The organism is Enterobacter dykesii (genome assembly GCF_008364625.2).
GTDB lineage: Bacteria > Pseudomonadota > Gammaproteobacteria > Enterobacterales > Enterobacteriaceae > Enterobacter > Enterobacter dykesii.
The window spans coordinates 1888842-2001418 of record NZ_CP126604.1; the positions used below are offsets into that span (position 1 = coordinate 1888842).

Genomic DNA, 112577 nt, shown 5'->3' on the forward strand with positions numbered 1-112577 from the left:
TTACCGGGCCAGCTTCGCGCGTAACGTTACCGCCGTTGCTGCGAATGCGCTCGCACGCTTCGGCCGCGTTGTCCACTTCCAGCGCGATATGGCCGTAGGCGGTGCCCAGCTCATAGCTGTCTACGCCCCAGTTGTAGGTCAGCTCGATCACCGCTTCATCCGTTTCCGGGCCGTAACCCACAAACGCCAGCGAGTATTTGTATTCCGGATTTTCGCTGGTGCGCAGCAGCTTCATGCCCAGGACGTTAGTGTAGAAATCAATGGAACGTTGCAGGTCGCCAACGCGCAGCATGGTGTGAAGTAGGCGCATAATTTCCTCATTAACCAATGGAATAGACTGTCTTTTTGAACAGAAACGATGTTTTAGTATAGCGGCGAAGTATCGCCGCTATCAATGAACAATGGCGAGATTACAGAGAAGGGTAGTCGGTGTAGCCTTCCGCGCCGCCGCCGTAGAAGCTTTCCGGGCGCTGCGGATTCAGGGCCGCTTTTTTCTGCAGACGGGCAACCAGATCCGGGTTGGCGATGTAGTCGCGGCCAAACGCGACGGCATCGATCAGCCCTTTGCCGATCAGATCTTCTGCTTTCTCCGGGGTATAAGCCCCCGCACCGATGATCACCCCGTGGAAACGCTCGCGCACTTTCTGACGGAAAGCGTCCGTGTAAGGCTTACCGCCTGCCCAGTCCGGCTCGGACATGTGCAGATAGGCGATGCCACGCTTAGCAAGTTCTTCGATCAGGTACAGGGCATCGGCTTCTTCGTTCGGACCGTTGTCGACGTTCTGGAAAGAACCGATTGGGGAGACGCGGATCCCGATACGATCCGGGCTCCACTCCTGGCATACGGCGTCAACCACTTCCAGCACCAGGCGAGCGCGGTTTTCGACGCTGCCGCCGTACTGGTCGGTGCGATGGTTGGACGACGGTGACAGGAACTGGTGCAGCAGGTAGCCATGCGCGGAGTGCAGCTCAATCAGGTCAAAACCGGCTTCGCGGGCGTTGGCCACGGCCTGGCGGAAGTCGTTCACGATACCCGGAATTTCTTCCAGCTCAAGCGCGCGCGGCATAGAGGTATCCACGCGGATCGCATTGCCGTTTTCATCGCGCAGGGACGTACGGGTATTTGCGCTCAGGGCCGAAGCGGAGACCGGTGCCTGGCCGCCAGGCTGAATGCTGCTGTGAGAGATACGACCGGTGTGCCACAGCTGGACCGCAATACGACCCTCTTCAGCGTGAACGCCCGCGGTGATTTTCTGCCATGCGGCGATCTGCTCCGGGCTGTGAAGGCCCGGTGCACCGGCATAACCTTTAGCCTGAGCTGAAATCTGCGTGGCTTCCGTGATGATCAGGCCAGAGCTTGCGCGCTGACGATAGTATTCACCCATCAGTGGGGTTGGGATGTCGCCCGGCTCAATGCTGCGCAGACGGGTAAGCGGAGCCATAAACACGCGGTTTGGCGCCGTGACGGCGCCCACTTTCAATGGGGTAAACAGTTTTTCAGCTGACATAAAGACTCCTGAGTAGACCAGTCGACTAGTAATAGGGTAAATAAAAAAGCGCCCGTTATACGCCTGGCGCAGTAATACTGTTTTTCACATGTGCCAGCGCGCTTTCCAGCGGCAGGGCACTGCGCGAAATTTTTGCCTGCAGGTTGGCTCCTAACCAGAGGGAGTAGAGCACCTGAGACTGCATTAAGGGGTCGCCGGAAAAGGCCAGCGTTTTTTCTTCGCGGCCTTTTTCCAGCGCCTGCGCCAGCAGGGCGATTACGCCGCGGGCACCCTTATCCATCGCCGAGCGCATGTCTTCGGAAAGATCGCACACTTCGGCAGACAGTTTGACCGTCAGGCATCCGCTGATAATGCCCTGCTGACAGAACTGGTTCAGCGTTTCCTGATAGTAGTTCAGAACACGATCCCGGTAGTTACCTTCACCCGAAGCAAAGTGGGTCGCCAGACGCTGGTGGTAGCCAGCATAATGACGCTCCAGCATCGCTACGCCAAAAGCCTCTTTGGACCGGAAGTAGTGATAAAACGACCCCTTCGGTACCTCAGCGGTTTTTAAAAGCTCGCTCAACCCCATACCGGTAAACCCGCGATGCATGCAAAGTCGCTCGCCGGTTGCCAGTAAATGTTCGCGGGTATCGTGTTCAGTATTTCTGCTCATGGCCGCACTCTAATAGACCGTTCGGTCTAATGCAAGCGAGTTTACGGACGACATGCGCTCAGTATATCCAGCTGCGGTTGATAAACCGTTGATTTCACGTCCATCATACCCAATACGGTTGAGAATAAATTGTCCTGGGAAACCGCATTTTTTGCTGCATGGTCACGCAAACACCGTTCGTTGATGCCAAAGTTTTTCGCGTAATCCGGTGACAGCCAGAACATAAACGGAATATGCGTTTGCTGCTCCGGCGCCAGCATGTACGGCGTACCGTGCAGATAAATACCGCTTTCACCTAAGGATTCACCGTGATCTGAGAGATAGATCAGCGCGGTGTTCATGCTCGACTGGCGCGCTTTCAGCACATCAATGGTTTTGCTGACCATGCTGTCGGTATAGAGGACAGTGTTGTCATAGGTATTGATCAGCGCCTGATGGTCGCAATCCTGAATTTCATTGGTGTCGCAGGTGGGGGTGAATTTACGGAAATTGTCCGGGTAACGATGATAGTACGCAGGTCCATGACTCCCCATCAGGTGGATAACCAGCACCGTGTCCTGCTTCACGCCGTCCAGAACGTTGTCCAGGCGGTAGAAGTTCACATCATCAATACAGGATTTGTCTTTGCAGAACTGATCCAGATTCCACTGCGTCATGTCGGTATGGGGCACGCGATCGCAGGCGCCTTTACAGCCGCCGTCGTTGTCGCGCCACAGCAGGTTGATACCCGCATGCTTCAGCACATCGAGCAGACCTTCCTGATGGTGAGCCAGGTCGGCATCGTACTTGCTGCGCGTCATGCCGGAGAACATGCAGGGAACGGAAACGGCGGTTTCGGTGCCACACGAGGAGGCCTGCGGGAAGTTAATCACGTCGTGCTTTTTCAGCTCCGGGTTGGTTTCGCGTTCGTAACCGTTCAGGGAGTAGTTTGCCGCGCGAGAGGCTTCGCCAACGACAAGCACCAGAACGGTTTTCTTTTGTTGACCGGTAATCAGTGACCCTTTATGGGCATCTTCACCGATGCGCACCAGCGTTTGATCGCCGGCAAACCAGCGCATTTTGCTGTACTTCACCACGGCGCTGACATAGTTCGCCGGGGTGACCATTTTGACGATGCTTTTGTTATTGCGGAACAGCGACGCGTAATCTTTATAAAACAGCGCGGCAATCAGGATAATCACCAGCAGGGCGCCGAGCATCGCGGCAACGCGCGTCAGCAGCGCGTACCACCATTTTCCGGTACGAATGCGGGTCAACGCCAGCGCCACGGAGGGAACGAGGCCGGCTATGACAATCCACAGGATCATCTGCGGGGTCACCAGGGCGGTTGCTTCCTGAGAGTTGGTTTCGAACACGTTCACAATCATGTTCTGATCGATCACCGCGCCGTAGGTATACATGAAATAGGTCGCCGCGGCGCATCCGATCGTCAATACAATCAGCAGAGGCTTGCGGAGATACGGGATATTAAGCAGGCTAAAAACAATCACCCAGCCGCAAAACAGCACCAGCGGGACGGAGGCGGCAAAGAGGAAGTCGTGCAGATGGACTGGGCCGATAATGGCCCAGCTGCGCTGGATAAACAGCCCGTTCAGCAGAGTAAAAAAGAGTGCACAGCCCAGAGTAAATTTAATGTCGTTACATTGTAACTTTCTGTTTAACCACATCGATCGGTAGACCCGTTATTGTCATGATGGGCCGAGTATAGAGAGGGAAGATTAGTGAAACCTTAATGCCACAAATCTGTGATACAGGCCTTGCACGCGGCGCGATTAACGTCTTCACTGTAGGTGAGAGGAGCTATCGGGAGGTGAGTGTGGCAGAGCAGCTGGAGTTTTTCCCCATCCAGAGCCCGTGCCGGGGTATTTGTCAGGTCGATGAACGCGGATATTGCCGCGGGTGCATGCGTACCCGCGATGAGCGTTTTAACTGGCAAAACTTTAGCGACACGCAAAAGCAGGACGTGTTACGCCTCTGCCGACAGCGTCTTCTGCGCAAAATACGCGCGAATAAAGCCGGTGAGACCGAAGAACCCCAGCAACCCTCACTTTTTTAACACGGTAATTGCGTATACTCATGACATTACATCCTTGAGGAAAATGTTATGGTTCAGCGAATTACCCTTGCCCCCCAGGGGCCAGAATTCTCCCGTTTTGTCATGGGCTACTGGCGCCTGATGGACTGGAATATGTCCCCCCTCCAGCTGGCGAGCTTTATTGAAGAGCACCTCGATTTAGGCATCACCACGGTCGATCATGCGGATATTTACGGTGACTACCAGTGCGAGGCCGCGTTCGGCGAGGCGCTCAAGCTGGTTCCGGCACTCCGCGATCGCATGGAGATCGTCACGAAGTGCGGGATTGCCACCACGGCAAAACCTGAACATGCCCTAGGTCATTACATCACCGACAGCGCGCATATCATCAAGAGCGCCGAGCAGTCGCTGGTCAATCTGGCGACCGATCGTATCGACCTGCTGTTAATCCACCGCCCAGACCCGCTGATGGATGCCGATGAGGTGGCGGAAGCCTTCCTGAACCTGCACCAGAGTGGGAAAGTGCGTCACTTCGGCGTGTCAAACTTTACCCCGGCACAGTTTGCGCTGCTTCAGTCTCGTCTGCCGTTTACCCTGGCCACCAACCAGGTTGAGATTTCCCCGGTACACCAGCCGCTGCTGCTGGATGGTACGCTCGATCAGCTGCAGCAGCTGCGCATTCGCCCGATGGCGTGGTCATGCCTGGGAGGCGGACGCCTGTTTAATGATGAGGAATTCCAGCCGCTGCGCAATGAGCTTGAAACCATCGCCCGCGAACTGAACGCGGAAAGCATCGAACAGGTGGTTTACGCGTGGATCCTGCGCCTGCCGTCAAAACCGCTGCCCATTATCGGTTCCGGTAAAATTGAACGCGTGCGTTCCGCGTTGGCCGCTGAGGAGCTACAGATGACCCGTCAGCAGTGGTTCCGCATCCGTAAGGCCGCGCTGGGTTACGACGTACCATAAACCGCCTGAAGGTGACTTTCCGGTGAAATCTTTGCCCCTGGTATACACTTAAGGGGCAAAAAATAACCCGCGGAGGCCATATGAAGCGTTTTGCTCTGGCACTGGTCACGCTGGTTGTTTGCGCAGGGGCGCAGGCAGCCAGCGACGAAGTGGAAATGAATCTCGTCACCCCACAGGGTGTGGGTCAGTCCATCGGAACGGTGAAAATCACTGAAACCGATAAAGGGCTGGAGTTTGCCCCCAACCTCAAAGCCCTCCCTCCCGGTGAACATGGTTTCCATGTTCATGCCAAAGGCAGCTGTCAGCCCGCTTTAAAAGAAGGTAAACCGTCGGCGGCGGAAGCGGCAGGAGGGCACCTCGATCCGCAGCATTCCGGCAAGCATGAAGGCCCGGAGGGAATGGGGCATTTAGGCGATCTGCCCGTGCTGGTGGTGAATAACGACGGTAAAGCCACCGATCCTGTTGTCGCGCCGCGACTGAAAAAGCTGGATGAGGTGAAAGGCAAGGCGCTGATGATCCATGTCGGCGGCGACAATATGTCCGATCGGCCTAAACCGCTCGGCGGCGGCGGGGCACGCTATGCGTGCGGCGTGATCTGATCCCCAATCGTTCCCGGCGGCGGTGCCTGTTCCAGCTGCGAGAGCGAGCAGTGCAGGCGCCAGATTATCGAGGCCAAATCTCGGGCTGCGGGCAGATGATGCTGTGCAAGCGTATCGCAGATCCGCTGCAGTTCATTCAGCGTGGCTTCCAGCGGCCGCTGCTGGACACCTCGCTCGCTCATTACGTCGCGCAGCAGGGAGATGCAAACATCACGAACCTGCGACAGCGGATCGGAACGCGTTTCCCACGCGCGAAGCTGCCAGACCACGTGCGAGCAGTTCAACAGCACCACGCCCCAGCGCAGCAGCCAGCGCCGGGACAGCGCGTCCTGGCTGTTATTCAGCTGGCTGACGTGATGATAGACCAGCGACTCATATTCGTTTTCACTCAGATGCGGTTTACGGCTGAGCTGATCGACAAACCCTCTGCGTAACTCCCGAATATGCCTGCGGCTCTTGCGTGCATCGGATCCGGGACGCAACACCGCAAAAGCCAGCCACGCCAGCCCCACGCCAAGGATCTTCGCCAGGTTATCATTGAGAAAATCGGCGTAATCATAAACCGGTGGATTCGTCACGGAGATAAACGAGCCCATAAAGACAATCAGCTGGCCCCAGAGACCCGCCAGCTTAGGCATTTGCAGCTTCAGAAGCTGCATGGTGGTCAACAGGGGAAACAGGAACAGCAGGAACTGCCACAGATCGCTTATCTGCACCATCAGGCCAAACTTCACCACGAAGCTGAACAGCGACAGCAGCACCAGCGTGCGCAGCAGCAGCGTAAGCGAGTTAAACGGCGAGGCCGCAACGGAGTAAAGCACGCAGCTGATGGCGGCAAGCGTCAGGGCCGCCGTACCGGACTCCCACTGGGTGGTAATGCTCCACGCCCCCACCAGCATCAGCGCACAGAAGGTGCGAAAACCGCTCCACAGCGCTTCCAGATAGTCGGTATGGCGCGCAAGAGCCGGGCTGCCGGGGACGTTGAACTCCGTTAATGGGGTTGCGTTTTCGACGGCCGTAATCCAGCGGCTGCTGCGCAGGTACAGGCGGCAAAAGTAGTTCAGACGCTGCCAGAAGGCGCGATGGCGGTAGTCGTACTCGTCAGCCGGCGCGAGCGGAGCGATAATCCGCGCTACGGTGTAAATGTCCGCATCCGGGCGCGCAAGGGCCGCGAGCAGCGTTTCAATCACGGCTCGGGTGTTTTCAGGCGGCGTCGGCCAGTTGAGCAGCATCCGGCGCAGGCTGGAGATGGCGCTGGTCATGCGCAGCTGCTGGTGCAGCAGATAGTTAAGCAGGGTGTTCTGGCGGCGAAAGCGGTAGTGGCTCCAGAACGCCTGAATGCGCAACAGATTCATGGTCAGGATCTGCCCGATAACCTTTTCATGCGCGAGGCGGATATCGTCGCTGGTATCCGGTTGCCACAGCAGGCTCGCGTGCTCCAGTAACCGGGTATGCATGGTTTTTAGCGCGGTGATGAGCGCGGTGCCGTCGGATGTGCTGGGGAGGATCATCATCATGAAGCCGCCGCTGAGGATCCCGACAATCACTTCACAGACGCGCGCCTGGGCAATATCCCACAGCTCGGTGGTGTCGAGCACGTTAACCACCGGAAAGGCGATAATGGCGGCGGTATAGCCCGCCAGCTGGAAAGCGTAGGCGACGTTATTGGTAAAATGGGCGCAGGCCCAGGTACAGCACCCCAGCCATGCGGCCATGCTCAGCAGGAACAGCCACGGATCGTTCAGCGTATGGCCGGCGATAATTAACGCCGCGGTGGCGCCCAGCAGGCTGCCTGCGATACGGCCAAGGCTTTTACTGATCACCCCGCCGACCGTTGGAAAACTGACCACCGCCGCAGACGTCATCGCCCAGTAGGGTTCATCCAGGTTCAGGTAATAAGCCACAGTCAGCGCAAGACACATGGCAATGCCGTTACGCAGCGCGTACCGCCACTGGGGACGCGTCGCTTTCATCCACGGCGTGTTTTGCCAGGAGAGACCCTGCAGCTTCATCACTGGTTTCCGATGGAGACAGTGCAGGTAGTGCCGGACACCAGGGTAATGTCCTGCGGTAAACGGTCAAACTCCACGCGAACCGGAACGCGCTGGGCCAGACGCACCCAGGGAACGTTCGGCTTTATGTCCGGCACCAGTCCTGAATCCGTTTCGACGCTTTGATCGTAAATGGCGCGGCCAATGCTGGATACGTGACCCTGTAACTTCTGCGAGCCGCTGTAAAGCGTAATAACTGCAGGCGATCCCTCGCGAATATGGCGAAGTTTGGTCTCTTCAAAATAGCCCACCACGTAGAAGGAGTGGCTGTCGACGAGGGCAAAAACGGGCTGTCCCGTGGTTGCATAATTCCCAACGCGAGCGGAAAGGTTGGTTACCCACCCGTCAACCGGCGCGGTAATCACCGTTTGGGTCAACTCCCACTGGGCCTGCTTCAGCGTGGCCTCGGCCACGTTGACGCTCGCCTGCATGGCCTTCACGTTGATGTTGGCGGTGTCTAAATCTTCCGCTGAGATGTAGTTTTGCGACAGGTGGCGGCGGCGGTTGGCCTCGTTGTTGGCCTTTGCCAGATCCGACTGGGCTTTAGCCAGCTGCGCCTGAGCGTTCAGGATCGCAATGTGGTACGGGGTGTCGTCGATGCGGAATAAAATGTCTCCCTTTTTGACGAACTGGTTATCCTTAACCAATAGCGTCGTAATACTTCCTGATACCTGAGGGGTAATGCTGACCTGCTCGGCGCGCACTTTGCCGTCACGCGTCCAGGGCGACTGCATATAAAAATTCCACATCCACCATCCCGCAACCAGAGCGAGGGCAAGGACAAACAGGGTGGAAAAGTACTTTAGCGTTTTCAGAGACATATTCACCACGCAGTCAAAACGGCAAGGCCCAGGCATACGGAAAGGGCAAACAGGGAAAGATCCATCAGCATGGGATGCCAGATTTCGCCGGAGTACATCCAGTCGCGAAGCAGACGATGCGCGATGAGCCAGAGGATAAAGCCCACCAGAACGGCCTTAAACAGGGGAGGAAAGTAGACTGACGCACCGAAGATCAGGTCCTGAAGGGGTAAACCCTCCGAGCGATGAAAAAACGTCACGGGCAGAAATCCTTTGCAGTGAACAGAATGCCGCGTTGGCTTGTCTTAGTATGATGAAGCATCACGATTCAGTGTAAGTCATACTTTTAAGTTCGATGAATGCAGTATTGCATTTGTTTTGGCAATACAAATGCTGCACACTATTCTAAAATCAGTATAATAACTTAGCAAGCTAATTATAAGGAGATGAAATTGGAATCGCCATTAGGTTCTGATCTGGCAAGGTTGGTACGCGTCTGGCGTGCTCTGATTGACCATCGCCTGAAACCTCTGGAACTCACACAGACGCATTGGGTCACTCTGCACAACATTCATCAGCTGCCGCCCGAACAGTCGCAAATTCAACTGGCAAAAGCGATAGGGATTGAGCAACCGTCGCTGGTGCGCACGCTTGACCAGCTGGAAGAGAAGGGGTTGATCTCGCGGCAAACCTGCGCCAGCGATCGTCGCGCCAAGCGGATTAAACTCACCGAGAAAGCGGCACCTATAATCACGGAAATGGAAGCCGTGATTACGAAGACGCGCGGTGAAATCCTGTCTGGCGTTTCACCGGCGGAGCTGGAAATGCTCATCAGCCTCATTGGGCGCCTCGAGCAAAACATCCATGAGCTACAGTCGCGCGACTGACAAACAACAAGGCCTTGCAGCAGCAAGGCCTTTTTTTTACTTAAAGACGACCACGCGGTTACGGCCTGTCTCCTTCGCTTCATACATCGCTTTGTCGGCATTTTCCACGCACGTTTCTGCGGCTATCGCGGGAGACGTCGCCGTATACACCCCCATGCTGATGGTGATTGGCTCCGGTAGTTGACCGCCGCTGCTGGCGTTATCGAAGCTGCTCAGATTTAACCGTATGCGTTCCGCGACCTGGTACGCCGCGTCTGATGAGGTGTTGGCCAGCATCAGAACAAACTCCTCACCACCGATACGCGCCGCGATGTCCTGCGGACGTACTGAATCCATCAGCAGATTAGCGACAAACTGCAGGACCTTGTCGCCCTGAAGATGCCCGTAGGTGTCGTTGATACGCTTGAAGCGATCGAGATCGCTGACGATGACGGAAACCGGGCGGCTGGGTTTGGCGATATCCAGCGCCTGCTTTAATGATTCATAAAAATAGCTGCGGTTATACAGGCGGGTGAGCGGGTCGCGAATGGAGTTCTGGTAGGACTGCTGATACTTAACGTGTGAGTCGCGATACAGCCTGAAAACATCGTAGAGCAGAACAAAAATGATCATCAGCGTGGCGACAGTTTCAAATAAGCGGGCGCGATACCAGGAGATATCTTCTACATGTCCACCCACTAACAGCATTGAGAGCGTGACGATATAGCAGACGCACAGAAAATTACCGCCCACCCAGAATAAGTTACGTATGCGCGTAATAAACATCAGCGTGGCTAATGTGACCACCCAGAGTGCAATTAATGCAATATTAATGAAGTGGCTCCAGAGAACCATAAACTCACGGGTTTCATTATCAACAAGATCAATGGATAAAAAAGAAGAATGACTGGAATACATCCAGGCCAATCCTACTGCAAAGACGGTAAAGAGAAACTCGCCGCTCACAATAGCGATATGCGCCGGCCGTGAAAGGGGACAATTGCGCGTGGTATAAAGTATTGCCGAAACGATTATTAACACCGCCATTATAAGATGGCGGAACATATAGAAGATCATCGCATCGTTGTAGTTCACCGCGTTGAACTGATAGAGGTCCAGCCAGGCGGGAAAGCTGCACAGCGTTCCGACCATCAGCGATGCCGACCCGGCAAAGGCAAAAGCAAGCGATACCAGATACAACCTTTTTCGGTCACACCAGTATTTCATTGCCATAAAGCAGGCAATAAACAGATCAAACACCAGTAGAAATATGGTGAGCGTAGGGAACAAGTGAGACGAAAAGGTTGGAACCCATTCGGCAATTTTTGAAAACAAGGCGTGTAATATGCTGATAACAGCAATGCAACCCAGGCAGAACGAGATATAACGACCTTTTACAGAACGATGATTCGCAAACATATATGGCTTTAATGACTTTATAATGAATTAAGGTGAGGGTATTGCGAAGAGTTTAATCAATTAGCGCGCTAAATACTTTGCGCAGAAACAATATATGGCGAGGTTAATAATGGATAGGGTGAGTGTATTTTGTAAATATATTTGTGGGAGTGATAAATAATGTAAATGGATGTGGCCTGATGACCACATCCATTTTTAATTAACGTGGAGAAACGGTCACCTGACTTCCGTTGCTTGCCAGAACAACGCGCTGGCCTGCAGAGAAGCGGGTGCTGCCTTGTTTCTGGACAACCATGATCGTGCTGCCGTCGTCTTTACGAATTTCCAGCTCTACGCCCTGGGTTTTGTTCATCGCACCCTGAACGCCCTGGCCAGCTACACCACCCGCAACGGCGCCTGCGGCCGTCGCCAGAGAGCGGCCAGTGCCGCCGCCAACGGTATTACCCAGGAAACCACCCAGCACGGCACCGCCGATCGCGCCCATCACGTTGTTTTCATCACCACCCTGGATCTGTACAGGGCGTGCATTAACAACGGTACCGTAAGTCACGTTCTGAACCTGTTTCGCTTCAGAAGCGCTGTAAACGTCGCCAGAAAGTGAACTGTCATTCACACAGCCAGCCAGAGTTAAACCAATCAGCGAAACGCCCAGTACACGTAAAATCATTTGAATCTCCTGTTCACCAAAAACGCCCGATTGGGGGCATCCGTTATGGCTAAATTATATGGCATAAGCGGCCATAGTTCATATCTTTGCACTAACAATAAGAAAATTGTACTTGAATTTGACTTAACGAGACATAAACAGGATCCGCCCGCGTAACCCGTCTGACATTGTTAAAAAATATTATCGCCGGATGGCAAAGCTGCGCCGTTTATGGTTGAGTGGATATCCTTAGCCCACGCAACGTAAGGAAAGCGCATGAAATCGGGTCGCTACATTGGTGTGATGTCAGGCACCAGTCTGGATGGTGTAGATGTCGTTCTGGCCGCCATTGACGAAAACATGGTGGCGCAGCAGGCGAGCCTGACCTGGCCAATCCCCATTTCACTGAAAGAGGATATTCTGAGCATCTGTCAGGGGCAGCAGCTGACTCTCTCCCAGCTTGGACAACTTGATGTCCGCCTGGGGGCGCTGTTTGCGGATGCGGTGCAGGCTTTGATGCAAAAAGAACATCTTCGCCCGCAGGATGTGGTGGCCATCGGGTGTCACGGACAAACGGTCTGGCATGAACCCGGCGGAGATGCCCCACATACCCTGCAAATCGGTGATAACAACCAGATTGTAGCGAAGACGGGCGTGACGGTGGTTGGCGATTTCCGTCGGCGCGATATCGCCCTTGGCGGGCAGGGCGCGCCGCTGGTGCCCGCGTTCCATCAGGCGTTACTGGCGCACCCTTCAGAACGGCGCATGGTGCTCAACATTGGTGGGATTGCCAATCTGTCGATGCTCATCCCTGGGCAGCCCGTACGCGGCTACGATACCGGCCCGGGCAATATGTTAATGGACGCCTGGATCTGGCGTCAGTGCGGTCAACCGTATGATAAAAACGCGGAGTGGGCGAGCGGGGGGAAAGTGATTATCCCGCTGCTGCAGTCCATGCTGAGCGATCCGTATTTTGCTTTACCGGCACCGAAAAGTACCGGGCGTGAATACTTCAACTTTAGCTGGCTTGAGCGCCAGCTGGCGTCATTCCCGGCGCTTGCGCCGCAGGATGTCCAGGCGACGCTTGCCGAACTCACGGCCGTGTCGATCTCCGAACAGGTTCTGCTCAGCGGCGGCTGTGAGCGCCTGCTGGTGTGCGGTGGGGGAAGCCGTAACCCGCTGGTGATGGCGCGTCTTGCGGGGCTACTGCCGGGTACAGAAGTGACCACGACCGATGAGGCCGGCATCAGCGGGGATGATATGGAGGCGCTGGCTTTCGCCTGGCTCGCCTGGCGCACCATTGCCGGATTGCCTGGCAACTTGCCATCGGTAACCGGTGCACGTGAGGCGAGCGTCCTTGGGGCGATTTTCCCGGCAAATCCTCGTCATAATCAGAGTTAACTGAAATTCAGCGCGGCGCGTCGTCGTTAGAATGGAACGAAACAGGAGGGCAGCCATGCCCTCCAGGACCAGGAAAGTCTTCGGAATACGCCCATGAAAAAACTTCTTCTTATTGCCGCCCCTTTATTGCTGTCAGGATGCAGCGTCTATAACCAGCTCCTTGAGCGCATGCAGACCGATACGCTGGAGTATCGCTGCGACGAAAAACCGCTGACTGTGAAGCTCAACAATCCACGCCAGGAAGCCAGTTTTGTTTACGACAATAAATTGCTGACGCTGAAGCAGGGCATTTCAGCCTCAGGCGCCCGCTACACCGATGGTATCTACGTCTTCTGGTCGAAAGGCGACGGCGCCACGGTCTACAAACGCGACCGCATTGTGCTGAACAATTGTCAGCTCGAAAATCCGAAGCGTTGAGATTTTTACAGGGGCGGCGCACAATAGCGCCACCCACTCTCAATGTCAGCTAACGCCATGTCAGATAACGACGAACTGCAGCAAATTGCGCATCTGCGCCGTGAATACACTAAAGGCGGCCTGCGTCGCCAGGATCTTCCCGCTGAACCCCTCGTGCTTTTTGAACGCTGGCTGAAACAGGCCTGCGAAGCGAAACTCGCCGACCCAACCGCCATGGTTGTCGCGACGGTGGATGAAAACGGCCAACCGTATCAGCGCATCGTATTGCTCAAGCATTATGACGAGAAAGGGCTGGTGTTCTATACCAACCTCGGCAGCCGCAAGGCGCACCATTTAGAAAACAATCCGCGTATCAGCCTGCTGTTCCCCTGGCACATGCTGGAACGTCAGGTAATGGTCACCGGCAAGGCGGAACGCCTCTCAACTCTGGAAGTGGTAAAGTATTTCCACAGCCGCCCGCGTGACAGCCAGATTGGCGCCTGGGTATCAAAACAGTCGAGCCGCATTTCCGCCCGCGGCGTGCTGGAAAGTAAATTCCTGGAACTGAAGCAGAAGTTCCAGCAGGGTGAAATTCCTCTGCCAAGCTTCTGGGGCGGGTTCCGCATCCCGATTGAGCAGATGGAGTTCTGGCAGGGGGGCGAACATCGCCTGCATGACCGCTTTTTATACCAGCGCGAGAATGGCGGCTGGAAAATCGACAGACTGGCACCGTAATCCCCGAAATTTGTTGATTTAAGCGCTAGCGCACACCGCGCTTGCGCTTTATTCTATGGTCCTTTCGCATCAGGCGAAAAGTCGTGTACCGGCAAAGGTGCAGTCGTTTATACATGGAGAATTTGATGGCAAGCAGTAACTTGATTAAACAATTGCAAGAGCGGGGCCTCGTGGCCCAGGTGACGGACGAGGAAGCGTTAGCAGAGCGACTGGCGCAAGGCCCGATCGCGCTCTATTGCGGCTTCGATCCCACCGCTGACAGCTTGCATTTGGGGCATCTTGTTCCATTGTTATGCCTGAAACGCTTCCAGATGGCGGGCCATAAGCCTGTTGCGCTGGTGGGCGGCGCGACCGGCCTGATTGGTGACCCAAGCTTTAAAGCCGCTGAGCGTAAACTGAACACCGAAGATACCGTGCAGGAGTGGGTAGATAAGATCCGCAAACAGGTTGCACCGTTCCTCGACTTCAACTGTGGTGATAACTCTGCCATTGCCGCGAACAACTACGACTGGTTTGGCAGCATGAACGTGCTGACCTTCCTGCGCGACATCGGCAAGCACTTCTCTGTTAACCAGATGATTAACAAAGAGGCCGTGAAGCAGCGTCTGAACCGTGACGACCAGGGCATCTCCTTTACCGAATTCTCCTACAACCTGCTGCAGGGCTATGACTTTGCCTGCCTGAACAAGCTGCACGGTGTTTCCCTGCAGATTGGCGGTTCCGATCAGTGGGGTAACATCACCTCCGGTATCGACCTGACCCGTCGTCTGCACCAGAACCAGGTCTTCGGTCTGACCGTTCCGCTAATCACCAAAGCCGACGGCACCAAATTTGGTAAAACCGAAGGTGGCGCGGTATGGCTCGATCCGAAGAAAACCAGCCCGTACAAGTTCTACCAGTTCTGGATCAACACGGCAGATGCCGATGTTTACCGCTTCCTGAAGTTCTTCACCTTTATGGACATTGAAGAGATCAACGCGCTGGAAGAAGAAGACAAGAACAGCGGTAAAGCCCCGCGCGCCCAGTACGTGCTGGCGGACGAAGTCACCAAACTTGTTCACGGTGAAGAAGGTCTGGCCGCGGCAAAACGTATTACCGCAAGCCTGTTCAACGGTACCCTGAGCGATCTGAGCGAAGCGGACTTCGAACAGCTGGCGCAGGACGGCGTGCCGATGGTTGAGATGGAAAAAGGGGCTGATCTGATGCAGGCGCTGGTGGACTCTGAGCTCCAGCCTTCGCGCGGTCAGGCGCGTAAAACCATCGCGTCTAACGCTATCACCATCAACGGTGAGAAACAGGCCGACCCGGAATACACCTTCGTTGACGGCGACCGTCTGTATGGACGCTACACGCTGCTGCGTCGCGGTAAGAAAAACTACTGCCTTGTCTGCTGGAAATAAGTAACAGTCTCCAGGGGCGTGGGAAACCACGCCCCTTTTGTTTTTTCAGGGTTTGGTAAGCAAAAAATGAAGAACATCCTCGCCATTCAGTCCCACGTTGTTTTTGGACACGCTGGCAATAGCGCCGCGGAATTCCCGATGCGTCGCCTCGGCGTCAACGTCTGGCCCCTTAATACCGTGCAGTTCTCTAACCACACGCAGTACGGCAAATGGACCGGCTGCGTAATGCCGCCTTCGCACCTCACCGAGGTTGTGCAGGGGATTGCCGATATCGACCAGCTCAAACGCTGTGACGCCGTGCTGAGCGGCTACCTCGGGTCAGCGGAGCAGGGGGAGCATATCCTCGGCATCGTGCGACAGGTGAAAGCCGCAAACCCGTCGGCAAAATACTTCTGCGACCCCGTCATGGGCCATCCGGAGAAAGGCTGCATCGTGGCGCCGGGCGTTGCAGAGTTTCACGTCCGCCACGCGCTGCCCGCCAGCGATATCATTGCGCCAAACCTGGTCGAGCTCGAAATTCTCTGCGAGCGTCCGGTTAACAGCGTAGAAGAGGCGGTAAGCGCTTCTCGCGAACTGATAGCCCAGGGGCCTGAGGTGGTGCTGGTAAAACATCTCGCCCGCGCAGGGCTGAGTCAGGACCGTTTTGAGATGCTTCTGGTGACGAAAGATGACGCCTGGCATATTAGCCGTCCGCTGGTGGATTTCGGCCTGCGCCAGCCGGTTGGGGTTGGGGATGTCACCAGCGGTCTGCTGCTGGTGAAATTACTGCAGGGGGCGACAATACGCGACGCGCTGGAGCACGTTACTGCAGCGGTGTACGAGATCATGATTGCGACGAAAGAGATGCAGGAATATGAACTGCAGGTGGTTGCGGCACAGGATCGTATCGCGAAGCCGGAGCACTATTTCAGCGCAACCCGGTTATAACTGGCCAAAACGTGTAGGCCGGGTAAGCGTTAGCGCCACCCGGCAACACAGGCCGCTCGGTTAGTTCAACCCTTCCGCTTTCAGCGCCGCAGCCACCGCAGGACGCTCTGCCACGCGTTTCATATACGATGCAATGTGGTCTAACCCTTCCAGATTCAGCTTAACCGCTCGCGCCCAGCGCAGCACGGTAAACAGATACGCATCGGCAATCGTGAAGCGCGACCCGCCAATCCACTGTTCGTCTTTCAGCGATTCGTTAACGTACTGCAGCTTTTTCTCAAGGAGCGCACGCACGGTCGGCTTAAACTCTTCCGGTGTATCCGGACGGAAGAGGGGGGTAAAGCCTTTGTGCAGCTCGGTGGCAATGTAGTTCAGCCATTCCAGCGTTTTATAACGAGAGATAGTACTGACCGGCGCCAGCAGCTGGCGATCGGGCACGCTATCGGCCAGGAACTGCATAATCGCGACGCCTTCGGTCAGCAGAGTACCGTCATCCAGCAGGAGTGCCGGAACTTGTCCCTTGGGGTTAATGGCAAGAAAATCATCGCCATTTTCCAGACGCTTTTTCATCAGATCAACGCCGTCCAGCGTGAAATCTTTGCCGCTCTCGCGCAGGGTGATATGGGAAGCAAGAGAGCACGCGCCCGGTTTGTAGAACAGTTTCATCGGTAACTCCTTTTTGCTGAGGTTTCAGCTATGTTAGTGCGCGAAAGGATAAAAAAAAAGCCGCTAATATGCATTAGCGGCTCGTCGTTTCTCAATAATCTTACGCGGTAGCGGTTTTGGTCGCTTCAGCCGTCTTGTCGTCGTCCTGAGTCATACGATTCAGTTTCGGCGCGGTCAGCAGCATCAGAACTGCAATAACCGCAGTCGCGATACCAATCTGCATGAACACGGTACCGTAGACGTTCAGGGAGACCAGTGGGTCAGTGACGTTTTCCGGCACAGCCATCAGGTTCGCAATTTTACCCGCAATGATTGCCGCACCGGCAGTGGTCAGGAACCAGCTACCCATGATGAAGCCCATCAGACGCTGTGGCACCAGCTGTGCAACCATCGCCAGACCCAGACCGGAGATCATCAGTTCACCGATAGACTGCAGCGCGTAGCTCAGGATCAGCCAGTTAACGGAGACGATACCCGCGTCGGTGGCAAATTTGGTACCCAGCGGCAGCACCAGGAACGCGCCGGAGCACAGCACCATACCGATAGCAAACTTGTGCGGCATTGGCAGGCGGTCGCCCATCTTGTTATAGATCGCGGCCAGAATCGGGCTACCAATCATGATCCAGAACGGGTTCAGCGCCTGATACTGTTCCGGCTCGAACGCGATGCCAAGAATTGAGTGCTCAACGTTACGAATGGCGAAGAAGTTCAGTGAGGTTGGCATCTGGCTGTACAGCACGAAGAAGATAATCGCTTCCAGCATCAGAATGAACGCCACAATCATCTTGCGACGGGCAGCACCCTGCATGGCGAACGCTTCTTTCGCAAAGATAACCACGATACCAAGAGCAACCACGCCCAGAACGGCACGGGCGATACCCTGGTTGTGCAGCAGCCAGGTGGCAATTGCCGCGAGGACAACAACGCCCACGATGGTGGCCAGCAGTTTGCCCATATGCACAGGCTCGAAGTCAGGTTTTGAACCGTAGTCTTTAACCCAGCTGCGGCAGAACAGGAAGTTCACCACGGTGATCAGCATGCCCACGAAGCTCAGCGCAAACGCCACGCTCCAGCCGAACTTCGCCGCGAGCCATGGGGTTGCCAGCATCGAGAAGAACGAACCGATGTTGATGGACATGTAGTACATGGTAAATGCACCGTCCAGGCGCGGATCGTCTTTGTTATAGCAGGTAGAAAGCAGGGATGACGGGTTCGCTTTGAACAGACCGTTACCGACGGCAATCGTCGCCATACCCATATACACGACAGCGGCATCATGCCCTGACCATGCCACCAGACCATAGCCAATCGCCAGGACAATGGCGCCCAGCATGATGACACGTTTAGTCCCGAGGACTTTATCACCCAGCCAGCCGCCAATAGCGACCAGACCGTAGACCAGAGCACTGAAGGAAGAGAACAGCGTGATGGAATCGGCTTCGGACATACCCAGCTGTTTTACCAGGTAAACGGCCATGATCCCTTGCAGGCCGTAATAACCAAAACGCTCCCATAACTCGATAGAGAAGATGAGATAGAACGCTTTAGGCTGTTTAAAAGCGTTAAGACTCACGCTTTCATCTGTTGGTTTATTGTTTGCAGTAGACACATATACCTCTTTTTTTACATCCCATATTAACGGGGGTGTTCATAGCGTGATGGCCGTTGTCCATACGCCTTATAGTTATATTGGGAGGAGAAACGGCGGGTAATGTTCACTATCCTGCCCCATCTGGCAATACGTTTGTAATAATCTGTTACATATATCTGTAGTGGTATAATCGTCGGTTCATATAAATGTTATTCAGCGTTAAATTTCATACGATGAGTAAAGGTAGTTTTTTCGACTGGCACTAACCCACTCTGACCGGCTTTTGGCGATATGTTCTGCTATTAGCCGCTTAATGCAGTGATATGGGCCATATTCTGAAAAATAGCTGGTCTTATCTTCGGTGATGGAAGGAGAGTATCTTGTCAGACAAAGGGTTTAGGCGGATTTTGACAACAAAAATTCAACATGAAGTTATCAGGGTGATCGCGATCACAGATGTATAGAAATTTTTGGCTATGAAAAAACTATTAACCTGTTTGAGCGTTAAACAACCGAACAAGTGACAGGTCAGGTGGAATGAAAGACGGACAAATAACGGCCAAAAGAAGGGTGCCTGGTAACCCTTCTTTTAGTAAGGGATTGTGACGATCATGGATACACTTTTTCTTTGTATTCGCAGAGATCTTCAATAATGCAGGAGCCGCAGCGAGGCTTACGGGCAATACAGGTATAGCGGCCGTGCAGAATCAGCCAGTGATGGCAGTCAACCTTAAATTCGGCCGGAACCACCTTTAACAGCTTCTCTTCGACCTGCTCAACATTTTTCCCCGGCGCGAAGTTAGTCCGGTTAGAGACGCGGAAAATATGCGTATCCACGGCGATGGTCGGCCAGCCAAACGCGGTGTTGAGCACCACGTTTGCGGTCTTACGCCCAACGCCCGGTAAGGCTTCCAGTGCGGCGCGATCTTCCGGTACTTCGCCTCCGTGCTGTTCCAGCAGGATCCGGCAGGTCTTAATGACGTTCTCGGCTTTGCTGTTAAACAGGCCGATGGTTTTGATATAGGACTTCACGCCTTCCACGCCCAGTTCCAGCATGGCTTTTGGCGTATTGGCGACCGGATAGAGCAGGGCAGTGGCTTTATTGACGCTCACATCGGTCGCCTGCGCAGAGAGCAACACCGCGATCAGCAGTTCAAACGGGGAGGTAAAATTCAGCTCCGTCGTCGGGTGCGGGTTCTCGTCCCGCAGACGGGTCAGGATCGCAATGCGCTTTTCTTTATTCATGAAGCCTTCTCGGGTGTCCCTTCCAGAACGCTACGCTCAGCCGCGCGGCGCTTACGTTTCTCATCAATCAGGTATTTTATCGCCAGCATCATGCCAAGGCCAATAAACGCGCCAGGGGGCAGCATTGCCAGCAGGAATGGCGTATCGGTGTGGAACACTTCAACGCGCAGCGCCTTGGCCCAGCCGCCCAGCAGCGCATCTGCGCCGTCAAACAGCGTACCGTTACCGAGGATCTCGCGCAGCGAGCCCAGCACGAACATGGCGCAGGTGGCACCCATTCCAATGGAAAAACCATCCAGCGCCGACATGGCGGGGCTGTTTTTCACCGCGAACGCTTCCGCACGGCCAACGACGATACAGTTGGTGACGATAAGGGGAATAAAGATCCCGAGCGACTGGTACAGCCCGAACGCGTAGGCGTTAATCAGCATCTGGACGATACTGACCACCGACGCAATGATCATGACGTAAATCGGAATACGAATTTCCGACGGCGTCCAGCGGCGCAGGGCGGAGATGGAGAGGTTGGTCAGGGTCAGCACCAGCGTGGTTGCCAGACCCAGACCGAGCGCGTTGGTGGCGGTGGACGTTACCGCCAGCAGGGGACACATCCCCAGAAGCTGCACCAGAGCGGAGTTGTTCTTCCACAATCCCTGGACAATAACCTCTTTAACCTGGCTCATGATTACTCCTCACAGGCCGGAAGATTGTTGAGTTGCGCGGGCAGCGTTTCGGCATACAGCCCGGCTCGTTTTACGGCGTTCACCACGGCGCGCGGCGTGATGGTCGCGCCGGTGAACTGGTCGAACTCGCCGCCATCTTTCTTCACCGCAAACGCGGTATCCCCTTCGCCATGGATAACTTTACCGGCAAAGTGCAAAATCCAGTCGCTCAGCCGGGTTTCAATTTTATCGCCAAGACCCGGCGTTTCATGATGTTCCGTCACGCGAGTACCCAGAATAGTGCCAGAGAAATCGCTGCCGACAAGCAGCTGAATGGCGCCGGAATAGCCGTCGGGCGCCGTCGCTTCCATCACCGCGCCTACCGGTCTATCCCCTTTGCGGGCGATAAAGAGGCGGTGCGGGCCTTTCCCAAGCTGCGGCGCGTCTACCACAAAGCAGCTCTTTTGCAGGTCATTATCGTAGAAATCGGACGGGATCACCTGATCGAACAGCGCCTTTTGCTGCTTTGAAGCCTGCTCTTCGATGGTCGTTTTGGTTAACGAGTTAACCAGGGCCGTCAGCCCGGTCAGGACCGCGGCGAAGACAGCCAGCGTGACGCCGTGTTTTTGCATCGTTTTTAACATGGCGAAACCCTTAGCGATGGCCGTACACGCGCGGGCGCGTGTAATAGTCGATGAGCGGAACGGTAATGTTGGCAAGCAGGACGGCAAACGCGACGCCGTCCGGGTACCCGCCAAAGCTGCGGATGAGCCATACCAGCAGGCCCGCCAGCGCGCCGAAGATCAGGCGGCCGCGGTTAGTCGTTGACGCCGTCACCGGATCCGTCAGGATAAAGAAAGCACCTAGCATGGTCGCACCGGAGAGCAAATGCATCTGCGGGCTGGCGAGTGATTCAGGAGAGAAGACCCATCCCAGGGTCGCGCAAACCGTCAGCGTCACGAGGAAGCTGACCGGAATATGCCAGCGAATGGCTTTCTGCTGCAGCAGAAACAGGCCGCCCAGCAGATACGCCAGGTTGACCCACTGCCAGCCTGCGCCTGCAAGCATGCCGCTGTAAATCGCGGATTTCATAATCTGCTCAACGCTGTGCCCGGCATGCAGGGACGTTTTAAAGGTATCGAGAGGCGTCGCCTGGCTGATGCCGTCCACGCCCATGCGCAGCGCGTTCATATCAGCGCCGAGCGCCGTATGGCCGGTAAAGATAACGTGCAGGGCATCCATAAAGCCGGGAACCGTGGCCGCAATCTCGTGCGGTGGCAGCCAGCTGGTCATCTGTACCGGGAAGGAGATCAGCAGCACCACGTAGCCAATCATCGCCGGGTTAAACGGGTTATGGCCGAGCCCGCCATAGAGCTGTTTGGCAATGATCACGGCAAACACGGTGCCGAGCACCACCATCCACCACGGGGCAAACGGTGGAATACTAATGGCGAGCAGCAGGCCGGTCAGCAGCGCGGAGTTGTCAGCCAGAATGCGTGACACCGTCATCTTACGCAGCTTCAGGACGAGTGCTTCCGCCGCGACGGCGCTGGCGCAGCCCAGGATTATCTGGAACAGGGTTCCCCAGCCGAAAAACCAGCACTGAACGGCAATGCCCGGCAGCGCGGCCAGGCAGACCAGCATCATAATGCGCGATGTCTGGCGCTGATTGTGGGTGTAAGGGGAGCTTGCGATTCTGAAAACCATTTAATCCTCGTTTACGGCTTGCTGTGCGGCTTTCTTCGCCTGAACGCGCGCAATGGCGGCGGCGACGGCGGCCTTACGCGGGTCATCGTTGGCGGCCTGCGGCTGCTCTTCCTGCTGCGCAGCCTTACGGGCTTTGGCGCGGGCAATCGCTGCTTCGACGGCGGCTTTACGCGGGTCGACCGGTGGTGCTTCTGCTTCTGATACTGCCTCTGGCGCCTGCTGCGCAGCCTTACGGGCTTTGGCGCGAGCAATCGCCGCTTCGACGGCGGCTTTGCGTGGGTCGACCGCTTCTTGCTCGACGACTACCTGCTGTTCTCCAGCTTTGCGGGCTTTGGCGCGAGCAATCGCCGCTTCAACGGCCGCTTTACGCGGGTCGATCTCAGTATCTGCCTGAACCGTTTGCGCTTTTTCCGCCTGACGCGCGCGAGCCGCAGCCTTTCGCGCTTCGCGGGCGGCAATCGCTTCGCTGTTATCCGGTTTTTCCCCGGCCTGGATCACCACCGTCTGGGCGGCATCGGCTTTTTTCTCGCGAACGCGCGCCAGTGCGGCGTTGATCGCATCCTGATCTTTCCCGGCAGGCTGAACGGCGGCCTGCTTATGGCGTTCCTGACGCGCGACTTTTTCGCGCTCCAGTCGCGCCTGACGCGCTTCGAAGCGCGCCTTGGCTTCCGCAGCGCGTTTTTCTTCCATGGAGATGGCATAAATCTCGGCCTTCTCCTGGCGGAAATATTGCACCAGCGGAATGTTGCTCGGGCAGACCCAGGCGCAGGCGCCGCATTCAATGCAGTCGGCCAGGTTATGGGCTTTCGCCTTATCGTGCAGCTGGCCTTTGCTGTACCAGTACAGCTGCTGCGGGAGGAGATCCGCCGGGCAGGCATCGGCACAGGCGCTGCAGCGGATGCAACCTTTCTCTTCCTGCTCTTCCCCCATTTCGGTCGGGGAAGGCGCAAGCAGACAGTTCGTGATTTTGACCACTGGCACATCGAGCCACGGCAGGGTAAAGCCCATCAGCGGGCCGCCCATGATCACCATCTGGTCGCTGGCCGGGCAAAACTCAGCCTGTTCCAGCAGATGGCGCACCGGCGTACCCAGACGCGCCCAGACGTTGCCCGGACGAGAAATCGACTCGCCGGTCAGCGTCACCACGCGCTCGGTCAACGGCTCGCCGTCAATCACCGCGCGTTTCACCGCATAGGCGGTGCCGACGTTTTGCATCAGCACGCCGATATCCGAAGAGCGTCCGCCGTGCGGGACCTGCTTGCCGGTGAGAATTTGCGTCAGCTGTTTTGCGCCGCCAGAAGGGTACTTGGTCGGAATAACGCGCAGGCTAATATCGTGACTGCCCGCCAGCACGGCGCGCAGCATCGAGATGGCCTGCGGTTTATTGTCTTCGATACCAATCAGGACTTCCCGCGGCTTCAGAATGTGCGCCAGAATGCGGATGCCTTCCACCACCTGGGCAGCACAGTCCTGCATCAGGCGATCGTCGGCGGTGATATACGGCTCGCACTCGGCGGCGTTGATAATCAACGTCTGGATGTTATCGCCACCGCCGCGCAGCTTGACGCCGGTCGGGAAGCCCGCGCCGCCCAGCCCGGCGACGCCGAACTGATGAACTCGCTCGATAAGCGCTTCGCGGCTCTGGCTGCGGTAGTCGCTCCAGCCGTCACGATCGATCCAGCGGTCTTCGCCGTCGGCTTCAATGATCACGCTCAGCTCAGACAGCGCGGACGGATGCGCCACCGTATGAGGGGCAATCGCCACCACTTTACCGGAGGTAGGGGCGTGCACCGGCAGCATACGCCCACGGCCAAAGGTCAGCGGCTGACCGCGAAGAACCGTATCGCCTTCTTTCACGCACAGCTCGCCCTCAGCGCCAATATGCTGCTTGAGCGGCATAACGTAACGCGTCGCCAGCGGAATTTGACGCAGCGGCGTGCCGTTGGACTGGGTTTTCATTTCTGGCGGATGGATACCGCCGTCAAAGTCCCAAATCTTCTCTTTTCTGAAAGCAGAAAATAACTTAAGCATGTTGTTCCACAGGAATATTGCGAACCGGAATGGTTTGAAGATCCCACTTCCAGCTTTCGGTAGTCGTTTCAACCGGGCGCAGCTCAATACATTGCGTCGGGCAGGGGGCCACGCAGAGGTTACAGCCGGTGCACAGATCCGCCACGACGGTGTGCATGGCGCGGGTGGCGCCAACAATGGCGTCAACCGGGCAGGCCTGAATACATTTGGTACAGCCGATGCAGTTTGCCTCGTCGATCACGGCGAGGGCGCGAACCGGTTCCTGCACCTCCGCATCGCCATCAACGGGCTGTGGATCGACGTTAAGCAGGGCCGCAATTTTCAGCATCACCGCTTCGCCGCCAGGGGCGCAGCGGTTAATTTTTTCACCCTGAATGCCTACCGCTTCCGCGTAGGGACGGCAGCCCGGGTAGCCGCACTGCCCGCACTGGCTTTGCGGCAGGAGCTCATCAATTTTCTCAACAACAGGATCGTCCTCTACCGCGAAACGGCGGGAGGCATAACCCAGGATAAGGCCAAACACCAACCCCAGGACGCTGATAGAGGCGATGGCAATCCAGATAGCATTCATTACAACTTCACCAGACCACTAAAGCCCATAAAGGCCAGAGACATTAAACCTGCGGTCACCAGCGCAATCGCGTTACCGCGGAAGGGCGCGGGGATATCCGCTGCCGCCAGACGCTCGCGAATCGACGCGAACAGGACCATAACAAATGAGAAACCGACGGCGGCGGAAAAACCGTACAGCGCCGACTGCATAAAGTTATGGCCAAGGTTGATGTTCAGCAGCGCAACGCCGAGAACGGCGCAGTTGGTGGTGATCAGCGGCAGGAAGATACCCAGCAGGCGATAGAGGGCCGGGCTGGTTTTACGCACCACCATCTCGGTAAATTGCACCACAACCGCAATGACCAGAATAAAAGCCAGCGTACGAAGATAGATTAACCCGAGCGGGATGAGGATCCAGGTATCAATCAACCACGCGCAGATGGACGCCATCGTCATGACGAAGGTTGTCGCCAGCCCCATGCCCATCGCCGTTTCCAGCTTTTTGGACACGCCCATAAACGGGCACAGGCCAAGGAACTTCACCAGAACGAAGTTGTTAACCAGCACGGTGCCGACAAAGAGCAGTAAGTAATCGGTCATTATTTAGCCTGAAATAAAAAAGCCGCCTATTATCGGACAAACTCACGCAGGCGACAACAGGTTATCTGTAAGGTTATTACGGGTTCACGAAGGTGTTTTTTACCCGCGTCGAACGCTTAAAATAGGGGACCAGCAGCGCGGCGGCCAGTAACGGGAAAAGCAGCTGACGAACGGCCAGAGCATCTGATACGGGCGAAAAAGCAAACGCTTTAACCGCCAGCAGAACCGAAATCAGCAGCCAGATAATGTAGTGTTTAGGTACACTTTTGCGGCGCTTAAAGAAGGCAATGGTCAACCACAGGGTGTAGTACCACATACCAATCGCGAAAACGAACGACACAAACCACATCGCAATATTCAGCACGCTTTGCGACATCAGGGTCTGGATAGCGTGAGGAGTAATCAGCGCGGTGGTATACAGCAGCAGCGCAAGTGATGCGCTTAATAAGGCAACCAGCAGCCATGCCAGTGGGGCGATTAACCAGCCTCCAATGCGATCTCCAGGCGTTGCGGTCATGAACTCTCCCATAATCTGCGCGAAATGTTGTACAGCCAGTTTGCAGGGCGGAGAGTATATAACATTTCGCGCGGATGGCTACTTTCTTATAAAACGTAACGCCATACGGACTTAGGCACTTCACCCACGTTGAACAAACGACCTCCGGAAACCAGCTCCGCACGGCGATGGTCAGCGGCGCGATACATATTAATGATGTCCTGATTATCCGACAGGGTGTAGTTCAGATGGTCAAACAGTTTTTCCAGGCTCTCAAGCGAATTGATCTTGCGAAATTTTAATAAATAGTCCTGAACTGTCATATTAATAAGTTTCCATATAAAAGTGAGTAATACCAGTTAAGGTAATTCGTTCGAATAATAAACGGATTAATAAAGACGTAAACAGCCCACTCAGGTAACGCGACGAAATTAGGAGTTTTCTTTGCTGAAATTCAGGCATCAGACGATGCCTGGAAGAGAAGGTTAACCGTGTTCACCAGGGCTGGCAATAAGTAACTGACATATTATGTCACTCTTTATTGCAGTAACCGGTTACTTAGGTTGGGCGACTGTGACAGGCTCCGGCGGCTGGTAGTTATCGATATGGCTGGCAACGCCCAGCAAAATGACCGAAACCCCAAGGACAATCCATCCCGCTAATTCAATGATTCGATTAATAATTGACGTCATGATTCGTAGTTGTACTTTATCCATAAATACAGGTCGCAAATGTTACAGCGACGTTTCCCCGACGGCAAGCGCTTTGGGAACGGTTCCCTTAAATAAAATCAGTGGGTTAATACTATGTAACAAAAACAACCCCTACAACCTGCTATTTTAAGTCATATGGCACATTATTAATCTGTGGTAATGCCAGGCTAGCCAGTGTGAAATAAGAACGTCATAAAAGAGGACGGCACTATGAGTGATAATATCCGCGTTGGGCTTATCGGCTACGGGTATGCAAGCAAAACGTTTCATGCGCCTCTGATAGCCGGGACGCCGGGGATGACCCTGGCTGCGGTATCCAGCAGCGATGCCGCTAAAGTCCATGCCGACTGGCCTTCCGTGCCGGTTGTCTCTGAGCCAAAACACCTTTTCAACGATCCGAATATTGATTTAATCGTTATCCCCACCCCGAACGACACCCACTTTCCGCTGGCAAAGGCCGCGCTGGAGGCCGGTAAGCACGTGGTGGTCGATAAGCCCTTTACCGTCACCCTGTCTCAGGCTCGCGAACTGGATGCGCTGGCAAAGAGTCTGGGCAGGCTGCTGTCGGTGTTCCATAACCGCCGCTGGGACAGCGACTTTCTGACGGTAAAAAGGCTTCTCAGTGAAGGCACGCTAGGGGAGATCCTCTTTTTTGAATCGCACTTTGACCGCTTCCGTCCGCAGGTACGAAACCGCTGGCGAGAGCAGGCCGGTCCGGGCAGCGGCATCTGGTACGATTTAGCCCCGCATCTGCTGGATCAGGCCGTCAATCTTTTTGGTCTGCCGGTGAGCATGACGGTCGATCTGGCCCAGCTCAGGCCCGGCGCGCAGACAACCGATTACTTCCACGCGGTGCTCAGCTATCCGCAGCGCCGGATTGTGCTGCACGGCACTATGGTCGCGGCCGCGGAATCGGCCCGCTACATCATTCACGGCACGCGCGGGAGCTACGTGAAGTTTGGCCTCGATCCCCAGGAGGACCGGCTGAAAAGCGGTGAACGTTTACCGCAGGAAGACTGGGGCTATGATATGCGCGACGGCGTGGTAACGCGGGTGGAAGGTGAGGAACTCGTTGAGGAGACCTTGCTGACGATCCCGGGCAACTATCCGGCCTATTACGCGGGCATCCGCGATGCGCTGAACGGTACGGGGGAGAATCCGGTTCCGGCCAGCCAGGCGATTCAGATTATGGAGCTGATTGAGCTGGGCATCGAATCTGCCAAACATCGCGCCACGCTCTGTCTGGCATAAGACTTAAATGCTGTTGTAGGCCGGGTAAGGCGTAGCCGTCACCCGGCAAATGCTCAACCGTGAGCCACTTTATCTTTAAGCGCCTGCTTCTCTTCAGGCGTCAGGAAGGCGATCTCCAGCCCGTTGATCTGCGCCTGACGGATCTGCTCGCGGCTCAGACCCGCCTGCGGTGCGGCGATGTTGTATTCGTGGATGATATCCACGCCCTGTACTGCCGGGTCGTCGGTGTTCAGTGAGGCCAGCACGCCGTGCTCGAGGAACGTTTTCAGCGGATGATGCGCCAGCGTTGCGACGGTGCTGGTCTGAATGTTAGACGTCAGGCACGACTCAATCCCGATACGCTGCTCCGCCAGGAAATCCATCAGGGCGCGATCTTCTACGGCCTTCACGCCGTGACCGATACGCTCGGCGCCCAGCTCGCGGATGGCCTGCCAGATGCTTTCCGGGCCAGCCGCTTCACCCGCATGCACGGTAATGTGCCAGCCGGCATCGCGCGCGCGGTTGAAGTGGGAGAGGAACAGACTGCCCGGGAAGCCCAGCTCGTCACCGGCCAGATCGACGGCGGTAATGGCATCGCGATGGGCCAGCAGCGCTTCCAGCTCCTGCAGGCAGGCGGCTTCGCCGAACGTACGGCTCATAATGCCAATCAGACGGGCCTGAACGTCGAAGGTTTTACATCCTTCGCGCACGCCTTCAATCACGGCTTCCACCACGCCTGCAACGGGCAGGGCGTGGGTCATCGCCATATAGCCCGGCGAGAAGCGCAGCTCGACGTAATGCAGGCCGTTACGGGCCGCATCTTCAATGTTTTCAAACGCCACGCGGCGACAGGCATCAAGCGAGGCCAGCATCTTCACGCCCCAGTCGAGTTTGCTCAGGAAGCTGACCAGGTCCGGTTCATTTGAGGTTACCTGTACGTGAGGGATCATCGACTCAAGCGTCTGAGCAGGAAGCGTTAAATTGAACTGGCGGCCAAGATCGAGGATGGTTTGGGCACGAATGTTACCGTCAAGGTGACGATGAATATCAGTTAAAGGCAGGCGTGTATCAATCATGGTCGCACTCTTTTCTGGTTAAAGTGCGCCATATTATAAAAACAAAACGGGGTAAAAAGCTATTTGCGCAAGGGAATATTCCGTTGCGCAAACTGATTAGAGGAGGGTGTTAATCCCGGCAATCAGGCGTTGCACCCCTTGTTCAAGCTTGCTGCGCGGACACCCGGCGTTCAGGCGAACAAAGCCGTTTCCCTCTTTGCCGTAGGTATATCCCGGCATGATGGCGACTTTTTGCTGCTCGATCAGCACTTTTTGCAGCGCCCGATCGTCAATGTTCAGCGGGCGCAGGTCAATCCAGGCCAGGTAGGTCGCTTCGGGCGGCTGCCAGTTCAGCTTCGGAAACGCGCGGTTTACTTCCTGCGCGATAAAGGACAGATTTTCTTCGAGATAGTGTCGCAGGGCATCCAGCCAGGGCGCTCCCTGCTGATAGGCGGCGATATGCGCCGTCAGCGCCAGCACGGAAGGAGAAGAGAGGCCGTCCCGGCCTTTTAGCGCGCTGAGATAACCGTTACGGCTCGCTTCATCGCCGATCAGGCCGTAAGCGCCCGTCAGCGCCGGAATATTAAAGCTTTTCGAGCCGGAACTGAGAAGCGCCCATTTGCCGCGCGCCACCGCGCTCCACGGCGTGTGACGATGCTCTCCCCACACCATATCCATATGAATTTCATCGCTGATAACCGCCACGTTATAGCGTGCGCACAGTTCAGCCATCTGCGTCAGCTCGTCCCGCTTCCAGACCTTGCCGGTTGGGTTTTGCGGGCTGCAAAGAAGTAAAATTTTATTTTCCGGTTTCGCCAGGGCCGCTTCCAGCGCCGCCATATTTCCCTGCCAGCCTGCGGCGTGCTTTTCCATCTCCACGGGCACCACATGACGCGCATTCCCTTCAATAGCTTTGTAAAACGCGTCGTATGCCGGGGTGTGAACCACCACGCCGTCGCCGGGGTTTGACCAGAGACGAATCAGCTCTGACACCATGTAGATAACGGAAGGACCATAAACGACGGTTTCCGTATCAATCTGGCTGTTAAAGCGCTGCTGGAACCAGTGCGCGACGGCGGCGAGAAACTCATCGTTCTTCCAGCGGCTGTAGCCCAGCACGCCGTGATTGATGCGCTGATGCAGCGCGTCGGTAATGCAGGGCGCGGTGGCGAAATCCATATCCGAGATGGTGAAGGGCAGCAGGTCGGCCGCGCCAAAGCGGTCGGCGACGTAGTCCCACTGCGTACACCAGGTGCCGTGTCGATCCACGACGGTAGAAAAATCAAACATGACGTGAGTCCTTAAAGTAAAACCCCCTCATGAGAGGGGGCTGAGGCATCAGGCTTCAACTGTTCGCATCAGGGTTGCCAGCTCATCCTTCACCGACTGGACCTGCGGGCCGATAACCACCTGCAAATTGTGCTGATTTAACTGTACCACGCCGATGGCCCGGTTGGCTTTCAGGGCGTTGGTATCCACTTTTGACATATCCGCCACCGACAGACGCAGGCGGGTGATGCAGTTATCCAGCGAGGTAATGTTATCCGCGCCGCCCAGCGCCGCCAGAATGGCCGGTGTGTTGTAGCCGGATTTGCCCACGGTCCCGGCAACCGCCTGTTCAACGCTGCTCGCCGTATCGGTATCGCGGCCCGGCATTTTCAGGTTAAAGCGGGTGATGGCGAAGCGGAAGATGCCGTAGTACACCGCAAACCAGATAGCCGCCACGACCGGCACCAGGTACCACTTGGTGGACAGGCCGTGCAGGATCCCGAACACCACGAAGTCGATCACGTTGCCGTCGGTGTTGCCGATGGTCACGCCCAGCACCGCCATCACGGTAAAGCCCAGACCGGTCAGCACGGCGTGGATGAGGTACAGCACCGGTGCGACGAACAGGAACAGGAATTCGATTGGCTCGGTGGTACCGCCCACGACGCAGGCGATCACGCCGGAAATCAGCAGGCCTTTAATTTTATGACGGTTTTCCGGGCGCGCGCAGTGGTACATCGCCAGCGCGGCACCCGGCAGGCCGCCGAGGAAGGCCGGCATTTTACCCTGAGACAGGAAGCGGGTGGCGCTTTCGGAGAAGCCGTGGGTGGTCGGACAGCTCAGCTGCGCTTGGAAGATGGTCAGCGCGCCGCTCACGTCGTGACCGCACACCTCCATGGTACCGCCCGCTTCGGTGAAGCGAATCAGGGCCACCAGGATATGCTGCAGGCCAAACGGCAGCAGCAGACGCTCGCCGGTGCCGAAGATCATCGGACCAAAATCTCCCGCGCCGTTGATGATGCGGCCAATACCGTTGATGCCCATCGCAAAGACCGGCCAGATCAGCGGAATGATTAAACCGAACAGACCCATCACGACCAGGGTAACAATCGGCACAAAGCGAGTACCGCCGAAGAACGCCAGGGCATCCGGCAGGCGGATATTGTGGAAGCGCTCGTGCAGCATCCAGATAATCACACCCGCGATCACCGCCCCGAGGATCCCGGTATCAATAGACTGGATGCCGATCACGCTCTGAATGTTGTTGGCCTTCAGCACGGCAGCGTCGGTGGTCGGCAAAATGCCTTTCGCGGTCAGCCAGAAGTTAACCGCCAGGTTCATCACCGCGTAGCCCACAAATCCGGCAAACGCCGCGACGCCTTTGTTCTCGCGCGCCAGGCCCAGCGGGATAGCGATACAGAACATCACGGGCAGGAAGCTAAACGCAAAGGAGCCGACTTTACTCATCCAGATGAAGATCGCCTGCAGCACCGGGGTACCGAGGAACGGGATCAGCGTGATGACGTCTTTACTGCTCAGCGAGCTGCCGATCCCGAGCATGATCCCGCAGAACGAGAGGAGTGCCACGGGCAGCATAAAGGTTTTACCCAGTTGCTGGAAAAATTCCCACAGCGATATTTTTTGTGCTGCTTTCGCCGTCATAAAACGACTCCTTTATTGTTAAAATCAGTTTGCCTGCTTCAATGCTGCGAGAAGATAAAACGTTTTATCAAAATTTAGTGCGCGCTAAATCACATTCTCAGGCTTTGACTGGTAGTATAAAGATAACGTATTGATAAAACGTTTTACCGATCTCATTTCAGGGAGTCACGCCAACACATGGCTGTAGCGAAAAAAATCACCATCAACGATGTCGCGCTGGCGGCGGGCGTTTCCGTCAGCACCGTTTCTCTGGTGCTGAGCGGAAAAGGGCGCATCTCTCCTGCGACCGGTCAGCGGGTTAACGAGGCGGTTGAGCAGCTGGGTTTTGTGCGTAACCGTCAGGCGTCGGCGCTGCGCGGTGGGCAAAGCGGGGTGATTGGCCTGATTGTTCGCGACCTGACGTCACCTTTCTATGCGGAGCTGACCGCAGGGTTAACCGAAGCGCTTGAAGCGCAGGGGCGGATGGTCTTTCTTCTGCACGGCGGTCGCGAGGCCGATCAGCTTCTCTCCCGGCTCGATATGCTGCTGAACCAGGGTGTTGACGGGGTGATCGTCGCCGGCGCATCGGGCGTGGGCAGCGAACTGTGCGAGTGCGCTGCTGAAAAGGGCGTGCCGCTGGTGTTTGCTTCGCGCGCCAGCTATCTGGACGAGGCCGATACGCTGCGCCCGGATAACATGCAGGCTGCGCAAATGCTGACCGAGCATCTGATTCGTCGCGGGCATCAGCGCATTGCCTGGCTGGGCGGGAAAAGCTCGTCCCTGACGCGCGCCGAGCGGGTCGGCGGCTACTGCGCGACGCTGATTAAATACGGCCTGCCGTTCCACAGCGAATGGGTCGTAGAGTGTGAATCCAGCCAGAAGAAAGCGGCGGAAGCGATAGGCGCGCTGCTGCGCAGCAGCCCGACGATCAGCGCCGTGATTTGTTACAACGACGTGATTGCCATGGGCGCTTGGTTTGGCCTGATCCGCGCCGGGCGTCAGAGCGGCGAGGGCGGGGTGGAAACCTTCTTCGGCCACCAGGTGGCGCTCGGGGCGTTCGCCGACGTCGGTGAAAACGCGCTCGACGATCTGCCGATCGTCTGGGCTACCACCCCCGCGCGGGAGATGGGCTACACGCTGGCTGACAGGATCATGCAGCGCATCGACAATACGGACGTTCAGGCCGGACACCAGATTGTGGCGGCGCGGCTGGTGACGGTGAAATAATCTCCGCTGCGCAAGCCCGGCGGCGCTTCGCTTGCACGGGCCTACAGCGGCCCGGGATCACAGGCCGGGTAAGCGTCAGCGCCACCCGGCAATAAAAAACCCCTCATGCGAGGGGTTTTGCCGTTTACTGCTGCGGCGCTGCCGGTTCAGCCGGTTCCGGCATCCCCAGCGTAGGCATACCAAACATGCCGACGAAGTCTTCCAGCGGCATCTTGTCGCCGTTGAGCGTGACCTGGCCGTTGGCGTACTGCAGGCTGGTGGAGATCGTGTTGTTTTCCACTTTGGTAATGCGGAACATCTGGCCCATGGCCGACAGACCTTTCACCTGCTGGTTCGCCAGCTTGCCGGCGTCTTCATCGCCGTAGCCTTCCAGCTTCGCAATCTGGGTCATAAACTCGGTCGCCATATCCATCGGGATGGTCAGCTTGCTGTCGAGCGACTTCACGCTGCGATCCACTTCCTGCGCCAGCGTCTGCGGTTCACCCGTTGCGGTTGCCGGATCTTTCAGGAACAGCGACAGGTTGAAGCTGGTTTCGCCTTTGCTGTTTTTCCAGCTCAGCGGCGCAACGGTGACCACCGGCTCGCCTTTCAGCAGGATCGGCAGGTTGTTGAACAGTACCGCCATCGCCTGCTGCTGGTACACCTCAGGGTTCTGCTGAAGTGCGGCATCGGTCAGCAGCGCCTGGCTCTCTTTGCTGTATTTCTGGCTAAACTCGTGCCACGCCTGGCCGTCGATATTGCCGATCTTCAGCGACAGTTTGCCGGTGCCCAGATCCTGATTCTGCACCTTCAGGCTCTTCAGCGTGTAATCCAGCTGCGTGTTGATGCTCTTACCGTCTTTGGAAACGTCGGATTTGCCGTTGATGTCCATGCCTTCCAGCACGGCCATCTCTTTGCCTTCAACCGCAATGGCAACCTTGTCCAGAGACAGTTTTTGATCGCCGATACGCTCCTGGAAATCGGTCATTCGGCTGTTGCCGTCGGCCTTCAGGTTGTTGAAGGTGAGCTGAACCTTTTGGTTATATTCGTTCACGGCATTGACCAGGCCGCTTTCCGCTTCACCCGTCAGGGAGAACACGTTTCCGTCGCGGTCAGCGTCAAGTTTGAAGTGACCGCCGCTGAAGGCGACTTTCTCATTCTCTTTCTCGTAGTTCAGCGCTTTCAGAGCGATATCTGAACTTGTGTCACCGGCATAGCTGATGCGGGTATTAATGTCGAAAGGCGATTCATTCTTTGCCAGGTCAAACAGCGGTTTGGTGACGTCGTTATTCACCAGCACGGTATGAACGGACGCCATCGACGGGATCAGGTTAAAGGACTTCAGCTGCGCCAGCGGCAGCGGACCGTGGCTCACTACCTCGTCCAGCACCACGCTCTGGCCCGGTTTCAGCCAGCCATTTTCAGCACCGGCAACCGGCTTCACTACCAGCTGCATACGGCTGGTAAAGACGCCGCGATGATAGTTCTGGTAGCTCAGCTCAAGGCCCGCCTCCGGCGCGCTGCGCTTAATCTCTCCGTTAGCCTGCGCCACCATCTCAGCCAGACGGCCTTCCAGCTGTTTCCCGGTAAACCAGGAAGCACCCGTCCAGACCACGCCTAACGCTACAATCACTCCAACCGCTACGACCGATTTTTTCATTGCGACTATCCCTAAAATGAAACCAGGCGGTAAGAACCGCCCGGAGATATTAAGCCTGCAACTAGCTTAGCAAGAGTTGTTAAAAAATTCAGTAAGTGGTTAAAGCTTATTGAAAACGCGCGCCAGGCGACCGGTGCCGCTTACGCTGACCGGAGACTCACTGGCTGCAACGAATGCTGACTCACCGGGCTTAAGCACCAGACGCTGTTCACCTTTGTGCAGCGTCGCTTCGCCCTCCACGCAGAACAGGATCGCCGCGCTCTCCTGCGCGATGGCGGTTTCGGCCTGGCTCAGGTCGTGCAGGGAGAAGGCAAAATCCTCAACCGGAATCGGGAAGTCCAGCTCTGCGCCGTTTTTCACCGGCTGAGTCAGCAGCTCCGCGGCAGGTTTCGCCACGAACTTCACGTTGGCAACCAGCTCAGGAATATCGATGTATTTCGGCGTTAGGCCCGCGCGAAGCACGTTATCGGAGTTGGCCATCACCTCCAGCGCCACGCCCTGAAGGTAGGCGTGCGGGGTTTCCGCGAACAGGAACATCGCTTCGCCCGGATTCAGCTTCACCACGTTCAGCAGCAGAGGGGAGAACAGGCCGCTGTCGTCCGGGTAGAACCTGGAAATCAGACGAATAGTCTCCCAGGGTTCGCCCTGCTGGCTGCCCAGAGCCGCTTTCAGTACCGCCAGCGCGTGAGATTTCTCTTCATCCTGCATATTCAGCAGGCTGGCAAACAGCTGGCTGAGAGCGTCTGCGTTCGGGTTTTCAAGGAAATGCGCGATAGCTTTATGGGCCCCCGCGACCGGTTGCAGCAGAGAAACGATCTCTGAAAACTCGCGGAACGCATTCATCGCCAGAAACGGGGTCAGCGCAAAGACCAGCTCCGGCTTGTGGTTAGGATCTTTGTAGTTACGCTCGGCGGCGTCTAACGGAATACCCGCCGCGTTCTCTTTCGCAAAGCCGATTTCAGAGGCTTTCTTGTTCGGATGAACCTGGATGGAGAGCGGCTGGTCGGCGCACAGCACCTTGAACAGGAACGGCAATTCGCCGAAGCGCTGAGCCACCTTGTCGCCCAGCAGCGCGGCTGTATCGGCATCGATCACGTCACGCAGGCTGCGGACCTGGCCGCTGGCGTCTTCAATTTTTGAGCTGCTCTTCGGGTGCGCCCCCATCCACAGTTCTGCCATCGGCAGGTTGTTCGGGTTCGCGATACCGTAGAGATCCGTTAACGCAGTTTTACTTCCCCAGGCGTAGTTTTGCACTGAGTTAATGAGTTTTTGCATTATCAAGCCCTGATTCAATTATGGAATTAACTCCGGGTATTAAAGCAATAAACCTCATGGAAGTAACCTGTGGATGTAAAAAGTCGTACTAGTCTCAGTTTTTGTTAAAAAATTGTGTAGGATAAGCTGACTCGCTTTTAAGCCGGGCAGCGGAACATCTGCCCTGAATAAACAGACCGAAGCAGTAAGTGAGAGACCAATGTCGAATAAACCCTTCCATTATCAGGATCCTTTCCCCCTCAGTAAGGATCGGACCGAGTATTACCTGTTAACCCGCGATCACGTCTCCGTCTCTGAGTTTGAAGGACAAGAGATCCTCAAGGTGGATCCGCAGGCGCTGACGCTGCTGGCGCAGCACGCTTTCCACGACGCCTCGTTTATGCTGCGCCCAGCGCACCAGCAGCAGGTTGCCGATATCCTGAGCGACCCGCAGGCCAGTGAGAACGATAAATACGTAGCCCTGCAGTTCCTGCGTAACTCAGACATCGCGGCGAAAGGTGTTCTGCCAACCTGTCAGGATACCGGCACGGCTATCATCGTGGGTAAAAAAGGCCAGCGCGTCTGGACCGGCGGCGGTGACGAAGCGGCCCTGGCGCACGGCGTCTACAACACCTACACCGAAGATAACCTGCGCTACTCGCAAAACGCGGCGCTGGATATGTACAAAGAGGTCAATACCGGCACCAACCTGCCAGCACAGATCGATCTCTACAGCGTCGACGGTGACGAGTACAAATTCCTCTGTATCGCCAAAGGCGGCGGTTCAGCCAACAAAACCTATCTTTACCAGGAAACCAAGGCGCTGCTCACCCCGGGCAAGCTGAAAAATTACCTGGTTGAAAAGATGCGCACCCTGGGTACCGCGGCGTGCCCGCCGTACCATATCGCGTTTGTGATTGGCGGTACGTCGGCGGAAAGCACGCTGAAAACCGTCAAGCTGGCCTCAACCAAATACTACGACGGCCTGCCTACCGAGGGTAACGAGCACGGCCAGGCGTTCCGCGACGTGCAGCTTGAGCAGGAGCTTCTGGAAGAGGCGCGTAACCTGGGGCTCGGCGCGCAGTTTGGCGGCAAATACTTTGCCCACGACGTGCGCGTGATCCGTCTGCCGCGTCACGGTGCCTCCTGTCCGGTCGGGATGGGCGTGTCCTGCTCTGCGGATCGCAACATCAAGGCGAAGATCAACCGCGAAGGCGTGTGGATCGAAAAACTGGAAAACAACCCGGGCAAATACATTCCGGAAGAGCTGCGCAAAGCGGGTGAGGGTGAAGCGGTTCGCGTCGACCTGAACCGTCCGATGAAAGAGATTCTGGCGCAGCTTTCTCAGTATCCGGTCTCGACCCGTCTCTCCCTGAACGGCACGATCATCGTGGGCCGCGACATCGCGCACGCGAAGCTGAAAGAGCGTCTGGACAACGGCGAAGGGCTGCCGCAGTACATTAAAGATCACCCGATCTACTACGCAGGCCCGGCGAAAACGCCTGAAGGGTATGCATCCGGCTCGTTAGGCCCAACCACCGCAGGGCGTATGGACTCGTACGTAGACCAGCTGCAGGCCAACGGCGGCAGCATGATCATGCTGGCGAAAGGCAACCGCAGCCAGCAGGTGACGGATGCCTGCCACAAGCACGGCGGCTTCTACCTCGGCAGCATCGGCGGCCCGGCTGCGGTTCTGGCGCAGGGCAGCATTAAGAGCCTGGAGTGCGTGGAATACCCTGAACTGGGTATGGAGGCGATCTGGAAAATTGAAGTGGAAGACTTCCCGGCGTTTATCCTCGTGGATGACAAAGGCAACGACTTCTTCAAGCAGATCCAGTCGTCCCAGTGTTCGGCGTGCGTGAAGTAGTGCAGTAAATAGTCGGGTGGCGCAGTCGCCACCCGACACATTAAAGAGCGCACAAAGCGCCATAACGTTTCTCAGAAGTCATCAATACTTATCCCTTAAGCATGTGAGCAATCCCTCTTTTGTTATCAAGGAGAAAGTAATGACCACGGTACGCCATGAGAAAGACTCGATGGGCGCCATCGACGTCCCGGCCGACAAGCTTTGGGGCGCGCAAACCCAGCGTTCGCTGGAGCATTTCCGTATCTCGACTGAAAAAATGCCCGTCTCGCTGATTCAGGCGCTGGCGCTCACCAAACGCGCCGCCGCGAAAGTAAACCAGGATTTAGGCCTGCTGGCGGCAGACAAAGCCGCCGCCATCATCAACGCCGCCGACGAAGTGCTGGCGGGCAAGCATCCCGACGAATTCCCCCTCGCCATCTGGCAGACCGGTTCCGGCACCCAAAGCAACATGAACATGAACGAAGTGCTGGCGAACCGGGCCAGCGAACTGCTGGGCGGCGTGCGCGGCATGGAGCGTAAGGTTCATCCGAACGATGACGTCAATAAAAGCCAGAGTTCCAACGACGTCTTCCCGACGGCGATGCACGTGGCGGCGGTGATTGCTATCCGCGACCAGCTTATCCCGCAGCTTAACGTCCTGAAATCCACGCTCAACGAGAAAGCGCAGGCCTTCCGCGACATCGTCAAAATTGGCCGTACGCACCTGCAGGACGCCACGCCGCTGACGCTCGGCCAGGAGATTTCCGGCTGGGTGGCGATGCTGGAACATAACCTGAAGCACATTGAATACAGCCTGCCGCACCTCGCGGAGCTGGCGCTCGGCGGGACGGCGGTCGGGACCGGGTTAAATACCCATCCTGAATACGCGGTGCGCGTGGCGGAGGAATTGGCAAATATCACCGGGCAGCCGTTCGTCACGGCGCCCAACAAGTTCGAAGCGCTGGCAACCTGCGATGCGCTGGTCCACACCCACGGCGCGCTGAAAGGGCTGGCGGCTTCGCTGATGAAAATCGCTAACGACGTGCGCTGGCTGGCTTCGGGTCCGCGCTGCGGCATCGGTGAAATCAGCATCCCGGAAAACGAGCCGGGCAGCTCCATCATGCCGGGTAAAGTCAACCCGACCCAGTGCGAAGCCATGACCATGCTCTGCTGTCAGGTGATGGGCAACGACGTGGCCGTCAACCTGGGCGGTGCGTCCGGCAACTTCGAGCTGAACGTCTATCGCCCGATTGTGATCCACAACGTTCTGCAATCGATTCGTCTGCTGGCGGACGGCATGGAGAGCTTTAAGGAGCACTGCGCGGTAGGGATTGAGCCGAATCGCGAACGTATCAGCCAGTTGCTCAATGAATCCCTGATGCTGGTGACGGCGCTGAATACCCATATCGGCTACGACAAAGCCGCCGAGATCGCTAAAAAAGCGCATAAAGAGGGGCTGACGCTGAAAGCCTCCGCCCTGGCGCTGGGCTATCTGACGGAGGCGGAGTTCGACGCCTGGGTGCGCCCGGAAGCGATGGTCGGCAGCCTGAAATAGTCATCCCGCCACGTACAGGTGCAGCCGCGGAATAATTAGCTGTAGCGGCTGCGCCTGAGGTCTGTAACGGTGCTGGACATTGTCCGCATCGTAATTCAAAAGCTCACCAATATCCGGCACGATGGCCCCCTGGTCGGCATCATAGAGCGCAATCAGCGGCGTAGGGCAGGCATACTGAACCTGTTTTTGCTGGCCGGAATACCAGACGCGGGCGATAGGCTGTACCTTCACCGGACGCTTTATCTTGAGGCGCGCGTCCGCCGAAAGCGAGGCGATGCTGTGGTACTCCTGCTCCAGGCGCTCAATCCACTGCTCGCGCGACCACGGCGCGACGGTGCGCGGCGTCTTCAGGCTTTTTTCCAGTTGCGCCAGAATCTCATCCCGGGTGAAGTTTTTAATGATGTGCTTATTCGCCCAGCCGAAGCGCAGCGTGGCGGGGTGACGCAGTACCGTCAGCGTGCGATAGGCGTTCAGGGTAATCAGCCCCGGAAGCTGGCGGTGCACCCATTCAAACCGGGCGGCAGGGGCGAGGCCGGACTCTTCGGTGATGATCTTTTCAAAGGCCGCTTTCAGGGTGTTGATATGGGTAATCTGGCTTTCCAGCGCGTCGCGCGTTGTCGCATCAGTTTGCAGGCAGATCACGCCGGGCAGACGCACGGCCGCCTTACTGCTGCGGTTTTCTGACTGCTGCTGGATAAACAGGCGACGATAGTGTTTCAGCGCCAGCTCAAGAGCGGCGCTGCCGATGTGCTGTTCAACCGCGATGGTGTCCAGCGGGTCGTGCTCGGCCCCTTTGGCCACCTCGGGCAGGGTAAAGACGCGCGCGGCCAGCAGACGGCAGGTCTGCAAACGTTCGGTCAGGGTCAGGAGCTCGTGTTCTATTTCCCGAAACGTGCTGTTCAGCCGTTCGAGGAGATCGTAGGTCGCCATAAACACTCTCGTTAGTTACAACATACTTATCATATAGCACAGCACGCCGGGTCAGGCCAGCGTGCGGTTGAGGTCAGGCAGGGACGGGAAGGGCGATGTTATGGTATACCGGCCAGCTAAAGCAGAAGCGCGCGCCGCCGAGCTCGCTCTCTTCGCAATGCACCGTGCCGCCCATCGCCTGCGCGATAGAGTAGACAATTGCCAGCCCCAGACCACATCCTCCGGTGGCGCGATCGCGGCTCGGGTCAAGGCGGACAAACGGTTCAAACACGGTTTCTCGCGCTTCCGGAGCAATACCCGGACCGTCATCCTCCACCGTCAGGCTGGCCTGATTGCCCTGCAAATCCAGCCCAATCTGTAGCGTGCTTTCGCTGTAGCGCATGGCGTTGTTCATCAGATTGTCCAGCACGCGCTCCATCAGGCGCATATCGAGCGCGCCGTAATCACCCGGCGTGACCCGCATTAACAGCGTGCGCTGTGGGTTCACGCTCTGAACGTCATCGATGTGGGTTTGCAGCCAGGCGGGCAGGTCCGGCGTGCTGAGGTTCAGCTCGTTTTGCGGACGATCGAGGCGCGCGTAGGTCAGCAGCTCCTCAATCAGCGCCTCAAGCTGGCCGATGTCGCGGTTAAGCGCCTGAGACTCCGCGTCAGTCAGATTCTCGCTCATCTCCAGACGATAGCGCAGGCGAACCAGCGGCGTGCGCAGCTCGTGTGCAATCCCGTCGATCAGCTGCTTCTTACTGGCGATCAGGGCATTGATGTTATCGGCCATCTGGTTAAAGGCCACGCCCAGACGTTCAAAACTGGAACCGCTGTCGAAGTGAATGCGTTCGGTAAAGTGCCCCTCGCCAAAACGCTGCGCGGCGGATTCCAGCTTCAGCATGTCCTGCCAGTGCGGGCGCATCCAGATAAAGACCGGAAACGCGAGCGAAATGGCGATAAAGGCCATCAGCGCCATGTCCAGCAGGCGCATCTGGTGCAGATAATAGAGATAGGGCACCGGCCCTACGGCCAGCACGTAATGGCTGCGCGGAATGCGCTGGATAAAGGTGTATTTCTCATCCAGCGCGACGATGTCCCCGTCGCGCAGACGCTGCATGGCGGGCGGATCCAGCTCAAAATCTTTTAACGGCTCGATGCGTAAATCGAACGACAGATTCAGGTCCAGCTCTTTGAGGGTTTTCGCCCAGTCGTGCGGCGGGATCTCTCTCAGCTCGCTGCGCATCAGATAGAGCGAGCTTTTCATCAGGTCGTCCAGAGACTGTCTGCCCGCACGTTCGGCGGTAAATTTATACACCAGCCCGACCAGCATGGTCATGACCAGGAAGCAGACAAACAGCAAAAGATAAAACTGCACAAACAGCTTTTTCATTAAATATCACCGGGAAATCAAGTAATTAACTACTTTGTTTTTATCTTCAGGGGCACTATAGGGGCATTTGCATATCCGCCAAAGCGCTGATTCAGAAATGATACCTGATCGCTATCAAGAGCATTTATCCACGCAGAGTATACATGGAAGACCATCTCTGCATTCTCATGACCCATCTGATTCGCTATAAAAGCAGGATTAGCACCTGCCGACAACATCCAGCATGCGTATGTATGACGCAGCTGATACGGGCGTCTGCGGCGAATTCCCGATCGTCTTACCGTAATATCCCATAATGACACAATTGAACTGACTGAATAGTACGCAGCTTGCTTGCCTTTCTGAGGTCGAGGCATAAACACAAAGTGCAGTTTCTGCGTTTCCGTTTTACCGAACTCCCGGTGGTGAAAAGTGATTGGTACCTTAGGGGCACCCCCGGTAAGTTCCTTTTGAGCTCGCAAAGCTTCCAGAGCCGGCTCCAGTAACTTTATCGTCCGGTATCCAGCTTCGGTTTTGGGTGGTCCAAACAAGCCTTCCTGAGTTAGATTGCGCGCAATGTTGGCTTCGCCGGAATTAAGATCGATATCCTCCCAGGCAAGAGCGCAAAGCTCCCCGGGCCGAACGCCGGTGTAAGCAAAAAATTGCCACATGTTTTTCTGCTGAGCCGGAGCAGTCTCTTTCAACTGCTCAAACTCATGTCTCAGAAGTGGATCTGGTTTTGTTTGCCCTTTGCGAAGCCTTTTTATCCCGACATATGGTTGATATGAAATGACTTTATTTTTAACCGCATAGTCGAGGATTTGTCGCAGGATGGCCAGATAATAATCTACTGTTCTAACGGCGCGGCCGGTTTTATTTCTCCTCTTTTCGGGAGCATAGTTAGTCTCGCCAGTCAGTAATTCCTTTCTCCAGCCCAGAATGTCGCTGTTGGTGACGGCTGCAACCAGCGTTTCAGGGCCGATTAGTTTTGTTAACGTTCTTACAGCTATCCCATAGCTTCTTGTGGCATTGGGTGAGAGATCGATTTTATGGTTTTCATACCAGGTTGATGCAAGTTCGGCGAACGTCGTAATGTTTTTAGATGTATAAAACTTTGATGCCACCTTTGACTCCGGGAACATGCCCCGGTAGTCAAAAGTTCCCAGCTGAATCTCGCTTACAATTTTGGCCCTTAGATTCCCGGCTTTTTTGAGATTCGATGCATTTACGATCCATCCTTTCAATGTTTCTCGGCATCTAACGCCCTGAAACTTGAAACTTATTCGTATCTTATTGTTGTGGATCTCAACACCCGTTGGCATTGCAGCCATTATGCCTCCTTCACAAACCTGTTAATGTTTGGGATGTTGTACCAGACAAGTCCTCGCTCTTCGGAGCTGCTTCCATCCAATGGGATTCTCTTAAAATGAACACCTTCTACCCAGGAGGTTTGGCGATAGCTTTTAATCTGACGATCGGTAAGGCCTGTCTTCTCTTTTAGTTTTGAAGCAACGCCCCATTCTGAATCGTAAATTACCTGCGACATGGTTCACCTCAGGTAACCGGCATGAGTATAGATATGCCGGTCTGTAGTCGTTGATATTTCAGTTTCAGTTTGCCTGGCCGGGCAGGGAACGCAGTCGGCGCATGCCGGTCATTGCTGTGGCAACGTAGCTTGCCTTGCAGTTGACCACTTCAACCCAGACCTTCACGCCTTCCACTCTCACCGTATAAGTCTCTTTCATCTTGCTGCGCCCATAATCACCATATCTTTGCTGGTGGGCTGCGAGTGCGATTTCACATGCCTGGCGAGCTAAAGGGGATTGCTTACTGCCTCGATTAATCAGTCGCATTTCTTCTCCTTGAGGGAGGGTTTCCCCTCCCGATCTCGTTAGTCCACGTATTCCGGTTTCATATCCGCCAGGGTGATGCTGAACTGACCATGCAATTCGTCGCCCAGATGGCGTTTCGACGATGCAAGAACGCGCTCTACTTCTGCGAACTGCTCAGCTGCATCGGGCTCATCTGAAGGAGGCAAGGAATTGATGGCTGCTTCGACTTTGTTCCGTGCATCAACCAGGTAATAACGCTTCACGGCCTTGTTTTTCAGCTCAGTGAACAGGGCAGAACCCAGCGTTGCTTTCACGGTTTCAATATCTGCGCGCAGAGCTTTAGCGCTATCCACATCCTGAGCCGCCTCGATGCGGTCACGAAAATCATCAGCAAGTGCATCGATGTTTTGAGCTGATTCCTGAGCCGTTTGAGTGGTAGTGACGTTGTCACCTGAAATGTCGGCGAGGCTAACGTGCTGCACCGTTGCCGGGTTTACCTCTCGTTCTTCACGACGATCATCGAGCTCATCCGGGGTATAAACGCCCAGAATCACATCCGGGCAGAACAGTCTCGCCCAGCGTTTGACGGCCAGATACGCCAGCTGCTGGCGAGGGTCGTCAGCCCAAAGGGTAGAGTTTCGAGTTCGGGCCTGAGCCAGAAGTAAATCGAGTTTTCTTGGCTGATCTTCACCTTTCAGCGTTGCGCTGATAATGATGCCGATCCCAGCCTCGTCAGCCAGGGTCCAGCCCGGGACCCGGTACTCGCCTTTGTCGCCTTTACGGATATGGAATTTTCCAACAACCTTTTCCCATGGCCCGAACCAGTCGTATTCAAATCGGCTGACGCCTCGATGATGGCGATCCAGTGGTAGTTCTCGTCTTTGTTGACGAAAATCCAGAAGAACTGGTCCAGCGCCGCGGTCTCGCAATACATAGCCGCACTGAGGTGGTAGTCCCGGTCAATGATTTCCCGATGCAGCCTGGCGCGCAGGCTTTCCTGCTTCACATTCCACATGCTGATGGTTTTCAGGTCAGCACCGATGCGCACGCCGTCCAGTTCAATCTCGAGGTCAGGGCGTACACGCACTTCTAATCCGGTTTCGTCGTCGAAACCGAAATAGCTCACCTCAACGGCGCGGCTTGGATGTGTCAGCAGCATGCCGGCGGTCGGGTGCGCCAGGAGTGCAGACTGAATTGCTCGCGCTGTGGCAAGTTGCTGGCGGGTAACCAGAATCTTTTCGCCAGGGTTGTCGCGCCAGGCATCCAGCAGTTCGTCGGCGAATATGGCATCGGGCTTAACTGATTTAACCGCCTGGATCATGTCTGCTTTGCTGCCGGAGACTTTCAGCGGCGTCGGTTTCTGCGCTTCCTTCGACACCAGATCAGGATTGAGGATCGCTAATTGCTCGAGTAGTGCATCACGGCTGCCGCTGGTTTTTACAGGCGTCGGCAGGGTGGCGTTGTACTCTTTGATGCAAGCCTTCATTGCCGTTGCAGTCTGCTTCTGGCCTTCTTCAATACGCTGGTACTCAGCAGGGAGAGCCATATAGCTTTGAGCCGTTTCTTCCAGGCTGGCGCCAAGCGGCACTTGAGCGGGAAGGGATGCGTTATGTTTTTCAAGCAACGCTTTTATCTCGTCTGCACTCAGCAGCGCCGGCAGGCTGGCGTTGTACGCGTCGATGAACTCGCGCAGTGTTGCGGTGGTGGTGAAAGCGCCCTCCGGGATCTCAGGTTCTACGCTGAACTCTGCTTCGAGGTTTTCCGGCTGCAGTGCAAGGGCGTGCACCAGATTTCCCATATCCAGCACTTTGGATGCTGTGCGCGGGATGGTTTTAGCCACATGGCGCGCGTTGAAGTACATCAGGCTGACGCGAGCATCTTTAACCTGGGTTGAGCTAATACCGTTTGCTGCGTGATAAACGTCATTCGGCAGACCTTCGTAGCGGCCAGGCTCGAAGTAAGCCGGGTATTCGATTACTGGCTCTGACTGCTGCTCTTCTGGGGCTATAGAATCTGTCTGCGAATTAGCTGCATCAGTGCTTTCGCCCGGTGGTACCGAACCAACATCTTCGTCTTTCTCTGGCTTAGCCGTTTCCATCTGCACATCGCTGGTGGTCTCCGCTGTGTTTTCCGTTTTTTCGACTTCATTTGAGGGGATATCGATGACCGGGGCGGTATTTCCAACCATCAGACCATCGATGGAGAACACGCCGCTACCGAGATTTTCAACCTGCGGTTGTTCATCTGGGGCTTTTGTCTCAACTGCATGGGTAGGCAACGGCAGTAACTCCACAGCAGAGTTAAACTCAGCCGTCATGGTTTTATTAACGAACTCAAGATGAGCCGCTGGCGTGTGATGAATGTTCTCTGGAGCGATGCGGATCAGATTGAAGATTGCCGCACGGTTCACCGCCAGTACACCCGGCTGATTACGCAAGATGGCGCTCCATGATTTCCATGGTTCTTCTTTCTTAGCCACGATTTCTTTGGCGCGTCGTAATACGCTCGAAGGAATTTCGAAGTGGTGGAAGTCCATAGGCAGTAGGGCGCATGCGATCTCAAGATCGAGGGTGTCCAGAGTGTGATGCGCGCCTTCGCCGCGATCCGTTACATAGCCACCGTCGGCATTGGTACCAGAATTGCTGCGCTGAACATTACTGATGCGGTTTCCGGCAGCCCATTCGCGCGCCAGGATGCCGCGGTCAATGTAATCAGTCGCCGCCCAGATTCGGGTGAAACGGAGAACCAAAGCGAGTTCGTGGCGCTTCTCCTGGCTGAACACCTTGCGAATGGCGTCGGTATAGCGCCACAGGTCTTTGGTGTCGTAACCCTTAACCTCTTCGCAGTTTTCTGCCGCCAGCAGCAGGTTCTGGACATAGCTGTTGTCAGTGTCCATCTCCAGAGCGCTGATACCTTCGTATTCTTGGCGGGTTAAGTGGTGGCGCAGTTCGTTGGCGGTGAACTGGGCGAGTAGCTGCTTGCGGAACGGCATACGAACGACTGGATAACGTGTGGTTTCGTCATCATTCTCGTCAATCTGAATGCCGCTTTCATGTTCTGGAATCTGATCGGTTGAAGCATCGGCGTCGCTGGTGCTTTCTGATTTAAGAAGAGCAAGCTTGCCGCTTCTCCACTCTTCAACTAACTGATTGCGGTCGCCGGCATCTGCTCTCGCCCAGTCAGCCATAAATGATGCGATAATTTCAGTTTCGTGCGCTTCATCTGGCGCGAATACCTGCTTAATCGCCTGAACCAGTTTCCACTCAGCGTTCAGGCTGAATTCAGCAACTTCAGGGATGGCATTCTTCGCCAGCAGCAGGTTCTTGAGATAAGTGTTGCCTTCATCCAGTGACATTTCGCTGGCAGCCAGCTGCTGCTGTTTAGTGATATGTGACTGGTATTTGTCGCTGGTCAGATGGACGGCAAAACGGACCGCTGGAGTGCGGTTTTCAAGCGGGACACTCTCGACAGTAGCTTCGACTTTAACGGTCGGTTCCGGTGCGGCTGAGTTGTCCACGGGTCCAGTAGATTCAGCACCAGCCTTTGGCAGCCAGGTGCGTCCATCGTCCTGCAGTTCGTAGCGTTTGCACCAGGTGTAATCCACGGTGCTTTCTTCCGGGAGGTCGCTATACACCGGGAAATCGGTGCGAACCGGTTTGGCGTAATCCTTACCGCGTCCGGTTTCAATACCTGCATCTTCCAGCTCAACATCGAGCTGCAGGTTGGCACGGGCTTCTGATTTAGCAGTGAACCAAATCACTGCGTCTTCTTTGCCAGATTTCTGCGTAGCCTTAACTACATAGAAAAATTCCATGTGAGATCCTCTTTTTTGGATGTAAGATCCCTGGGCCAGAGATAGCGCCCATTGGGTGAACTTTGGTTTTTTAAGTAGTTTTCCGGTGTAACTTTGGTCGGGAGCACCGGACGTACGGGCCGCCTTGCGCGGCTTTTACGTTATGCCTCGTGGGCCATCTGGTCGTACAAAGCACAACGTTCAGAGCAGTATTCTTTTTCTTTGCGCGCCAGCTGTGCGCCCGCCGTTGCGATAGAGAAGGGTACTTTTGACTACTTCCCCCGGTTTAACCGGCTTGCCGCAGTAACCGCATTTCGTTGAGCTACACATCTGGATTCCCCTTTTGCGCCAGCAGGTAGCACAAGCGGCGAAGAATCACTTCGAACAAGTTAAGTTTTACGGCCTGCTGCCGTCCTGGTTTGCGTGCGAAATCAATCATTCTCACCCCTGTTTGCCTTATCGCCGGCCAGCGGAACGTTTACACCTGATGCGCGTTAATCTCTCCACCTCATCCGACTATTCGTATGCCGTCGGCGGCTACTTCGTGGGCGTCCTGCCTTGGTGGTTCGTGGTGCGTCTTGGTTAGTTAGATTAAATCACTGGTTTATACGTGTGTCAACTAAAGGTTAATGGCAATTGTAAATCTGAGGTTTATATTGCTGGTTTTCGTGACGTGTCTGCCGAATCGCAGGCAAAAAAATCCCGACGGAAAGGTCGGGATGGAGCGTTCTGGGCGTTAGTTTGGCGGAAGAGTTGAAGGGGGAGGGTAGAAAAAAACCGGCGCAGTGGCCGGATGCATTTATTCGAATGGGAGGTCTATTTGTCTCTGTGGATTCAGCTGTTTTTTTACATGCTCAATTTCGAATGAGGTTTTTATAGTATCACCAATCATGTATTGGGTTACCTTTAGGTCAACAAGCAACATATCGCCTTTAGAAAAGTTTAGGGTGTTGTTATCAATATCACTGATAAACTTCTGGTCTTTAATCTCAGCCAAAAAGCTACTGGCTCCATCCGAAAATCTCCATCGGCTGCCTTCATTAAAAGAAATGTTCTTAATCTGAAGGGCTTTCTCTACCGTGGACTCCGAGATTATTGATTCAGCAGGAAGCTCAACTTTGAAATAATGCGCCTCTTGTTTATCGATCGTCATGAACGTCAGTCCATCATCGACAGTGGAAGCAAAACTGTCGATACCTTCCTGCTCTAGCGGCTTGCATATAACTTCTTGCAATGAAGAACGAAGTTTAATGTTTCTATACAGTTCGATTACTTTGCTATCGAAAATTTCACTTTCGTCATCAACAAAGACTTCAATGTTGCTATCAGGCAGATTGTGTAACTTTTTAATTTCTCTTGGTCCGATCCATTTAACTAATTGGATCAGACCCTTGCAAATTTTTTCTCTGGGACCAGGGCAAAAACCAATTAAAGCAATAAGATTAGCGGCGGCTGTTACGGAATCGCCCGAAAAGAAATCAACTGCCTGTTTGAACCAAGATGTCGATGAGGCAATCAGATCTATTCCAAATGAGCCAGCTCTGAATGATGCATTAACCTTTACTGAAACAACGGTCTTGTTACCATAAACGGTTTTTCCGGCTTCCTCTAATGCATCTGACAGGGATAGGAGTGCAGGGGCAAGGTCACGCACGTTCATTTCGTGCGTCTCCAATGCTGGTCCGTCGTATACTATCCTGAACTTCATATCATTAGTTTCCGAATTGCTGCCTGCATCCATTATGGCACTCACCTGATCGCATATACAGTAAATTTACTTTTTACCCCGACACAATGCTTGATGCCGGATGGAAATCCCTACCGCTTCTCGATTGTAAGAGTCAATTGTACGTTTGCCGGTTATCAATCCTCCTGCGACCGGATCCGCCCCTTCATGTACTTCTCATACAGGTCATCCAGTTCTTTCAGGCGAATCGCGAATATGCGGAGCATGTTCTGCTGCTCTTCTTCGGGTAACTGGCGGTAGAGCTCCAGCAAGCGCTGTTCGTCTGGCTTAAGTCCGTCTTTTTCTCCAACGTCCTCACCAAGTAGCCATGCGACAGAAATGCCTACAGCGTCGGCTATGGCCAGTGCCGATTTCTTACTAATCACACCTTTTTTGAACCAGCCGTTTACGGCCTGAGGGGTGACTCCAGCTATTCGTGCCATGTCTGCTTTTGTAACGCCGCGATCAGTGATCTCAGTAAGGCGCTCTACCAGAACGAGGTTGGGTTCTTCTTTTCTCATAGGTTCATTGTAAATATTTGGTTTATACACACAATAAATCCATAGTTTGCATGATGTATAAATCTGTGGTTTACTTCTGCTATCAATAAGCAGGAGAAGCACATGTCCGCACTCGATAAAGCAATTAAAGCCGCTGGCTCAGCCAGAAAGCTCAGCATCGCGCTTGGTGTGACGAGTATGTCTGTAAGTCATTGGAAGAATCGTGACCAAGGGATCGTCCCACCAAGTTATATCTTCCCGATTTTCAAAATGACAGGCGTAACTCCCCACGAGCTGCGCCCCGACCTCTATCCAAACCCAACTGATGGTTTACCTAAACAGGAGCCTTAACAATGCAAGCTGTTTCATTTCAACAGAGTAGCAGAGCTTCCTCTAATCCAATGATATTCCCGTGTCATCAAAGCGAATCGGCAGAGCAGGATATTGATCACCGCGATATTTGTTCTGCAGTCCGGGCGTGGGCAGCGGTAGAAGGGCGCGTATCTGTTGCGCTTCAAATCCAAGACGCTGCAGAAGAACTTCAGCTTAATGGCGTGGACTTCTCAGGCCAGGCCGATGTCTGGAACGTGAAGCTGTTCCGCTGGCTGGACAACAAAGAAGACTCCGCATCTTACCGAAAGAACGTCGAACAGTTGGTGCCCGCGATCATGTCTGTATTACCGCTTCGGTACCGCGACCGCGTCGTTAAAAACGACTCCTTTGCCTACCGGATGGCCAGATTAGAAAAAGAGGTAAGTGAGGCGAAGCAAGCTCTGATGCTCGATGCACCGAAGAAGGAAAAGCTGAAGGAGTTAGGAGAGGGGATTTTTGAGATGTTCCGTGTCGATCCGGACCTTACTGCGCCGCTGCTGGCGATGGTCACAACCATGCTGGGGGCAATGTGAAGACTTCAGAAAAGGCGAAAGCCGGTCTGCGCTAACAGAACCGACTTTCAGGTGCAAAAACGGAGTGTAATTGCGGAGCTAAGTATGTCAAACACAGCTGAAATTATCAATTTCCCCCACAGAACCGAACAACCGGGAGGTCGTATGGCCGACCTGTCGAACGGGTATACCAAGGTCGCTAACGAAATCCAACAGCTCAAGCCTCGTCTGAGAATGTCAGGCCGGGAGTGGCAGTGTTTTGAGGCGGTGATCTGGCTTACCTACGGCTGGAACAAGAAACAGGACCGCGTTACGAACACGGTGATCGCTGAGCTTACAGGGCTGAGTGATTCGCATGTTTCTGATGCGCTCAAATCGCTCGCAGAACGCAAAATTATCTTCAGTCAAAAGCAGGGAGTGATGAAAACTGTCGGTATAAATACTGACCTTTCCGCCTGGGTTTTAGACAAACCGAAAACGGGAAAAGTCTTCCCGAAATCGGGAAAAGTGTTACCGAAAACGGGAAAAACCTTCCCGGAAACGGTAGACACCCAAGACTATAACAAAAACAATATTAAAATATCCTCGTCTCGGAATTCTGAAGAATCCCGAAACCAGAAAACTCAAAAGTTTCTCTCTCGCCATCCTGAAGCTGCCGCCGGGATATACACCCCTGCAGGTAAATCATGGGGATCCGCTGACGACCTCAAGGCCGCTCGCTGGATTTACGAAAGGCTTCTCACCGTCAACGCTTCGCTATCCGAACCAAACTGGGCTGAATGGGCAAACACCATCAGGCTGATGCGTGTTCAGGACAATCGTACTCACTACGAAATCTGCGACCTGTTCCAGTGGGCCAACAGGGATGAATTCTGGAAAGACAATATCCTGAGCCCTTCGAGTTTGCGCAAGCAGTGGGATCAACTCACAACCAAACGGCTGCGCGCAACCGGGGCGGCAAAGTCATCGCGGGGCGGCGTTGACCTGCATAACACCGACTGGATTGACGGGGTGCTGGAATGAAAAATCTTGCCGAGAGCATTCGCAATTTTGACAGGGAACAGGCTCGCCGCGTGGCGCACAACATGCCTGAGCAGTACACCGAACGCGAACAAACGCAGCAGGTGGCTCAGATTATCAACAGGCTGTTCGTACAGCTGGCAGCCGCGTTCCCGGCAAGCTTGGTTAATCGCAGCCAGGAAGACGTGAACGAGATCCGCCGTCAGTGGGTGCTGGCCTTCAAAGAAAACGGTATCACCACTCTGGAGCAGGTTGAAGCCGGCATGCGCATGGTGCGCCGTCAGGAACGCCCATACCTGCCTTCGCCAGGCCAGTTCATCAAGTGGTGCAGGGAAGGGCGCTGCGTGCTGGGGATCACCGTCACTGATGTGATGGCCGAATACTGGAAGTGGCGCAAGCTGGTGTTTCGGTACCCGAGCAGCGAGCAATATCCGTGGCCGAAGCCGGTTTATTACCACATCTGCCTTGAGCTGCGTCGCCGCGGAACTGATGGCCAACTGAGCAACAAAGAGCTTGAGCGTGAAGCTGGAGAAATACTGGGTATGTGGGAAAAGCGGGTGCTGGCCGGAAAGCCGATTCCGCCTATTCGTCGGGCGTTGGCTGCGCCAGTTGATCCGAAAGGGCCGACACCGGCGGAGCTTTTGAAAGCTAAATATCAGCGGATGAAAGCAGATGGCAGGGCATAGTGAGGAAATGGTCTGTTATGAGCGAGAAGCGGACTCTACCGTGGATTTTATCAACACTCAGGGATTGCTTTTAAAAATTGTTATCCAGTTTTACTGCATGAGGTATCCCATAATTGTCCTACCGTTTTACTCATTTTTTGTCTCTTTTATCTATGACATCAATGGTTAAGATTACAACGTCTGAGCAGACGTACTAATTTAAATTCTGTCATTCAGTCGTAGCGATTCTGTGAGGCATCTTTTTATTTTAAACAACTCAAAAAGGTGGAAATAACGATGAAGCGTCCAAACTGGTTTCAAGTTTCCGATAAAGGTGGCAAGGCTATAGCAGCGCTCCATCATTACGCCACTACTGGTACAGGTTTACCTGCCGAGCTGATCCATTTAATTTTTTTAAGAGTTTCCCAGATCAATGGTTGTGCACACTGCATAGATATACATACTCGCGATCTTATCAAGAGTGGCATGTCCGTCGAAAAGATTGTATTGGTGCCTGTCTGGCGAGAAGCTACCTATTTATTCTCGGATATAGAGCAAGCTGCCCTCTCATGGGCGGAAGAAGTTACCCGTGTTAGTGAAACACATGCTTCCGATGAAGCATATTCCGCAGCGCTTTCTGTATTCGGTGAAAAAGATTTGGTTGAACTTACCATTGTTATTGCCACCATGAATGCCATTAATCGTATGGGTATTAGTTTTCGAATGAAGCCGCTTGCTAAAGCTTGACAGATGTAAATAGCTCCCATAAGGGACTCTGGAGCTATATTAAAGTCTGCTTCTGGCACACAAATGACATCCCAGCCTGTGCATGACCGTAAAAACTACCTTCACTTGATAAGCCGCATCGGGTTATGACGAGGCGCTTGTGTGACATGCTGGAAAACCAATTTAGGCGTTTACTGAAAGCCTGATTACCCTGGCTAAACGACCCTTAGAAATTTCTAAGGCGAAATAGTCACATAAGTCTTCTCCACGTGTGTTATAAACGAGTTTCAAATCGCCACCACTGGCGGTTAAGAGGCATCTCATGAAACTACGTGTCACAAGAGCAATCGGCCTCAGCAAGTTCTCGCCACGTTGGGTTAAGGTTATCTGTTTACGATTGACTAAAAACGATATTGAGCGCTCCCTCAACGCACTTCTGGCCACAATTGATGAATCTGAGCTCTCTACGGAGCAAGTTAAAGCATTAAGGGAATGTGTTGACAGAATTAACATCGTAAGGGGAAAGGGGATGCAGGCTTAACTATGTAGATTAGGGATTTACAGGAGCCTGCACCGGAATGGCTGTCCGGTGAAACGAGTTCCCTGAATCTGTACCCGGGGCTGAATTCGTACATATGACAGAAGGAGAATTTTTCCTCTCTTTAATCAGTTATACGTGGATGTTTCACAAAGTTTCCTCCCGCTTATGCTGATTCATTACAACGAGGAATTTATATCTCCAGCGCCATCTGTGAAAATCTTGGCTATCCAGTCAGAAAATGCTCGGACTGTGGGAGAAAGGAAGCGCTGATGCGGGTAAAGCAAGGTAACCGGGACTGAAGCCGGCTGCCATTCAACCAGAACCTCTACCAGCGTTCCCCTCTGCAGATGTTCAGAGACAATATTCTCAGCAAGCTGCGCAAGCCCGAAACCTTCAAGACACAGTTTGATATAAAGCCCCGTTTCGTTAACGGCCGCATCACCTTTAACTGGGACGGAAAGCATCTCAGTACCGCGCCTAAAACGCAGTTCATTCTTTCGTCTTCCCGAAGCGGAAAAGTAATGGATCGCCCGATGCTTTATCAACTCATCAGGTGTTCCGGGAATCCCGTATTTACTGAGGTACTCTGGAGAGGCGCATGTTATCCAGCGAAACCTTCCAAGCGGACGGGCAACCAACGTGGAGTCGGTTAATTCGCCGGTTCTGATAACACAATCCACGCCTTCTTGTACAAGGTCAACTTGCCGGTCACTTACGCCAATCATCAGATAGATATCCGGATAGAGCCGGTAGAAGTCTTTAAGATTTGGCATCACGATGAACTGAGCGATCCCACCTGGCATATCCACCCGTAATCGACCCTGAGGTCGCCTGATAGAATTGGTCAGGCTGGATTCCGTGTGTTCAATTAACGACAAGATCTCACGGCACTGGGCAAGGTACTGCAGGCCTTCAGGGGTGAGGCTCACTCGTCTTGTCGTCCGATTAAGCAGACGCACCTGCAGATACTTCTCAAGATTTTTAATCGTGCTGGTGACGGTGGATGAAGGTAGCGACAGTGTTTCTGCTGCGCGTACAAAGCTTCCGGCTTCAGCTACACGTAAAAAAACCTGCATCGCCTGTATCCGATCCATTGTCCTACTCCGCGCAAAGTGTGAATTTTATTGTTCGTGAATTATGAATTATGAAAACAGTTTAAGCATCTTTTTGGGTTAAATGCCATGACGTATCGTTTCCCCATCATTCAGGAATGAGGCAACGATAATGACCGATTACATCAGAAATATTGTTAAAAAACACACTATAACACCGCCAGCCACCTTGATTCGTGGTGCAACGGTGCTGAGCATGGATGAAAGCATCGGTAACATTGAACGCGGTGATATTCTTATCACGGGCTCAAACATAACCGCGGTGGGAAAGAATCTTGACGTACAGGATGCACATATCATTGATGCCACGAACATGATTGCTATGCCGGGCATGGTGGATTCTCATCGCCACTCTTGGGAAGGACAGTTGCGCCGCATCAACCCGAATGCCACTTGTCTGGACGACTACAGCAACGCCACGCATTTTTCGTTTGCGAAATACTATCGCCCGTCTGACATTTATGTCGGTAACCTGCTGACTGCTCTCGGTGCCATTGATGCAGGTATCACCACCATCATTGATAATTCGCACAACAGCCGCACTGCTGAACACTCGGACGCCGCCGTGGAGGCCCTGCTTGATTCAGGCATTCGTGCCATTCATGCCTCAGGTGCCCCGGTATCAGGAGAATGGGACAGAGCACACTGGCCGGGTAATTGGCAAAGACTGCAGGATAAGTATTTCCGGAACAACCCTGAAAGCCTGGTGTCTCTCGCAGTCATGGCACAGCTTGAGCCGGAATTATGGTACGAAGCCCGTCGACTCGGGCTACCTATCATCACTGAATTCTTTGGTGCTGAAATGGCTTCAGAGCTTAAATCACTGCATCAGCAGGGCCTGCTGGGCTCGGACAATATATTCAACCACTGTACCGCACTGCCAGATGAGGGTTGGGAAATCCTGCGTGAAGCCGGCGTACGGGTGAACGTCTGTCCGCGCTCAGATTCGCACTATGGCATTGAAAGCGGGATGTTTGCCATTGAGGCCGCACAGCGCCATGGCATCAATCCTGGCCTGAGCGTGGATAACGAAACGTCTTACAGCACAGATATGTTTATGGAAATGCGCGTGGCGTTCTATCTGCAGCGAGTAATGGGTATGCATAAGCAGCACTGTTGTGATTCAGGGCATTCACTAGCAACGCTCCCGGCAGCGCAGTTGCTGAAGTCGGCGACCGTCGATGGTGCGACCTGTGCTGGGCTACAGGATAAAGTGGGTAGCCTGACGCCAGGCAAACAGGCCGACCTGATCCTGATTAACGTGGCTGACCTCAATCTCTATCCAAACGGGAATGCGTTTGGCACGGTGGTGCATGCTGCTGAACGCAGCAACATCGATACCGTGATGATTGGCGGGCGCATCGTCAAGCAGAACGGCAAAGTGCTGGGTGTGGACAGCGAGCGCCTTCGCGCAGCCATTGATGAATCACGCGAACACCTTTTTGCGGCGGCAGGGTATGAGCCAGACATCTTTGCGGAAAAATTTCTGCCGATTATTCAGTCAAACTGACAGAGACGAACAGCATGAGCGCGATTTATTACGTAATAGCTTTTGCAGCAGGTCTGGGTATTACCCTGCAGACGACACTGAACAGTCAGCTTGCAAAAGGGCTCGGCGGGGATCCAGTCACCGCCGCGTTGTTTTCCTTTACGGCGGGGGCGTTCAGCCTCGGAATTTACTCATTGCTGCGAGGAGGGTTATTCACCTCACTTGCCGCCATTCCTTCTCAGCCTGTATGGAGCCTGGCGGGCGGACTGATCGGTGCCTGTGCATTATTTAGTTATGTTGTACTGGCACCGAAAATCGGTTTTTCAGCCCTGCTCGGGCTGGCGATTGTCGGACAGCTACTCTCATCTCAAGTGATCGACCATTTTGGCCTACTGGGCGCGGTAAGGCGGCCAGTCTCGTTGCTAAAACTGGGAGGTATGCTGATCATGCTGGCCGGTCTCGCCATTATGCTATTTGGCGATCGACTTTCTGAACGTTTCATGAATTAAAAGAATGAAATGACTTGCTCGTTGAGGGCGTCAGCCCTGTTGCAGACGTCCTTATATATTTTTCTAAACGCAACACGTACTGTTTCCACACTGGAGAAAAAATGTTTTCAATTGCAGCTAATGTCAGGAATTCGCTAGGTGAGTGCCCCCTCTGGTGTGAAAGAACACGCAGAGTTTATTGGACCGACATCGAAGGCAGTGAACTTCTCGCCTTAGAGGAGGGATCAGGTATTGTGATGCGATGGTCTCTACCTGAACGACTAGGATCCTTTGCTTTTACCGAAAAAGATGATGTGCTATTGATGGGGCTTGCATCCCGGCTTGGCTTCTATGAACTCAGTACAGGTAGTTTCACTAAAGTTGCAGACTCTCCAGGGGATTCGGGCACTCGTATAGGTGATGGTCGGTGCGACCGTTTTGGTAATTTTATATTTGGAACCATGGATGATAGTTATCCTGTTAAAGCCGTCGGTCAATTTCACAGACTCAATTCGGTAAAAATGAGTATCGAGACACTTTCCCTACCAAGGGTGGCTATCCCCAACAGTATTTGTTTCAGCCCTGACGGCGGCACAATGTATTACAGCGACTCTATGCAGGGCCGTATATTCTGTTGCGACTACCCCTCTCTAAACAACCAGCGAGTGTTTACAGAAACAGAGGGTAAAGGGGCGCCTGATGGGTCATGTGTGGATGCAATGGGCTATTTATGGAATGCCGAATGGGGAGGAAATCGTCTTGTCCGTTACAAGCCCGATGGAACGACTGATGCTATACTGCCTTCCCCCGGAATCCAGAGCACCTGTCCCACCCTGGCAGGTGAAGAATTCACAACGCTTTATTGCACTAGCGCAAGCGTGGGCCTTCCTGAACCATCAAAACATGATGGCGCGTTGTTAAAGGCTAACTCAGCAGTATTTTCCGGTTTACCTGAGAGTCGGTTTTCAACATATGAAATGTAACAGTCTTGCCCTTCATCCGTAAACGTGCCTTAATCACAAGTACTGTCGTTAGCGTCCGCTTCTGGCATAAAGCGGACATCCCATTTTATTCAGATATTGGCTTAAGTAGATTTAGTAACTTTCATGTTATGACACGACGCTTGCGAGTCTTACTGCAAATTAAACTTCATTCTTTCTTACGCCCTCAGACCTTCAGTCCACAATTTTTAAGTCTCCTTTCCAGAAGTAGCCTGTAGTTTGTTTAGACGGTACTTAATTCCAGTTATCTACATGCGTGCTTTTAAACCGTTGCAAAATCCGTGAGATATGTTTATAAATACACTGTATATACATACAGTAATTCATTGCGGAGGGAAAAATGAAAATTGAGTTAACTATTGATCGCATGAAGAAACTTCCTGATGGAGCTATACCTGCGCTCGAGTCAGAACTGCTCAAGAGACTCAGTAAACAGTTCGATGAATGCCAGCTTACGATTAGGCGTGCCAGTAGTGATGGTTTGACTGTTTTCGGGGGCGACAAGAAAGAGGTCGAACATATCGTGCGGGAGACCTGGGAAAGCGCGGACGAGTGGTTTTATTAATCGCGTGAATTTCACTGGAGCAGTTTCAAAGAGTATCGCTGTTCGCGTTCCCCTGGCTGTTCCCGATTACTGTTTACCGCGTCAATAAGTCGCTCTGGGGGAAAATAGTGTGTAGTGCAGATGCCTTTAATGCAGATGATCAATGGTACGACGTGGTCAGAAGGGCCGATAAAGCAGTTATCTATAGCTTCCCGGCGGAAGGGAGATATCTGGTTTATCGAGTAAATGGAATAGTTTCATTACGACCGTTACTCGAAGAGGAAGAAATATTCACTCTTAACGGGTTTATGCAATTTGCAAAACGGCTTGGGTACCGAATTACACCACCGTCTGATATTATTCTTTCATAGGCCTGAACAACCTATACCTGATGCGCCACGGAGAGAACCATGGCGCTAGAATTACAACTTATCAAACACCATTCAGGAATACTGATCCCGGCTACGCCCGAGACCAGCGATATCCTGCAATCCAAAACTCGGCTCGGCGATGTTCTTGTTGCCGAGTTCAGGCGGGTACGAAACCCGGCATTTCACCGGCGCTTTTTCGCGCTTCTCAATCTCGGTTTTGAATACTGGGAACCAACTGGCGGGGCTATCTCTAGCAACGAGCGGAAGCTGATCATCGGCTACGCCAAATTCCTGGCTTCGTATGGCGGGAATGAGAGCGCGCTGATCGATGCTGCTGAGCAGTATCTGGAACAGGTTGCTTACCGGCGCGTCACGAATGGCATTAGCCTGTGCAAATCCTTCGATGCTTTCCGCTCATGGGTAATCGTTGAGGCAGGGCACTTTGATGCCATTCAGCTGCCAGACGGAACACTCAAAAAGCATCCTCGCAGCATCTCGTTTGCCAACATGGACGAGCTCGAGTTCCAGCAGCTCTATAAAGCTGCGCTCGATGTTCTTTGGCGCTGGGTCCTGTCCCGTTCATTCCGCAGTCGTGATGAGGCCGAAAATGTCGCCGCTCAGCTGCTTGGCTTCGTGGGGTGACGGGTATGAAATATTCTTGGTTCCATCATACCGACTGCAGCACCGAACAGGCCGACGAACTGGTCAAGCGTTACAAAGCGCGCGGCGTGCGCGTTGAGCGCAGCCTAAACCAGGATTACGTGACCTGGACTGTCAGTGCATTCCTTCCGACCTCAAGTACACCAGCGCGCCCGGATAGCCGCTGGCGAAACCGGATGTGGGGGTGAGCATGGTTATTTATCGCAGCAAAAAATGGCTCGCTGCCGTCGGGCAGATAGAGCGTTGTGTTCTTTGTGGTGCATGGGGAACGCAGGTGGCACACCGGAACGAAGGGAAAGGCATGGGATTAAAAACCGATGACTGTGCGACAGCTGCGCTCTGCGTTTGCTGTCATGACAGCATTGATAACGGGAATAAGCTGAATAGGGAAGAGCGCCGGCAGCTTATGGACCGCGCGATTGTTCTGACAGTGATTGAAGTTGCCCGCCGCGGGCTGGTGGTGCCCGCATGAAAATTTACGAAATTACGCCGATTGGCAAGCCCAGAATGACTCAGCGTGACCGATGGCATAAACGGCCAGCAACAGCAACGTACTGGGCTTACAAAGAACAGGTCAGGTTGCTGGGCATCCGTCTGCCTGAGTCCGGATATCACGTCACGTTCGTTATCCCCATGCCAAAGAGCTGGAGCAAGACAAAGCGGGCGCAATATGTCGGCCAGCCTCATCAACCAAAGCCGGACAAAGACAACCTGGAAAAAGCTTTGCTGGATGCAGTGTTTGACGAGGATAGCCATGTTTGGGACGGACGGGTTACCAAAATCTGGGGAGAGACCGGGCAAATCATTATCGAGGAGGCCAGATGAAGCCAGAAACGCTTGAGGTACTCCGCGCGCGCTGGCAGCGCCTTCGCATTTACCGCTACCGGGGATCGGTGCTGGTGGATTACCGCATTCTTCGTAATTTTGTTCGTATCTATCATTCAGCAGGAGCAGCCTAATGAACCTCGAAAACACCGTGAAATACCACTTCGCCAAGTCGACGCTTATTAGCGACTCTCCGCGCGCTACGGCGTCAGACTCATTAAGCGGAACGGATATCATGGCCGCTATGGGCATGACGCAGGAACGGGCCGCCATGGGTTATAGCGCCTTTCTCGGGAAGATGGGTATCAGCAACAATGACCGGGAGAGGGCGATCGAATTGCTGGCACAGTACGCACTGACCAAGTGCGACCGGGTTGCTGCACTTCGCAAACTGGATGCTGGGGTTAAACAACTTGTGATGCATCAGCTGGCCAACTTCGCGTTTGAGGACTATTCCCGCAGCGCCGCAAGCGTGAAACATTGCGTATGTTGCGACGGACAGGGGTTCATTGACGCAGATGTGTTTACGATGAAGACCAGCACCCCTTGGCACGCAAAAGATGTTATTAAAAAATCTACCGCTTGGGGGCTGAAAGTTATCCCTTCTCAATACGAAAATAAACGCAAGGTGCGAGAATTGGCCCGGTTGCTGTGCCCAGAATGCAAGGGGAAGAAGGTTGTTAGTTGCGCCTGTAAAGATTGCCATGGACGCGGGAAAGCCGTTAATCAGGTTCTTACTGAACAGCAGGGTGTGCCGGTTCTGGCTGACTGTAAGCGCTGCAGCGGCCGGGGGTATGAACGAATTCCTTCCACTGAGGCTTACGGCGCGGTATGCCAGATAACGGATGCAATCAGCCTCGATACCTGGAAGAAGTCTGTTAAGCCATTCTACGATCAGCTCATCACCAAGTTTGATATCGAAGAGGCTTGGGCTGATGCGCAGCTGAAGCAGATAACAAAATAGGGCGTGAAATTATCGTGAACTATTTACTTTTCCCGAATCTGTGGTAATTTTGCTCTAACGATGGGTTATTGCCTTCGTTTAAAGCCCTGCGGTTAACCCCGTGGGGCTTTTTGCTTAATAGCGATTTAAGAATTTCTAAAACCATCACTATTCATTGCCTCTTATAATCTTTATATCGAAGAGGAGGGTATGATGAGAGAAGGCTATTACTGGATCCAGTACAATGGCAGCAGGCAGATCGCTTACTACATGCACGAAAAAATCGACGATTTAGAGTCGGGTGAAGTTATCTATGGTGCATGGTACGTGACTCGTGGAGATGACCTTGCCAATAATGGCGAGGTTGAAGTAATTAGCGAGCGTATTGAAGAGCCAAAGCTGTAACAGCAAAAAATTATATGAAGCCTCTTAACTGTGCTAGGCGTTAGTACCCATGGAAGAAGTAGCGAATCTTCAAGCCGAGAAATTTCAAAACTGGCCAGACATAATGCTGGATTAAATATAGGACTGGTGGAACAACCAATGTCGCACCAGTTGCGCAGAGTGCGTATACCGCCGAGTCCTTTGCGATTAATGAGTAATTTAGGTTAAGTGTTTCAAGATTAATTGCATTGGCTGTACTTGAACCTACAAATCCAGAGCCAAAAACAACCAGAAACACGTAAAGTGATACTGTTATGAGCCTTAAAATTAACCGAATGTATTTCACGATGAACACCTGCTGATTGATGCCATCTTTTTACACAAATGCCATCTGTTTAGCTAGCTTAAGGTCTCTTGCTTCTAAATAATACCCTGCTCATTGCCTTACCCTCAGATTGCCAGCCTGTCGCTGGCTTTTTGATTTCAGGCTCCGGGTACCATCATCGACACACCTTCTTGTTAATCGTCCCCACGGACTGACCCTTTTCAAACACACAGCACCCGCTAACTACGCGAGGTGAGAGTATGTATCGCATGGACAAACTAACCACCGGTGCTGCTTACGGCGCTTCAGCCGGCAGCATCCTAAACGGCATGCTGAATGCCTACAGTCCCGAGCAGTGGAACGCTATCGGCGTGCTGGTGGGCATCATCATCGCTGTACTGACGTATCTGACGAATCTCTATTTCAAAATCCGCGAAGACAACCGCCGCAGCAGGAGCCGAGATGAACCCGACACTCAAGAATAAGCTGGTGGGTGCCATAGTTGGTGGATCCGGAGCAATAACTATTGCTGCAGTAATGCTGGGCAATGCGGATGGGCTGGAAGGGCGTCGCTATTACGCCTATCAGGACGTGGTCGGCGTCTGGACCGTTTGTGATGGGCACACCGGTGCCGACATTCGCCGCGGTCACCGCTACACCGACAAAGAGTGCGACAACCTGCTGAAGGCAGATCTGCGAAAGGTGGCAAATGCCATCGACCCGCTAATAAAGGTCCATGTTCCCGAAACCACTCGTGCCGCACTTTACTCTTTCACCTACAACGTGGGAGCTAGGGCGTTTAGCAGATCGACGCTGCTGAAAAAGTTAAATTCCGGCGACGTTCTGGGTGCATGCAAAGAACTGCAGCGCTGGACGTATGCCGGTGGTAAGCAGTGGAAGGGGCTGATCACCCGACGCGAGATTGAGCGTGAAGTTTGCGAGTGGGGCCAGCAATGAGCCGATTAACCGCAATCATCTGCGCTGTCGTTATCTGCCTGCTGGTTTCGATGGCCTGGGCGATTAACCACTACCGCGACAACGCCATCACATACAAAGACCAGCGCGATAAAGCCACTGAGAATCTCAGCTTGGCTAACGACACCATCAAAGACATGCAGACCCGCCAGCGTGATGTCGCTGCACTGGATGCCAAATACACCGGAGAACTGGCTGATGCGAAAGAAACCATTGAGCGTCTGCATAGCGATGTCATTGCTGGTCGTAAGCGGCTGCAGCTCAACGCAAACTGTCCCACGAACGGAGCGACCGGCTCCGGCGGCCTGGGCGATGCTTCCGGCCCCCGACTTACTGACTCCGCTGAACGGGATTATTTCACCCTCAGAGAGCGAATCGTCACAGTGACGAAGCAGGTCGGCTATCTGCAGGACTACATCAAAGATCAGTGCCTGAAATAAAAATATTTTCGAGTGTTCATGTCTATTTATGGCTATTCAAATGTACTCATGGCTATTAATTGTCTAGCTATATCTGCTTGAAATTTAATGATTTAATCAAGCCTTGCATCCGTGAGGCTTTTTATTTTGCGGTGACACCCCGCACTAAGAACTGCCGACCGAATCGGTAGAGCATGTGCCTGCGATAACTGCCAGATCCTGATTGGCTATCGCATGTTCGATGCAGATGAAAAACACCGAACCCTAACCTGTGAAATGAGCCTTTGGAGACGTCAGTTTAATGCTGGCGAGCTTTCGGTGGGCTGGCGTTTCAATTCGGCAAAGGTTCATCTCACATGTAAGGAAAACGCTATGAATAATCCGTCAGTTATTCCGGCCTTCGACTTCCGCGAAATGGTGCAAGCCAAAAACGGAGAGGTCGTTACCACATCCAGAAAAGTTGCTACGTACTTTGGAAAGCGACACGGTGATGTGCTCAGGAAAATCGAGCAGGTTAAGGCCGATTGCTCAAGTGAGTTTAGCCAACGCAATTTTGCGTCGGCTGATTATATCGATGAGCAAGGTAAGATTCGCCCGATGTATAGCCTGACGAAAGATGGCTGGATCATGGTTGTGATGGGATTCACCGGGAAAGCTGCTGCGGCTATCAAAGAAAGCTACATTTCAGCGTTCAACTGGATGTCAGAGCAACTTAGCCGCCGTCTTGTCATGGGTGAAGCAATGCAGCACCGCTACGCCATCAAAGAAACGCGCTCAAAGCTGAAGGGAACGATCGGCAGCCGGTTGATGAACGAACGGAAGAAGGAAAAACGCACGCTAAAGCTTGAGCATGAGCACATCATGCAGGTGACGCAGCCTGAGTTGCTGATTAGCTAAGCCGGCCATTACAAAGCTCATCTGAGGGTGGGCTTGATAATGGTTTATTGGGATAAATCCTAAGTGTATTCTATGGCTTCCACTAATGAAAAGGAGGTCCGTATGTCAATATTAATTCCGCTTTTTAAACCTATCCATACTACTGATAATGCCGGAAGAAAAGTTCTAATCCAGGCTATTAACACCTCTTCAACTGACTGCATTCATGGCGTCATCATCGGCCAAAACGGAAGTGAAAACCCCACCAATTGGGACTTAAATGGCACTGCGAGAGATAGGCCAAGTGATTGCAATATTGATTTAAGAAAAGAAGAGTTAATGTATCTGAAAGAGACGGCTTTAAAGATGCTTCCGGATGAAATTAAGAAGTTCATCTAGTCGATAGAAACCGCCTTCGGGCGGTTTTTTGTTGTCATCACCATGGGGCTGCTCATCGTAATGGCAATATCCCCACAAGCGGATAAAGAGGCTCTCAATGTCCGACATCTACATCATCAAACTGACTACGAACGACGCGGCGAGTACACGGGCAAGATGTCACGGCGTCAGCCTGAGCTGGTTAATGGATTTGTGCCGCTGGCACGGAAACGGGCGAGTGGCTTTACTTCGCTCCTGGCGACGTGAAGCGCGTGAAGTTCACGCCATTGGAAGAGAGTATCGAAGAAAAGGGCGAATGATCGCCCTAATTGTTAACCGCGAGCCTCTCGACCTTCTTCATCTTCAGGTACTCGGTATCGCCAGTATTTATCTGGCTTAACCCAAACGACATTTTCTCCACTATCAACTCGGAATTTATTGATCAACTTTGTTGATAGCGCTTGGTTGCCATCCGCATTTTCTTTCAGGTGTTGCTCATTACCACTCTTTATCAGGTAATCGACAACATCTTGCTGATAGAGGCATCCGTCGGTTGTTAATGTGGACAACATCCAAGCTGTAACATCGGGAATATTTAAAATAGACGCGTTTGGGTTTACGGCTTTGGGTTTGTGTTTGTCAAAGACTCTTCGGTAAAACGTCCTTTTTCAAGTTTTTTTCCTGCAAACCATTGGCAAGTGTAATCACCAGTAAAGGCGCCTCCAAATTTGTGTATTTCATATACTGACATCTCTGGACCGCCTGATTTCAAATACACAGAATCACCAAGTTTAAAAAGCGCTTTTCTTTCAGTAGAAGAGTTACTCATAACTGATTTCCATATTAAAGAGAACATATGGCACTCACCGACAAACAAGAAATGTTCTGTCGCGAGTACCTCATCGATTTAAACGCCACGCAAGCGGCTATTCGGGCGGGGTACAGCGCAAAAACAGCCAACCGTACTGCGTCCGAAAACCTATCAAAACCTGACATCCAGTCCAGAATTGCCGAACTTAAAGCGCAACGCAATGATCTGGTTGGCATAAATGCGATATACGTCCTAAATCGTCTCGTTGAGATAGACCAAAAACGTGGCAGGCGAACTGCCAGAAGGGGAAGTCAATTTGAAGTAGTAAAGCGGTTGGGCCGCCGCCGAAACCGGTTTATACCGGATTGAAGCTGATTCCATTAAAGCCCAGCCGCTATCCAGCAAAGTGATGACCATAAAAGCAACCTTCAAACAGGCATACGCACCATGATTACTGAAGATTATCAACGCCTCGAACCGGGTCAAAAAATACGTCTTCTTGAGGTAGACGGTTCTGCGTTTGGTCTGGACGACGTTCTGCGCTTTCACGCTTATAACCTCCCGCATACTGAAGAAGAGATTGCGGCTGCTGGTGGCGACGAATCAAAGTTAAAGGCGAAGAGTATCTGGTGGCAGGGCGAAGAGTATGGTGCCTGGCCATATAAGCTCGAGGGACTGGAAGCTTCAACCGATGGCAGTAGCGCCCAGCCGACGCTCACAGTTGCCAACATAGACAGTTCTATCACTGCGCTCTGTCTGGCCTATGACGATATGCTGCAGGCCAAAGTTACGATTCATGACACTTTTGCGCATTACCTGGATGAGCGCAATTTCCCGGATGGAAATCCAACATCAGATCCCTTGCAGGTGAGAAAGCGGGTTTTCTATATCGACGGTAAAAATAGCGAGCTTCCCGGTGAAAGTATCGAGTTTGTTCTTACCAGCCCGATGGATCTGCAGGGGGTGATGATCCCGACCAGACAGTTGCATTCCCTTTGCACATGGTGCATCCGGAATAAGTACCGAACCGGCGATGGGTGCGATTATGCCGGCACGCTTTACTTCGACAAAAACAACAATCCGGTAAGAGATCCCTCATTGGATGAATGCAACGGCACGCTCACCGCCTGCAAGCTTCGGTTTGGTGAATACAATGAACTTCCTTACGGTGGTTTTCCGGGAACATCTTTGATTAGGAGCTAATATGCGTCAGAAAACAATTCAGGACATCCTGGCGCATGCAGCGAAAGAATATCCCCGCGAATGCTGTGGCGTGATAGCGCAGAAAAGCCGGGTTGAACGCTATTTCCCTTGCCGTAACCTGTCTGCTGAACCAACGGAACAGTTTCACCTTGCGCCAGAGGATTACGCTGCTGCTGAAGACTGGGGGACGATAACGGGAATCGTGCATAGCCACCCCGACGCGACGACCCAACCAAGCGAACTGGACAAGGCTCAATGCGATGCAACGTTGCTGCCCTGGCATATAGTCAGTTGGCCTGAAGGAGACTTTCGTACCATTACTCCCCGCGGTGAATTGCCGCTGCTCGGGCGCCCGTTTGTGCTCGGGCACTACGACTGTTGGGGGCTGGTGATGAGCTATTACAGGCAGGAACATGGTATCGAATTGAAAGATTACCGTGTTCATTATCCGTGGTGGGAGGACTGCTATCCGGACAATTTCTATCAGGATTGCTGGTATGAGTGTGGTTTCCGCGAATTCAGTGGATCACCGATGCCGGGCGATTTGATCATCATGCAGGTGGAATCGAATAAGTGGAACCATTCAGGAATCTTACTGGAGGGGAACATGCTTCTGCATCATCTATATGGACATCTTAGCCAGCGAGTACCCTATGGTGGGTATTGGCGTGAGAGGACAAACAAAATCCTTCGCCATCAATCGAAGTTTATATAATAATGAGTCCAACTTACTTCATTAACGGATATTAATGTGGCATTTGTCAACTTGAATAATTTTTATATTAAAATGGTCGTGGTCTGCGTTCCATTTGTCGTTGGGGTCGGGCTTGCATGCTTGAGTTTCTTCGGGCACAGTCACAATCTATGGACTGGGTTTGGATATTTGATAACGTCCGTAGCAGTGAGTTTTTTCCTGTTGCGATGGTTGGTATGGGGAGATTTGAACCTCGCCAACGGTTCAGCCATTGCTACAATCGGAGGTGGGTTAGGTCTGATAGGAATCTTGGCTGGTTCAAATATTACTGATCCTGCATTTATTCAAGTGCGCACCGATTTACAGGAGTCCTTCTTAGATGCGTCCTTAAATTGCAAAGGTAATAAGACGTTATTTGACGGTGCTCTTACGTCTTGTTTAGCAGCTACTTCTAAGGATGCTTTGGCGTTGGGGCAAGAGTTGATTAAAGCCAGGTATTTAGCTCCGACATTATCTTTGGCAGATGGTGTGTATCATTCGAGCGATGAAGCTAAGGCGGATGCATGTTTAGTAAATTATTATTTACTTTCAAAGGAATGCCCAAGTAGCTTTATAGAATTCAATAAAAAACACCCAGAAGTTGCTAATCCGTCAGCCAATAATAAGTAAGTTGATTTGAATTCTTGGATTGCGTGGTAAAAACATCAAAAAGTCTATCAACATTAACAGTCTCTCTTAGTCAAGAGAGACTTTGGAGGCATGTATGACATTTTTAACTGGTCAGCCGATGAGAACCATACGCCTCTATGGAATACTTGGCTCAACATTTGGTCGTGAATTCAAACTTTCTGTTGCTTCGCCTAAAGAAGCCGTTCGTGCATTGTGTGTGATCGTGCCGGGTTTTGAGCGTTTCCTGAATACTAGTAAGCAGCGCGGGCTTACTTACGCTGTATTCAGTGGAAAGCGTAACCTGAACGATGATGAACTCTCTATGGATCAGAGCACCGCTGATATCCGTATCGCGCCGGTTATCCTCGGGAGTAAACGTGGTGGAGTATTCCAGACCATCTTAGGCGTGGCTTTGGTCGCAGTTGGTGCTGTGGCGTCATACTTTGGAGGTGGTGCTGTTGGCGTACCTCTAATGCAATTTGGCGCTGCGATGGCCCTTGGCGGTGTTGTGCAGATGCTATCTCCACAGACAACCGGACTTGCGAGCAAGCAATCGGCAGACAACAAGGCTAGTTATGCCTTTGGTGGAGTAACAAATACGACAGCTCAGGGCAATCCGGTACCTCTCTTGTACGGACGGCGCCGTATAGGTGGCGCGATCATCTCCGCCGGTATCTATGTTGAAGATCAGCAGTAAGCATGGTGTAATGAGCTTACTTAATATGGGGTAACTTGAGCTTAGATTCAAAAATGAAAAAAATATCTACTCTTTTCCTTTGTACTTCCTTATTTTCAGGCATGGCTTTAGCTGATAACAATTACATACCTCTCCTCTATAATTTATCTACTATGTTTGATTTCAATCCAGTTAAAGGAGCTGTCAAATCATTAGATACTGATGTTGAAGCAAATGGTAAGGTCACTTATAAAATAGCCATCAGACTAGCTAAGAATGGTTGTGTCGAAAGCTTAGATCTTGATAACGTTTCGTCTGGTCATGAAACAAATCTAAAAAATAGCAATGGTAGTCTTGTTGGCCAAAGAGATGGTAAGCCTTTCTCTATACAGCTCGATGAAAAATGTAATATTTTGACTAAAAATGAAAATGGTGACGAGTTGCGATATAGTCTTTACTCGAATGGCTTAATTAAAGACACCTATTATTTGGGTAAGAAAATATCTGAGCATTTTTATGATGATAATTCTAATTTGATACGTTCTGAGTTTTATGGTTCTGGTAAGGTCCTCTCTAAAAACGAAATATCTTATGTTGACAAAGACAGGAAGCCTCTTGATTATAAAATTATAAACACATCAGTTTACTCGGAAGGTTATACAGCAACGAATACTTGTCATTATACCGAAAAGCTTGCCCCTGAAATATGTAAATTAACAATGCAGAGCGCAGGGAATCCTGTGCCGAAGCCAGTATTAATGACAGCGAATACGAAAGTTGAATTCTACTAGATTAAATACATTTCAATAAGCCACCTCCGGGTGGCTTTTTTTATGGGCGCAATATGGCTATAGCAACCGCTATTAAAGGCCGCAAGGGCGGCAGTTCAAGCTCAAGAACTCCTACGGAACAGCCAGACGATCTGCAGTCAGTAGCCAAGGCAAAAATCCTTCTCGCGCTGGGAGAGGGGGAGTTTGCTGGTGGCCTGACTGCGCGCGATATTTATCTCGATGGCACTGCACTTGAGAACGCAGATGGTTCGCAGAACTTCAGTGGTGTGGCGTGGGAGTTTCGTTCTGGAACTCAGGCGCAAAAATACATTCAAGGGATCCCGGGTACCGAAAATGAAATCAATGTAGGTTCCGAAGTTTCCAGCACCACTGCATGGACGCGCACGGTCACCAATACGCAGCTTTCAGCTGTTCGCCTGCGTCTAAAATGGCCTTCTCTCTTCAAACAGGAGGACGATGGCGATCTGGTTGGCTATTCGGTCAACTACGCAATTGACCTTCAGACAGATGGCGGTACCTGGCAGACGGTGCTAAATACCAGCGTGACCGGGAAAACCACCTCCGGTTATGAACGCAGCCACCGTATTGATTTACCTCAGGCGGGCAGCACATGGACCATCAGGCTGCGCAAGATTACAGCCGATGCCAATAGCGCGAAGATTGGCGACACGATGACGCTGCAAAGCTTCACAGAAGTAATCGACGCGAAACTGCGTTATCCGAATACCGCGCTTCTGTACATTGAATTTGACTCGAGCCAGTTCAATGGTTCAATTCCGCAAATTTCCTGCGAGCCCCGCGGGCGTGTTATTCGTGTGCCCGATAACTATGACCCTGAAACACGAACGTACAGCGGCATCTGGACGGGCGCTTTTAAGTGGGCATGGACAGATAACCCTGCGTGGATATTTTACGATCTGGTGGTCACTGACCGCTTCGGCCTTGGTAATCGGCTAACGGCAGCCAATATCGACAAATGGACGCTTTATCAGGTCGCTCAATATTGTGATCAACCGGTACCGGATGGTAAGGGTGGTAGCGGAACTGAACCTCGTTACACCTGCAACGTATACATTCAGGATCGAAATGACGCTTACACCGTCCTGCGTGACTTCGCCGCCATTTTTCGAGGCATGACCTACTGGGGAGACGATCAGATTGTTGCCCTTGCGGACATGCCCAGAGATGTCGATTTTACCTACACGCATGCTAACGTGGTCGACGGCAAATTCGTATATTCCAGCAGCACAACCAAAAGTCGCTACACAAACGCTCTTGTATCCTGGTCTGATCCGGCAAATGGCTATGCTGATGCAATGGAGCCCGTCTTCGAGCAGGTGCTGGTGGCGCGCTATGGTTTCAACCAGCTTGAGATCACCGCCATCGGGTGCACCCGACAGTCTGAGGCAAACAGGAAAGGGCGCTGGGGGATCCTGACCAACAATAAAGACAGGGTTGTAACGTTTGACGTTGGTCTGGACGGCAATATTCCTCAGCCGGGCTACATAATTGCTGTTTCTGACCGAAATCTTTCAGGGAGAGATTTAGGTGGTCGATTATCCGCGGTTAATGGTCGTGTACTCAAACTTGACCGGGTGCCAAGTGCTAAGGCTGGTGACAGGATAATGGTAAACCTGCCATCGGGCATTACCCAATCCCGGACGATTCAGTCCCTGTCCGGCGAAATGGTTACCGTGACAACTGCCTTTAGTGAACATCCGCAGGCTGAGGCTGTATGGGTTATTGAATCTGATGAACTCTATGCGCAGCAGTACAGGGTAATTAGTGTCACCGATAACAATGACGGGACATATACCATCACGGGGGCAAATCACGATCCGGATAAATATGCCCGTATCGATACAGGTGCCGTTATAGATCAGCGGCCGGTAAGTGTCATCCCTCCAGGCAATCAGTCGCCGCCAGTCAACATCGCGATCAGCTCGTTTTCGGTGATTCAGCAAAATATCAGCGTCGAAACCATGCGCGTAAGCTGGGACCAGGCACAAAATGCCATCGCCTATGAGGCGCAGTGGCGCCGCAACGACGGGAACTGGGTTAACGTACCTCGCAGCTCCACCACTTCCTTTGACGTTTCCGGCATCTACGCCGGACGGTACCTGGTGCGCGTGCGAGCTATCAACGCAGCGGAAATTTCTTCCGGGTGGGGATATTCAGAAGAGAAGACGTTGACCGGCAAAGTGGGCAATCCGCCCAAGCCAGTGGGCTTTATGGCTACGGCCATCAACTGGGGTATTCGTCTGAACTGGGGGTTCCCGGGAAACACCGGCGATACCCTCAAAACAGAAATCCAGTACACGGCCAACAGTGACTTTTCCGATCCGTTGCTGCTTTCGGACGTACCTTATCCATCTGCTGAATATACGCAGCTTGGGCTGAAAGCCGGGCAGGAATTCTGGTATCGCGCACAGCTGGTTGACAGAACGGGCAACGAGTCCGGGTACACCGACTGGATCAGGGGGATGTCTAACGATAATGCTGATGATTATCTGGGTGAAATAGCAGACGATTTCCTTACCTCGGCCGACGGCGACCGCCTGACCAGCGATATTGATACCAATCTTGAAGCCGCAATGCAGAACGCGCTGGCTAACCACGGAACAGTTGAACATCAATGGGCGCAATACGGAGAGGTACGTGCCGATATCCTGGTTGTGAAAACGACTATTGCTGAGGTGGATAGGGCAATGGCCGAAATGTCGACACAGGTGCAGGCGCAGATCGACAACGTCACCGCTTCCCTGGAAGACAAGCTCACAGCCGTCGTCGATGCCTCCGGTGCTTCGGCAATCTACACCCTCAAAACAGGCGTGAGGATAAACGGGGTGATGTACAACGCCGGGATGTCGATTGCTGTGCTTGCTGAGGCCGGGAAACCAGTAGTTACCCGTATTGGGTTCAACGCTAATCAGTTTGTATTGATGAGTGGCAGTGGTGATACCCAGTATTCACCGTTTGCGGTGGTTAATGGTCAGGTCTTTATGAGCTCAGCGTTTATTCAGGATGGCACGATCACCAATGCCAAAATTGGCAACTTCATCCAGTCCAACAATTACGTCCCAGGGCAGTCCGGGTGGAAGCTGGATAAAGGGGGGGCCTGGGAGAACTACGGCAGTGACGGGCAGGGTGCAAGAAAGACCACGAACGTTACTGACAGCATCAGGGATGCGAACGGCGTTCTCCGCGTACAGATAGGTAAACTTACAGGGGTATTTTAATGACGTGGGGCATTCAGACATGGGATGCCAATGGCAATCCGAACAATTATGGTATTAAGCCAGTTTCAGTGGTCGGACGTATTCAACTTTCTGAGGGGCAAAACTCTGGAAGCTGGTCGTTTACCATTCCGGCAGGAATGAAGGTCGGGTTTGTCGTTTCTCTGGATAAGGGGGCGGTCTCGGTAGGGCGCAGTATCGTCGCCAGCGGAAATACGATAACTCTTGGAGCAGCAAACAGCGCAGGGATTGGAAACTTTCCAGCCTCTGAATGTGAGCTCGTAGTTTTTGTGGAGAAAGCATAATGGCAGATTATGGCGCACTGATAGCTCTGGATAATGGAAATCCCTTTATTACGCCTCAGTCCACGCCATTTTGTCTCTACAGGAGGGCAGTGGTTAACTCAGTAGCAAGCGGGGCATATCACGGTGCATCTGCAACAATAGCTCTGGACGTTTCTTACCCAGCAATGGTTTTTTGCAAAACGAGTGATACTGCTCAGCCTACTATGGTTACTGCAGCCAGATCAGGAGGAAATATTCTTGTTGGATCAAGCAATGCCTATGGACAGGCACATACATTAACGGCTTACATCTTTGCTATTTATCCTCAGACATTGCCAAAATGGGGATTTGCTATCTGGGATGCCACCGGGAAGTTGGTTCTGACAAACGAGAGTCGGATACTGAGTGACCTTGTGACTGTTGGGACGCCTGGAGCTACGACAGGTGGAATTAATATTGACGTCACTCTGCCTGGTAGTTATGCGGTGGCACCCGCTATTCTTGGCTCCCAGATCATCCAGAACAATAACACTAAACCACCCACTATTGTGAATATCACAGCCTACTCGGGATGTCGGTTTAATGGTTCATCAACCAGAATTAATGCCGCGCCCTCGACAACGGCTACCGGTTCTGCTGCGGGTGGGACAACGACTGGAATAGCTTTGACGGCTATCAACACCGCCGCCTATGATTGATCGTTTTAAGCGATCAAATTCACTTAATTGATCTGTTATATCTATTTTATATTTTAATACCGCTGCGTTAGTTTTACTTATTAAAAACTAGCCAAGGTGTGAAATGACAAAAATAATATTCGCGATGGTATTCTGCCTGTTTCTTTCTGCTTGCTCCGGTTCAGTTCTGCAAAAGCAGGAACCATTATGCGAGGCAGAAGCGCTTATTGGTGGCCAGGTTCAGTCGGTACAGATTTATGGTGTGCGTAAAGTAGCCAGTCAGACAGAATATAGAGCAGGCTACCCCTTCAACTGGCGATGGGTGAGCAAAAATAACTTCACCAGGTCGACCTGTTCAAAATGAACAAAACAAGAACCCGCTTCGGCGGGTTTTTTATTATCTGAGCTCAGGAGTTTTTTATGTCGGCAGGTACAATTACCCTCACAAACGGGTCCGCTATTGTTGGTGGTAGCGGAACGGCATTTGCAACTGAAATCGCTGCAAGTGACTTCATTGTCTCTACTGTGGGCGGCGTTCCGTATACGCTGCCAGTCAAATCAGTCGAGAGCAATACCCAGTTGACGCTGGTCAGCAACTTTACCGGGCCAACGCAATCCGGTGCGGCCTGGTCAGCAGTTCCCCGCGTGGCGCTGAACATGGTAACTGCCGCGCTGGTGGCGCAAAGTGCTGAAGCACTGCGTGGACTGAATTACGACAAACAGAACTGGCAGCAGGTTTACACCGCCGCTGGAAACATCACAGTGAAGCTGCCAGACGGCACTACCTTCAACGGCCCTTCATGGAAATATCTGTCTGACAATATGGCAACGAAGAGCGGCGGGGCAGTGCCTGTTAACCAAGGCGGTACCGGATCGACAACCGAATCAGGCGCTCGCACAAACCTCGGTTTGGGAGACAGCGCCACCATGGACGTCGGAACTGCGGCTGGAACGGTAGCCGCAGGCGATGATTCGCGCTTAAATACTGTCGATCAGAAAGCGGGTGGGAAAATTACGAGCCCAATTACAGTCCAGCCAGGGATTAACGGTAACCCCGGATTTGCCATCAATTCAGGGGATAATGGTGGCGGTGGATTGATGAATAACGGCATCAGCCTGGTCGTGGCCAGTGGCTATAACCCAAATACAGGTAATTACGTCAACCTCATCAAAGGCACCTGGTATACAGGAGAATGGTCTTTCGGGGGAGCCCGTGGTGGCGGGGCTAATTTTGATAATGTCACACTAAACCTGAAAGGGTCTAATCAGGAAGGGATGGTCACCTGGGTTTTCCATTCCAATGGCGCTGCCACAGGCAATTGGGTAACGGCATCTGATGAGCGTATCAAAGAGAATGTAACGGTAATCGCTGATCCACTTATGAAAATGCAGCAGCTTCGAGGCGTTGAATGGGATCGCCTCGACACTCCTGCGCATGGGTATGGCTTCATTGCTCAGGAAGTTGAGAAGGTTTTTCCTGAAGCAGTTAAATCATATGGAAAAACAACGTTACGAGATGGCTCAGAAATAGAGGATGTAAAATCAGTCGATACCTTCGGTGTGGCCGCCGCCCTTCACCATGAAGCCATCCTTGCGCTAATGGATGAAGTTAGTTGCATCAAAAGGCTAATCAAAGAACTGGATGTAGGGGCTTTGGATTAAAACTACTCAAATGGAGTTTGAAGCGAATAATTTACAAAAGTCATAATTCGAAACGAGAGAGAAACTTACAAGCGAAACGGCGAAGCTTTAAGCAGTAATGGTAGGGCCTGTATCTTGCGGACACATACAAACACAACTACTGTATATAAAAACAGTGCTAGAGGTGTGCGCAATGGACTTCATTAGGCCAACAGAACTGCGAGAAATTATCGCTCTCCCGCTTTTCAGTGACTTAGTACAGTGTGGTTTCCCAAGCCCTGCGGCTGATTACGTTGAACAGCGCATCGATCTCAATGAGTTACTTGTCGCTCACCCGAGCTCAACATACTTCGTCAAAGCCGCAGGTGATTCAATGATCGAAGCCGGGATCAGCGATGGTGATCTGCTTGTGGTGGACAGTTCGCGCACAGCTGAGCACGGTGACATTGTCATCGCCGCGGTGGAAGGGGAATTTACTGTTAAACGCCTGCAGCTACGTCCAACTGTCCAACTCATCCCAATGAATAGCGCCTATAGCCCGATTGTTGTAGGCAGCGAAGATACGCTCGACGTTTTCGGCGTTGTTACTTTCATAGTCAAATCGGCGAGCTGAGTATGTTTGCGCTCTGTGATGTGAATTCGTTCTACGCATCATGCGAGACGGTATTTCGGCCCGATTTGAAAGGGCGACCGGTTGTCGTTCTCTCGAATAACGATGGCTGTGTGATCGCACGCAGCGCCGAGGCCAAGGCCGCTGGAATTACAATGGGAGAGCCTTTCTTCAAGCAAAAGGACTTATTTCGGCGCGCTGGGGTTGTTTGCTTCAGCAGCAACTACGAGCTGTACGCAGACATGTCGAACCGGGTAATGACGACGCTTGAGGAAATGAGCCCCCGCGTCGAAATTTACAGTATCGATGAAGCTTTTTGCGACCTGACTGGCGTTCGCAACTGCCGGGACCTGACTGACTTCGGGAAAGAGATCCGCGCTACAGTTCTAAAGCGTACGCACCTGACAGTTGGGGTTGGCATCGCGCAGACCAAAACCCTCGCTAAGCTCGCAAACCATGCCGCCAAAAAATGGCAGCGGCAAACGGGCGGGGTAGTGGACCTATCCAATCTTGATCGCCAGCGCCGACTGCTTGCTCTGGTTCCGGTGGAGGACGTCTGGGGCGTCGGCAGGCGCATCAGTAAGGAGCTGAACGCCATGGGCATCAAAACGGCTCTCGACCTCTCAGAGCAGAGTACGTGGATTATTCGAAAGCACTTCAATGTCGTCCTGGAGCGAACTGTCCGGGAACTACGCGGCGAACCATGTCTGGATCTGGAGGAGTTTGCACCAGCTAAGCAGGAAATCGTCTGCAGCCGGTCATTCGGCGAACGCGTTACTGAGTATGAACAGATGCGCCAGGCTATTTGCAGCTATGCCGCCCGTGGTGCTGAAAAACTGCGGGGTGAACATCAGTACTGCCGCTTTATCTCTACGTTCGTGAAAACCTCTCCCTTTGCGCTTAACGAGCCGTATTACGGTAACAGTGCGTCCATGAAGCTTCTCACCCCCACTCAGGATTCTCGCGACATCATCAACACCGCTGTAAAGTGTCTGGACAAAATTTGGAAGGATGGCCACCGGTACCAGAAGGCAGGGATCATGCTTGGGGATTTTTTCAGCCAAGGCGTGGCCCAGCTCAACCTGTTCGATGAGAACGCGCCGCGTGCTGGTAGCGAGAGGTTGATGGAAGTTCTGGATTATCTGAACGGGAAAGATGGAAAGGGAACGCTTTATTTTGCCGGGCAGGGCATACAGCAGCAGTGGCAGATGAAACGGGATATGTTATCTCCACGGTATACTACGAGGTATTCAGACCTAATAAAAGTTAGATGATCCTTTAAACGGTATATTCATTCGAACCTAATTATCGGCTATGAGTATTAAGATTAATATGTCTACTACTATGCTTTTGTAATGTAAATAAGCCCCTGCAATTATACAGGGGCTTATGGGTATGATGCCGAGTGCCTCCCGGTGAGTCATTGAACTAACCACTCGTGACTCGCTGCTTCAGAAATTCAGGATGAGCCGCTGGATATACAAATCATCATGTTAATTAGCCCTGCCGCTTAGGAGGATTCATCATTAAACCGAATGTATCAGCAATGCTTAGCAAATGATACAATATTTACTGATGTGCCTCATGATTTTCTTTCGCAGTTTTCACGGTCACGGAATTTTCAGATGGTGAAGGTTAAAATATCGATGTTCATTTTTTTACTTTAAGTCTTGAGACAAAGGTTAAGGTTTTATCTTCTGGGCAAATCATTAGAAAAATTGCTGTGGGAGATTTTTCTAAACGTGTAATTCCATGCAGCATCTGGTAGAGTCTTTTTTTTAGTTTTTCTGCTCCATCTTTTTCAGACTCCCACTCTAAAACTGCCTGACCCTCTGAACCAATGAATGCATGGGATGGAAGTTTGACACCTCGGTTTGACTTACTTGAATAGTTTCGGTCATGCAAGAGACCCAAGATAAGAGGGTTGATATTATTATCTGAGAATGGGGCCTCAAGAACTATTAATACTGTGTAATGCAGGATTTTCATGGAAGCCTTATGGTTGCCTCAGCAATAAAGTCATATTGCCATGGTGTTGGATGTACATGTCTTAATTATAAATGTTTGTGTGGGGGTAAAAAAAGCCTGCGTTAAGCAGGCTATAATAATTAAACGTAGTTATAATAATGATTTCATGAATGTCTGTGTTGAATCCCTGGCGTCAAAGATACTTCTGCGCCGCATCTAATATTTCCTGAGAGGTAAGCTCTCGATCTGATGCCACATGGACCACTTCATGGTCACCTGTTAAAGAGGGAAAACCTGCTGACATTATCTGAAGGTTTATCACTTCTCCATTAGGATATTCTTCGCGTATTGATGTCACACCTTTAAGCACAGTGATAACTTTACTTGGCTTACCATTAAAAAAAACGATTACTTTTTTCATATATCACCATGTATTTTGAGGGTTTCTAGCCCCTGCAGGTGGTCGAAAGGGTTCTGTTTGTTCATTTTTTTTGCCTCTTTCGAAATTAAAACAAGCATTATACTTTCTTAACGTGTACTGTAACGGTCCATTTGAACTGGAGAAGTCTATGTCTGCACGTAAAAACACTCAATTCCGCCGAAATTATTTAGTAAAATGTCCTTGTCCAAACTGCTCAAAAGATTCCGAACATAGTTACAATCGTGTACAAAAGGGGGCTCAGTTGGTGTGCCCATACTGCTGTGCTTTGTTCAAATCTTCCCAGCGCTTCTAAAAAAATTATTAAAAAAATAAGAAGTGATGCTTTTGGAGGCTGCCTAACCTCTTACGCACTTTAGTATTTTATAAGCAGTTAGCTTCTGCTTTGAGACTGTTCATGCAGCAGTCCTGCATTTCATCACATCGGTCAGCAAACTTGATGGTAAGTAAATATGCTGGCCTGTTGTAATGATGTGAGTAACCGAACATCACCTTTCACTGATAAAGTCATGCTGGCTTAAGCAAACCATCTAAAAATTATCTATCGCAAAGTGTTACATTGGCAGCGACTGGACCTTTAGTTCCAGCTATGATAGCGAATTTGACTTTTTGTCCTTCAAAAAGAGTATTAAATGTTTCTCCCAGCAGGGAAGAAGTGTGAACGAGAACATCTTTACTTCCATCGAGTGGGGAGATAAAGCCAAACCCCTTATCTTCGTTAAACCACTTAACAAGACCTATGATTTTAGATGACATACAAACTCCGTTTGAACATTTCAAACTGACAAGCAAGCTCATGATAAGAAACGTATGCTGGTATATGTATGGACTCAAGAGGAGGGATATCAGAGATAACACCTAGTTATGAGAACGGCTTTTGGAAAAGTTAGATTCATCATCGCACCGAATCAGCCGAACCATTAAGGCACGTGTTGAATGATTAAGCAAATTTTATCTTAGCCTTCTAGAAGGCCGTTAAAATAGTGTTAGCTATTATTAACTGATCCTGTATAGTGAAATCTGGATTACCATTAGGAAAATATTTGTCTCGTAAAATGACAGGAATTGTCAAAAGTTTTGACTTCAAGAGCGGAAAGGGATTGATTATCCCATCAGATGGCAGAAAAGATGTTTTTTTGCATGTTTCTGCGTTAAGTAATAGTGAAAGTCAAACGTTAAAGCCAGGTGTTCGTGTTGAATTTTATCGTATAAATGGACTTAGTGGTCCGATGGCTGCAAATATATTCCTTTCTTAAGATAAGATAATATTTAACCAAATATAAAGTGCGCATCAAAAGTACGGCAGATTATATATTTGTTTGTTCTATCAATTTTCTCCCCTGATTTTTTACATTTCCAACATCACGGGCCACTGCATGCCAGATAAACATCTCAGCTGGCACAGTGCCGTCGGCTGCGATCTCTTCAGCTTCTTTCCCACCAATATCCTGCCGCATCCACTCACGTGCCGCTTCTGGTGACAAAACAAGTGGCCGGCGGTCGTGAATGTCGACCAGACCTTTATCCGCTGCCGATGTCACTATAAGAAAACCCTCAGCTTCATCACCACGCTCAAATGGTGTGCTGCCGATCGCTGCCATAAATATTGGTTGGCCATTGGCACGGTGAATGAAGTAGGGCTGTTTTTTGTCACCTTCTTTTTTCCACTCGAACCATCCATCGGCGAAGCAGATCGCGCGGCCATGTTGCCATAGAGGTTTAAACATTCTGCTGGTGGCCGCCGTTTCGACGCGCGCATTAATCAGGGGTGCTTTATCCCACCATCCCGGGGCATAACCCCATAATACAGGATCAAGATGTAACTGCTCGTTTCGTTCGCTTAGCAACAGGACCTTCGTGCCTGGAGCCACGTTGTAACGTCCAATCGGCTCAGGGTCGAATGCGATGTCTCGATCGGCTTCATCTGCGAGGTATGCCAGATATTCTTCACGGGTTTGGGCTTGTGCAAAGCGTCCACACATAGAAACCTCCAGCCAGATATCAGACTGAAAGTATAGGGCAGGGAGAAAAAGAGGTGCGCTGGTTAAGTCTTACAAACGAATTCGTGGCGACCATGCTGATCAGATAGAGAGACGTAAAGCAGAGTGTTGCGAACCCGGAAGGAGCTTCGCAAAACAGGGGAATATTGGGGGCAAATTTGGGGGCATTTTGAAAGAAGGGACACCGATAGGGGCATCAAAAAGACCGTGCATGTCCGTATATTTCCGTTAAACGTTTCTGGCTAACTCACTGATACCATGACAAATAAAGCCATTTCAATGAGTTGCGAATTTTCTGCACACTAAAACTGCACAAACAGCTTTTTCAATGGGTCTCACCGAAAAAACGCTTTGTGCAGAATATACGTGAAAACCCGTCGATATTTTCATTTCTGAGGAGCGTGTTACATGGCAATTGCGCTGTTTTTTACCTTGGCGATGAGTGTTTCCGTTATGGCCAGTCCTTCCGCAATGTGCATATCAATCACATCGGTACCGAATTCGTTAATCAAATCCAGAAGTATTTCGTAAGTCTGGATGAGCTCAAGGAGACCAAAGAGCGCTTTTTGATCGGCGCGTGAGGGGGAGGAATGGCTAAGCGCAGCCTGATTAACAATCCATTCCAGATTGGTTTTGATGGCTTCTACCTGACTGTAGCTATACATATTTCATGGGCTTAAATCCTCATTTCAAGATTTTATGGGAGATGTATCGTGAGAGCTTCACGGGGAAAAAAGAGTCTGCATGTCGCCGGGGCAGTGCTGGCTGTAGAAAGGATGGATGAAGATTTAATTATGGGATAGTTCGCGTGCTTAGCAAGTTAATTGTTGCGCAAACGTAAAAATAAATGCGCGAAAGAGAGGGCATTGCTGTGTAATACCTTCATTTCGCGCACGTTATGCTAGCCAGATAACGGAATCAGGTTTCCCAGGCGTGCGGGGCAAACAGATAACCCTTGTTACGCACGGTTTTAATGCGGTAGGGCTCGGTAGCGTTATCCTGCAGCTTTTTGCGCAGACGCGAAATCGCTACGTCAACGCTGCGGTCCATGCCGTCATAGCTCACGCCGCGCAGGTTTTTCAGCAGCGCGTCGCGGTCCATGATTTGCCCGGCGTGCGTTGCCAGCTCCCACAGCAGGTCAAAGTCTGCGGTGGAGAGGGCGATAAGCTCGCCGGAGAGCAGCACCTGGCGGTTAATGGGGTCAATAGACAGCGTACCGAAGCGCATCGCTTTGTGCGGCGTCAGTGACGGCGCGGGCGATTCGCGTTCGACGCTGGCGTGCTGGCGCAAATGCAGGCGCAGGCGGGCAAGCAGGACGGCAGGCGGTGTGGTTTTCAGAATGTAGTCATTGGCACCCATCTCCAGCGACAAAATGTGGTTCATATCGCTGTCCAGAGAGGTGAGCAGGACGATAGGGCCTTCCCACCGGGCGCGCAGGTCGCGGCAGAGCGTCATGCCGTCTTTTCCTGGCAGCATGATATCCAGCAATACCAGATCCGGGTTTTCACGGACGACCACCTCTTCGGCGCGATCGCCGCGAGGCTCAACAATGACGTCCATATCATGTTTACCCAGATAGGCCGCGATCAGCTGCCCGACTTCAGGTTCGTCTTCAACATAAACAATCTTATTCATACAGCGTCTGTTTTCGTGAAAAAAGCCAACATACACCGCGGAACCTTAACCTTCCATTAATCTTTCAAAATTAACGCCGGTTCCGTTATTCTGGCTCTTATTGTTACTTGATTGTTATAGGGAAAATATGGGGCTGGTGATTAAAGCCGCGCTGGGCGCGCTGGTGGTATTACTGATTGGCATTCTGGCAAAAACGAAAAACTACTACATTGCAGGGCTAATCCCGCTGTTTCCGACCTTTGCGCTGATCGCTCACTATATCGTGGCGTCTGAGCGGGGCACGGAAGCGTTACGCACAACCATCGTGTTTGGCATGTGGTCTATCATTCCGTATTTTCTCTACCTGCTTTCGCTGTGGTATTTCACCGGTTTTCTGCGTCTTCCCCTGGCGCTGAGCGGGGCGGTGGTCTGCTGGGCACTCAGCGCCTGGGTGTTAATTTTCTTCTGGAGCCGCTTTCACTAGCGCAGCGGGCGGCCGCCGTCCACGGCAAAGGTTCTGCCGGTGACATAGCAGCTGGTGAGCAGGTAATCCACAAGGTCAATCACCTCTTTTTCGCCTGGGGCAATTTTCATCAGCGACTTATTCAGGGCCTGCTGGCGATACTCCGCATCATCGTTTTCGTTAAACAAAATCATCGCCGGGGCGATGGCGTTCACCTTCACCTCGGGCGCGAGCTTGCGGGCAAACGAGCGCGTCATATTATCCAGAGCGGCTTTACTGGCCGCGTAGGCGATGTGCTTGTCGCTGCCGCGCTCCACCACATAATCGGTGAAGTGAATAATATCGCCCGCCGCGTGCCCATGGCCGCGCAGCAGATCCTGCAGCGCGTGGTTAAGCAGATAAGGGGCATTGACGTGGATCTGCAGCATGGCGGAGATCGTTTCGCTGAGTGACGTACCGGGTTTTTCGGCTCGCCATGCGCTGGCGTTATGGATCACGGCGCGCAGTCCCGTCGTGGTGGCTTTTACCTTTTCCGCGAAAGCCAGAATGCCTTCATCGGTCGAAAAATCAGCCTGAATGCAGACCGCCCCGGCTTTGCGTAAGCCTTCAATCGACGGATATTCCGTACGGTAGCTGACAATGACCGGATGGCGAAGGTTGAGAAAGTGATGGGCGAGGGCGAGGCCGATACGGCGGCCTCCACCGGTAATCAGTATTGGGCGAAGCGGTGCATTTCCCATCGTATTCTCCTTTACAGTTCAACAATGGGAAAGGCGATGCTATCCCATTAACATCCAGGTTGCCGGCAGGGCCGCAACCAGTAACAGTCCAATTAATGCCATCTCACGGCGTTTCAGCGCGTTCTCCAGCTGATGCGTGCGGCGGGCATAGATAAACACCAGCAGACCCGGCGCGTACAGCACCACCGACAGCAGCAGATGCATAGGCCCGGAAGCATACAACAACCACAGGCCGTAAATACAGGCTCCGACACCCACGACATAATGCGCCGGGCGTGAGGCAATTTTTAACAGATACGCACCCACTAAGAAATAGGGTACCAGAATCATCTCCGAGGCGATGGTCAGCAGGGTGTTATAGTCTGAACCTGTGAGCCAGATCAGCACCAGACAAACCTGAACGCTGATGTTGGTCAGCCAAAGCGATGCCGACGGCGCGCTGTTTTGGTTTTGACGGGCAAACAGGCGTGGAAACGCCTTGTGCGTCGCGGCCAGGAACGGCACTTCAGCCGCCATGATGGTCCAGCTCAGGTAAGCGCCGCAGACGGAGACGATCAGCCCTGCGGCAATCACCACGTCGCCCCAGGGACCGAGCATTTTCACCATCAGGCCCGCCATTGACGGGTTACGCATTTCAGCCAGCTCAGGCCGCGCCACCACGCCCAGCGACAGCAGCGTCACCAGCAGATAGACCCCGAGCGCGGCCAGTACGGCCAGCAGCGTGGCGCGGCCCACATCGCGTTTATTCCTGGCCCGGGCAGAAACCACGACCGCGCCTTCAACGCCGATGAACACCCACAGGGTAATCAGCATAGTGTTTTTCACCTGCTCCCAGACGGGAACGCCCAGCGCAACGCCGCTGAAATCAAGCCTGAAAACGTCCATACGGAACGCAATAAAGGCCAGAACGATAAACAGGCCGAGCGGAACCAGTTTCGCCAGCGTCGCCACCAGGTTGATGCTGGCGGCCGTTTGTACGCCACGCAACACCAGCCAGTGGACGAACCAGAGCAACACCGAGGCGCCCAAAATAGACTGCCAGGTATTTCCGTCGCCAAAGAGGCGCAGCTCAGGCGTATCGGTAAAGAAACTGAGCGCCGAGAAGACGATCACCAGGTAAGAAACGTTGGCGATAACGGCACACAGCCAGTATCCCCACGCGGAACAGAAGCCAACCAGCTCGCCGAAACCTTCACGCGCATAGGTGAAAATGCCGCCGTCAAGATCCGGGCGAATGCGGGTGAGCAGCAGCATGGCGAAGGCCAGCAGCAGTATGCCGACACCCGTAATGCCCCAGCCAATGATGAGCGCGGAGGGGCTGGCAACGGCCGCCATATTTTGCGGCAAACTGAATACGCCCGCACCCAGCATTGAGCTTAAAACGAGTGCAGTCAGAGCACTCAGGCCAAGTTTCTTTTCCATTGGCTTCCTGTTATGAAAGGTCAAAATCCAGAATAATTATTTCGCTCAGGCGCATAAAAATGGTGGATCACACTAAGGCGCGGGATTTTACGGAGTGTAACGAATGCATGCAATGACGTGAGGCAGAAATTCAAAAAAAGTAACAAAAAAAGGCGGCATTGCGCCGCCTTTCGTCAACGATATTGTTACTTGTACAGATCGGCGCTGATGGTCACGTTGTTACCACGTTCCTGCCACTGGCGGGTGATGTGGTAGTACTTCGCCCCTTTCTTCGCCGCACGCTTCGCAACCTGGTAAGAGACTTCCGTCATGTTGCCGTAGTTGCCGGTAAACTTGATGCTGTCGAACGGCACCATCTGCGCTGCAGTGGCGTTGTTCAGCTCTTCAATTTTGGTACCGTCAGGCAGCGTAACGGAGTAACGGCCACCCTTCGTGGACTGCGTTTCGAAGAAACGACCCACTTCAGCGCTTGGGGCTGCCGTCGTTGCTACGCCTGGAATTTCAACTTTCTTCGCTGCTTCGCCGCCTTTTGCGATTGCCGCGCGGCCTGCTTCTGAATTCGCCGGGATGGCATCCGGGCTCTGCAGAACACGTTTTTTCGCATCTTTTTTATAGATGAACGCGGTAATACGCTGGTTGCCACCCTGGTTAGCATCGACCTGACGTACGATGAAGAAGGAGTAGGCCCCTTTCTCTTTCGCGGCTTTGGTGATGGCATCGTTCACTTCAGGCTGGCTGCGATAGAAGCCCTGAACGGTGACGGTGTCGTAAGGTTCCAGCTCAATCGCCTGATCTTTCGGCAGTTCAACAACACCGTTGATGACGCGGTTCTTAGGTGCGTCAGCTTTGGGCGCATTGTCTTTGAACAGCGCGATGGTCACGCGCAGGTTACCGCTGTTGCCGTAATCGGACTGGTCAACGACATAAAACGAGGCCGCCCCGTTTTTATCAGCGGCTTTTGATGCAGCGGCGACGGCGTCGCCAATAGAATTATAACGACCCACAATGACCGTATGGTCAAAAGGTTTTAACGCTGCCGCTTGCTCCGGCGTTAACTCTGTTGCGGCATTCGCAGACAGGGCGGTCGCGGAGAGAAGTGCGGACGCCAGGAGTGTGTTCTTAAGCTTCATAAAAATGATCCTTCGCCTTGCGCAAACCATGTACTGGTATTGTTGTTAATTTGAGACGGTCCCGATTATTGCATTTAAAACCCGTCGCTGTCTGCGCCATTTTTCACTGCCTGTGCTTACTGAATCACCGAATTCGATAACATTTAGTGATATGTTGAAAAAACACGCGTTTGACAAGTAAAACTGATAAAGCATATGACTTTTACAAGTTAATTTAATGTTAATAAGTTGTTCTCTTATGGCGCTATATCATGTTTTTGCCGCTTCGCTTGCGCGATTTATCGGTTCTGGCAGTGAATTTAAGGTAAATATCACTGTCAGTGACGCCGATCGCTTATTTTTCACAGATAAAGTAAGAAATAGTGTTTTCTGGCGGTAGATCGCGGGCGCTATTTTCAGTAGGTTATAGACAGTTTGTTACTGTTTTATTTTCCGGGGTTAATCATCTCTCGTCGCTCGCGCGATGGCGAAAATTGATACAAACCGCGGGCATTTATCGATAAACCATCATCAAAAACCGATGGAAGGGAAAACTATGCGTATTGGGGTACCAAAAGAACGGTTAGCCAATGAAACCCGCGTAGCGGCAACACCGAAAACGGTGGAGCAACTGCTTAAACTGGGTTTTACGGTCGCGGTTGAAAGCGGCGCGGGCAAACTGGCGAGTTTCGATGACGAGGCCTTTATCCAGGCCGGTGCGGACGTGGTCGACGGTGCTGACGTCTGGCAGTCGCCGGTGATTCTGAAGGTCAACGCACCGGAAGAGAGTGAGATTGCGCTGCTGAATCCGGGAACGACCCTGGTGAGCTTCATCTGGCCTGCGCAAAACCCGGAGCTGATGGAGAAGCTGGCGGCCCGTGGTGTGACCGTGATGGCGATGGACTCCGTGCCGCGCATTTCGCGCGCGCAGTCGCTGGATGCCTTAAGCTCCATGGCAAACATTGCCGGCTACCGCGCCATTGTTGAAGCGGCCCACGAATTTGGTCGCTTCTTTACCGGTCAAATCACCGCCGCGGGTAAAGTCCCTCCGGCGAAAGTAATGGTGATTGGCGCGGGCGTGGCGGGCCTTGCCGCAATCGGTGCGGCAAACAGTCTCGGCGCTATCGTACGCGCCTTTGACACCCGTCCTGAAGTAAAGGAACAGGTCCAGAGTATGGGCGCCGAATTCCTTGAGCTGGACTTCAAGGAAGAAGCAGGCAGCGGCGATGGTTACGCGAAGGTGATGTCCGAAGCCTTTATCAAAGCCGAAATGGAACTCTTCGCCGCCCAGGCGAAAGATGTCGACATTATTGTCACCACCGCGCTTATCCCGGGTAAACCGGCGCCGAAGCTGATTACCCGTGAGATGGTTGACTCCATGAAGCCGGGCAGCGTGATTGTCGACCTGGCCGCCCAAAACGGCGGTAACTGTGAATATACCGTACCGAATCAGATAACCACGACCGCTAACGGCGTGAAGGTGATCGGCTATACCGATCTGCCGGGCCGTCTGCCAACGCAGTCTTCTCAGCTCTACGGCACCAACCTCGTCAACCTGCTGAAGCTGCTTTGCAAAGAGAAGGACGGCAACGTCACCGTTGATTTCGACGATGTTGTTGTGCGCGGCGTCACCGTTGTCCGTGAAGGTGAAATTACCTGGCCTGCGCCGCCTATTCAGGTTTCTGCTCAGCCTCAGGCGGCACCGAAAGCGGCGCCTGAGCCAAAAGAACCCGCCAAACCGGCTTCTCCGTGGCGCAAATACGCGATTATGGCGCTGGTGATTATTCTGTTCGGCTGGCTGGCTGACGTCGCGCCAAAAGAGTTCCTCGGCCACTTTACCGTCTTCGCGCTCTCCTGCGTCGTGGGCTACTACGTGGTGTGGAACGTCTCTCATGCGCTGCATACGCCGCTGATGTCGGTAACCAACGCCATCTCCGGGATCATCGTGGTGGGGGCGTTACTGCAGATTGGTCACGGCGGCTGGATCAGCTTCCTGAGCTTTATCGCGGTGCTGATCGCCAGTATCAATATTTTCGGTGGTTTCACCGTGACTCAGCGCATGCTGAAAATGTTTCGTAAAGGCTAAGGGGTAGCATATGTCTGGAGGATTAGTGACAGCCGCATACATTGTTGCTGCAATCCTGTTTATTTTCAGTCTGGCGGGGCTTTCCAAACACGAAACGTCTCAGCAGGGAAATAACTTTGGTATCGCCGGGATGGCGATTGCGCTGATTGCCACCATCTTCGGGCCGGATACCGGCAACGTGGCGTGGATCCTGGTGGCGATGATCATCGGCGGCGCGATTGGTATTCGCCTGGCAAAACGCGTTGAAATGACAGAGATGCCGGAGCTGGTTGCTATTCTGCACAGCTTCGTGGGTCTGGCGGCGGTGCTGGTGGGCTTCAATAGCTACCTGTACCACGAACCGGGCCTGGAACCGATTCTGGTGAACATCCACCTGACGGAAGTGTTCCTCGGTATCTTCATCGGTGCGGTGACCTTCACCGGCTCTATTGTGGCGTTCGGCAAGCTGCGCGGGAAGATCTCCTCTAAGCCGCTGATGCTGCCAAACCGTCATAAGCTGAACCTGGCGGCGCTGGTGGTGTCGTTTGTACTGCTGGTGGTCTTCGTGCGTACCGAAAGCGTGGGCCTGCAGGTGCTGGCGTTGCTGGTAATGACCATTATTGCACTGGCGTTTGGCTGGCACCTGGTGGCGTCCATCGGCGGTGCGGATATGCCGGTGGTTGTCTCGATGCTGAACTCCTACTCCGGTTGGGCGGCGGCGGCGGCAGGCTTTATGCTGAGCAACGACCTGCTGATCGTCACCGGTGCGCTGGTGGGTTCTTCCGGTGCGATCCTGTCTTACATCATGTGTAAGGCGATGAACCGCTCGTTCATCAGCGTTATCGCCGGTGGTTTCGGGACCGATGGCTCTTCTTCCAGTGCGGATGAAGAAGTGGGTGAGCACCGTGAAATTTCTGCGGAAGATACCGCAGACATGCTGAAAAACTCGCATTCCGTGATCATCACCCCGGGCTACGGCATGGCGGTGGCGCAGGCGCAGTATCCGGTTGCGGAAATCACCGAGAAGCTGCGCGCGCGGGGCATCAAGGTTCGCTTTGGTATTCACCCGGTGGCAGGGCGTCTGCCTGGCCACATGAACGTGCTGCTGGCGGAGGCGAAAGTGCCTTACGACATCGTGCTGGAGATGGACGAGATCAACGATGATTTCTCTGATACCGACACCGTGCTGGTCATTGGCGCTAACGATACCGTTAACCCTGCTGCACAGGACGATCCGGGTAGCCCAATCGCTGGTATGCCTGTTCTGGAAGTGTGGAAGGCGCAGAACGTAATCGTCTTCAAACGCTCCATGAATACCGGCTATGCCGGGGTTCAGAACCCGCTGTTCTTCAAAGAGAACACCCACATGCTGTTTGGCGACGCCAAAGCCAGCGTGGATGCGATTCTGAAAGCGCTGTAAGTTGCGTTGATACGAAAAAACCGCCGAATTCGGCGGTTTTTTTATTACCGGGTGGCGCTGGCATTAATCGTCTTCCGGATCGTCCAGCTCAACCGGCGTCTGGTAATCATCTGGCTTAATGACCAGCAGGTCGCAGCGCAGATGATCGATCACCTGTTCGGCGGTGTTGCCGAGGAAGGCGGCAGAAATGCCGGTCCGGCCGATGGTGCCCAGCACCACAATCCCCGCCTGCAGGTGTTCCGCCAGATCCGGGATAACCTCTTCAGGCAGCCCTTTTTCCACGTGGGTCATTTTCTCATCGATGCTGAATTTCTGGCGCAGCGCTTTCATGGCCAGCAGATGCTGACCGCGGATCGCGTCGTTGTACACGCTCGGGTCAAATTCAGGCAGCTCAATGGCAATGTTAATCGGGGTGACCGGATAGGCGCCAACCAGATGCACTTCGGTATGATTCACCTGGTCGGCAAGCTGGATGGTCTCCTTCACCAGCTTCTCGTTCAGGGAGTTGTGGTAATCCTCTTCGCTCGCGAGGTTTACCGCCACAACGGCTTTCCCGCCTTCAGGCCACGGCTGGTCTTTCACCATCCAGACCGGGCAAGGGCATTTACGCAGCAGGTGCCAGTCGGTCGGGGTGAAGATCACGGATTCCAGCTTGTCGTGCTGGTGCGCCATCTTCAGCAGCAGGTCGTGCCCACCGGCGACAATTTCCTGGATGATGGCTTCAAAAGGTCGGTTGTGCCAGACCACTTTAATATCAATGGGCACGCCCGCTTCCAGGTAATACTTCGCCTGTTCACGGATCCACGCGGTACGCTGGCTGATGACGCCCTGGCGCATAGCGGTGCGCTCGTCAGGCGACAGAAGGGTGGTCATCTCATACGAGAAGTCATAGATCGGCAAAAACGCTTTGATTTTGCCACCAATCCGTTGATGTAAATACACAGCACGTCGTAATGCCGGCTGATCGTCCTGATTCGGATCGATAGCTACCAGCATGTTTTGATACTTGGCCATACAGGTCTCCTTACTACTGTCACCACAGTCTGTAATTAAAAGAGTAACCTATATATCCTGAATGAAACAGAGGGGAGGTTTTGCCAGATCAATATTTCATGAAAATTTATCAGAGGAAAAGTACCGTCGTCGTCACCGCGATAAACGCAATAAATAGCAGCACCATCACCGCTATCGCAAAGGTCGTGGAGTCCTGGACGTAGGTTTTTTCCTCCCCCTTCATCGGGCCGACAAGCATGATCCAGATGAAGATAAAGGTCACAGAGGCAATCACGACTGAAACGAAAAACAAACTTTCTCTCAAATCATAACCTCAACGAGAACCTTTCGGGCGCTGTGTGGGGGCGTGCTGCGGTGAAAATATCTTGAAACGGAAGTGATTACACCAGACCAATAAATCACAAGAATTTATCAGTCTGGTCATCAACATGCGGAGAGTTACGCCACGTTGCGGGCGTGCCCGGCAAGAACGGCAAGCGCTTCACCGTTTTCGATAGTGATGTATTTACCTTTAACGGCCAGCATCCCGCTTTTCTGGAAACGGCCCAGCAGACGGCTGATGGTTTCCACGGTCAGACCCAGGTAGTTACCGATATCGCCACGCGTCATCGTCAGACGGAATTCACGCGGCGAGAAGCCACGCTCGGCGAAGCGGCGGGAGAGGTTGTAGATAAACGCGGCCAGGCGCTCTTCTGCGTTCTTTTTAGAAAGCAGCAGAATCATGTCCTGATCGCCTTTGATCTCACCGCTCATCAGACGCATCATCTGCTGACGCAGGTTAGGCATCTTGCCGGACAGATCGTCCAGGGTTTCAAACGGGATTTCGCAAACCATTGAGGTTTCGAGTGCCTGAGCAAAGCTCGGGTGATGCCCCGTGCCGATGGCATCAAAGCCCACCAGGTCGCCCGCCAGATGGAAGCCGGTGATCTGCTCATCACCCTGTTCGGTGATGGTGTAGCTTTTGATGGTGCCAGAACGGATAGCATAGAGCGATTTCAGTTCGTCTCCCGCTTTAAACAGCGTCTGCCCTTTCTGAATAGGCTTTTTGCGCTCGATGATATTATCAAGCTGATCGAGTTCATGCTCATTCAGGGTAAACGGGATACAGAGCTGGCTGATGCTGCAATCCTGGCAATGGATAGCACAACCGCCAGACTGAATGCGTCGTATAATTCGCTTTTCCGGGATCATAGGTTTGCTCAAGCCTTAATTGATATTGGTCAATTTTAACATCTTTTTGGTAAGTACGTAAGCCTGACAAACCCTCAATAAGGACAAGAGACGGCAACGTGTCGCCATCTTCTTGAAATTCCACAGCTTGATTATGGATTTTTAGCCTAACCGGAAGAAAATTAAGCACAAAAAGCCTGGGCGCTACAGCAGGAGATACCCTTCGTGACGCAGCAACCACTCTTTTCGCTGCACGCCGCCGGCATAGCCTGTCATGGTGCCGTTGCGGCCAATGACGCGATGGCACGGCACCACGATGCTGACCGGGTTAGAGCCGTTAGCGGCACCCACCGCGCGTGCGGCGCCTGCGCGGCCTAGCTGTTCCGCGAGCTGGCCGTAATGCATGACCTGCCCGCAGGGAATGGACCGCAGCGCCTGCCACACTTCGCGCTGAAAAGGCGTGCCTGCCGTGGCGGTCGGCAGAGTGTCGATGATGCTGAGATCGCCTTCGAAGTAGGCCGCAAGCTTGTCGCTCAGTCCGCCCGGGTTGGTGGCGCGAATACGTTCATAACCCTGCAAGCGGTAGTGAATCGCAAGCAGTTCTTCCATGCGGTCGCTGTGCTCTTCCCATTCGACGGCGCGCAGGCAGAACTGCTCGTCCGCGATCACCCACAGCGGCCCGAGCGGCGTCGCAATCTTATCTTCGAGTAATCTCAGCATCCTCATTCCTTTAGTTCAGCCTCGGGTAGATCCCCGGCCCAATCGGCAGGCCGACAAGATACCATGCCACCAGCATCACCAGCCATACCCCTAAAAAGATAAGCGGGTAGGGTAAAACCAGCGAATAGTAGGTACCCAGTTTGGCCTCCGGTTTATAGCGCTGCAGGAAGCCTAAAAACAGCGGAACAAACGGCGAAACCGGCGCCAGCGGAATTACCGAGGAGTCCGCGATGCGGAACAGGATCTGGGCAAACGCCGGGTGGAACCCCAGCATCATAAACATCGGCACGAAGATCGGGGCCAGAATCGACCAGATGGCGGAGCCGCTGGCGATAAACATGCACAGCAGGGATGACAGCAGCGCCAGGCCGACAAACGCCGGTACGCCGCTTAGCCCGGCAGCCTCCAGCGCGTCGGTCAGGCCCACGGCCATAAACTTGCCCATGTTGCTCCAGTTAAACATCGCCACAAACTGCGCCAGCGGGAACACCATCACGATGAAGCCCGCCATCTCCTTCATCGGCTCGATCATCAGCTGCGGCAGATCGCCCTGGCGGCGGATTTTGCCGGTCGCGATACCGTAGGCGAGCGAGACGACAAAGAAAAAGAGGATAATCAGCGGCACGATGCCCTGAATAAACGGCGAGGGCAGAACGGTATGTTTAACCGGATCGCGCAAGATGCCGTTTTCCGGCACCACCATCAGCGCCACCAGCGCGATAAAGGCCAGCGAAACGACGCCAGCCACGCGCAGGCCGAAGCGCTGCTCTTTGCTCAGGGTTTCCAGCTTTTCATCGCTACGGCCTTCCCATTTACCCAGGCGCGGCTCGATGATTTTATCGGTAATCAGCCCGCCAACAATCGTCAGGACAATCACCGAGCTGGCCATAAAGTACCAGTTGTCGATCACGCTGACGTGCATTGCCGCATCAATGGTTTTTGCCGCCTCCGTGCTGATGCCAGAGAGCAGCACGTCGGTGGTGACGATCAGCAGGTTGGCGGTAAAGCCACAGCCCACGCCCGCAATCGCCGACAGCAGGCCCGCCACGGGATGACGCCCGACGGCGAGGAAAATCAGCGCCCCCATCGGCGGCATGATTACCAGCGCGGCGTCGGAGGAGATATGGCTGAAGAAGGCGATAAACAGCACCATATAGCTGGCGTAACGCGCGCTGACGTGAGAGGCCATTTTCACCATCAATGCGGGCAGCAGGCCCACACGTTCGGCCAGCCCTGCTCCCAGCACCAGCGCCAGAATGGCCCCCAGCGGGGCGAAGCCGCTGAAGTTCTTAATCACGTTGGGTAAAAACCAGTGCAGCCCGTCAACGCTGAGCAGATTTTTCACCGCCACCAGGCTACCGTCAGCCGGGCTGCGCACGCTCACGTCAAAGGCGGAGAGCACGGCGGTGGCGACCATTAAAATCACAATCAGATAGATAAACAGCAGGAAAGGGTGCGGTACTTTATTGCCGATCCTTTCAACCCAGCCATAGAGCTTACCGGATGGGGAATGCGAAGGTATGGATGACATACTCATGGGCGTTCCTCGGGAGTGTTGTGTTGTTGTGTTGTGTTTTTTTATTTTAAAGGTGACGGTGTCACGTCCTGCGGGATCGGACACACGTACGGTTTTTCTTGTAATTGTTGTTCGAACTCTTCACGGCATTTTTTCAGCAGCGCCGCGTCCTGCAGCAGGTTGAGCGCGGTCGCGCCCATCACTTTCCCGGCCAGCAGCATGCCTTTGTGAGCAATGGAGGTACGCCCCTGCGCCACCAGTTGCCAGGTATGCAGCGGCGTGCCGACGGTAAAGCAGGGGCTGAAGCACTGGGCGACCGGCATTTTCCAGCTGACGTCGCCCACGTCGGTTGAACCCGCCAGCACGTTGTCGGTGACGGCATAGGGCGCGACCTCATCCACCAGCAGCGTCTCCTGATGGCGCCGGGCAAAGGCTTTACCCGCGTCCCCCCCCGTCGCGGCAATATTTTTCAGGCTGTTTTGCAGATCGTTGGGCGTCAGGGTGGCGCGGATCTCGCGGGCAAAGTCGAGTTCCTCGGCGGTCCATTCTGGCGTGCCGTAGTGTCGCAACGCGCGATACATCGCCGCTTCAAGCGTACGGTTCGGCAGGTAGCTTGAGCAGGCTTTATCAAAGCGGCACTCGACGGTGGTTTCGGTCATCATCGCCGCGCCCTGGGCGATTTTTTCGATGCGCTCGTAGATCTGCTGCGCATCGGCCATCTCCGGGGCGCGGATCAGGTACAGCACCTCGGCCTGCGCCTGCACCACGTTGGGCGAGATCCCGCCGGTGTCGGTGATGGCGTAATGGACGCGCGCTTTCTCAATGATGTGTTCGTTGAGGAAGTTGGTGCCGGTGGTCATCAGCGTCACGGCGTCGAGCGCGCTGCGTCCCAGATGGGGGGAGTTGGCCGCGTGTGCCGCCACGCCGTGAAAACGCCAGGCGGCCTGAATATTCGCCAGCGTGCTGACGTTAAACATCCCGGCGTAGGCTTCCGGGTGCCAGGTGACGGCGGCATCAACGTCATCAAACAGGCCTTCGCGCACCATAAAGGTTTTCCCGGAGCCGCCTTCCTCGCCGGGACAGCCATAAAAACGCACCGTTCCGCTGCCGCCGTGCTGCTCCAGCCAGCTTTTCACCGCCACCGCTCCAGCAAGCGCCGCGGTGCCTAAGAGGTTATGCCCGCAGCCGTGGCCGTTGGCTCCCGGCGTGGCGGATTGCGCCGTCGCGCAGTGCGCCTGCTGGCTTAGCCCGGCCAGCGCGTCGTATTCGCCCAGCAGGGCGATGACCGGTTTCCCGCTGCCGAAGCTGGCAATAAAGGCATTTGGAATACCGCCGGCCTCGCGCGTCAGCGTAAAGCCCTCGGCCTCCAGCTCGCTGGCCAGCCGTTCGGCGGACCAGAACTCTTCAAAGCGGGTTTCAGGACGATCCCAGATCGCGTCGGCAATATCGGTTAACGTCCGACATCGCGTGTCGATCGCATCGGCAATAAAAGCGTAGTTCTCCTGCATTACACACCTCGCGTCCACGGGAAGTTGAGCGCAGTTCGCGCCAGCGTTTCAATGGTGATGGCCATAACCTGCTCATCGAAGTCGAATTTTTCATTGTGATGTCCGGCGCTCAAATCCGTGCCGAACACCATATAGGACGCCATGCCGCCGTTCTCCTGCACGCGGGCCATCATCAGCGTGGCGTCTTCGGAGCCTGCTGGCGCTTTCACCTTATCGATGGCGTGAATAACCCCGGAAACCTGGCTCGCCTGTTCGCGCAGGTAATCAACCCAGGCCGGCGTCGGCGCGCTGGAGGTGGCTGCACCCATCAGGCGCATCTCGGCGCGCACGCCGTAGAGCGCCGCTGCGCCGGTTATCACCGCCTGCGCGCGTTCAAAGACGTACTGATTAATCGCTTCGCTTTCGCCGCGCGTTTCAACCTTTATCAGGGCATTCGCGGGCACCACGTTGCGTCCGCTGCCCGCCTGCATCACCCCGACGTTCACCCGGGATGCGCCGTCGCTGTGGGGGGCGATGCTGTGCAGGGCGAGGGCGGCCTGCGCGGCGGCGAGCAGGGCGTTACGCCCGTCCTCGGGTTTACCGCCCGCGTGTGCGGCCACGCCGGTAAAGCTCACGTCAAACTTGGTGGTGGCCATAAAGTTATCGCTGCCGCAAATGACCGTCCCGGCAGGCACGCCGGTACCAATATGAATGGCCGTGAAATAGTCCACGTCGTCCAGCGCCCCGGCGGCAACCATGGCGCGCGCGCCGCGGGTGCCTTCTTCGGCAGGCTGGAAGATCAGCTTGATAGTGCCGCTGAGCTGCGCATCATTCTGCTTAAGCACCTGCGCCAGCCCCAGGCCAATAGCGGTGTGGCCGTCGTGCGCGCAGGCGTGCATCATTCCCGGATTGCAGGAAGCAAACCCGTCGCGGAACGGGCGATGGCTTTCATCCAGCGCTTCGCTTAAATCAAGGGCATCCATGTCGACGCGAAACGCCAGCGTCGGTCCAGGGCGGCCGGTATTGAGCGTCGCCACAATGCCGGTAAACCCGCCTTCAAACGGCGCCAGCCATTTATCAGGCGCGCCCTGCGCCCGCGCGCGGGCAAACTCTCGCGCCAGGGTAGCGGCATCGGGCAGCCCCATTCGGCTTTCGGCATCCACGACGTCGCGACCCATCGCCAGTTCATAACCCAGCGAATCGAGGATTTCCGCGACTTTCGCGGCCGTTCGAAACTCTACCCAGCCGGATTCCGCGAAATGGTGAAAATCGCGACGCCATGCGCTCAGCTGCGGGGATAACGTCTGGATGTACTGCGCCAGTGTGTCCATATCTGTTCCTGTCATCATTAAAATATGTGAACTGCTTCACGCTGTGATAGTTTTTACTTATCACTAACCGATTTTTCACAGTTTTAACCGTTCAGGAATTACCCTCGCACATCCCTTTCCATTAAAGTAGATGACAGTTTCTTTACTCTGATAAACAACGGTTATCGGTCGGGCTATGACATTCCAGATTAAATTTCATCAAATCCGGGCGTTTGTTGAGGTTGCGCGTCAGGGCAGCATTCGCGGTGCCAGCAGGACGCTGAATCTTTCGCAGCCGGCGCTGACCAAATCCATTAAAGAGCTGGAGGAGGGCATGGCGGCGCAGCTTTTCGTGCGCAGGAGTAAGGGCGTCGCGTTGACCGAATGCGGTGAGGGCTTTTACCAGCGCGCCAGGTTGATTCTGGAAGAGCTGCGCGCGGCGCAGGATGATATCCGTCAGCGGCAGGGGGAGCTGGCCGGGCAGATCAACATCGGGATGGGGGCCAGCGTTTCACGCACGCTTATGCCCGCCGTTATCACCCGCTTCCATGCGCAGCATCCGCAGGTCAAGGTGCGGATTATGGAGGGGCAGCTGGTGTCGATGATCAATGAATTACGCCAGGGCGAGCTGGACTTCACCATCAACACCTATTATCAGGGGCCTTACGACCAGGAGTTTACGTTTGAAAAGCTCTTCGAAAAACCGTTTGCGGTATTTTGTCGGGAAGGTCACCCGGCAATGGGAGCAACGTCAATTAATGAACTCCTGCATTATAACTGGACAATGCCGACGCCGCGGGGAAGTTATTATAAGCAATTAGAGGAGGTATTTAGCGATCGTTCGCAAATACCGCGAATTGGTGTGGTTTGCGAAACATTTTCTTCCTGTATTAGCCTGGTTGCGCAAAGTGATTTTTTAAGCATATTGCCGCAGGAGCTAGGGTGTGACCCGCTGCTGGCGCACCGTCTGGTCATGCTGCCGGTTGTCGAATCGCTTCCTAAAGCAACCTATTATTTAATTCAGCGCCGTGATTCACGTCAGACCCCCCTTGCTGAGTCATTAATTACGCAGTTCAGAAGGGAAGCCAGAAAAATAGTCGTCGCGTGACAGATATATAAAAAAAACAGGATCTGTCCGACATCAAACAGACCCTATAGTACACACAGCAGTGCGTCCTTTCGCCAATCCTGAGTATTATATCCATGAGGCAGGTATATTTAGGTATAACACCTTTTCCGAAAAATGAAAGGCAGGCGAGTGATTGATTTAATGAATTTTTAACATAAATCACGTATTTTAACTTTACTGAAATTTTAGTTAAGTCTGGTTTAACTTTCTTTAATAATGACTATATATATTCATCAGGTTAATATTATTGCCACGTATCGCCCTGTAACGGTGATTGAGGCCGGTCTCTGGCGCAGGTATAGTACAGTCCTCAGATGTAGCCGGAGGATGTCCATGAACCCTGACGACAAATCATTTTTTCTTGACGCCATGGAAGATGTCCAGCCCCTGAAGCGCTGCGCGGATATTCACTGGCAGCCCAGCCGCAATACGCGGGCGCGCGAGGAGGTGGATAGCGAACAGCTGGATAACTTCCTGACGCTGGATTTTCTTGACGTGCTTCCCCTGGAAGAACCGCTGGCGTTCCAGCGCGAAGGGGTACAGCAGGGCGTTATTGATAAGCTGCGCGCGGGTAAATATGCCCGCCAGGCCAGCTTAAACCTCCTGCGTCAGCCCGCCGAACGCTGCCGTCAGATGCTCTATTCTTTTATTCGTCAGGCCGGACGCGACGGGTTACGCAATCTGATTATCATTCACGGGAAAGGGCGCGAGCAGAACTCGCATCCCAATGTGGTGCGCAGCTATCTGGCGCGCTGGTTAACCGAGTTTGAGGAAGTGCAGGCCTTCTGCGTGGCGCTGCCGCATCACGGCGGCAGCGGGGCATGTTATGTTTCACTGCGAAAATCTGATGAAGCAAAACAGGAAAACTGGGAGCGGCACGCCAAGCGCAGCCGCTAGCGGGCGATCTCCTCGCCCGCCGATGACTCAGAACGTTTCCCAGTTGCTGTCGGTAGAGGCGGTAGTCGTCGCCGGGCTCAGCAGCTGTGGCGTTTTCAGATTAACCTGGCGTGGGGCGACCGCTTTTTCTTTGCCGTTCAGGCGAAACGCGGCTACCGCCTGGCGCAGCTGCTCGGACTGATCTTCCAGTGCCGCAGCCGCCGTGGCGGACTCCTGCACCAGCGCGGCGTTTTGCTGCGTCACGCTGTCCATCTGCGAAACGGCCAGGCTCACCTGCTCAATACCGCGGCTCTGCTCGTCAGAGGCAGATGAAATCTCACCCATGATATCGGTCACGCGGGTGACGGCGGCGACAATTTCCTTCATGGTGGTGCCAGCCTCGCTGACCTGCTCAGAGCCTGTATTCACGCGGCTGACAGAGTTCTCGATAAGCCCTTTGATCTCTTTCGCCGCCTGCGCGCTGCGGCTCGCCAGCGTACGGACTTCGCCTGCAACAACCGCAAAACCACGGCCCTGTTCCCCGGCGCGTGCCGCTTCCACCGCGGCGTTAAGCGCCAGAATGTTGGTCTGGAACGCAATGCTGTCGATCACGCCGGTAATATGCGCAATTTGCTGCGAACTGTCGGCGATTTCGTTCATGGTGCGAACCACGTTATCCACGACGTGACCGCCGCGCGCGGCCGTTTCAGAGGCGTTTTTCGCCAGCAGCGTGGCCTGACGGGCGTTATCGGAGTTCTGTTTAACCGTCGCGGTCAGCTCTTCCATGCTGGCGGCGGTCTCTTCGAGCGAGGCGGCCTGCTGCTCGGTGCGGGCGGAAAGATCGTTGCTCCCCGCGGCAATTTCGCCTGCGCCGGTGTAGATGGAATCGGTACTTCCACGTACGGCGCTGACGGTGGTCACCAGCGACTGCTGCATCTCATGCAGACCGGCGGCCAACTGACCCATCTCATTGCGACCGGAGATAGCGATCTCCTGCGTCAGGTCGCCCCCTGCAATAGCGCGAATATGGTTCATAATGGAGTGGAGTGGTTTTAACAGCAGGTGTTGTAAACCCTGCCAGATGACCACCAGAACCGCGATAACGGCCAGCAGAATAGCCGCCAGCGTCCACTGCATCTGCGTGAAGCTGCTCTGGTTCTCTTCGGTTGCGGCCTTCAGCAGGGTGTTGTTTTCGGCGCGCCAGCGGTTATAGACCGCTTCCATATCGTCCTGCGCCTGCTGGGCGTCCAGATCGCCATAGGCCTGGTAGTTGTCGGCGCGCAGATACTCAATCGATAAGCGCATCACTTCGTGCATCTGGTTCCAGGATTTCTGCATCTCGTCGGTCAATGCCGCCTGCTGGCCGTTAACCTGCGGCAGTTTCTGCCACTCTTTGTTATAGGCTTCGGCTTTTGCCAGCGAGTCGCCCGCGGTGCCAAGCAGTTTGTTGATCGCCGCAAGGGAAGCCGGGTCACGCTGGTTTTTCAGGTAGCGGATCGCCACGCGGGTGACGGTGACGCGTGTTTTCACCAGCGTGTTTACGCTGTCGCTCAGGCTTTCCTGCTGGGCATTGAGCACGCCGGAATTCTGGAAGTTATGGCGATCGTTGCTGACGGCAGAGTAGAACAACCCTCCCGTGACAACTTGCAGCAGACAGAATATGGTGAGGGCAAAGATAATACCGGTAATCACGTGCAGATTTTTCAGCATAGCGGTCGTCCGTTAGAAAGGATGCAGAGGTACACCAATACTATCGTCGTATAGAATTTAAACTTTAATTTAACTCGCGCTTAACTAAGGGCTCCGGTGAGGAACCTGTTGTAAATCCGGATCATTTTTATGAGGAAGGTTAACATGAGCAGCATTGATAAAAGCGGGACGTACGCGCTCGGGACGCGGACGGTTAAACGACTGGGCTACGGTGCGATGCAGCTCGCCGGACCGGGCGTTTTTGGCCCACCGAAGGATAAGCAGGCCGCGCTGGACGTGCTGCGCGAAGCGGTGGCGGCCGGGGTGAACCACATTGATACCAGTGATTTTTATGGTCCTCATGTCACTAACCAGCTGATCCGCGAGGCGCTTCACCCTTACCGGGACGATCTGACGCTCGTCACCAAGATTGGCGCCCGTCGCAACGACAAAGGCGCCTGGCTACCGGCCTTTTCCGCGCAGGAACTGACGCAGGCGGTGCATGACAACCTGCGTAATCTACAGCTGGACGTGCTGGACGTGGTGAATCTCAGGATCATGTTCAGCGCACACGGGCCGGCGGAAGGGTCGATTGCTGAACCACTCTCCACCCTGGCCGAATTACAGCAGCAGGGGCTGGTGCGTCATATTGGCCTGAGCAACGTCACGGCCACCCAGGTTGCGGAAGCCCAGAAGATGGTCCCGGTGGTGTGCGTGCAGAACATGTACAATATTGTGAACCGGGGGGATGACGCGCTGGTGGATCTGCTGGCGCAGCAGGGGATCGCGTATGTGCCGTTCTTCCCACTGGGAGGCTTTACGCCACTGCAATCTTCCGGGCTGCAGGCCGTCGCGGATTCACTGGGCGCCACGCCAATGCAGGTCGCGCTGGCATGGCTGCTGCAGCGTTCACCGAATATCCTGCTGATCCCTGGCACCTCTTCCGTGGCGCATCTGCGGCAAAACCTCGCGGCGGGGGAGCTGCAGCTGCCGCCTGACGCGCTGGAAACATTGAATACGTTGATGGACTGATCGGCACAGGCGCAAAGCCGTAAGTGTGCTTCCGGGCTTTGCGCGTTTTAAATCTTCTGACACTTCAAGGCGTTTGGGTTCGCCTTCGGAAATGACCTTGATCCCTGGCCATAATTCGTAATACTGTATTTATATACAGTATTTGGCGAGAAAGGCATTATGGACACTCTCTTTTCTTATCACCAAAAGCAAGTCATTGAATTACCTTTGTTTTTAGAGCGCGTTGCCTGTGGTTTCCCCAGCCCGGCGCAGGATTATGTTGAAGATCGTCTCGATCTTAACCGGCTGGCAGTAAGACACCCCAGTGCGACCTATTTTATCAAGGTGAGTGGAGACTCCATGATTGGGGCGGGGATCGGCGACGGAGATCTGCTGGTGGTCGATCGTTCGTTAAATGCCGACCATGGGGATATCGTCGTGGCGTCGGTCGCCGGTGAGTTTACGGTGAAAGAGCTACAGACCCGCCCGGTTCTGAGACTTCTGCCGCATAATGCTCGCTATCAGCCGATTACCTTTCAGTCCGAAGAGGAGCTGCAGATCTTCGGCGTCGTCACCCACACGCTCAAAACGCATAAACATGTTCGCGTTGGTTGATGTGAATAGCTTCTACGCCTCCTGCGAGCGGGTCTTCCGCCCCGATCTGCAGGGGAAGCCCATTGTGGTGGTTTCCAATAACGACGGCTGCATTATTTCGCTGTCGCGGGAGGCAAAGCAGTTCGGCATAAAAATGGGTGAGCCGTATTTTAAATTCAAAGAAAAGCTATATACGTCAAAGGTTTACGTATTTAGCTCGAACTATGCGCTGTATGCCGATCTCAGCAGTCGGGTGATGCAGACGCTGACCGATCTCGCCCCGGCAATAGAGATTTACTCCATCGATGAGGCGTTCGTGAACGTTTCAGGGGTCAGCCACTGCCTGTCGCTGGAAGCGTTCGGTCACCAGATGCGCACGCAGGTCTTAAAAAATACGGGCCTAACCGTTGGCGTCGGTATTGCCCCGACCAAAACGCTGGCGAAGCTGGCCAACTATGCGGCGAAACGCTGGGCCAGCACAGGCGGCGTGGTCGATCTCTCAGGCCGCGAGCGGCAGCGTAAGCTGCTGGAAAAGGTTCCGGTAGATGAGGTGTGGGGAGTAGGGCGGCGCATCACGAAAAAGCTCAACGCTATGGGCATCACCACGGCGCTGGAGCTGGCAGAAGCCTCATCCTGGGTCATCCGCAAACATTTCAACGTAGTGCTGGAACGTACGGCCCGCGAGCTGCGCGGTGAGCCCTGCCTTGATCTGGAGGAGTTCACCCCCACGAAGCAGCAAATCATCTGTAGCCGTTCGTTTGGACACCGTATTACGCAGTACGAGGAGATGCACCAGGCCATTTGCGCCTACGCGGAACGCGCTGCGGAAAAACTGCGCGGCGAGCATCAATACTGTCGTTTTATCAGCGTATTTGTCCGCACCAGCCCGCACGCGGACAACGAAATTTATTACGGCAATCAGGCTTCCGTCACCCTGATGACGCCCACCAATGATTCGCGGGATATCATCCGCGCCGCCACGGAGGCGCTGGGGCGTATATGGCTTGACGGATATCGCTATATGAAAGCCGGGGTCATGCTGGCGGACTTTTTCAGCAGCGGCGTCGCCCAGCTTAATTTGTTTGACGATAATCGTCTGCGCGCCAACAGCGCGGCGCTGATGGAGATGATGGACAGCGTAAATCATTCCGGCAAAGGGAAGATATGGTTTGCCGGGCAGGGTATTGAGAAATCCTGGGCGATGAAGCGTGAGATGCTGTCACCGGCCTATACGACGCGGTACGCCGATTTGCCGGTGGCGAAGTAGAAGATGGTTGCGTTATTTCTTTTGCGTCAACCAGGTTGCCGCAGCCGTCAGCACGCCGATCCACGGCATTTGGCCCGCACCGGCCAGGAAGTTGTGGCGATCGATCTCGTTATTTTTACGGATATCGGCAAGGCGGGTAAGCGCCTCTTTTTCATCCGCGGCGCCAATCTCCTCAAACTGTTTTTCAAACCCCTGAGCGATGAGCTGAGCGGCCGCATCGATGTTTGCGCTCTCGATCGCAATCAGGTTCGGGCCTTTTTGGAAAAAACGGTAATCCGGCATAAGTGCTCCAGAAAGAGGAGGATACGGTAAAAACACTCTATTCCTGGCGGTTAAAAAATGCACGTGATTTCAGGGGGAGCAATCAGTTTTTCTTGAGTATTTCAGGCAGTAACTGCTCTATTACGCTGACGACCTTTCTGACGCGCTGCGGAATAAAGCGGGCGTCAGGATAGACGGCATAGAGGAAGCGATCGGGTAACCGCCAGTCGGGCAGCACCGGTACCAGCGTGCCCGCCTGCAGCGCCCCGGCCACGAGCGGTCGCTGCATGCCGCCGATACCCATGCCGGATTCCAGCGCCTGCAGCAGCGCGTCGCTGGTGTTGGCACGGAAAACGGTATTCACGTTGACCTCGACCGTTTCCTCGTCAGAAATCAGGCGCAGGGGGGCATCCAGCGGAATACCGCTGAACCGTACGTGTGGCAGCGTGGTCAGTTCGCTGACGGCGTGTACCGCCTGAAAACCGGGAGCGGCAAACAGCGCGGCTTCAATCCGCCCCAGTACGCGAGCCGCGTGCGCCTGCGGAGGCTCACTGCTCAGCCGTATCGCGACATCCACGCCCTCCGTCACCAGATCGGCAAGGCGGTCATCCAGGGAAATCATCAGCTGCAGTTCGGGATGCAGACGCTGTAGCGCCAGCAGATGCGGCAAAATGATCTGCCCCAGGCCGCTCGGTAACTGGACATGGACGCGCCCCTGAACGCGATGATCGGCAGGATGCAAACGCCTCTCCGCTTCCCCCATAGCGTCCAGCACAAGCTGCATATCACGCCGGTAACGTTCACCCTGTTCGGTCAGCTTCATCGTACGCGTCGTACGGTGCAGCAGCACCACGCCAAGCTCATCCTCAAGTGCTGCGATCTGCTGACTGACGGCGGACTGCTTAATACCGGTCTGCCGGGCGGCCGCCGAAAACGAGCCCGCTTCAGCGACGCGTAGAAAGGTAGAAATGGCGGTGAGCTTATTATTCATTTAATGATTCTGCTTATAAGTTCCATCGATTTCAGGGGGTATCTCCAGAAAAAATAATAGATCACACTGCGTCTGTCACCTTTTCGGAGAAACACCATGAATAAGATGCAGCAACACAACGTCGCCCTGGTCGCGGGCGCCAGCGGCATTGTCGGCAGACAGCTGGTCAACACGCTCCTGCACCATCAGTGGGAGGTGATCGGTCTCAGTCGCCACGCGGTAACCCACCCGGACGGCATTCCCATGGTGAACGTCGATTTACTGGATGCGCAGGATACCGCGCGGGCGCTGGACGCCCTGGACGGTGTCACCCACATTTTTTACAGCGCCTGGGCGAACGCGGCGAACTGGACGGACATGGTTGAACCGAACGTCACCATGCTGCGTAATCTGGTCAGCACCCTCGAAAAAACGGCACCTTTGCAGACGGTAAGCCTGATGCAGGGGTACAAAGTTTATGGTGCGCATCTGGGGCCGTTTAAAACCCCGGCGCGGGAAAGCGATCCCGGCGTGCCGGGTGCCGAATTTAACGCCGCGCAACTCGCGTGGCTCAGCCAGTTTCAGCGGGGGAAAGGCTGGCACTGGAATGCCGTCAGGCCGGGCGTGGTGGGGAGCCCGATACCGGGCAATGTCATGAACCTTGCGCTGAGCATTGCCCTGTACGCCTCCCTGTGCAGGGCGCAGGGTTTACCGCTGCGTTTCCCCGGTTCGGAACAGGCCTGGCACAGCATCGTTGACCATACCGACGCCGGGCTGCTGGCCGAGGCCACGGTATGGGCCGCCGCGTCACCGGCGGCACAGAATCAGGCGTTCAACGTCAATAATGGCGATATCTGGCGCTGGAGCGAGCTGTGGCCGCGCATCGCACGCTGGTTTGAACTGGACTCTGCGCCGCCGGTGAGGCTGTCATTTCATCAGCTGTTTAACGACTATCGCGGCGTATGGCGCGAGCTTGCCGAAGAGCGGCTGGCGGAAGCGGATATTTTGCAGCTGAGCGACGGGCATTTTGCCGATTTTGTCTTTGGCTGGAATTACGACATGTTTGGTGACGGGAGCAAGCTGCGCAGGGCGGGCTTCACGCAAATGCAGGCCACCGATGAGATGTTTTTCCGCCTGTTCGCGCAGCTGAGAGCCGCGCGGATTATTCCCTGATGAGCCTGGGCGTCCTGGTGCAGGCCAGGACCCCGGGTGCTTACTCAACCGTTAACGCATTCACAACCTCGGCCACGCTTTTCACGCTGTGAATATTCCCAATCCCCGTGCCGAGCGCGATATAGCCTTCATCGGTGTTATCTTCCAGCATGCCCAGGCGCAGGCCCCGCAATCCTCCCATCGCCTTGCCCAGCGCGTCGTTGCTTGCGCCTGCTTTATCCATCGCCGCCAGTTTTTCCGCCAGCCTGCCGGGAAGAGCGCGGTAGTAGTGGGGCACGGTGCGGAAAAGCAGCAAATCGAGACCGTTGGCGGCAACGATTTTCTCTTTGACCCCCTGCGGCACGCGGCTTTCTTCCGTGCTGATAAAGACCGACCCGGCAAACACGCCTTCCGCGCCCAATGCATGGGCCGCTCTGGCGGTGCGATTGTCGGTAATGCCGCCCGCGGCCATCACCGGAATGTGCTTCACGGCATCGGCAATCAGCGGCACGATGGAAAAGGTGCCAAGCACCGTTGCGGGTAACGTCCCGCCCTCATCAAAACCGGTGGCGACGATAATGTCAGCCCCCATTTCTTCTGCGAGGCGGGTGTTCTCAGGCGTTGGGTTGATGTCGCGGTAGATAATGGCGATACCCGCTTCTTTTAACTCGCGGAACAGCGCGGGAATAATGCTGCCTTCCCCATAGCCCGTATACACCACGGCCCTGACGCCTTCGTCTTTCACCACCTGAAGAATAGGCCCAGTCCAGACGTCATTAACGGCCGTGGGGATCAGGTTCACGCCAAAGGGTTTCTCGGTCAGCCGTTTGGTTTTACGAATTTCTTCGCGCATTTTTTCGGCGGTCTCTTCCGGCGTGGAGACCGCGGTGTTGGCGGTTAAACCGGCATTGGGTCCCAGCACGCCGAGCCCTCCGGCATTGCTGACCGCTGCGACCAAGCGGGCATCCGTGAGCCAGGATAACGGCCCCTGAATAACAGGTTTTTCGATGCCCAGGATCTGACAAATACGGTTATTTTTCATAGCAGACTCTCCCTTACGTTTGAATGGGGAAGAGTGTAGGGCGCAGGATTGTTAGGAAAAATAGCCAAAAATATTCATCACTGTTATAAAATTAATAACAATCATATTATCCTGCTCGCGGCAAAAGCATTCCTTATGCAAATAAACCTCTTTGAATCTATTCGAATTTTTATTGAAATTGTCGAGTCAGGCAGCCTTAGCCAGGCGGCGGAGAATCTGCAGGTCCATCGCCCGGCAGTCACCAAAGCGTTACAGCTTCTGGAGCAGCACAGCGGCACCCGGCTACTGCAGCGCACAACGCGTCGGATTAGCCTGACCCCGGATGGGGAGGCCTTTTATCGCCGGAGTAAACCCCTGCTGGCGCAGGCGGACGAATTACTGGAGTCGTTTGGTACGGACCGGGCAATACACGGCCAGCTGCGTGTGGATATGCCGGTCTCTTTTGCCACGCTGCGGGTCATACCTAATCTGCCTGATTTTTATCGTCAGCATCCTGAGATCGACATCATTCTGAGCAGCTCTGACCGCCGTCGGGATATGCTGCGGGATGGCCTGGACTGCGTGCTGCGCGTGGGAGAGCTGGAGGACGGTGACTACATCGCGCGTAAAATCGGGAACATTAAAATCACGACCTGCGCCAGCCCGGCCTGGCTGGCAAAACACGGTGCGCCAGAAACGCCGGATGATTTACGCAAACATCAGGCCATCAACTGGATTAATAACAGCAGCAGACAAATTCATCCGTGGACGTTTAAAACGCCAGAAGGCATCGCGGAAATTACCCTGCCCGGTAAGCTTGTCGTGGATAACTCCGAAGCTTACATCGCGGCAGGCCTTGCCGGGCTGGGGTTAATGCAGGGGATGAATCTCTTTCTCCAGCCTTACATAGACCGTGGTCTTCTGGTTGAAGTCCTGCCGGACTATCGCTCGCCGGACCGCAAGCTGTCACTGCTCTATCCACACCGCCACCTCTCCCGCAAGGTGCGGGTCTTTACCGAGTGGCTGGAAAGTCTGGTGTGAAAACAGCCAGCTCGTGACAAAGCGCCAATCTGTTCCACGGCGTTCAGCAGGCGGGGCGTAGGTTCGTTTGCGCAGTTCAGCCGCAGAAAGTGCGTGAGTTCTGCGGCAGGTGAAAACAGGGGGCCAGGGCTGACGCCAATGCCCAGCGCCAGCGCGCGACGGTGCACCTCCAGCGCGTTGACCCGCTGAGGCAGTTCAACCCACAGCAGGAAACCGGCAGCGGGTACGTTAACGCGCGTACCGGGCGGAAAGCTCGTCTTGACCTGCTCCACGACGGCGTGAACGCCCTCTGCGATCCGGCGCTTCAGCCGCCGCAGATGGCGATCGTAGTCGCCGCTCGCCAGAACCTCGCTCGTCGCCGCTTCCAGCAGCGGGGCGCCAGCCCATTCTCCGGCCATGCGCGCCTGTAAGACCTGCGGGGAGTAGCGTCCGGCGGCGATCCAGCCGATTCGCCATCCGGGCGCAAGCGTTTTAGACAGGGAACTGCAGTAGATCACATTCCCGCTCTGGTCGAACGCCTTGCAGGCCGGAGGGCGTTGCCCCTCGCCGACCAGGTCACCGTAAACATCGTCCTCAATCAAGGGAATACCTGCCTCTTCCAGCAGGGCAACCAGTTCCTGCTTGCGCGCGACGGGCATGCTGGCACCCAGCGGGTTTTGCACGGTGGGCGAGGCCAGAACGGCCGCAGGGCGGTGGCAGCGAATGGCGTCCGCCAGCGGTTCCAGCAGCAGGCCTTCCACAGGGTCGGTGGGGATCGCTAAGGCCTTCAGGCCTAAATCCTCCAGCAGCAGGAGCGTGCCAAAGTAGGCTGGCTGCTCAATCGCCACGACATCACCCGGCTGGCACACGGCCCGAAGGGCCAGGCGCAGCGCCTGCGTCGCGCCTGCGGTAATAATGAGATCGTCCGCGCCGAACCGGGCTCCCCACTGGGCAGAGCGCGCGGCAATCTTGCTTCGCAAATCCCGCCTTCCCGGGGGCAGGCTGTAGCTCTGTCCATGCGCGTCCAGACGACGGCCCGCAGAGTGCAACGCCCGCTGCAGCGCATCTCCCGGCAGCCACGCGGGATCGGGCAGGGCGGCTCCCAGCGGGATCAGCCGGGCTTCTGCACTGCTGAACAGCGACCGGGCCACGGCGGACATGGTGACGGGGACCGGGCCCGGCGTGGAGCGCGCGGGCTCCGCGCGCGGAGGCTGGCTGGTCTGACGGATGTAATAGCCTGACCGCGGGCGCGCAACGATCAGCCCTTCAGCCTCCAGGCAGCGAAGGGCCTCCAGCGCCGTCGGAAGGCTAACGCGCTCGCGTTCGGCCAGTTTGCGCGCGGAGATCATCCTGTCACCGGCGCGCAGCGCGCCGGACGTAATGGTAAGACGCAGCATATCGGCAATACGGCGATAGTGGGGAGAGGACTGGGACGGGGCAGACATGGGTAACTGTTCAGGCTAATTTTCGATAAAACTGACTATACAGCCAATGATGCGCGCCATCTATAGTGTCCGGCATGTTCAGGACAAGGAGGCATTATGCAAAGCGATAACTTCAACATTTCCACCTATTTCAAACGCATAAACTATACCGGACCGGCGGTTGCCGATACGGCCACTCTGCATGCGCTGATGCGCCATCAGCTCTTTTCGGTCCCCTTTGAAAATCTGGACGTTCAGGCGGGGAAAATTGTCTCGCTGGCACCAGACGATATTGCCGATAAGGTATTAACGCAGGGGCGCGGCGGCTACTGCTATGAGGTAAACGGACTTTTTGCCATGGCGCTGGAGGCGTTAGGGATATCGTACCGCTTCGTGGCGGCGCGCCCGATGTTCTACCCCTCGCGGCGGCCGAAAACCCACATGGCGATCGTCGCTGAGGTAGATAGCCGACAGTGGCTTTGCGACCTCGGGTTCGGCAGCTACGGCATTCGCGCGCCGATGGCGCTGGACACGCTTGATGTGGATATCACGCAGGATTTCGACACGTTTCGGCTAAGCCGCAGCGCGGAGGGCGAATATCTGCTTGAGGCGAAGGTTGAGGGAGTGTGGGCCCGGCAGTACGGCTTTGATCTCACCCCTCAGGAATGGATTGATTTCGTCCCGGCCAACTACCTTAACTCCACGCACCCGGATGCCATCTTTGTGCAGAAGCGGGTAGTGGTGCAGCACAGCCCGGAGGGACGCCAGATTTTGCTGGGCGATATGCTGAAAACCATCACGGTGAACGGCACTGAAACGCGGAAACTGGCGGAGGATGAAATCCGCCATGTCCTGAAAGACCGTTTTGCGCTGACCGCCGCGTAATCTACTTGGGAACGAGGGGGCCTCAGCGCAGTCCGTCTTTTGCGGCGTTGCGCTGAGCGCCCCACTGTAACAGCAGGCTAAACGACGCGGGTAACACGGTCAGCGTCACCAGCGTCGCGACCAGCAGCCCGCCGATAATCGCATAGGCCATTGGCCCCCAGAAGACCTGATGAGAGATCGGGATCATGCCCAGGATGGCGGCGCAGGCGGTCAGGCAGATGGGTCTGGCCCGGTGCTCCGCGGCCGCCATAATCGCGGCATCGTTTGCCATCCCCTGAGCAAGATTACCGTCAACCTCGCTAATCAGTATCACCGCGTTGCGCACGATCATTCCCGCCAGAGCGATGACGCCCAGCAGCGCGACAAACCCCATCGGCGTGCCGCCGGGCAGCATAGCCAGCACGATCCCCGGCAAGCCAAACGGGGCCATCAGGAGGGCCAGCAGCATCCGGGAATAACGCCGCAGCTGGAGCATCAGCAGCAACAGCATGATGACCAGCGTCACCGGAAGAACGGTAAAGACGGAGCTGTTCCCCTTATCCGATTCGGCAACCGCGCCGCCTTCTTCAATGCTGTAACCTGCCGGCAGGCTCGTGCGCAGCTTGTCGACCACCGGACGCAGCGCCGCGGATACCGCTTCAGCCTTCATCCCCGGGGTAAGATCCGTTTGCACCGTGATGAAGGGCACGCGCTGCCGACGCCAGACGACCGGATCGTCCACGCCCCAGACCGGCGTCGCGACGGCGCTGAGCGGAATTTTTTTACCGTCATTCCCCTGAATCGTGAGCGAGGAGAGGGTGGCGGTGCTGTGACGTGCATCGTCCGTGGCCCGCAGCACCACGTCGACAAGGCGGTCATTATCCCTGATGGAGGTGACAACGCTGCCGGACCAGACGGTGTTCAGCGTGCGGGCGAGGCTTTCTGACGATATTCCCGCCGCCCTGGCCGCCGTCTGATTTACCTTTAAGGTAATGACCCTCTCCGGCTCTCCGGCCGTCTGGTTAACGTCGCGTGAGAGCGGAGACCGGCCAATCGCGTCCGTGAGGCGGTTCGCCAACGCCCGGACCTGCAGATAATCAGGCCCGCTCACCCGGTATTTGATGGGCCAGCCGACGGGCGGCCCCAGCTCAAGGGGCGACACGCGCGTAATGATGTCGCTAAATTGCGTCGCCAGGATCCTGTTCAACTGGGCATGCAGACGATCCCGCGCCTCAAGATCTTTAGCCACCACGACCATCTGGGCGATGTTTTCATTTTCCAGCAGCACGTCCATCGGCAGGTAAAAACGGATGGCGCCCGACCCGACGTACGTCGAATAGCGATCGATATTGCTGTTTCCGGCCAGCGCTTTTTCCAGCTTTTCCACCTCTCTTAGCGTTTCCGGCTGCGACGCGTTGGCCGGAAGCGTCAGGCTGACCAGCAGCTCTGGCCTGTCCGAAGCGGGGAAAAACTCGCCCTGCATAAACGTCGTGCCGTACGCTGACAGCCCCAGCGCGGCAAGCGCAATCAGCACGGTAGCCACTCGGTGACGCAGTGCCAGGCGTAAAAGCCGTCCGTACCCGCGCGCGATCCTGCCGGGTCCCGCCGCGTGATGTCTGACTTTTTCCGGCAGCAGCCACGTGCCCGTCAGCGGCGAAAACAGGATCGCGACAGCCCAGGAGCAGAGCAGGGCAATGAGCACCACCGCAAACAGGGAAAAGCAGTATTCACCGGCGCTGGAGGCCGCAAAACCAACGGGAATAAAGCCGGCAATCATCACCAGAGTCCCGGTGAGCATCGGGAAGGCCGTCGTTTTGAATGCATGGGTGGCCGCGTGCCGACGGGAATCCCCCGCTTCCAGCCGGGAGACCATCGTTTCGACGGCGATCATCGCGTCATCCACCAGCAGGCCCAGGGCAATGATCAGCGCCCCGAGCGAGATACGCTGAAGGCCAATACCTGCGAGCATCATGCCGGCAAAAGTCATGGCGAGCACCAGCGGAATGGCCGTCGCCACCACCAGTCCAGCCCGTAAACCCAGCGAGACAAATGAAACCGCCAGCACGATAACAACGGCTTCGATAAGCACCCGGATAAACCCGCTTACCGCGTCACTGACCACCGCTGACTGATCGGCGACTTTCACCATCTCGATACCGTGCGGCAGCCCGGCGCTGAGGGCCGCCATTCTGTCATTCAGCGCGGCGCCGAAACGCAGCATGTTGCCCGTTGGCGCCATCGACACCGCCAGCCCGATAGCCGGCTTGCCGTTCACCCGGTAGGCCGGAGCCGGTGGCTCGGCGATTTCGCGGGTGACGGTGGCAATATCGGTCAGCGGAATATAGCGATTGTTCACGTGCAGCGTGACGGCGCGTAAGCTCTCTTCAGTCGTGAGCGCACCGCTGACCTTTATCGCCATGTTCTCCTGTCCGGTACGCATAACGCCAGCCGGGACAACCGCATTTTGCGCCCGGAGGGCGTCGGCAACTTCCTGAATATCGAGCCCCATACCGGCAAGGCGCGCCGGAGAAAAGGCGAGAATCCACTGCTCCTGCTGTTCGCCCAGCAGGGTGGTTTTGCCCATATCCGGCAGGGACATCAGCTCGCGACGAATTGTCTCAGCGCGCTCCCGCACCTCCCGCAGGGTGAAACCTTCGGGAATAAAGGCGTAAATTGTGCCGAACGTGTCGTCAAACTCGTCGTCCACGGCAGGGCCCTGCACCCCTTCAGGCAGGGACGGCGCGATGTCCTGCATTTTTTTGCGAACCTGATACCAGATATCGGGCACGCGTTGCGGGGGCGTATCGTCACGAAGGTTGACGTGGATAACGGTGCGTCCGGCACGGGTTTCACTTTCGAGATAGTCCAGCCAGGGCGTTTCCTGCAGCTTTTTTTCAAGCGTATCGGTCAGCAGACGGGTGGTATCCGCTACGGAGGCTCCCGGCCACTGGGCGGAGACAACGGCCGTTTTAATGGTAAAAGCCGGATCTTCATTACGCGGCAGCTTCTCATAGCAAAACACGCCCATCGCAATCACCAGCAACATCAAAAAGCTGACCATCTGCTGGTTCTTCAGCGCCCAGGCGGAGAGGTTAAATTTCGCTTCCGATCCCGTGTTCATGGCTGAACCTCTCCGGCAACCACCGGCTCGCCGGACCGCAATGTGCTCACGCCCGCCGTAATCACCCTGTCGCCTGGCTCAAGGCCGGAGGCAATCATGACGGAGGTGGCCGTATAGCTCGCGGGCACCACCGCGCGCAGCTGCGCCCGCGACTGCGGGGTAATCACAAAAACGGCCGGTTTGTCGCCGACGCGGGTCAGCGCCGAGGCGGGAAGGGTGTAGCCGTGCGGGGCTGACGATGGCAACGTGACGGTAACGCTGGCGCCCAGCGCCATGGCCGCCGGCGGG

General features: G+C 54.1%; 119 protein-coding genes and 6 pseudogenes (2 of these 125 cut by a window edge). 61 read left to right on the forward strand and 64 right to left on the reverse strand.

The window, feature by feature from the left end:
* From gloA to eptA, 4 genes are all read right to left on the reverse strand, one after another.
* Positions 1-310 carry the 5' portion of a lactoylglutathione lyase gene (gene gloA, locus F0320_RS09045; protein ID WP_013096923.1) on the reverse strand. It extends 98 nt beyond the left edge of the window, so the window shows 310 of its 408 coding nt (coding positions 1-310); it begins with the start codon at positions 308-310; the stop codon falls past the left edge of the window.
* Positions 311-410: 100 nt separating this feature from the next.
* On the reverse strand, positions 411-1508 hold the full coding sequence (locus F0320_RS09050) for an alkene reductase (protein WP_126328348.1): 1098 nt from the start codon (positions 1506-1508) through the stop codon (positions 411-413).
* A gap of 55 nt (positions 1509-1563) precedes the next feature.
* Positions 1564-2163 carry a TetR/AcrR family transcriptional regulator gene (locus tag F0320_RS09055; RefSeq protein WP_126328349.1) on the reverse strand — a complete coding sequence of 200 codons (600 nt, stop codon included), beginning with the start codon at positions 2161-2163 and terminating at the stop codon, positions 1564-1566.
* Positions 2164-2204: 41 nt separating this feature from the next.
* Positions 2205-3830: a phosphoethanolamine transferase EptA gene (gene eptA / locus F0320_RS09060; protein WP_126328350.1), complete on the reverse strand. Its 1626-nt coding sequence runs from the start codon at positions 3828-3830 to the stop codon at positions 2205-2207.
* 149 nt (positions 3831-3979) lie between these two features.
* Here eptA and F0320_RS09065 point away from each other — a divergent pair, with 149 nt between their 5' ends.
* The 3 genes from F0320_RS09065 (at position 3980) to sodC (ending at position 5763) form a co-directional block, all read left to right on the forward strand.
* On the forward strand, positions 3980-4219 hold the full coding sequence (locus F0320_RS09065) for a DUF1289 domain-containing protein (protein ID WP_010430327.1): 240 nt from the start codon (positions 3980-3982) through the stop codon (positions 4217-4219).
* A gap of 48 nt (positions 4220-4267) precedes the next feature.
* On the forward strand, positions 4268-5164 hold the full coding sequence (locus F0320_RS09070) for an aldo/keto reductase (protein WP_126328351.1): 897 nt from the start codon (positions 4268-4270) through the stop codon (positions 5162-5164).
* Positions 5165-5244: 80 nt separating this feature from the next.
* Positions 5245-5763, forward strand: coding sequence for a superoxide dismutase [Cu-Zn] SodC (gene sodC, locus F0320_RS09075; protein ID WP_047061660.1), 519 nt, complete (start codon positions 5245-5247; stop codon positions 5761-5763).
* On the opposite strand, the gene F0320_RS09080 is transcribed toward sodC, so the two are convergent.
* Genes F0320_RS09080 through F0320_RS09090 form a run of 3 tightly spaced genes read right to left on the reverse strand, consistent with a single transcriptional unit; the run spans position 5742 to position 8874 of the window.
* A complete protein-coding gene (locus tag F0320_RS09080) occupies positions 5742-7775 on the reverse strand; it encodes an FUSC family protein (RefSeq protein WP_126328352.1) in 2034 nt (677 codons plus the stop codon). The genes sodC and F0320_RS09080 overlap by 22 nt on opposite strands.
* Positions 7775-8635, reverse strand: coding sequence for an efflux RND transporter periplasmic adaptor subunit (locus F0320_RS09085; RefSeq protein WP_047651420.1), 861 nt, complete (start codon positions 8633-8635; stop codon positions 7775-7777). Before F0320_RS09085 ends, F0320_RS09080 begins: the two co-directional genes overlap by 1 nt.
* Before the next feature lie 2 nt (positions 8636-8637).
* Entirely contained in the window at positions 8638-8874 is a 237-nt protein-coding gene (locus F0320_RS09090) for a DUF1656 domain-containing protein (protein WP_126328353.1), read from the reverse strand.
* Positions 8875-9060: 186 nt separating this feature from the next.
* Here F0320_RS09090 and slyA point away from each other — a divergent pair, with 186 nt between their 5' ends.
* The gene (gene slyA, locus F0320_RS09095; protein ID WP_033145325.1) at positions 9061-9501 is read left to right on the forward strand and encodes a transcriptional regulator SlyA; all 441 of its coding nucleotides are present in this window, start codon (positions 9061-9063) and stop codon (positions 9499-9501) included.
* Positions 9502-9537: 36 nt separating this feature from the next.
* On the opposite strand, the gene F0320_RS09100 is transcribed toward slyA, so the two are convergent.
* Together F0320_RS09100 and slyB are read right to left on the reverse strand one after the other, a co-directional pair.
* Positions 9538-10899, reverse strand: coding sequence for a sensor domain-containing diguanylate cyclase (locus F0320_RS09100; protein ID WP_126328354.1), 1362 nt, complete (start codon positions 10897-10899; stop codon positions 9538-9540).
* 199 nt (positions 10900-11098) lie between these two features.
* On the reverse strand, positions 11099-11566 hold the full coding sequence (gene slyB / locus F0320_RS09105; protein WP_008500578.1) for an outer membrane lipoprotein SlyB: 468 nt from the start codon (positions 11564-11566) through the stop codon (positions 11099-11101).
* A gap of 255 nt (positions 11567-11821) precedes the next feature.
* Between slyB and anmK the strand changes: the two genes are divergently transcribed.
* The 5 genes from anmK to pdxY all read left to right on the forward strand — a co-directional run bounded on the left by anmK (position 11822) and on the right by pdxY (position 16404).
* Positions 11822-12946 carry an anhydro-N-acetylmuramic acid kinase gene (gene anmK / locus F0320_RS09110; protein WP_149323854.1) on the forward strand — a complete coding sequence of 375 codons (1125 nt, stop codon included), beginning with the start codon at positions 11822-11824 and terminating at the stop codon, positions 12944-12946.
* Between the two features lie 93 nt (positions 12947-13039).
* Entirely contained in the window at positions 13040-13363 is a 324-nt protein-coding gene (mliC, locus tag F0320_RS09115) for a C-type lysozyme inhibitor (protein ID WP_126328356.1), read from the forward strand.
* A gap of 57 nt (positions 13364-13420) precedes the next feature.
* A complete protein-coding gene (gene pdxH / locus F0320_RS09120; protein WP_024909355.1) occupies positions 13421-14077 on the forward strand; it encodes a pyridoxamine 5'-phosphate oxidase in 657 nt (218 codons plus the stop codon).
* Positions 14078-14202: 125 nt separating this feature from the next.
* Complete coding sequence (tyrS, locus tag F0320_RS09125; protein ID WP_047648003.1) at positions 14203-15477, forward strand: tyrosine--tRNA ligase; 1275 nt, start codon at positions 14203-14205, stop codon at positions 15475-15477.
* A gap of 66 nt (positions 15478-15543) precedes the next feature.
* Positions 15544-16404, forward strand: coding sequence for a pyridoxal kinase PdxY (gene pdxY / locus F0320_RS09130; RefSeq protein ID WP_126328357.1), 861 nt, complete (start codon positions 15544-15546; stop codon positions 16402-16404).
* A gap of 60 nt (positions 16405-16464) precedes the next feature.
* Here pdxY and gstA read toward each other — a convergent pair whose 3' ends face one another.
* From gstA to blr, 12 genes are all read right to left on the reverse strand, one after another.
* Positions 16465-17070: a glutathione transferase GstA gene (gene gstA / locus F0320_RS09135; protein WP_126328358.1), complete on the reverse strand. Its 606-nt coding sequence runs from the start codon at positions 17068-17070 to the stop codon at positions 16465-16467.
* A gap of 100 nt (positions 17071-17170) precedes the next feature.
* Entirely contained in the window at positions 17171-18679 is a 1509-nt protein-coding gene (gene dtpA, locus F0320_RS09140) for a dipeptide/tripeptide permease DtpA (protein WP_033145330.1), read from the reverse strand.
* A 591-nt stretch (positions 18680-19270) separates the two neighbouring features.
* Positions 19271-19906 (reverse strand): endonuclease III, encoded by a 636-nt coding sequence (gene nth, locus F0320_RS09145; protein WP_008500570.1) that lies wholly within the window; start codon positions 19904-19906, stop codon positions 19271-19273.
* On the reverse strand, positions 19903-20589 hold the full coding sequence (locus F0320_RS09150) for an electron transport complex subunit E (RefSeq protein WP_023617347.1): 687 nt from the start codon (positions 20587-20589) through the stop codon (positions 19903-19905). Before F0320_RS09150 ends, nth begins: the two co-directional genes overlap by 4 nt.
* 2 nt (positions 20590-20591) lie before the next feature.
* Positions 20592-21212: an electron transport complex subunit RsxG gene (gene rsxG / locus F0320_RS09155; protein ID WP_126328359.1), complete on the reverse strand. Its 621-nt coding sequence runs from the start codon at positions 21210-21212 to the stop codon at positions 20592-20594.
* A 10-nt stretch (positions 21213-21222) separates the two neighbouring features.
* Positions 21223-22275 (reverse strand): electron transport complex subunit RsxD, encoded by a 1053-nt coding sequence (rsxD, locus tag F0320_RS09160; RefSeq protein WP_126328360.1) that lies wholly within the window; start codon positions 22273-22275, stop codon positions 21223-21225.
* A complete protein-coding gene (rsxC, locus tag F0320_RS09165; protein WP_149323853.1) occupies positions 22276-24306 on the reverse strand; it encodes an electron transport complex subunit RsxC in 2031 nt (676 codons plus the stop codon).
* The gene (gene rsxB, locus F0320_RS09170; RefSeq protein ID WP_028012918.1) at positions 24299-24877 is read right to left on the reverse strand and encodes an electron transport complex subunit RsxB; all 579 of its coding nucleotides are present in this window, start codon (positions 24875-24877) and stop codon (positions 24299-24301) included. Before rsxB ends, rsxC begins: the two co-directional genes overlap by 8 nt.
* A complete protein-coding gene (rsxA, locus tag F0320_RS09175; RefSeq protein ID WP_014883581.1) occupies positions 24877-25458 on the reverse strand; it encodes an electron transport complex subunit RsxA in 582 nt (193 codons plus the stop codon). The genes rsxB and rsxA overlap by 1 nt, the downstream gene beginning before the upstream one ends.
* Positions 25459-25534: 76 nt before the next feature.
* Complete coding sequence (locus F0320_RS09180) at positions 25535-25975, reverse strand: DUF2569 domain-containing protein (protein WP_029740310.1); 441 nt, start codon at positions 25973-25975, stop codon at positions 25535-25537.
* An 86-nt stretch (positions 25976-26061) separates the two neighbouring features.
* On the reverse strand, positions 26062-26277 hold the full coding sequence (ydgT, locus tag F0320_RS09185) for a transcription modulator YdgT (protein ID WP_013096896.1): 216 nt from the start codon (positions 26275-26277) through the stop codon (positions 26062-26064).
* 231 nt (positions 26278-26508) lie between these two features.
* Positions 26509-26634: a division septum protein Blr gene (gene blr, locus F0320_RS09190; protein WP_168112406.1), complete on the reverse strand. Its 126-nt coding sequence runs from the start codon at positions 26632-26634 to the stop codon at positions 26509-26511.
* Between the two features lie 243 nt (positions 26635-26877).
* On the opposite strand from blr, the gene F0320_RS09195 reads away from it, so the two are divergent.
* On the forward strand, positions 26878-27918 hold the full coding sequence (locus F0320_RS09195) for an oxidoreductase (protein ID WP_032657704.1): 1041 nt from the start codon (positions 26878-26880) through the stop codon (positions 27916-27918).
* A gap of 53 nt (positions 27919-27971) precedes the next feature.
* Here F0320_RS09195 and add read toward each other — a convergent pair whose 3' ends face one another.
* The 3 genes from add to malX all read right to left on the reverse strand — a co-directional run bounded on the left by add (position 27972) and on the right by malX (position 31883).
* Entirely contained in the window at positions 27972-28973 is a 1002-nt protein-coding gene (gene add / locus F0320_RS09200) for an adenosine deaminase (RefSeq protein ID WP_126328362.1), read from the reverse strand.
* Between the two features lie 96 nt (positions 28974-29069).
* On the reverse strand, positions 29070-30242 hold the full coding sequence (locus F0320_RS09205; protein ID WP_126328363.1) for a MalY/PatB family protein: 1173 nt from the start codon (positions 30240-30242) through the stop codon (positions 29070-29072).
* A 48-nt stretch (positions 30243-30290) separates the two neighbouring features.
* Entirely contained in the window at positions 30291-31883 is a 1593-nt protein-coding gene (gene malX, locus F0320_RS09210) for a maltose/glucose-specific PTS transporter subunit IIBC (RefSeq protein WP_126328364.1), read from the reverse strand.
* 177 nt (positions 31884-32060) lie between these two features.
* On the opposite strand from malX, the gene F0320_RS09215 reads away from it, so the two are divergent.
* A complete protein-coding gene (locus F0320_RS09215; RefSeq protein ID WP_126328365.1) occupies positions 32061-33089 on the forward strand; it encodes a Mal regulon transcriptional regulator MalI in 1029 nt (342 codons plus the stop codon).
* Positions 33090-33213: 124 nt separating this feature from the next.
* Here the strand turns inward: F0320_RS09215 and F0320_RS09220 are convergent, their stop codons facing one another.
* Together F0320_RS09220 and manA are read right to left on the reverse strand one after the other, a co-directional pair.
* On the reverse strand, positions 33214-34728 hold the full coding sequence (locus tag F0320_RS09220; protein WP_126328366.1) for a YdgA family protein: 1515 nt from the start codon (positions 34726-34728) through the stop codon (positions 33214-33216).
* A gap of 99 nt (positions 34729-34827) precedes the next feature.
* On the reverse strand, positions 34828-36003 hold the full coding sequence (gene manA / locus F0320_RS09225) for a mannose-6-phosphate isomerase (protein ID WP_126328367.1): 1176 nt from the start codon (positions 36001-36003) through the stop codon (positions 34828-34830).
* Between the two features lie 199 nt (positions 36004-36202).
* Between manA and fumA the strand changes: the two genes are divergently transcribed.
* Positions 36203-37849 carry a class I fumarate hydratase FumA gene (fumA, locus tag F0320_RS09230; RefSeq protein ID WP_029740299.1) on the forward strand — a complete coding sequence of 549 codons (1647 nt, stop codon included), beginning with the start codon at positions 36203-36205 and terminating at the stop codon, positions 37847-37849.
* A 139-nt stretch (positions 37850-37988) separates the two neighbouring features.
* Positions 37989-39383, forward strand: coding sequence for a class II fumarate hydratase (gene fumC / locus F0320_RS09235; protein WP_126328368.1), 1395 nt, complete (start codon positions 37989-37991; stop codon positions 39381-39383).
* On the opposite strand, the gene tus is transcribed toward fumC, so the two are convergent.
* The 12 genes and pseudogenes from tus to F0320_RS09295 form a co-directional block, all read right to left on the reverse strand.
* Entirely contained in the window at positions 39384-40313 is a 930-nt protein-coding gene (gene tus / locus F0320_RS09240) for a DNA replication terminus site-binding protein (protein WP_126328369.1), read from the reverse strand.
* A gap of 73 nt (positions 40314-40386) precedes the next feature.
* Positions 40387-41685 (reverse strand): two-component system sensor histidine kinase RstB, encoded by a 1299-nt coding sequence (rstB, locus tag F0320_RS09245; RefSeq protein WP_126328370.1) that lies wholly within the window; start codon positions 41683-41685, stop codon positions 40387-40389.
* A gap of 29 nt (positions 41686-41714) precedes the next feature.
* Complete coding sequence (locus F0320_RS09250) at positions 41715-42995, reverse strand: site-specific integrase (protein ID WP_149323852.1); 1281 nt, start codon at positions 42993-42995, stop codon at positions 41715-41717.
* Positions 42995-43210: an excisionase family protein gene (xisR, locus tag F0320_RS09255; RefSeq protein WP_047647992.1), complete on the reverse strand. Its 216-nt coding sequence runs from the start codon at positions 43208-43210 to the stop codon at positions 42995-42997. The genes F0320_RS09250 and xisR overlap by 1 nt, the downstream gene beginning before the upstream one ends.
* A 64-nt stretch (positions 43211-43274) precedes the next feature.
* Positions 43275-43517, reverse strand: coding sequence for a DUF4060 family protein (locus F0320_RS09260; RefSeq protein WP_020882485.1), 243 nt, complete (start codon positions 43515-43517; stop codon positions 43275-43277).
* Positions 43518-43555: 38 nt separating this feature from the next.
* Complete coding sequence (locus F0320_RS09265) at positions 43556-44050, reverse strand: DNA breaking-rejoining protein (protein WP_338031140.1); 495 nt, start codon at positions 44048-44050, stop codon at positions 43556-43558.
* Positions 44051-44281, reverse strand: a pseudogene (locus F0320_RS09270) (recombinase RecT); the annotation flags it as partial.
* Complete coding sequence (locus F0320_RS09275) at positions 44191-47310, reverse strand: RecE family exodeoxyribonuclease (RefSeq protein WP_240168053.1); 3120 nt, start codon at positions 47308-47310, stop codon at positions 44191-44193. The gene F0320_RS09275 and the pseudogene F0320_RS09270, both read right to left, overlap by 91 nt.
* Before the next feature lie 140 nt (positions 47311-47450).
* Positions 47451-47619, reverse strand: a pseudogene (locus F0320_RS09280) (YdaE family protein).
* Positions 47612-47767, reverse strand: a pseudogene (locus F0320_RS09285) (hypothetical protein); the annotation flags it as partial. The pseudogenes F0320_RS09280 and F0320_RS09285, both read right to left, overlap by 8 nt.
* Positions 47768-48088: 321 nt before the next feature.
* A complete protein-coding gene (locus F0320_RS09290; protein ID WP_149323851.1) occupies positions 48089-49030 on the reverse strand; it encodes a hypothetical protein in 942 nt (313 codons plus the stop codon).
* Positions 49031-49152: 122 nt separating this feature from the next.
* Positions 49153-49566, reverse strand: a complete 414-nt coding sequence (locus tag F0320_RS09295) for a helix-turn-helix domain-containing protein (RefSeq protein WP_073397240.1) — start codon at positions 49564-49566, stop codon at positions 49153-49155.
* Between the two features lie 72 nt (positions 49567-49638).
* Between F0320_RS09295 and F0320_RS09300 the strand changes: the two genes are divergently transcribed.
* From F0320_RS09300 to F0320_RS09320, 5 genes are all read left to right on the forward strand, one after another.
* Complete coding sequence (locus F0320_RS09300; protein WP_029882071.1) at positions 49639-49866, forward strand: transcriptional regulator; 228 nt, start codon at positions 49639-49641, stop codon at positions 49864-49866.
* Positions 49867-49868: 2 nt separating this feature from the next.
* Entirely contained in the window at positions 49869-50420 is a 552-nt protein-coding gene (locus F0320_RS09305; protein ID WP_149323850.1) for a toxin YdaT family protein, read from the forward strand.
* Between the two features lie 84 nt (positions 50421-50504).
* Positions 50505-51422: a replication protein gene (locus F0320_RS09310; RefSeq protein WP_188032844.1), complete on the forward strand. Its 918-nt coding sequence runs from the start codon at positions 50505-50507 to the stop codon at positions 51420-51422.
* Positions 51419-52105, forward strand: coding sequence for a replication protein P (locus F0320_RS09315; RefSeq protein ID WP_149323849.1), 687 nt, complete (start codon positions 51419-51421; stop codon positions 52103-52105). Before F0320_RS09310 ends, F0320_RS09315 begins: the two co-directional genes overlap by 4 nt.
* A gap of 276 nt (positions 52106-52381) precedes the next feature.
* Positions 52382-52831 (forward strand): carboxymuconolactone decarboxylase family protein, encoded by a 450-nt coding sequence (locus tag F0320_RS09320; RefSeq protein ID WP_014832179.1) that lies wholly within the window; start codon positions 52382-52384, stop codon positions 52829-52831.
* 696 nt (positions 52832-53527) lie between these two features.
* Here F0320_RS09320 and F0320_RS09325 read toward each other — a convergent pair.
* Positions 53528-54445 carry a LysR family transcriptional regulator gene (locus tag F0320_RS09325; protein WP_059294509.1) on the reverse strand — a complete coding sequence of 306 codons (918 nt, stop codon included), beginning with the start codon at positions 54443-54445 and terminating at the stop codon, positions 53528-53530.
* Positions 54446-54575: 130 nt separating this feature from the next.
* Here F0320_RS09325 and F0320_RS09330 point away from each other — a divergent pair, with 130 nt between their 5' ends.
* The 17 genes and pseudogenes from F0320_RS09330 to F0320_RS09410 all read left to right on the forward strand — a co-directional run bounded on the left by F0320_RS09330 (position 54576) and on the right by F0320_RS09410 (position 64461).
* Positions 54576-55973, forward strand: a complete 1398-nt coding sequence (locus F0320_RS09330; RefSeq protein WP_149323847.1) for an amidohydrolase family protein — start codon at positions 54576-54578, stop codon at positions 55971-55973.
* Positions 55974-55987: 14 nt separating this feature from the next.
* Positions 55988-56461 carry a DMT family transporter gene (locus F0320_RS09335; RefSeq protein WP_149323846.1) on the forward strand — a complete coding sequence of 158 codons (474 nt, stop codon included), beginning with the start codon at positions 55988-55990 and terminating at the stop codon, positions 56459-56461.
* A 101-nt stretch (positions 56462-56562) separates the two neighbouring features.
* On the forward strand, positions 56563-57423 hold the full coding sequence (locus tag F0320_RS09340; protein WP_072255650.1) for an SMP-30/gluconolactonase/LRE family protein: 861 nt from the start codon (positions 56563-56565) through the stop codon (positions 57421-57423).
* Positions 57424-57781: 358 nt separating this feature from the next.
* Positions 57782-58006, forward strand: coding sequence for a DinI family protein (locus tag F0320_RS09345; protein WP_059294633.1), 225 nt, complete (start codon positions 57782-57784; stop codon positions 58004-58006).
* Between the two features lie 389 nt (positions 58007-58395).
* A complete protein-coding gene (locus F0320_RS09350; protein WP_149323845.1) occupies positions 58396-58998 on the forward strand; it encodes a DUF1367 family protein in 603 nt (200 codons plus the stop codon).
* Between the two features lie 5 nt (positions 58999-59003).
* Entirely contained in the window at positions 59004-59204 is a 201-nt protein-coding gene (locus F0320_RS09355) for a hypothetical protein (protein ID WP_048244236.1), read from the forward strand.
* Positions 59205-59206: 2 nt separating this feature from the next.
* Positions 59207-59488: a DUF1364 family protein gene (locus F0320_RS09360; RefSeq protein ID WP_048244234.1), complete on the forward strand. Its 282-nt coding sequence runs from the start codon at positions 59207-59209 to the stop codon at positions 59486-59488.
* A complete protein-coding gene (locus tag F0320_RS09365; RefSeq protein ID WP_149323844.1) occupies positions 59485-59841 on the forward strand; it encodes a RusA family crossover junction endodeoxyribonuclease in 357 nt (118 codons plus the stop codon). Before F0320_RS09360 ends, F0320_RS09365 begins: the two co-directional genes overlap by 4 nt.
* Positions 59838-59975 (forward strand): YlcG family protein, encoded by a 138-nt coding sequence (locus F0320_RS09370; RefSeq protein WP_048244230.1) that lies wholly within the window; start codon positions 59838-59840, stop codon positions 59973-59975. Before F0320_RS09365 ends, F0320_RS09370 begins: the two co-directional genes overlap by 4 nt.
* Positions 59975-60805 carry an antitermination protein gene (locus F0320_RS09375; protein ID WP_079230954.1) on the forward strand — a complete coding sequence of 277 codons (831 nt, stop codon included), beginning with the start codon at positions 59975-59977 and terminating at the stop codon, positions 60803-60805. The genes F0320_RS09370 and F0320_RS09375 overlap by 1 nt, the downstream gene beginning before the upstream one ends.
* Positions 60806-60997: 192 nt before the next feature.
* A complete protein-coding gene (locus F0320_RS09380; protein ID WP_041162662.1) occupies positions 60998-61189 on the forward strand; it encodes a hypothetical protein in 192 nt (63 codons plus the stop codon).
* A 564-nt stretch (positions 61190-61753) separates the two neighbouring features.
* Complete coding sequence (locus F0320_RS09385) at positions 61754-61978, forward strand: class II holin family protein (RefSeq protein WP_045331711.1); 225 nt, start codon at positions 61754-61756, stop codon at positions 61976-61978.
* Positions 61956-62450, forward strand: coding sequence for a lysozyme (locus F0320_RS09390; protein ID WP_149323843.1), 495 nt, complete (start codon positions 61956-61958; stop codon positions 62448-62450). The genes F0320_RS09385 and F0320_RS09390 overlap by 23 nt, the downstream gene beginning before the upstream one ends.
* Positions 62447-62908: a lysis protein gene (locus tag F0320_RS09395; protein WP_048244219.1), complete on the forward strand. Its 462-nt coding sequence runs from the start codon at positions 62447-62449 to the stop codon at positions 62906-62908. Before F0320_RS09390 ends, F0320_RS09395 begins: the two co-directional genes overlap by 4 nt.
* A 351-nt stretch (positions 62909-63259) precedes the next feature.
* Positions 63260-63784: a Rha family transcriptional regulator gene (locus F0320_RS09400; protein WP_048244216.1), complete on the forward strand. Its 525-nt coding sequence runs from the start codon at positions 63260-63262 to the stop codon at positions 63782-63784.
* A 102-nt stretch (positions 63785-63886) separates the two neighbouring features.
* Positions 63887-64162 (forward strand): hypothetical protein, encoded by a 276-nt coding sequence (locus tag F0320_RS09405; protein ID WP_048244214.1) that lies wholly within the window; start codon positions 63887-63889, stop codon positions 64160-64162.
* Between the two features lie 97 nt (positions 64163-64259).
* Positions 64260-64461: pseudogene (locus F0320_RS09410) on the forward strand (hypothetical protein).
* Between the two features lie 12 nt (positions 64462-64473).
* On the opposite strand, the gene F0320_RS09415 reads toward F0320_RS09410, so the two are convergent.
* Together F0320_RS09415 and F0320_RS09420 are read right to left on the reverse strand one after the other, a co-directional pair.
* The gene (locus tag F0320_RS09415) at positions 64474-64710 is read right to left on the reverse strand and encodes a DUF6953 family protein (protein ID WP_369799489.1); all 237 of its coding nucleotides are present in this window, start codon (positions 64708-64710) and stop codon (positions 64474-64476) included.
* Between the two features lie 47 nt (positions 64711-64757).
* On the reverse strand, positions 64758-64970 hold the full coding sequence (locus tag F0320_RS09420; RefSeq protein ID WP_075262093.1) for a YodC family protein: 213 nt from the start codon (positions 64968-64970) through the stop codon (positions 64758-64760).
* 27 nt (positions 64971-64997) lie between these two features.
* Here F0320_RS09420 and F0320_RS09425 point away from each other — a divergent pair.
* From F0320_RS09425 to F0320_RS09490, 13 genes and pseudogenes are all read left to right on the forward strand, one after another.
* Positions 64998-65231: pseudogene (locus tag F0320_RS09425) on the forward strand (terminase small subunit); the annotation flags it as partial.
* A gap of 168 nt (positions 65232-65399) precedes the next feature.
* Positions 65400-66155: a phage minor tail protein L gene (locus tag F0320_RS09435; RefSeq protein WP_149323841.1), complete on the forward strand. Its 756-nt coding sequence runs from the start codon at positions 65400-65402 to the stop codon at positions 66153-66155.
* 1 nt (position 66156) lies between these two features.
* Positions 66157-66870, forward strand: coding sequence for a C40 family peptidase (locus F0320_RS09440; protein WP_149323840.1), 714 nt, complete (start codon positions 66157-66159; stop codon positions 66868-66870).
* Positions 66871-66906: 36 nt separating this feature from the next.
* Positions 66907-67518 carry a hypothetical protein gene (locus F0320_RS09445; protein WP_126327719.1) on the forward strand — a complete coding sequence of 204 codons (612 nt, stop codon included), beginning with the start codon at positions 66907-66909 and terminating at the stop codon, positions 67516-67518.
* 94 nt (positions 67519-67612) lie between these two features.
* A complete protein-coding gene (locus tag F0320_RS09450; protein ID WP_143347122.1) occupies positions 67613-68215 on the forward strand; it encodes a tail assembly protein in 603 nt (200 codons plus the stop codon).
* 35 nt (positions 68216-68250) lie between these two features.
* Positions 68251-68985, forward strand: a complete 735-nt coding sequence (locus tag F0320_RS09455) for a YnfC family lipoprotein (RefSeq protein ID WP_240168052.1) — start codon at positions 68251-68253, stop codon at positions 68983-68985.
* A 53-nt stretch (positions 68986-69038) separates the two neighbouring features.
* Entirely contained in the window at positions 69039-72224 is a 3186-nt protein-coding gene (locus F0320_RS09460; RefSeq protein ID WP_149323839.1) for a host specificity protein J, read from the forward strand.
* Positions 72224-72526 (forward strand): hypothetical protein, encoded by a 303-nt coding sequence (locus tag F0320_RS09465; RefSeq protein WP_149323838.1) that lies wholly within the window; start codon positions 72224-72226, stop codon positions 72524-72526. Before F0320_RS09460 ends, F0320_RS09465 begins: the two co-directional genes overlap by 1 nt.
* Positions 72526-73203, forward strand: coding sequence for a hypothetical protein (locus tag F0320_RS09470; RefSeq protein ID WP_149323837.1), 678 nt, complete (start codon positions 72526-72528; stop codon positions 73201-73203). The genes F0320_RS09465 and F0320_RS09470 overlap by 1 nt, the downstream gene beginning before the upstream one ends.
* A gap of 103 nt (positions 73204-73306) precedes the next feature.
* Positions 73307-73546, forward strand: coding sequence for a phage exclusion lipoprotein Cor (gene cor / locus F0320_RS09475; RefSeq protein ID WP_039262734.1), 240 nt, complete (start codon positions 73307-73309; stop codon positions 73544-73546).
* A 56-nt stretch (positions 73547-73602) separates the two neighbouring features.
* Complete coding sequence (locus tag F0320_RS09480) at positions 73603-74844, forward strand: tail fiber domain-containing protein (protein WP_149323836.1); 1242 nt, start codon at positions 73603-73605, stop codon at positions 74842-74844.
* A 172-nt stretch (positions 74845-75016) separates the two neighbouring features.
* The gene (locus F0320_RS09485) at positions 75017-75436 is read left to right on the forward strand and encodes a translesion error-prone DNA polymerase V autoproteolytic subunit (RefSeq protein ID WP_039262733.1); all 420 of its coding nucleotides are present in this window, start codon (positions 75017-75019) and stop codon (positions 75434-75436) included.
* Positions 75437-75438: 2 nt separating this feature from the next.
* The gene (locus F0320_RS09490; protein WP_149323835.1) at positions 75439-76707 is read left to right on the forward strand and encodes a Y-family DNA polymerase; all 1269 of its coding nucleotides are present in this window, start codon (positions 75439-75441) and stop codon (positions 76705-76707) included.
* A gap of 376 nt (positions 76708-77083) precedes the next feature.
* On the opposite strand, the gene F0320_RS09495 is transcribed toward F0320_RS09490, so the two are convergent.
* Both F0320_RS09495 and F0320_RS09500 read right to left on the reverse strand, forming a co-directional pair.
* Positions 77084-77422: a hypothetical protein gene (locus F0320_RS09495; protein WP_126327659.1), complete on the reverse strand. Its 339-nt coding sequence runs from the start codon at positions 77420-77422 to the stop codon at positions 77084-77086.
* A 172-nt stretch (positions 77423-77594) separates the two neighbouring features.
* Positions 77595-77822, reverse strand: coding sequence for a phage protein (locus tag F0320_RS09500; RefSeq protein WP_039262731.1), 228 nt, complete (start codon positions 77820-77822; stop codon positions 77595-77597).
* Between the two features lie 148 nt (positions 77823-77970).
* Between F0320_RS09500 and F0320_RS09505 the strand changes: the two genes are divergently transcribed.
* Positions 77971-78135, forward strand: coding sequence for a YnfU family zinc-binding protein (locus F0320_RS09505; RefSeq protein ID WP_213729873.1), 165 nt, complete (start codon positions 77971-77973; stop codon positions 78133-78135).
* A gap of 242 nt (positions 78136-78377) precedes the next feature.
* On the opposite strand, the gene F0320_RS09510 is transcribed toward F0320_RS09505, so the two are convergent.
* Entirely contained in the window at positions 78378-78596 is a 219-nt protein-coding gene (locus F0320_RS09510) for a cold shock domain-containing protein (RefSeq protein WP_039262730.1), read from the reverse strand.
* A gap of 287 nt (positions 78597-78883) precedes the next feature.
* On the opposite strand from F0320_RS09510, the gene cspF reads away from it, so the two are divergent.
* Positions 78884-79096, forward strand: coding sequence for a cold shock-like protein CspF (cspF, locus tag F0320_RS09515; protein WP_072058474.1), 213 nt, complete (start codon positions 78884-78886; stop codon positions 79094-79096).
* 51 nt (positions 79097-79147) lie between these two features.
* Here the strand turns inward: cspF and F0320_RS09520 are convergent, their stop codons facing one another.
* From F0320_RS09520 to rstA, 3 genes are all read right to left on the reverse strand, one after another.
* Positions 79148-79822 (reverse strand): SOS response-associated peptidase, encoded by a 675-nt coding sequence (locus F0320_RS09520; RefSeq protein ID WP_039262729.1) that lies wholly within the window; start codon positions 79820-79822, stop codon positions 79148-79150.
* A 422-nt stretch (positions 79823-80244) separates the two neighbouring features.
* Positions 80245-80505: a hypothetical protein gene (locus F0320_RS09525; protein ID WP_126328377.1), complete on the reverse strand. Its 261-nt coding sequence runs from the start codon at positions 80503-80505 to the stop codon at positions 80245-80247.
* A gap of 253 nt (positions 80506-80758) precedes the next feature.
* Positions 80759-81475 carry a two-component system response regulator RstA gene (gene rstA, locus F0320_RS09530; RefSeq protein ID WP_032636775.1) on the reverse strand — a complete coding sequence of 239 codons (717 nt, stop codon included), beginning with the start codon at positions 81473-81475 and terminating at the stop codon, positions 80759-80761.
* A gap of 127 nt (positions 81476-81602) precedes the next feature.
* On the opposite strand from rstA, the gene F0320_RS09535 reads away from it, so the two are divergent.
* Positions 81603-81938, forward strand: coding sequence for a GlpM family protein (locus tag F0320_RS09535; protein WP_047652167.1), 336 nt, complete (start codon positions 81603-81605; stop codon positions 81936-81938).
* Here F0320_RS09535 and folM read toward each other — a convergent pair.
* The 3 genes from folM to ydgH form a co-directional block, all read right to left on the reverse strand.
* On the reverse strand, positions 81935-82657 hold the full coding sequence (gene folM / locus F0320_RS09540; RefSeq protein ID WP_126328378.1) for a dihydromonapterin reductase: 723 nt from the start codon (positions 82655-82657) through the stop codon (positions 81935-81937). The genes F0320_RS09535 and folM overlap by 4 nt on opposite strands.
* Positions 82658-82696: 39 nt before the next feature.
* Positions 82697-84079, reverse strand: coding sequence for an amino acid permease (locus F0320_RS09545; protein ID WP_126328379.1), 1383 nt, complete (start codon positions 84077-84079; stop codon positions 82697-82699).
* A gap of 185 nt (positions 84080-84264) precedes the next feature.
* Positions 84265-85209 (reverse strand): DUF1471 family protein YdgH, encoded by a 945-nt coding sequence (ydgH, locus tag F0320_RS09550; protein ID WP_033145347.1) that lies wholly within the window; start codon positions 85207-85209, stop codon positions 84265-84267.
* 535 nt (positions 85210-85744) lie between these two features.
* Between ydgH and pntA the strand changes: the two genes are divergently transcribed.
* Positions 85745-87274, forward strand: a complete 1530-nt coding sequence (gene pntA / locus F0320_RS09555) for a Re/Si-specific NAD(P)(+) transhydrogenase subunit alpha (protein ID WP_126328380.1) — start codon at positions 85745-85747, stop codon at positions 87272-87274.
* Positions 87275-87284: 10 nt separating this feature from the next.
* A complete protein-coding gene (gene pntB, locus F0320_RS09560; RefSeq protein WP_047652172.1) occupies positions 87285-88673 on the forward strand; it encodes a Re/Si-specific NAD(P)(+) transhydrogenase subunit beta in 1389 nt (462 codons plus the stop codon).
* A 63-nt stretch (positions 88674-88736) separates the two neighbouring features.
* Here pntB and uspE read toward each other — a convergent pair whose 3' ends face one another.
* The 7 genes from uspE to F0320_RS09595 all read right to left on the reverse strand — a co-directional run bounded on the left by uspE (position 88737) and on the right by F0320_RS09595 (position 95911).
* The gene (gene uspE / locus F0320_RS09565; protein ID WP_047348757.1) at positions 88737-89687 is read right to left on the reverse strand and encodes a universal stress protein UspE; all 951 of its coding nucleotides are present in this window, start codon (positions 89685-89687) and stop codon (positions 88737-88739) included.
* 109 nt (positions 89688-89796) lie between these two features.
* Positions 89797-89979 carry a hypothetical protein gene (locus F0320_RS09570; RefSeq protein ID WP_014883604.1) on the reverse strand — a complete coding sequence of 61 codons (183 nt, stop codon included), beginning with the start codon at positions 89977-89979 and terminating at the stop codon, positions 89797-89799.
* Positions 89980-90125: 146 nt separating this feature from the next.
* Positions 90126-90878, reverse strand: a complete 753-nt coding sequence (gene fnr, locus F0320_RS09575; protein ID WP_006174991.1) for a fumarate/nitrate reduction transcriptional regulator Fnr — start codon at positions 90876-90878, stop codon at positions 90126-90128.
* Between the two features lie 183 nt (positions 90879-91061).
* A complete protein-coding gene (ogt, locus tag F0320_RS09580; RefSeq protein WP_149323834.1) occupies positions 91062-91577 on the reverse strand; it encodes a methylated-DNA--[protein]-cysteine S-methyltransferase in 516 nt (171 codons plus the stop codon).
* 10 nt (positions 91578-91587) lie between these two features.
* Complete coding sequence (gene abgT, locus F0320_RS09585; RefSeq protein ID WP_029740288.1) at positions 91588-93114, reverse strand: p-aminobenzoyl-glutamate transporter; 1527 nt, start codon at positions 93112-93114, stop codon at positions 91588-91590.
* A gap of 41 nt (positions 93115-93155) precedes the next feature.
* The gene (locus F0320_RS09590; RefSeq protein ID WP_126328383.1) at positions 93156-94601 is read right to left on the reverse strand and encodes a M20 family metallopeptidase; all 1446 of its coding nucleotides are present in this window, start codon (positions 94599-94601) and stop codon (positions 93156-93158) included.
* Positions 94601-95911 carry a M20 family metallo-hydrolase gene (locus tag F0320_RS09595; protein ID WP_126328384.1) on the reverse strand — a complete coding sequence of 437 codons (1311 nt, stop codon included), beginning with the start codon at positions 95909-95911 and terminating at the stop codon, positions 94601-94603. The genes F0320_RS09590 and F0320_RS09595 overlap by 1 nt, the downstream gene beginning before the upstream one ends.
* Positions 95912-96086: 175 nt before the next feature.
* On the opposite strand from F0320_RS09595, the gene F0320_RS09600 reads away from it, so the two are divergent.
* Positions 96087-96998 (forward strand): LysR family transcriptional regulator, encoded by a 912-nt coding sequence (locus tag F0320_RS09600; RefSeq protein ID WP_047652176.1) that lies wholly within the window; start codon positions 96087-96089, stop codon positions 96996-96998.
* Positions 96999-97352: 354 nt separating this feature from the next.
* Entirely contained in the window at positions 97353-97916 is a 564-nt protein-coding gene (smrA, locus tag F0320_RS09605) for a DNA endonuclease SmrA (protein WP_032640096.1), read from the forward strand.
* Positions 97917-97943: 27 nt separating this feature from the next.
* Here smrA and tcp read toward each other — a convergent pair whose 3' ends face one another.
* Positions 97944-99605: a methyl-accepting chemotaxis citrate transducer gene (tcp, locus tag F0320_RS09610; protein ID WP_126328385.1), complete on the reverse strand. Its 1662-nt coding sequence runs from the start codon at positions 99603-99605 to the stop codon at positions 97944-97946.
* A 144-nt stretch (positions 99606-99749) separates the two neighbouring features.
* Here tcp and F0320_RS09615 point away from each other — a divergent pair, with 144 nt between their 5' ends.
* The 3 genes from F0320_RS09615 to umuC all read left to right on the forward strand — a co-directional run bounded on the left by F0320_RS09615 (position 99750) and on the right by umuC (position 102456).
* Positions 99750-100616, forward strand: a complete 867-nt coding sequence (locus F0320_RS09615) for an aldo/keto reductase family oxidoreductase (protein WP_126328386.1) — start codon at positions 99750-99752, stop codon at positions 100614-100616.
* Between the two features lie 159 nt (positions 100617-100775).
* A complete protein-coding gene (gene umuD / locus F0320_RS09620; protein WP_126328387.1) occupies positions 100776-101210 on the forward strand; it encodes a translesion error-prone DNA polymerase V autoproteolytic subunit in 435 nt (144 codons plus the stop codon).
* Entirely contained in the window at positions 101194-102456 is a 1263-nt protein-coding gene (gene umuC, locus F0320_RS09625) for a translesion error-prone DNA polymerase V subunit UmuC (RefSeq protein ID WP_126328388.1), read from the forward strand. Before umuD ends, umuC begins: the two co-directional genes overlap by 17 nt.
* A 12-nt stretch (positions 102457-102468) precedes the next feature.
* On the opposite strand, the gene F0320_RS09630 is transcribed toward umuC, so the two are convergent.
* Complete coding sequence (locus F0320_RS09630) at positions 102469-102738, reverse strand: hypothetical protein (protein ID WP_126328389.1); 270 nt, start codon at positions 102736-102738, stop codon at positions 102469-102471.
* An 82-nt stretch (positions 102739-102820) separates the two neighbouring features.
* On the reverse strand, positions 102821-103708 hold the full coding sequence (locus tag F0320_RS09635; RefSeq protein ID WP_047652182.1) for a LysR family transcriptional regulator: 888 nt from the start codon (positions 103706-103708) through the stop codon (positions 102821-102823).
* 96 nt (positions 103709-103804) lie between these two features.
* On the opposite strand from F0320_RS09635, the gene F0320_RS09640 reads away from it, so the two are divergent.
* Positions 103805-104860, forward strand: a complete 1056-nt coding sequence (locus F0320_RS09640; protein WP_126328390.1) for an SDR family oxidoreductase — start codon at positions 103805-103807, stop codon at positions 104858-104860.
* 40 nt (positions 104861-104900) lie between these two features.
* On the opposite strand, the gene F0320_RS09645 is transcribed toward F0320_RS09640, so the two are convergent.
* Positions 104901-105881, reverse strand: a complete 981-nt coding sequence (locus F0320_RS09645; RefSeq protein WP_126328391.1) for an NAD(P)H-dependent flavin oxidoreductase — start codon at positions 105879-105881, stop codon at positions 104901-104903.
* Positions 105882-106016: 135 nt separating this feature from the next.
* Between F0320_RS09645 and F0320_RS09650 the strand changes: the two genes are divergently transcribed.
* Entirely contained in the window at positions 106017-106901 is an 885-nt protein-coding gene (locus F0320_RS09650) for a LysR family transcriptional regulator (protein WP_126328392.1), read from the forward strand.
* Here F0320_RS09650 and F0320_RS09655 read toward each other — a convergent pair.
* Positions 106873-108325 (reverse strand): annotated as a pseudogene (locus F0320_RS09655) (PLP-dependent aminotransferase family protein). The gene F0320_RS09650 and the pseudogene F0320_RS09655 sit on opposite strands and share 29 nt — an antisense overlap.
* Positions 108326-108421: 96 nt before the next feature.
* Between F0320_RS09655 and F0320_RS09660 the strand changes: the two are divergent.
* Entirely contained in the window at positions 108422-109189 is a 768-nt protein-coding gene (locus F0320_RS09660) for an arylamine N-acetyltransferase family protein (RefSeq protein ID WP_149323833.1), read from the forward strand.
* 22 nt (positions 109190-109211) lie between these two features.
* Here F0320_RS09660 and F0320_RS09665 read toward each other — a convergent pair whose 3' ends face one another.
* Together F0320_RS09665 and F0320_RS09670 are read right to left on the reverse strand one after the other, a co-directional pair.
* Positions 109212-112289, reverse strand: a complete 3078-nt coding sequence (locus F0320_RS09665) for an efflux RND transporter permease subunit (RefSeq protein ID WP_126328395.1) — start codon at positions 112287-112289, stop codon at positions 109212-109214.
* On the reverse strand, positions 112286-112577 hold the final stretch of the coding sequence (locus F0320_RS09670; protein WP_126328396.1) for an efflux RND transporter periplasmic adaptor subunit. It continues 857 nt past the right edge of the window; only the last 292 of its 1149 coding nucleotides appear in the window; its start codon lies off the right edge, out of view; the stop codon is at positions 112286-112288. The genes F0320_RS09665 and F0320_RS09670 overlap by 4 nt, the downstream gene beginning before the upstream one ends.

Excerpts from the sequence above, each read along its gene's own strand:
- F0320_RS09615 (WP_126328386.1), top strand. The coding sequence starts at position 99,750 with ATGAGCAGCATTGATAAAAGCGGGACGTACGCGCTCGGGACGCGGACG.
- rsxA (WP_014883581.1), bottom strand. The coding sequence starts at position 25,458 with ATGACCGATTACTTACTGCTCTTTGTCGGCACCGTGCTGGTTAACAAC.
- F0320_RS09500 (WP_039262731.1), bottom strand. The coding sequence starts at position 77,822 with ATGAAAAAAGTAATCGTTTTTTTTAATGGTAAGCCAAGTAAAGTTATC.
- tcp (WP_126328385.1), bottom strand. The coding sequence starts at position 99,605 with ATGCTGAAAAATCTGCACGTGATTACCGGTATTATCTTTGCCCTCACC.
- F0320_RS09645 (WP_126328391.1), bottom strand. The coding sequence starts at position 105,881 with ATGAAAAATAACCGTATTTGTCAGATCCTGGGCATCGAAAAACCTGTT.
- ydgT (WP_013096896.1), bottom strand. The coding sequence starts at position 26,277 with ATGACAGTTCAGGACTATTTATTAAAATTTCGCAAGATCAATTCGCTT.
- F0320_RS09370 (WP_048244230.1), top strand. The coding sequence starts at position 59,838 with ATGAAGCCAGAAACGCTTGAGGTACTCCGCGCGCGCTGGCAGCGCCTT.
- folM (WP_126328378.1), bottom strand. The coding sequence starts at position 82,657 with ATGGGAAATGCACCGCTTCGCCCAATACTGATTACCGGTGGAGGCCGC.
- F0320_RS09220 (WP_126328366.1), bottom strand. The coding sequence starts at position 34,728 with ATGAAAAAATCGGTCGTAGCGGTTGGAGTGATTGTAGCGTTAGGCGTG.
- F0320_RS09305 (WP_149323850.1), top strand. The coding sequence starts at position 49,869 with ATGCAAGCTGTTTCATTTCAACAGAGTAGCAGAGCTTCCTCTAATCCA.
- F0320_RS09080 (WP_126328352.1), bottom strand. The coding sequence starts at position 7,775 with ATGAAGCTGCAGGGTCTCTCCTGGCAAAACACGCCGTGGATGAAAGCG.
- F0320_RS09665 (WP_126328395.1), bottom strand. The coding sequence starts at position 112,289 with ATGAACACGGGATCGGAAGCGAAATTTAACCTCTCCGCCTGGGCGCTG.
- F0320_RS09365 (WP_149323844.1), top strand. The coding sequence starts at position 59,485 with ATGAAAATTTACGAAATTACGCCGATTGGCAAGCCCAGAATGACTCAG.
- rsxC (WP_149323853.1), bottom strand. The coding sequence starts at position 24,306 with ATGCTTAAGTTATTTTCTGCTTTCAGAAAAGAGAAGATTTGGGACTTT.
- F0320_RS09480 (WP_149323836.1), top strand. The coding sequence starts at position 73,603 with ATGTCGGCAGGTACAATTACCCTCACAAACGGGTCCGCTATTGTTGGT.
- umuC (WP_126328388.1), top strand. The coding sequence starts at position 101,194 with ATGTTCGCGTTGGTTGATGTGAATAGCTTCTACGCCTCCTGCGAGCGG.
- pdxH (WP_024909355.1), top strand. The coding sequence starts at position 13,421 with ATGTCAGATAACGACGAACTGCAGCAAATTGCGCATCTGCGCCGTGAA.
- F0320_RS09290 (WP_149323851.1), bottom strand. The coding sequence starts at position 49,030 with ATGGATGCAGGCAGCAATTCGGAAACTAATGATATGAAGTTCAGGATA.
- F0320_RS09465 (WP_149323838.1), top strand. The coding sequence starts at position 72,224 with ATGACGTGGGGCATTCAGACATGGGATGCCAATGGCAATCCGAACAAT.
- sodC (WP_047061660.1), top strand. The coding sequence starts at position 5,245 with ATGAAGCGTTTTGCTCTGGCACTGGTCACGCTGGTTGTTTGCGCAGGG.
- F0320_RS09260 (WP_020882485.1), bottom strand. The coding sequence starts at position 43,517 with ATGCGACTGATTAATCGAGGCAGTAAGCAATCCCCTTTAGCTCGCCAG.
- F0320_RS09180 (WP_029740310.1), bottom strand. The coding sequence starts at position 25,975 with ATGACCGCAACGCCTGGAGATCGCATTGGAGGCTGGTTAATCGCCCCA.
- anmK (WP_149323854.1), top strand. The coding sequence starts at position 11,822 with ATGAAATCGGGTCGCTACATTGGTGTGATGTCAGGCACCAGTCTGGAT.
- pntB (WP_047652172.1), top strand. The coding sequence starts at position 87,285 with ATGTCTGGAGGATTAGTGACAGCCGCATACATTGTTGCTGCAATCCTG.
- F0320_RS09315 (WP_149323849.1), top strand. The coding sequence starts at position 51,419 with ATGAAAAATCTTGCCGAGAGCATTCGCAATTTTGACAGGGAACAGGCT.
- rstA (WP_032636775.1), bottom strand. The coding sequence starts at position 81,475 with ATGAATAAGATTGTTTATGTTGAAGACGAACCTGAAGTCGGGCAGCTG.
- fnr (WP_006174991.1), bottom strand. The coding sequence starts at position 90,878 with ATGATCCCGGAAAAGCGAATTATACGACGCATTCAGTCTGGCGGTTGT.
- F0320_RS09385 (WP_045331711.1), top strand. The coding sequence starts at position 61,754 with ATGTATCGCATGGACAAACTAACCACCGGTGCTGCTTACGGCGCTTCA.
- F0320_RS09485 (WP_039262733.1), top strand. The coding sequence starts at position 75,017 with ATGGACTTCATTAGGCCAACAGAACTGCGAGAAATTATCGCTCTCCCG.
- F0320_RS09375 (WP_079230954.1), top strand. The coding sequence starts at position 59,975 with ATGAACCTCGAAAACACCGTGAAATACCACTTCGCCAAGTCGACGCTT.
- mliC (WP_126328356.1), top strand. The coding sequence starts at position 13,040 with ATGAAAAAACTTCTTCTTATTGCCGCCCCTTTATTGCTGTCAGGATGC.
- ydgH (WP_033145347.1), bottom strand. The coding sequence starts at position 85,209 with ATGAAGCTTAAGAACACACTCCTGGCGTCCGCACTTCTCTCCGCGACC.
- F0320_RS09630 (WP_126328389.1), bottom strand. The coding sequence starts at position 102,738 with ATGCCGGATTACCGTTTTTTCCAAAAAGGCCCGAACCTGATTGCGATC.
- F0320_RS09150 (WP_023617347.1), bottom strand. The coding sequence starts at position 20,589 with ATGAGCCAGGTTAAAGAGGTTATTGTCCAGGGATTGTGGAAGAACAAC.
- F0320_RS09310 (WP_188032844.1), top strand. The coding sequence starts at position 50,505 with ATGTCAAACACAGCTGAAATTATCAATTTCCCCCACAGAACCGAACAA.
- F0320_RS09600 (WP_047652176.1), top strand. The coding sequence starts at position 96,087 with ATGACATTCCAGATTAAATTTCATCAAATCCGGGCGTTTGTTGAGGTT.
- F0320_RS09450 (WP_143347122.1), top strand. The coding sequence starts at position 67,613 with ATGACATTTTTAACTGGTCAGCCGATGAGAACCATACGCCTCTATGGA.
- F0320_RS09390 (WP_149323843.1), top strand. The coding sequence starts at position 61,956 with ATGAACCCGACACTCAAGAATAAGCTGGTGGGTGCCATAGTTGGTGGA.
- slyA (WP_033145325.1), top strand. The coding sequence starts at position 9,061 with ATGAAATTGGAATCGCCATTAGGTTCTGATCTGGCAAGGTTGGTACGC.
- F0320_RS09395 (WP_048244219.1), top strand. The coding sequence starts at position 62,447 with ATGAGCCGATTAACCGCAATCATCTGCGCTGTCGTTATCTGCCTGCTG.
- F0320_RS09505 (WP_213729873.1), top strand. The coding sequence starts at position 77,971 with ATGTCTGCACGTAAAAACACTCAATTCCGCCGAAATTATTTAGTAAAA.
- pdxY (WP_126328357.1), top strand. The coding sequence starts at position 15,544 with ATGAAGAACATCCTCGCCATTCAGTCCCACGTTGTTTTTGGACACGCT.
- rstB (WP_126328370.1), bottom strand. The coding sequence starts at position 41,685 with ATGAAAAAGCTGTTTGTGCAGTTTTATCTTTTGCTGTTTGTCTGCTTC.
- add (WP_126328362.1), bottom strand. The coding sequence starts at position 28,973 with ATGATTGATACACGCCTGCCTTTAACTGATATTCATCGTCACCTTGAC.
- F0320_RS09495 (WP_126327659.1), bottom strand. The coding sequence starts at position 77,422 with ATGAAAATCCTGCATTACACAGTATTAATAGTTCTTGAGGCCCCATTC.
- umuD (WP_126328387.1), top strand. The coding sequence starts at position 100,776 with ATGGACACTCTCTTTTCTTATCACCAAAAGCAAGTCATTGAATTACCT.
- F0320_RS09205 (WP_126328363.1), bottom strand. The coding sequence starts at position 30,242 with ATGTTTGATTTTTCTACCGTCGTGGATCGACACGGCACCTGGTGTACG.
- F0320_RS09440 (WP_149323840.1), top strand. The coding sequence starts at position 66,157 with ATGCGTCAGAAAACAATTCAGGACATCCTGGCGCATGCAGCGAAAGAA.
- F0320_RS09435 (WP_149323841.1), top strand. The coding sequence starts at position 65,400 with ATGATTACTGAAGATTATCAACGCCTCGAACCGGGTCAAAAAATACGT.
- ogt (WP_149323834.1), bottom strand. The coding sequence starts at position 91,577 with ATGCTGAGATTACTCGAAGATAAGATTGCGACGCCGCTCGGGCCGCTG.
- F0320_RS09405 (WP_048244214.1), top strand. The coding sequence starts at position 63,887 with ATGTCAATATTAATTCCGCTTTTTAAACCTATCCATACTACTGATAAT.
- F0320_RS09250 (WP_149323852.1), bottom strand. The coding sequence starts at position 42,995 with ATGGCTGCAATGCCAACGGGTGTTGAGATCCACAACAATAAGATACGA.
- F0320_RS09545 (WP_126328379.1), bottom strand. The coding sequence starts at position 84,079 with ATGGAAAAGAAACTTGGCCTGAGTGCTCTGACTGCACTCGTTTTAAGC.
- F0320_RS09460 (WP_149323839.1), top strand. The coding sequence starts at position 69,039 with ATGGCTATAGCAACCGCTATTAAAGGCCGCAAGGGCGGCAGTTCAAGC.
- F0320_RS09660 (WP_149323833.1), top strand. The coding sequence starts at position 108,422 with ATGCAAAGCGATAACTTCAACATTTCCACCTATTTCAAACGCATAAAC.
- F0320_RS09420 (WP_075262093.1), bottom strand. The coding sequence starts at position 64,970 with ATGAGTAACTCTTCTACTGAAAGAAAAGCGCTTTTTAAACTTGGTGAT.
- xisR (WP_047647992.1), bottom strand. The coding sequence starts at position 43,210 with ATGTCGCAGGTAATTTACGATTCAGAATGGGGCGTTGCTTCAAAACTA.
- F0320_RS09350 (WP_149323845.1), top strand. The coding sequence starts at position 58,396 with ATGGCGCTAGAATTACAACTTATCAAACACCATTCAGGAATACTGATC.
- F0320_RS09380 (WP_041162662.1), top strand. The coding sequence starts at position 60,998 with ATGAGAGAAGGCTATTACTGGATCCAGTACAATGGCAGCAGGCAGATC.
- rsxG (WP_126328359.1), bottom strand. The coding sequence starts at position 21,212 with ATGTTAAAAACGATGCAAAAACACGGCGTCACGCTGGCTGTCTTCGCC.
- eptA (WP_126328350.1), bottom strand. The coding sequence starts at position 3,830 with ATGTGGTTAAACAGAAAGTTACAATGTAACGACATTAAATTTACTCTG.
- F0320_RS09510 (WP_039262730.1), bottom strand. The coding sequence starts at position 78,596 with ATGTCATCTAAAATCATAGGTCTTGTTAAGTGGTTTAACGAAGATAAG.
- F0320_RS09400 (WP_048244216.1), top strand. The coding sequence starts at position 63,260 with ATGAATAATCCGTCAGTTATTCCGGCCTTCGACTTCCGCGAAATGGTG.
- smrA (WP_032640096.1), top strand. The coding sequence starts at position 97,353 with ATGAACCCTGACGACAAATCATTTTTTCTTGACGCCATGGAAGATGTC.
- F0320_RS09215 (WP_126328365.1), top strand. The coding sequence starts at position 32,061 with ATGGCTGTAGCGAAAAAAATCACCATCAACGATGTCGCGCTGGCGGCG.
- F0320_RS09050 (WP_126328348.1), bottom strand. The coding sequence starts at position 1,508 with ATGTCAGCTGAAAAACTGTTTACCCCATTGAAAGTGGGCGCCGTCACG.
- F0320_RS09535 (WP_047652167.1), top strand. The coding sequence starts at position 81,603 with ATGGGGCTGGTGATTAAAGCCGCGCTGGGCGCGCTGGTGGTATTACTG.
- F0320_RS09490 (WP_149323835.1), top strand. The coding sequence starts at position 75,439 with ATGTTTGCGCTCTGTGATGTGAATTCGTTCTACGCATCATGCGAGACG.
- F0320_RS09085 (WP_047651420.1), bottom strand. The coding sequence starts at position 8,635 with ATGTCTCTGAAAACGCTAAAGTACTTTTCCACCCTGTTTGTCCTTGCC.
- malX (WP_126328364.1), bottom strand. The coding sequence starts at position 31,883 with ATGACGGCGAAAGCAGCACAAAAAATATCGCTGTGGGAATTTTTCCAG.
- manA (WP_126328367.1), bottom strand. The coding sequence starts at position 36,003 with ATGCAAAAACTCATTAACTCAGTGCAAAACTACGCCTGGGGAAGTAAA.
- F0320_RS09360 (WP_048244234.1), top strand. The coding sequence starts at position 59,207 with ATGGTTATTTATCGCAGCAAAAAATGGCTCGCTGCCGTCGGGCAGATA.
- F0320_RS09330 (WP_149323847.1), top strand. The coding sequence starts at position 54,576 with ATGACCGATTACATCAGAAATATTGTTAAAAAACACACTATAACACCG.
- F0320_RS09325 (WP_059294509.1), bottom strand. The coding sequence starts at position 54,445 with ATGGATCGGATACAGGCGATGCAGGTTTTTTTACGTGTAGCTGAAGCC.
- F0320_RS09520 (WP_039262729.1), bottom strand. The coding sequence starts at position 79,822 with ATGTGTGGACGCTTTGCACAAGCCCAAACCCGTGAAGAATATCTGGCA.
- F0320_RS09590 (WP_126328383.1), bottom strand. The coding sequence starts at position 94,601 with ATGCAGGAGAACTACGCTTTTATTGCCGATGCGATCGACACGCGATGT.
- F0320_RS09470 (WP_149323837.1), top strand. The coding sequence starts at position 72,526 with ATGGCAGATTATGGCGCACTGATAGCTCTGGATAATGGAAATCCCTTT.
- F0320_RS09525 (WP_126328377.1), bottom strand. The coding sequence starts at position 80,505 with ATGTATAGCTACAGTCAGGTAGAAGCCATCAAAACCAATCTGGAATGG.
- pntA (WP_126328380.1), top strand. The coding sequence starts at position 85,745 with ATGCGTATTGGGGTACCAAAAGAACGGTTAGCCAATGAAACCCGCGTA.
- tus (WP_126328369.1), bottom strand. The coding sequence starts at position 40,313 with ATGGCGACCTACGATCTCCTCGAACGGCTGAACAGCACGTTTCGGGAA.
- F0320_RS09355 (WP_048244236.1), top strand. The coding sequence starts at position 59,004 with ATGAAATATTCTTGGTTCCATCATACCGACTGCAGCACCGAACAGGCC.
- F0320_RS09320 (WP_014832179.1), top strand. The coding sequence starts at position 52,382 with ATGAAGCGTCCAAACTGGTTTCAAGTTTCCGATAAAGGTGGCAAGGCT.
- F0320_RS09275 (WP_240168053.1), bottom strand. The coding sequence starts at position 47,310 with ATGGAATTTTTCTATGTAGTTAAGGCTACGCAGAAATCTGGCAAAGAA.
- F0320_RS09650 (WP_126328392.1), top strand. The coding sequence starts at position 106,017 with ATGCAAATAAACCTCTTTGAATCTATTCGAATTTTTATTGAAATTGTC.
- tyrS (WP_047648003.1), top strand. The coding sequence starts at position 14,203 with ATGGCAAGCAGTAACTTGATTAAACAATTGCAAGAGCGGGGCCTCGTG.
- cor (WP_039262734.1), top strand. The coding sequence starts at position 73,307 with ATGACAAAAATAATATTCGCGATGGTATTCTGCCTGTTTCTTTCTGCT.
- slyB (WP_008500578.1), bottom strand. The coding sequence starts at position 11,566 with ATGATTTTACGTGTACTGGGCGTTTCGCTGATTGGTTTAACTCTGGCT.
- nth (WP_008500570.1), bottom strand. The coding sequence starts at position 19,906 with ATGAATAAAGAAAAGCGCATTGCGATCCTGACCCGTCTGCGGGACGAG.
- fumC (WP_126328368.1), top strand. The coding sequence starts at position 37,989 with ATGACCACGGTACGCCATGAGAAAGACTCGATGGGCGCCATCGACGTC.
- F0320_RS09335 (WP_149323846.1), top strand. The coding sequence starts at position 55,988 with ATGAGCGCGATTTATTACGTAATAGCTTTTGCAGCAGGTCTGGGTATT.
- F0320_RS09070 (WP_126328351.1), top strand. The coding sequence starts at position 4,268 with ATGGTTCAGCGAATTACCCTTGCCCCCCAGGGGCCAGAATTCTCCCGT.
- rsxD (WP_126328360.1), bottom strand. The coding sequence starts at position 22,275 with ATGGTTTTCAGAATCGCAAGCTCCCCTTACACCCACAATCAGCGCCAG.
- F0320_RS09635 (WP_047652182.1), bottom strand. The coding sequence starts at position 103,708 with ATGAATAATAAGCTCACCGCCATTTCTACCTTTCTACGCGTCGCTGAA.
- rsxB (WP_028012918.1), bottom strand. The coding sequence starts at position 24,877 with ATGAATGCTATCTGGATTGCCATCGCCTCTATCAGCGTCCTGGGGTTG.
- F0320_RS09195 (WP_032657704.1), top strand. The coding sequence starts at position 26,878 with ATGAGTGATAATATCCGCGTTGGGCTTATCGGCTACGGGTATGCAAGC.
- F0320_RS09340 (WP_072255650.1), top strand. The coding sequence starts at position 56,563 with ATGTTTTCAATTGCAGCTAATGTCAGGAATTCGCTAGGTGAGTGCCCC.
- F0320_RS09300 (WP_029882071.1), top strand. The coding sequence starts at position 49,639 with ATGTCCGCACTCGATAAAGCAATTAAAGCCGCTGGCTCAGCCAGAAAG.
- fumA (WP_029740299.1), top strand. The coding sequence starts at position 36,203 with ATGTCGAATAAACCCTTCCATTATCAGGATCCTTTCCCCCTCAGTAAG.
- abgT (WP_029740288.1), bottom strand. The coding sequence starts at position 93,114 with ATGAGTATGTCATCCATACCTTCGCATTCCCCATCCGGTAAGCTCTAT.
- F0320_RS09640 (WP_126328390.1), top strand. The coding sequence starts at position 103,805 with ATGAATAAGATGCAGCAACACAACGTCGCCCTGGTCGCGGGCGCCAGC.
- F0320_RS09345 (WP_059294633.1), top strand. The coding sequence starts at position 57,782 with ATGAAAATTGAGTTAACTATTGATCGCATGAAGAAACTTCCTGATGGA.
- F0320_RS09595 (WP_126328384.1), bottom strand. The coding sequence starts at position 95,911 with ATGGACACACTGGCGCAGTACATCCAGACGTTATCCCCGCAGCTGAGC.
- gstA (WP_126328358.1), bottom strand. The coding sequence starts at position 17,070 with ATGAAACTGTTCTACAAACCGGGCGCGTGCTCTCTTGCTTCCCATATC.
- uspE (WP_047348757.1), bottom strand. The coding sequence starts at position 89,687 with ATGGCCAAGTATCAAAACATGCTGGTAGCTATCGATCCGAATCAGGAC.
- F0320_RS09100 (WP_126328354.1), bottom strand. The coding sequence starts at position 10,899 with ATGTTTGCGAATCATCGTTCTGTAAAAGGTCGTTATATCTCGTTCTGC.
- F0320_RS09055 (WP_126328349.1), bottom strand. The coding sequence starts at position 2,163 with ATGAGCAGAAATACTGAACACGATACCCGCGAACATTTACTGGCAACC.